This window comes from Sulfitobacter sp. 1A13679 (assembly GCF_043557115.1).
Taxonomy (GTDB): Bacteria; Pseudomonadota; Alphaproteobacteria; order Rhodobacterales; family Rhodobacteraceae; genus Sulfitobacter; species Sulfitobacter faviae.
In genome coordinates this window covers 55,186-161,862 of record NZ_JBIFFO010000008.1, presented here as the reverse complement: position 1 = coordinate 161,862, position 106,677 = coordinate 55,186, and the positions used below count along the sequence as shown (strand labels likewise).

General features: G+C 63.3%; 94 protein-coding genes and 1 tRNA gene (1 of these 95 only partly in view). 49 read left to right on the top strand and 46 right to left on the bottom strand.

Annotated elements, in window-relative coordinates; all coding sequences use genetic code 11:
* Positions 1 to 778: 778 nt before the first annotated feature.
* From ACGYLA_RS08690 to pdxH, 5 genes are all read right to left on the bottom strand, one after another.
* Positions 779 to 4,423, bottom strand: coding sequence for a vitamin B12-dependent ribonucleotide reductase (locus tag ACGYLA_RS08690; protein ID WP_394431886.1), 3,645 nt, complete (start codon positions 4,421 to 4,423; stop codon positions 779 to 781).
* Positions 4,424 to 5,117: 694 nt separating this feature from the next.
* Positions 5,118 to 5,194: transfer RNA gene (locus tag ACGYLA_RS08685), tRNA-Pro, on the bottom strand.
* Positions 5,195 to 5,271: 77 nt separating this feature from the next.
* Positions 5,272 to 5,730 carry a DUF192 domain-containing protein gene (locus ACGYLA_RS08680; protein ID WP_394431884.1) on the bottom strand — a complete coding sequence of 153 codons (459 nt, stop codon included), beginning with the start codon at positions 5,728 to 5,730 and terminating at the stop codon, positions 5,272 to 5,274.
* A gap of 23 nt (positions 5,731 to 5,753) precedes the next feature.
* The gene (locus tag ACGYLA_RS08675; RefSeq protein WP_394431882.1) at positions 5,754 to 6,299 is read right to left on the bottom strand and encodes a cold shock domain-containing protein; all 546 of its coding nucleotides are present in this window, start codon (positions 6,297 to 6,299) and stop codon (positions 5,754 to 5,756) included.
* Between the two features lie 19 nt (positions 6,300 to 6,318).
* Positions 6,319 to 6,924, bottom strand: coding sequence for a pyridoxamine 5'-phosphate oxidase (gene pdxH / locus ACGYLA_RS08670; RefSeq protein ID WP_394431880.1), 606 nt, complete (start codon positions 6,922 to 6,924; stop codon positions 6,319 to 6,321).
* 248 nt (positions 6,925 to 7,172) lie between these two features.
* Here pdxH and fabI point away from each other — a divergent pair, with 248 nt between their 5' ends.
* The 6 genes from fabI to ACGYLA_RS08640 are packed head-to-tail and all read left to right on the top strand — an operon-like array spanning position 7,173 to position 14,237.
* Positions 7,173 to 7,979: an enoyl-ACP reductase FabI gene (gene fabI / locus ACGYLA_RS08665; protein WP_394431878.1), complete on the top strand. Its 807-nt coding sequence runs from the start codon at positions 7,173 to 7,175 to the stop codon at positions 7,977 to 7,979.
* A gap of 54 nt (positions 7,980 to 8,033) precedes the next feature.
* Entirely contained in the window at positions 8,034 to 8,567 is a 534-nt protein-coding gene (gpt, locus tag ACGYLA_RS08660; protein WP_067261592.1) for a xanthine phosphoribosyltransferase, read from the top strand.
* 46 nt (positions 8,568 to 8,613) lie between these two features.
* Positions 8,614 to 9,795 (top strand): aminotransferase, encoded by a 1,182-nt coding sequence (locus ACGYLA_RS08655; protein ID WP_394431876.1) that lies wholly within the window; start codon positions 8,614 to 8,616, stop codon positions 9,793 to 9,795.
* Positions 9,796 to 9,825: 30 nt separating this feature from the next.
* The gene (locus ACGYLA_RS08650) at positions 9,826 to 11,670 is read left to right on the top strand and encodes a peptidyl-prolyl cis-trans isomerase (protein WP_394431874.1); all 1,845 of its coding nucleotides are present in this window, start codon (positions 9,826 to 9,828) and stop codon (positions 11,668 to 11,670) included.
* Between the two features lie 12 nt (positions 11,671 to 11,682).
* A complete protein-coding gene (gene trpE / locus ACGYLA_RS08645; protein WP_394431872.1) occupies positions 11,683 to 13,194 on the top strand; it encodes an anthranilate synthase component I in 1,512 nt (503 codons plus the stop codon).
* Between the two features lie 2 nt (positions 13,195 to 13,196).
* Entirely contained in the window at positions 13,197 to 14,237 is a 1,041-nt protein-coding gene (locus ACGYLA_RS08640) for a succinylglutamate desuccinylase/aspartoacylase family protein (protein WP_394431870.1), read from the top strand.
* A 24-nt stretch (positions 14,238 to 14,261) separates the two neighbouring features.
* Here ACGYLA_RS08640 and ACGYLA_RS08635 read toward each other — a convergent pair whose 3' ends face one another.
* A complete protein-coding gene (locus ACGYLA_RS08635) occupies positions 14,262 to 15,821 on the bottom strand; it encodes a divergent polysaccharide deacetylase family protein (protein ID WP_394431868.1) in 1,560 nt (519 codons plus the stop codon).
* A gap of 166 nt (positions 15,822 to 15,987) precedes the next feature.
* Here ACGYLA_RS08635 and ACGYLA_RS08630 point away from each other — a divergent pair, with 166 nt between their 5' ends.
* The 7 genes from ACGYLA_RS08630 (at position 15,988) to lexA (ending at position 21,468) form a co-directional block, all read left to right on the top strand.
* Entirely contained in the window at positions 15,988 to 16,569 is a 582-nt protein-coding gene (locus ACGYLA_RS08630; protein WP_394402659.1) for an anthranilate synthase component II, read from the top strand.
* Positions 16,566 to 17,582: an anthranilate phosphoribosyltransferase gene (gene trpD, locus ACGYLA_RS08625; protein ID WP_271691441.1), complete on the top strand. Its 1,017-nt coding sequence runs from the start codon at positions 16,566 to 16,568 to the stop codon at positions 17,580 to 17,582. The genes ACGYLA_RS08630 and trpD overlap by 4 nt, the downstream gene beginning before the upstream one ends.
* Positions 17,579 to 18,238, top strand: coding sequence for a uracil-DNA glycosylase (locus ACGYLA_RS08620; RefSeq protein WP_394431865.1), 660 nt, complete (start codon positions 17,579 to 17,581; stop codon positions 18,236 to 18,238). The genes trpD and ACGYLA_RS08620 overlap by 4 nt, the downstream gene beginning before the upstream one ends.
* 7 nt (positions 18,239 to 18,245) lie before the next feature.
* Positions 18,246 to 19,058, top strand: coding sequence for an indole-3-glycerol phosphate synthase TrpC (gene trpC / locus ACGYLA_RS08615; RefSeq protein WP_394431863.1), 813 nt, complete (start codon positions 18,246 to 18,248; stop codon positions 19,056 to 19,058).
* Complete coding sequence (moaC, locus tag ACGYLA_RS08610) at positions 19,058 to 19,531, top strand: cyclic pyranopterin monophosphate synthase MoaC (RefSeq protein WP_394431861.1); 474 nt, start codon at positions 19,058 to 19,060, stop codon at positions 19,529 to 19,531. Before trpC ends, moaC begins: the two co-directional genes overlap by 1 nt.
* Positions 19,528 to 20,700, top strand: coding sequence for a gephyrin-like molybdotransferase Glp (glp, locus tag ACGYLA_RS08605; RefSeq protein WP_394431859.1), 1,173 nt, complete (start codon positions 19,528 to 19,530; stop codon positions 20,698 to 20,700). Before moaC ends, glp begins: the two co-directional genes overlap by 4 nt.
* A gap of 72 nt (positions 20,701 to 20,772) precedes the next feature.
* The gene (gene lexA, locus ACGYLA_RS08600) at positions 20,773 to 21,468 is read left to right on the top strand and encodes a transcriptional repressor LexA (RefSeq protein WP_394431857.1); all 696 of its coding nucleotides are present in this window, start codon (positions 20,773 to 20,775) and stop codon (positions 21,466 to 21,468) included.
* On the opposite strand, the gene ACGYLA_RS08595 is transcribed toward lexA, so the two are convergent.
* Positions 21,462 to 23,489 carry a ComEC/Rec2 family competence protein gene (locus ACGYLA_RS08595; RefSeq protein WP_394431855.1) on the bottom strand — a complete coding sequence of 676 codons (2,028 nt, stop codon included), beginning with the start codon at positions 23,487 to 23,489 and terminating at the stop codon, positions 21,462 to 21,464. The genes lexA and ACGYLA_RS08595 overlap by 7 nt on opposite strands.
* A 115-nt stretch (positions 23,490 to 23,604) precedes the next feature.
* On the opposite strand from ACGYLA_RS08595, the gene gltX reads away from it, so the two are divergent.
* The 3 genes from gltX to ACGYLA_RS08580 all read left to right on the top strand — a co-directional run bounded on the left by gltX (position 23,605) and on the right by ACGYLA_RS08580 (position 27,186).
* Positions 23,605 to 25,005, top strand: coding sequence for a glutamate--tRNA ligase (gene gltX, locus ACGYLA_RS08590; protein ID WP_394431853.1), 1,401 nt, complete (start codon positions 23,605 to 23,607; stop codon positions 25,003 to 25,005).
* 114 nt (positions 25,006 to 25,119) lie between these two features.
* Entirely contained in the window at positions 25,120 to 26,415 is a 1,296-nt protein-coding gene (locus tag ACGYLA_RS08585; RefSeq protein WP_271691449.1) for a citrate synthase, read from the top strand.
* Between the two features lie 471 nt (positions 26,416 to 26,886).
* Positions 26,887 to 27,186 (top strand): hypothetical protein, encoded by a 300-nt coding sequence (locus ACGYLA_RS08580; protein WP_394431851.1) that lies wholly within the window; start codon positions 26,887 to 26,889, stop codon positions 27,184 to 27,186.
* Between the two features lie 3 nt (positions 27,187 to 27,189).
* Here the strand turns inward: ACGYLA_RS08580 and ACGYLA_RS08575 are convergent, their stop codons facing one another.
* The 10 genes from ACGYLA_RS08575 to ACGYLA_RS08530 all read right to left on the bottom strand — a co-directional run bounded on the left by ACGYLA_RS08575 (position 27,190) and on the right by ACGYLA_RS08530 (position 38,450).
* On the bottom strand, positions 27,190 to 27,963 hold the full coding sequence (locus ACGYLA_RS08575) for an enoyl-CoA hydratase-related protein (protein WP_394431849.1): 774 nt from the start codon (positions 27,961 to 27,963) through the stop codon (positions 27,190 to 27,192).
* A gap of 67 nt (positions 27,964 to 28,030) precedes the next feature.
* Positions 28,031 to 28,483: a cytochrome c-type biogenesis protein CcmH gene (locus ACGYLA_RS08570; protein WP_394431847.1), complete on the bottom strand. Its 453-nt coding sequence runs from the start codon at positions 28,481 to 28,483 to the stop codon at positions 28,031 to 28,033.
* Positions 28,480 to 30,444 (bottom strand): heme lyase CcmF/NrfE family subunit, encoded by a 1,965-nt coding sequence (locus ACGYLA_RS08565; protein ID WP_394431845.1) that lies wholly within the window; start codon positions 30,442 to 30,444, stop codon positions 28,480 to 28,482. Before ACGYLA_RS08565 ends, ACGYLA_RS08570 begins: the two co-directional genes overlap by 4 nt.
* Before the next feature lie 74 nt (positions 30,445 to 30,518).
* Positions 30,519 to 31,094 carry a holin family protein gene (locus ACGYLA_RS08560; RefSeq protein ID WP_394431843.1) on the bottom strand — a complete coding sequence of 192 codons (576 nt, stop codon included), beginning with the start codon at positions 31,092 to 31,094 and terminating at the stop codon, positions 30,519 to 30,521.
* Positions 31,085 to 31,696, bottom strand: a complete 612-nt coding sequence (locus tag ACGYLA_RS08555) for a holin-associated N-acetylmuramidase (RefSeq protein ID WP_394431893.1) — start codon at positions 31,694 to 31,696, stop codon at positions 31,085 to 31,087. Before ACGYLA_RS08555 ends, ACGYLA_RS08560 begins: the two co-directional genes overlap by 10 nt.
* 81 nt (positions 31,697 to 31,777) lie before the next feature.
* Positions 31,778 to 32,221, bottom strand: coding sequence for a cytochrome c maturation protein CcmE (gene ccmE, locus ACGYLA_RS08550; RefSeq protein WP_394412449.1), 444 nt, complete (start codon positions 32,219 to 32,221; stop codon positions 31,778 to 31,780).
* On the bottom strand, positions 32,218 to 33,246 hold the full coding sequence (argC, locus tag ACGYLA_RS08545; RefSeq protein WP_394431841.1) for an N-acetyl-gamma-glutamyl-phosphate reductase: 1,029 nt from the start codon (positions 33,244 to 33,246) through the stop codon (positions 32,218 to 32,220). The genes ccmE and argC overlap by 4 nt, the downstream gene beginning before the upstream one ends.
* Before the next feature lie 38 nt (positions 33,247 to 33,284).
* Complete coding sequence (locus ACGYLA_RS08540; protein WP_394431839.1) at positions 33,285 to 34,094, bottom strand: glutamate racemase; 810 nt, start codon at positions 34,092 to 34,094, stop codon at positions 33,285 to 33,287.
* A 9-nt stretch (positions 34,095 to 34,103) separates the two neighbouring features.
* Positions 34,104 to 34,976 carry a lysophospholipid acyltransferase family protein gene (locus ACGYLA_RS08535; protein WP_394431837.1) on the bottom strand — a complete coding sequence of 291 codons (873 nt, stop codon included), beginning with the start codon at positions 34,974 to 34,976 and terminating at the stop codon, positions 34,104 to 34,106.
* A 57-nt stretch (positions 34,977 to 35,033) separates the two neighbouring features.
* Positions 35,034 to 38,450, bottom strand: a complete 3,417-nt coding sequence (locus ACGYLA_RS08530; RefSeq protein ID WP_394431835.1) for an indolepyruvate ferredoxin oxidoreductase family protein — start codon at positions 38,448 to 38,450, stop codon at positions 35,034 to 35,036.
* Positions 38,451 to 38,619: 169 nt separating this feature from the next.
* On the opposite strand from ACGYLA_RS08530, the gene ACGYLA_RS08525 reads away from it, so the two are divergent.
* Together ACGYLA_RS08525 and purL are read left to right on the top strand one after the other, a co-directional pair.
* Entirely contained in the window at positions 38,620 to 39,531 is a 912-nt protein-coding gene (locus ACGYLA_RS08525) for a LysR family transcriptional regulator (RefSeq protein ID WP_067260717.1), read from the top strand.
* A gap of 283 nt (positions 39,532 to 39,814) precedes the next feature.
* Positions 39,815 to 41,974 (top strand): phosphoribosylformylglycinamidine synthase subunit PurL, encoded by a 2,160-nt coding sequence (gene purL, locus ACGYLA_RS08520; protein ID WP_394431833.1) that lies wholly within the window; start codon positions 39,815 to 39,817, stop codon positions 41,972 to 41,974.
* A 211-nt stretch (positions 41,975 to 42,185) separates the two neighbouring features.
* Here purL and ACGYLA_RS08515 read toward each other — a convergent pair whose 3' ends face one another.
* A complete protein-coding gene (locus ACGYLA_RS08515) occupies positions 42,186 to 43,445 on the bottom strand; it encodes a VWA domain-containing protein (protein ID WP_394431831.1) in 1,260 nt (419 codons plus the stop codon).
* A gap of 5 nt (positions 43,446 to 43,450) precedes the next feature.
* Entirely contained in the window at positions 43,451 to 44,359 is a 909-nt protein-coding gene (locus tag ACGYLA_RS08510) for an AAA family ATPase (protein WP_394431829.1), read from the bottom strand.
* Positions 44,360 to 44,544: 185 nt separating this feature from the next.
* Between ACGYLA_RS08510 and ACGYLA_RS08505 the strand changes: the two genes are divergently transcribed.
* From ACGYLA_RS08505 to ACGYLA_RS08470, 8 genes are all read left to right on the top strand, one after another.
* Positions 44,545 to 45,564 carry a glycosyltransferase family 2 protein gene (locus ACGYLA_RS08505; protein ID WP_394431827.1) on the top strand — a complete coding sequence of 340 codons (1,020 nt, stop codon included), beginning with the start codon at positions 44,545 to 44,547 and terminating at the stop codon, positions 45,562 to 45,564.
* Complete coding sequence (locus ACGYLA_RS08500) at positions 45,561 to 46,187, top strand: sulfotransferase (RefSeq protein ID WP_394431825.1); 627 nt, start codon at positions 45,561 to 45,563, stop codon at positions 46,185 to 46,187. The genes ACGYLA_RS08505 and ACGYLA_RS08500 overlap by 4 nt, the downstream gene beginning before the upstream one ends.
* Complete coding sequence (locus ACGYLA_RS08495; protein WP_394431823.1) at positions 46,187 to 48,541, top strand: glycosyltransferase family 2 protein; 2,355 nt, start codon at positions 46,187 to 46,189, stop codon at positions 48,539 to 48,541. The genes ACGYLA_RS08500 and ACGYLA_RS08495 overlap by 1 nt, the downstream gene beginning before the upstream one ends.
* A gap of 3 nt (positions 48,542 to 48,544) precedes the next feature.
* A complete protein-coding gene (locus tag ACGYLA_RS08490; protein WP_394431821.1) occupies positions 48,545 to 49,240 on the top strand; it encodes an FkbM family methyltransferase in 696 nt (231 codons plus the stop codon).
* A gap of 143 nt (positions 49,241 to 49,383) precedes the next feature.
* Positions 49,384 to 50,343, top strand: a complete 960-nt coding sequence (locus ACGYLA_RS08485) for a phosphoadenosine phosphosulfate reductase (RefSeq protein WP_322327600.1) — start codon at positions 49,384 to 49,386, stop codon at positions 50,341 to 50,343.
* A 46-nt stretch (positions 50,344 to 50,389) separates the two neighbouring features.
* Complete coding sequence (gene pyrC / locus ACGYLA_RS08480; protein WP_394431819.1) at positions 50,390 to 51,421, top strand: dihydroorotase; 1,032 nt, start codon at positions 50,390 to 50,392, stop codon at positions 51,419 to 51,421.
* A 55-nt stretch (positions 51,422 to 51,476) separates the two neighbouring features.
* Positions 51,477 to 52,154, top strand: a complete 678-nt coding sequence (locus tag ACGYLA_RS08475; RefSeq protein WP_394431817.1) for an orotate phosphoribosyltransferase — start codon at positions 51,477 to 51,479, stop codon at positions 52,152 to 52,154.
* A gap of 150 nt (positions 52,155 to 52,304) precedes the next feature.
* On the top strand, positions 52,305 to 53,804 hold the full coding sequence (locus tag ACGYLA_RS08470; protein WP_067268251.1) for a replicative DNA helicase: 1,500 nt from the start codon (positions 52,305 to 52,307) through the stop codon (positions 53,802 to 53,804).
* A gap of 427 nt (positions 53,805 to 54,231) precedes the next feature.
* On the opposite strand, the gene ACGYLA_RS08465 is transcribed toward ACGYLA_RS08470, so the two are convergent.
* Both ACGYLA_RS08465 and ACGYLA_RS08460 read right to left on the bottom strand, forming a co-directional pair.
* A complete protein-coding gene (locus ACGYLA_RS08465; protein ID WP_394431891.1) occupies positions 54,232 to 55,539 on the bottom strand; it encodes an alpha/beta hydrolase family protein in 1,308 nt (435 codons plus the stop codon).
* Between the two features lie 100 nt (positions 55,540 to 55,639).
* A complete protein-coding gene (locus ACGYLA_RS08460; RefSeq protein ID WP_394431815.1) occupies positions 55,640 to 56,365 on the bottom strand; it encodes a sterol desaturase family protein in 726 nt (241 codons plus the stop codon).
* A gap of 129 nt (positions 56,366 to 56,494) precedes the next feature.
* On the opposite strand from ACGYLA_RS08460, the gene alr reads away from it, so the two are divergent.
* The 5 genes from alr (at position 56,495) to purF (ending at position 62,389) form a co-directional block, all read left to right on the top strand.
* Entirely contained in the window at positions 56,495 to 57,538 is a 1,044-nt protein-coding gene (alr, locus tag ACGYLA_RS08455; protein WP_394431813.1) for an alanine racemase, read from the top strand.
* Positions 57,539 to 57,817: 279 nt separating this feature from the next.
* Positions 57,818 to 58,615, top strand: a complete 798-nt coding sequence (locus ACGYLA_RS08450; RefSeq protein WP_394431811.1) for a DNA repair protein — start codon at positions 57,818 to 57,820, stop codon at positions 58,613 to 58,615.
* Between the two features lie 104 nt (positions 58,616 to 58,719).
* Complete coding sequence (gene radA, locus ACGYLA_RS08445) at positions 58,720 to 60,087, top strand: DNA repair protein RadA (protein WP_067268243.1); 1,368 nt, start codon at positions 58,720 to 58,722, stop codon at positions 60,085 to 60,087.
* Between the two features lie 29 nt (positions 60,088 to 60,116).
* Positions 60,117 to 60,671: a CvpA family protein gene (locus tag ACGYLA_RS08440; RefSeq protein ID WP_067268241.1), complete on the top strand. Its 555-nt coding sequence runs from the start codon at positions 60,117 to 60,119 to the stop codon at positions 60,669 to 60,671.
* A 233-nt stretch (positions 60,672 to 60,904) separates the two neighbouring features.
* Positions 60,905 to 62,389, top strand: a complete 1,485-nt coding sequence (purF, locus tag ACGYLA_RS08435) for an amidophosphoribosyltransferase (RefSeq protein ID WP_394431890.1) — start codon at positions 60,905 to 60,907, stop codon at positions 62,387 to 62,389.
* 84 nt (positions 62,390 to 62,473) lie between these two features.
* Here purF and ACGYLA_RS08430 read toward each other — a convergent pair whose 3' ends face one another.
* The gene (locus tag ACGYLA_RS08430; protein ID WP_394431809.1) at positions 62,474 to 62,743 is read right to left on the bottom strand and encodes a hypothetical protein; all 270 of its coding nucleotides are present in this window, start codon (positions 62,741 to 62,743) and stop codon (positions 62,474 to 62,476) included.
* A 199-nt stretch (positions 62,744 to 62,942) separates the two neighbouring features.
* Between ACGYLA_RS08430 and infC the strand changes: the two genes are divergently transcribed.
* Complete coding sequence (gene infC / locus ACGYLA_RS08425; protein WP_209217843.1) at positions 62,943 to 63,491, top strand: translation initiation factor IF-3; 549 nt, start codon at positions 62,943 to 62,945, stop codon at positions 63,489 to 63,491.
* A 112-nt stretch (positions 63,492 to 63,603) separates the two neighbouring features.
* Here infC and ACGYLA_RS08420 read toward each other — a convergent pair whose 3' ends face one another.
* From ACGYLA_RS08420 to ACGYLA_RS08395, 6 genes are all read right to left on the bottom strand, one after another.
* Positions 63,604 to 65,550, bottom strand: coding sequence for an OmpA family protein (locus ACGYLA_RS08420; RefSeq protein ID WP_394431807.1), 1,947 nt, complete (start codon positions 65,548 to 65,550; stop codon positions 63,604 to 63,606).
* A 162-nt stretch (positions 65,551 to 65,712) separates the two neighbouring features.
* A complete protein-coding gene (locus ACGYLA_RS08415) occupies positions 65,713 to 66,501 on the bottom strand; it encodes an FAD binding domain-containing protein (RefSeq protein WP_394431805.1) in 789 nt (262 codons plus the stop codon).
* Between the two features lie 65 nt (positions 66,502 to 66,566).
* Positions 66,567 to 68,942: a xanthine dehydrogenase family protein molybdopterin-binding subunit gene (locus ACGYLA_RS08410; RefSeq protein ID WP_394431803.1), complete on the bottom strand. Its 2,376-nt coding sequence runs from the start codon at positions 68,940 to 68,942 to the stop codon at positions 66,567 to 66,569.
* A gap of 105 nt (positions 68,943 to 69,047) precedes the next feature.
* Complete coding sequence (locus tag ACGYLA_RS08405; protein ID WP_067268228.1) at positions 69,048 to 69,533, bottom strand: (2Fe-2S)-binding protein; 486 nt, start codon at positions 69,531 to 69,533, stop codon at positions 69,048 to 69,050.
* Positions 69,534 to 69,619: 86 nt separating this feature from the next.
* The gene (locus ACGYLA_RS08400; protein WP_394431801.1) at positions 69,620 to 70,621 is read right to left on the bottom strand and encodes a molybdopterin-binding protein; all 1,002 of its coding nucleotides are present in this window, start codon (positions 70,619 to 70,621) and stop codon (positions 69,620 to 69,622) included.
* Complete coding sequence (locus ACGYLA_RS08395; protein WP_394431799.1) at positions 70,618 to 71,577, bottom strand: XdhC family protein; 960 nt, start codon at positions 71,575 to 71,577, stop codon at positions 70,618 to 70,620. The genes ACGYLA_RS08400 and ACGYLA_RS08395 overlap by 4 nt, the downstream gene beginning before the upstream one ends.
* Before the next feature lie 145 nt (positions 71,578 to 71,722).
* Between ACGYLA_RS08395 and ACGYLA_RS08390 the strand changes: the two genes are divergently transcribed.
* Genes ACGYLA_RS08390 through grxD form a run of 3 tightly spaced genes read left to right on the top strand, consistent with a single transcriptional unit; the run spans position 71,723 to position 72,670 of the window.
* A complete protein-coding gene (locus tag ACGYLA_RS08390) occupies positions 71,723 to 71,959 on the top strand; it encodes a BolA family protein (protein WP_067268222.1) in 237 nt (78 codons plus the stop codon).
* Positions 71,960 to 71,961: 2 nt separating this feature from the next.
* On the top strand, positions 71,962 to 72,306 hold the full coding sequence (locus tag ACGYLA_RS08385; protein ID WP_394431797.1) for a hypothetical protein: 345 nt from the start codon (positions 71,962 to 71,964) through the stop codon (positions 72,304 to 72,306).
* 1 nt (position 72,307) lies between these two features.
* The gene (gene grxD / locus ACGYLA_RS08380) at positions 72,308 to 72,670 is read left to right on the top strand and encodes a Grx4 family monothiol glutaredoxin (protein WP_394431795.1); all 363 of its coding nucleotides are present in this window, start codon (positions 72,308 to 72,310) and stop codon (positions 72,668 to 72,670) included.
* An 80-nt stretch (positions 72,671 to 72,750) separates the two neighbouring features.
* Here the strand turns inward: grxD and rpiB are convergent, their stop codons facing one another.
* The 4 genes from rpiB to ACGYLA_RS08360 all read right to left on the bottom strand — a co-directional run bounded on the left by rpiB (position 72,751) and on the right by ACGYLA_RS08360 (position 74,659).
* Positions 72,751 to 73,200: a ribose 5-phosphate isomerase B gene (rpiB, locus tag ACGYLA_RS08375; protein WP_394431793.1), complete on the bottom strand. Its 450-nt coding sequence runs from the start codon at positions 73,198 to 73,200 to the stop codon at positions 72,751 to 72,753.
* A gap of 153 nt (positions 73,201 to 73,353) precedes the next feature.
* Positions 73,354 to 73,689 carry an MliC family protein gene (locus ACGYLA_RS08370; protein ID WP_394431791.1) on the bottom strand — a complete coding sequence of 112 codons (336 nt, stop codon included), beginning with the start codon at positions 73,687 to 73,689 and terminating at the stop codon, positions 73,354 to 73,356.
* Positions 73,686 to 74,078, bottom strand: a complete 393-nt coding sequence (locus ACGYLA_RS08365; RefSeq protein ID WP_168613525.1) for a cell division protein ZapA — start codon at positions 74,076 to 74,078, stop codon at positions 73,686 to 73,688. The genes ACGYLA_RS08370 and ACGYLA_RS08365 overlap by 4 nt, the downstream gene beginning before the upstream one ends.
* Positions 74,078 to 74,659, bottom strand: coding sequence for a hypothetical protein (locus tag ACGYLA_RS08360; protein WP_394431789.1), 582 nt, complete (start codon positions 74,657 to 74,659; stop codon positions 74,078 to 74,080). The genes ACGYLA_RS08365 and ACGYLA_RS08360 overlap by 1 nt, the downstream gene beginning before the upstream one ends.
* 338 nt (positions 74,660 to 74,997) lie before the next feature.
* On the opposite strand from ACGYLA_RS08360, the gene tkt reads away from it, so the two are divergent.
* Positions 74,998 to 77,013, top strand: coding sequence for a transketolase (tkt, locus tag ACGYLA_RS08355; protein ID WP_394431787.1), 2,016 nt, complete (start codon positions 74,998 to 75,000; stop codon positions 77,011 to 77,013).
* Positions 77,014 to 77,091: 78 nt separating this feature from the next.
* Here the strand turns inward: tkt and ACGYLA_RS08350 are convergent, their stop codons facing one another.
* Positions 77,092 to 78,066, bottom strand: a complete 975-nt coding sequence (locus ACGYLA_RS08350; protein WP_394431785.1) for a DUF808 domain-containing protein — start codon at positions 78,064 to 78,066, stop codon at positions 77,092 to 77,094.
* 219 nt (positions 78,067 to 78,285) lie between these two features.
* Between ACGYLA_RS08350 and gap the strand changes: the two genes are divergently transcribed.
* Both gap and ACGYLA_RS08340 read left to right on the top strand, forming a co-directional pair.
* Positions 78,286 to 79,287, top strand: coding sequence for a type I glyceraldehyde-3-phosphate dehydrogenase (gene gap / locus ACGYLA_RS08345; protein WP_271691494.1), 1,002 nt, complete (start codon positions 78,286 to 78,288; stop codon positions 79,285 to 79,287).
* A 58-nt stretch (positions 79,288 to 79,345) separates the two neighbouring features.
* Positions 79,346 to 79,489 (top strand): hypothetical protein, encoded by a 144-nt coding sequence (locus ACGYLA_RS08340; RefSeq protein WP_394431782.1) that lies wholly within the window; start codon positions 79,346 to 79,348, stop codon positions 79,487 to 79,489.
* A 136-nt stretch (positions 79,490 to 79,625) separates the two neighbouring features.
* On the opposite strand, the gene coaD is transcribed toward ACGYLA_RS08340, so the two are convergent.
* The 3 genes from coaD to ACGYLA_RS08325 form a co-directional block, all read right to left on the bottom strand.
* Positions 79,626 to 80,123, bottom strand: coding sequence for a pantetheine-phosphate adenylyltransferase (gene coaD / locus ACGYLA_RS08335; protein WP_067265450.1), 498 nt, complete (start codon positions 80,121 to 80,123; stop codon positions 79,626 to 79,628).
* Between the two features lie 124 nt (positions 80,124 to 80,247).
* Positions 80,248 to 80,682: a CBS domain-containing protein gene (locus ACGYLA_RS08330; protein ID WP_394431780.1), complete on the bottom strand. Its 435-nt coding sequence runs from the start codon at positions 80,680 to 80,682 to the stop codon at positions 80,248 to 80,250.
* A gap of 61 nt (positions 80,683 to 80,743) precedes the next feature.
* Complete coding sequence (locus ACGYLA_RS08325; RefSeq protein WP_271687086.1) at positions 80,744 to 81,664, bottom strand: LysR family transcriptional regulator; 921 nt, start codon at positions 81,662 to 81,664, stop codon at positions 80,744 to 80,746.
* Positions 81,665 to 81,774: 110 nt separating this feature from the next.
* On the opposite strand from ACGYLA_RS08325, the gene ACGYLA_RS08320 reads away from it, so the two are divergent.
* The 5 genes from ACGYLA_RS08320 to mmsB all read left to right on the top strand — a co-directional run bounded on the left by ACGYLA_RS08320 (position 81,775) and on the right by mmsB (position 87,595).
* A complete protein-coding gene (locus tag ACGYLA_RS08320; RefSeq protein WP_394431778.1) occupies positions 81,775 to 83,274 on the top strand; it encodes a CoA-acylating methylmalonate-semialdehyde dehydrogenase in 1,500 nt (499 codons plus the stop codon).
* Between the two features lie 55 nt (positions 83,275 to 83,329).
* A complete protein-coding gene (locus tag ACGYLA_RS08315; protein ID WP_394431776.1) occupies positions 83,330 to 84,439 on the top strand; it encodes a carboxylate-amine ligase in 1,110 nt (369 codons plus the stop codon).
* Between the two features lie 81 nt (positions 84,440 to 84,520).
* On the top strand, positions 84,521 to 85,663 hold the full coding sequence (locus ACGYLA_RS08310; RefSeq protein WP_394431774.1) for an acyl-CoA dehydrogenase family protein: 1,143 nt from the start codon (positions 84,521 to 84,523) through the stop codon (positions 85,661 to 85,663).
* Between the two features lie 7 nt (positions 85,664 to 85,670).
* Positions 85,671 to 86,714 (top strand): enoyl-CoA hydratase/isomerase family protein, encoded by a 1,044-nt coding sequence (locus ACGYLA_RS08305; RefSeq protein ID WP_394431772.1) that lies wholly within the window; start codon positions 85,671 to 85,673, stop codon positions 86,712 to 86,714.
* A complete protein-coding gene (gene mmsB / locus ACGYLA_RS08300; protein ID WP_394431770.1) occupies positions 86,711 to 87,595 on the top strand; it encodes a 3-hydroxyisobutyrate dehydrogenase in 885 nt (294 codons plus the stop codon). Before ACGYLA_RS08305 ends, mmsB begins: the two co-directional genes overlap by 4 nt.
* 36 nt (positions 87,596 to 87,631) lie before the next feature.
* Here mmsB and uvrA read toward each other — a convergent pair whose 3' ends face one another.
* The 8 genes from uvrA to ACGYLA_RS08260 all read right to left on the bottom strand — a co-directional run bounded on the left by uvrA (position 87,632) and on the right by ACGYLA_RS08260 (position 100,412).
* Entirely contained in the window at positions 87,632 to 90,517 is a 2,886-nt protein-coding gene (uvrA, locus tag ACGYLA_RS08295) for an excinuclease ABC subunit UvrA (RefSeq protein ID WP_394431768.1), read from the bottom strand.
* Between the two features lie 66 nt (positions 90,518 to 90,583).
* Positions 90,584 to 91,759 (bottom strand): MFS transporter, encoded by a 1,176-nt coding sequence (locus tag ACGYLA_RS08290; protein ID WP_394431766.1) that lies wholly within the window; start codon positions 91,757 to 91,759, stop codon positions 90,584 to 90,586.
* Between the two features lie 6 nt (positions 91,760 to 91,765).
* Entirely contained in the window at positions 91,766 to 92,329 is a 564-nt protein-coding gene (locus ACGYLA_RS08285; protein WP_394431764.1) for a methyltransferase domain-containing protein, read from the bottom strand.
* 72 nt (positions 92,330 to 92,401) lie between these two features.
* Positions 92,402 to 93,796 carry a dihydrolipoyl dehydrogenase gene (gene lpdA, locus ACGYLA_RS08280; RefSeq protein ID WP_394431762.1) on the bottom strand — a complete coding sequence of 465 codons (1,395 nt, stop codon included), beginning with the start codon at positions 93,794 to 93,796 and terminating at the stop codon, positions 92,402 to 92,404.
* A 97-nt stretch (positions 93,797 to 93,893) separates the two neighbouring features.
* Positions 93,894 to 94,493: a DUF924 family protein gene (locus tag ACGYLA_RS08275; RefSeq protein ID WP_394431760.1), complete on the bottom strand. Its 600-nt coding sequence runs from the start codon at positions 94,491 to 94,493 to the stop codon at positions 93,894 to 93,896.
* A gap of 65 nt (positions 94,494 to 94,558) precedes the next feature.
* Positions 94,559 to 95,893: an MFS transporter gene (locus ACGYLA_RS08270; protein ID WP_209217619.1), complete on the bottom strand. Its 1,335-nt coding sequence runs from the start codon at positions 95,891 to 95,893 to the stop codon at positions 94,559 to 94,561.
* A 72-nt stretch (positions 95,894 to 95,965) separates the two neighbouring features.
* Positions 95,966 to 97,030, bottom strand: a complete 1,065-nt coding sequence (gene queA / locus ACGYLA_RS08265) for a tRNA preQ1(34) S-adenosylmethionine ribosyltransferase-isomerase QueA (RefSeq protein WP_394431758.1) — start codon at positions 97,028 to 97,030, stop codon at positions 95,966 to 95,968.
* 40 nt (positions 97,031 to 97,070) lie between these two features.
* Positions 97,071 to 100,412 carry a DUF3971 domain-containing protein gene (locus tag ACGYLA_RS08260; RefSeq protein WP_394431756.1) on the bottom strand — a complete coding sequence of 1,114 codons (3,342 nt, stop codon included), beginning with the start codon at positions 100,410 to 100,412 and terminating at the stop codon, positions 97,071 to 97,073.
* A gap of 95 nt (positions 100,413 to 100,507) precedes the next feature.
* Between ACGYLA_RS08260 and ACGYLA_RS08255 the strand changes: the two genes are divergently transcribed.
* The 4 genes from ACGYLA_RS08255 (at position 100,508) to ACGYLA_RS08240 (ending at position 103,808) form a co-directional block, all read left to right on the top strand.
* Positions 100,508 to 100,981, top strand: coding sequence for a peroxiredoxin (locus ACGYLA_RS08255; RefSeq protein WP_322327569.1), 474 nt, complete (start codon positions 100,508 to 100,510; stop codon positions 100,979 to 100,981).
* Entirely contained in the window at positions 100,978 to 101,796 is an 819-nt protein-coding gene (locus ACGYLA_RS08250) for a ferritin-like domain-containing protein (RefSeq protein ID WP_209217615.1), read from the top strand. The genes ACGYLA_RS08255 and ACGYLA_RS08250 overlap by 4 nt, the downstream gene beginning before the upstream one ends.
* A gap of 193 nt (positions 101,797 to 101,989) precedes the next feature.
* A complete protein-coding gene (locus tag ACGYLA_RS08245; protein ID WP_394431753.1) occupies positions 101,990 to 103,318 on the top strand; it encodes a DUF5930 domain-containing protein in 1,329 nt (442 codons plus the stop codon).
* On the top strand, positions 103,308 to 103,808 hold the full coding sequence (locus ACGYLA_RS08240) for a polymer-forming cytoskeletal protein (protein WP_394431751.1): 501 nt from the start codon (positions 103,308 to 103,310) through the stop codon (positions 103,806 to 103,808). The genes ACGYLA_RS08245 and ACGYLA_RS08240 overlap by 11 nt, the downstream gene beginning before the upstream one ends.
* 229 nt (positions 103,809 to 104,037) lie before the next feature.
* Here ACGYLA_RS08240 and ACGYLA_RS08235 read toward each other — a convergent pair whose 3' ends face one another.
* Together ACGYLA_RS08235 and ACGYLA_RS08230 are read right to left on the bottom strand one after the other, a co-directional pair.
* Complete coding sequence (locus ACGYLA_RS08235) at positions 104,038 to 104,592, bottom strand: peptidylprolyl isomerase (protein WP_394431749.1); 555 nt, start codon at positions 104,590 to 104,592, stop codon at positions 104,038 to 104,040.
* A complete protein-coding gene (locus tag ACGYLA_RS08230; RefSeq protein WP_271691518.1) occupies positions 104,585 to 105,091 on the bottom strand; it encodes a peptidylprolyl isomerase in 507 nt (168 codons plus the stop codon). The genes ACGYLA_RS08235 and ACGYLA_RS08230 overlap by 8 nt, the downstream gene beginning before the upstream one ends.
* A 127-nt stretch (positions 105,092 to 105,218) precedes the next feature.
* Between ACGYLA_RS08230 and ACGYLA_RS08225 the strand changes: the two genes are divergently transcribed.
* Positions 105,219 to 106,397: a phosphoglycerate kinase gene (locus ACGYLA_RS08225; protein WP_394431746.1), complete on the top strand. Its 1,179-nt coding sequence runs from the start codon at positions 105,219 to 105,221 to the stop codon at positions 106,395 to 106,397.
* Between the two features lie 121 nt (positions 106,398 to 106,518).
* On the top strand, positions 106,519 to 106,677 hold the 5' portion of the coding sequence (locus tag ACGYLA_RS08220) for a septum formation initiator family protein (RefSeq protein WP_067265383.1). The gene runs 141 nt beyond the window's last position; only the first 159 of its 300 coding nucleotides appear in the window; its start codon is at positions 106,519 to 106,521; its stop codon lies off the right edge, out of view.

Sequence of the window (106,677 nt, the reverse complement as noted above, 5' to 3'; positions counted from 1 at the left end):
GGGAAGTGTGTTCACATGGGTCAATTCTCAGTGACAATTTATGGGGCTACCGGGTCAGTTCTCAGTGACAATCAACAGTATCACTTCCAACCAATGTCTGCTCTTGCAATGCTGCAGTGCAGCGCGAGTTATCGAAACCAAGGGCAGGTCTGGACCGGACGTTACACATTCGGGGACCGGGGTCGAGAATCGGCTTCGAAAAGACCGTCGTCGGCGGGACCGGCTGATCAGTCAGCTTAAGATGTAAACAGGTCGTACACTGCTTGAGACGGTCGTTCGGGAAGGCCTCCAATATTATTGATCGACCGCGCAGAATTTCAGCAGGCAGCACAAAGACAACTCCCGATTCACGCTCTTTGAGCTCGGCCTGTAATTTTTCGTCCCTTGCTTGTCGAAATCCGGGCTGAGGGACCGCAGAGAATCTTTCGCAGCCTCAAACGATGGAATCTGGTCACCATTGCGATATCGGCGCGGATTGCGAAGTAAGTTTCTGGGATCTGAGCCCAATGAGCGCCGGTGCCGACTAGAGGCGGAGAACCTGGCCTTAACGATCAGATACCTATCGCCATGCTGCGCTCTTACGAGATGCCTAAAGCAGTCGAGCCTACAAAATGTGAATGAAACGCTGAAGGAAGCCAAATCAACTGGGATTGGCTACCTTCCTCATATTATTCATTAGCTTACCACTGGGTGGGCGCTAATGTGTTTGTGTATGGGCGTCAAACATTCGCAAATGGGCTTTATATGCTTGGCATATCAATACTCCTTTCTTGGCTAGTCAGCTACAACCCGAGGTGCCGCCGCAGGTGTTGCACTTCATACAGGTGCCGTTGCGAACCAATGTGTAGTTGCCGCATTCACCGCAGGCTTCGCCCTCATAGCCCTGCATCTTGGCTTTGGCCCGCGCATCGAGGCTGACCGCGCCAGTGCTGACGGAGGCCGAGGGTTGCACCGCGACCGCCACGTCGCCGCCGCTCACTTGGGGCGCGTATGCGGTGCTCGGCTCGACGCCCTGCCCGCCTTGCAGCACCACCAACTCTTGCGGAAGGCGGTTGCGCAGATAGCCGGTGGAGCTGATTTGCTTGAGCACTTCCAAGGACTTATTCGCGGCCCCCTCGCTCAACTCGCTGACGTTCGAGAGGTTCTCTTCCTCGCCCCGGCCCAGATCGTCAAAGGTCGCGCCCTCGGGCTTCACATGCGCCAGATCGGTGCGGTCGAGGTAGCTCACCGCCAATTCACGGAACACATAGTCGAGGATCGAGGTCGCCTGCTTGATGCTGTCGTTGCCCTGCACCATGCCCGCCGGTTCGAACTTGGTGAAGGTGAAGGCGTCAACGAATTCCTCCAGCGGCACGCCGTATTGCAGACCGACCGAGACCGCGATGGCGAAGTTGTTCATCATCGCCCGGAAGCCCGCACCTTCCTTGTGCATGTCGATGAAGATCTCGCCGAGCTTGCCATCCTCATATTCGCCGGTGCGCAGGTAGACCTTGTGACCGCCGACGTTGGCCTTCTGGGTATAGCCCTTGCGGCGCTGCGGCATCTTCTCGCGATGCGATTTGATGATCTCTCTAACGATCACCTTCTCAACGATCTTCTCGGCCAGTACGGCGGCCTTCTCATGGGTGTTGCCACTTTCCAGCGTCTCGGCGGCGTCCTCGTCGTCCTCGACGAGTGCGGCGGCCAAGGGCTGGCTCAGCTTCGAGCCATCGCGGTAGAGCGCGTTGGCCTTGATGCCCAAGGACCAGCTGAGTTCATAAGCCTTCTGGCAATCCTCAATCGTCGCGTCATTCGGCATGTTGATCGTCTTGGAAATCGCCCCCGAGATAAAGCTCTGCGCCGCTGCCATCATGTGGATGTGGCTGTTGACCGACAGGTAACGCTTGCCCTTCTTGCCGCAGGGGTTGGCACAGTCGAAGATGTCGTAATGCTCCTCGCGCAGATGCGGCGCGCCTTCGAGCGTCATGGTCCCGCAGACGTGGTCATTGGCCGCTTCGATATCGGCCTTGCTGAAACCGAGGGAGCGGAGCAGATCGAAGGTCGGGTCTTTCAGCTTTTCGGTCGGAATGCCCAGCACCTGCGTGCAGAAGGCTTCGCCTAGCGTCCATTGGTTGAAGACAAAGCGGATGTCGAAAGCCTGTTTCAGCGCGGCGTCGATCTTGGCCAATTCATTGGCGCCAAAGCCGTGCCCTGCCAGCGTGGTGTGGTTGATCGCGGGCGCATTGCCGATGGTGCCGTGGCCGACGGCATAGCTGACGATCTCTTCGATCTGAGCCGACCCGTAGCCAAGTTTTTCCAGCGCGGCAGGCACGGATTGGTTGATGATTTTGAAGTATCCACCCCCGGCGAGCTTCTTGAACTTCACCAGCGCGAAGTCGGGCTCGATGCCCGTCGTGTCGCAGTCCATGACCAGACCGATGGTGCCGGTGGGCGCAATGACCGAAGTTTGCGCGTTGCGGTAGCCATGCGCTTCGCCCAGTTTCAGCGCCTCGTCCCAGCAGGATTTGGCGATGTCGACCAACCCTGCCTGCGGGCAGTTGGCGTGATCCAGCGGCACCGGCTTGACCGACAGCTTCTCGTAGCCGTCCGCTTCCCCATAGGCCGCGGTGCGGTGGTTGCGGATGATGCGCAGCATGTGCTCGGCGTTCTTGGCATAGCCAGGGAAAGCGCCCAATTCGCCCGCCATCTCAGCGGAGGTCGCATAGGCCACGCCGGTCATGATCGCGGTCAGGGCACCGCCCAAAGCGCGGCCTTCGTCGCTGTCATAGGAATAGCCCATGTTCATCAGCAAGCCGCCGATATTGGCATAGCCCAGACCCAGCGTGCGGAAGTCATAAGACCGCTGCGCGATTTCCTTGGAGGGGAACTGCGCCATCATCACGCTGATTTCCAGTGTCACGGTCCAGAGCCGCGCGGCATGCATGTAGTCCTCGACCTGAAAGACCCCGTCCTGAAGGAAGGTCAGCAGGTTCATCGAGGCCAAGTTGCAGGCCGTGTCGTCGAGGAACATGTACTCCGAACAGGGGTTCGAGCCGCGGATCGCGCCGTCTTCGGGGCAAGTGTGCCAGTCGTTCACGGTGTCGTGGTACTGGATGCCCGGATCGGCGCAGGCCCATGCGGCATGGCCGACCTGATCCCACAGGTCACGGGCGCGGACGGTCTTGACCACCCGGCTCTCGGTGCGGCTGATCAACTCCCAGTCGGCATCCTTCTCCACGGCCTTCAGGAAGGCGTTGGTGACGCGGATCGAGTTGTTGGAGTTCTGGCCGGAGACGGAGTTGTAGGCCTCGCTATCCCAGTCGGTGTCATAGGTCGGGAACTCGATGCCGGTGTGGCCCTGCTTGGCATAGTCCAGCACGCGTTTGACGTAAGTTTCGGGGATCGCGACCTTCTTGGCCTCGCGGATCGCCTGTTTCAGCGCGGCGTTCTTGGCCGGGTCATAGGCATCCGCCTCGGCCCCGTCCCATGCCTTGATCGCGTCGAACAAAAGGTTGAGCTTCTGCTCGTGCATCTTGGAGCCGGCGACGATGGAGGCCACCTTCTGCTCTTCGAGCACCTTCCAGTTGATGAAATCCTCGATATCGGGATGGTCGGCGTCGACGATCACCATCTTGGCCGCGCGGCGGGTGGTGCCGCCGGATTTGATGGCGCCAGCGGCGCGGTCCCCGATCTTGAGGAACCCCATCAAACCCGACGACTTGCCGCCGCCCGACAGCTTCTCGCCCTCTCCGCGGAGCGATGAAAAGTTGGTGCCCGTGCCCGAGCCGTATTTGAACAGACGTGCCTCGCGAACCCAGAGGTCCATGATGCCGCCATCGCCCACCAGATCGTCGCCCACAGACTGGATGAAGCAGGCATGCGGCTGCGGGTGCTCATAGGAGGATTTCGACCGGGTCAGCTTACCGGTTTTGTAGTCGACGTAGTAATGCCCCTGCGCCGGGCCGTCGATGCCATAGGCCCAGTGCAGACCGGTGTTGAACCACTGCGGGCTGTTCGGGGCCGCGCGCTGGCTGGCGAGCATGTGGCGCATCTCGTCGTAATAGGCGCGGGCGTCTTCCTCGGTGGTGAAATAGCCGCCTTTCCAGCCCCAGTAGGCCCAAGCGCCCGCCAGACGGTCGAAGACCTGCTTGGAGGAGGTCTCCCCGCCCATCTCGGCCCCTTCGGCGGGCTCAGAACGCCACAGGAACTCAGGCACGTCCTTTTCCTTGACCTTGCGGGTCTTGCTGGGCACGCCCGCCTTGCGGAAATACTTCTGTGCGATCACGTCGCTGGCGACCTGGCTCCAGGATTTGGGCACTTCGACGTTGTCGAGCTTGAACACCACCGAACCGTCAGGGTTGCGGATCTCTGACACCGTGGTGACAAAGTCCAAATCCGCATAGGCATCCTGCCCGGCCTTGGTGAAATTCCGTTCAATCTTCATCGTCGCTGCCCTTTTTCAAACTCTCAAAATCCTGAGCCGACCTGCCCACGGCAGGCCGTCTCACCCCTATGTGCTGGCAGTTTGAACAAAGCTTCCCCGCGCCACCTGCTGACGCAAGCGGCCCGAAACCGATTAAAACGCTGGCTCTATACTCTGTCCCCGCCGCCCAAGCGCCCCGTTGCGTTAACCACAACATATTGTGGCGCTTTACTTGATCCCCACAAACTGACGTAGATCGCACTATTTGGTCAACGGTTTTTTTCGGAATTATTTCGGGGCGGGGAGTTGACCGAAGCCCCCCGATTTGCCCCGCGCACTACCCCAGTGATTCAGCCTCAGGATATCCCCAAAGATACCCGCAAGTCCGATTGGTGGGCGGCTTTGAAATAATCCATTGCAGGGGCCGGGTTAGCGGAGGTGTTTGAGAGATTGGTTGTATTCATCCACAGCCCAAGACCGCCCGCCGCGCGACAGGCCGCCGAAAGTGGGCTCTGTGCCACGATCACCCGGCCCAAGCCCTCTGCCCGATGTCCGCGTCTAAAACCGCGGCAGAATCATCACGTTCCCGGCGCGCACAGGCGCAAACTGCCAATGCGGCGGCGGCAGCTACTATATCTTGTGCAGAATGAGGATAGGACAACGGGCGCACCTCAACCAAAGCGGGAAGCGCTACACCAGCGATGTTGGAAGAAAATGGTCGGAGCGAGAGGATTCGAACCTCCGACCCCCTGTACCCAAAACAGGTGCGCTACCAGGCTGCGCCACGCTCCGACTGGGGCTTCTTTAGCCATAAGCCCGCCAATTGAAAAGCCCCGATTGACCTTAAAATTGGAAAATCCGCGAAGTCTTTAGCAGGGCCAAGCCGGAGCGTTCCCGGCAAAGGCCGGATGGCGGATTTCGCTGCCTTCGGTGATCCCAAGGCGTTTCGACAGGCCGCCGTTGATCTCCAGCACCGACAGCAAATCGTCGCCGCCCGGGATCGGTGTTTCGTCAAGCGGTTTGGCGGAGTGGTGGATCTTCTGCACCACACCCCTTTCGTCTATGAACAGCAAGTCCAGCGGGATCAACGTGTTGCGCATCCAGAAATTCAGGGGCTGAGGTCTTTCGTAGATAAAGAGCATGCCCGCGCTCAGGGGCAGCGAACGCCGATGCATCAGCCCCTTGGCGCGTTCCGCCGTGTCATCGGCCACTTCGACAGAGAAGCGGGCCTTCCCCCACTCCCCGCGGAGCGCCACGGAATCGATACGGCAAACCTCGGCCACCGCCGCGCCGGTCAGCAGCAGAGCAGCCAGTGCCGCCCCTGCCATATGCCTTGCCAGTCGCCTGACCTTTAGCCGTCTATCACCGCGTCCCATGAGCTTACCTCCGCCGCCAGATGGCCCCGATCGCCAACAATCACACGCATGGCAAGTGCTTCGCCCGGTTGCAAATCACAAAGTCCGGATTGGCGTAGCACGTCGATATGCAAAAACACATCTTCCGCGCAGCCAAAGACATTTGCAAACCCGAATCCCTTGGCCTTGTCGAACCATTTGACACGGGCGGGCTCAAATTCGGCGGTGGCCAGTTGCTCAGGATCGAAACCGGCGAATTCCACCACGGCGGCGGGCAATTCACTGGGCGCCTCGACGGAAAGCACTTCGACCGCCTGCGCGCCGCGCTCGGTCTGTTGCACCCGCACCGCCACCCGCGCTCCATCCGCGACAGAGCTTTGGCCGAAATTGCGCAGGACATTAACGTGCAGCAGGATGTCAGCCCCGCCCGCATCCGCGACCACAAAGCCGAAGCCCTTGACCGGATCGAACCATTTGACCACCCCTTCGAGAGGGTCGTCTATCGCTGCTGTTTCCGCTTGGGTCTCTGACACATCTTTCATCGGGTATCGCGCCGTCGGATCAAGGGTTGAGCCGGGTCACGGCCCAGGGTGCCGCGACATCTGCGCGCCGCCACTGGAAACGATCATGCAAGCGAAACTCGCCATCGGCCCAGAATTCGATTTCCAGCGGGGTGATCCGGTAGCCGCCCCAAAACGGCGGACGCTCAGGGTTCACCCCCTTCTGCGCCGTCACCTTGGCCACCTCGGCCATCAGCGCAGCGCGTCCCGAGAGCGGCTGCGACTGGCGCGAGGCCCAAGCCCCCAGACGGCTTTTGAGCGAGCGCGAGGCGTAATAGGCATCGGCCTGCGGCCCGTCCTCCCGGCTGATCAAACCGCGCACCCGCAGTTGGCGGCGCAGGGATTTCCAATGCATGACAAAGGCCGCCTTGCCCGCGCCGTCAAGTTCCTGCGCCTTCTGGCTTTCGTAATTGGTGTAAAAGACAAAAGCCTCCGGCTCGATCTCTTTCAGCAGCACCATGCGGGCGTTGGGCAGCCCTTGCGAATCTACCGTGCTGAGCGCGATGGCATTGGGATCATTAGGCTCGGTCGCCTCTGCTGCGGAAAGCCAACGCTGCGCAATTGCAAAGGGATCATCCCCCGCAAAAATACCAGTCCGCGTCTCCATTCGGCATCTCCTTCAGAGTGCTTTGCCTGTAGCCGGTTCTTCGCCGGGGTCCGATCCCTTCGGTATGGCATTTGTTAACAATCGGCAACTCAAAGGACAACCTCACCCGATTTCCGACAGTTAGCCGCCGATCTTATGGCAACTCTCGGGGGTGAAGGCGCCTGTGCAGTCTTGATGGTAGCGCTGCAATCGCCTAGACCAAGACAACCTCAACGGAACATAGACAAGAACATAGACAAGGCGGCGGAATGGGAAACGAACTGATGCAGGGCAAGCGCGGGCTCATCATGGGGCTGGCGAATGACAAATCCATCGCATGGGGCGTGGCCAAGGCTCTGGCCGATGCGGGGGCGGAACTTGCTTTTTCCTACCAAGGCGAAGCGCTGAAGAAACGCGTAGGCCCGCTGGCCGAGCAGCTTGGCAGCGACATCGTTCTGCCCTGCGACGTGGGCGATGAAGCGTCGATTGATGCGTTGTTCGAGAGCCTGAAAGAACGCTGGGGTGAGTTGGATTTCATCGTGCACGCCATCGGCTTTTCCGACAAGGGCGAGCTGCGGGGCCGCTACGTTGACACCAGCCGCGGCAATTTCGCCATGTCGATGGACATCTCCGTCTACTCCTTCACCGCCGTGATGCAGCGCGCCGAGAAGATGATGTCGCCCGGGGCAAGCGCGCTGACGCTGACCTACTACGGCGCCGAGAAGGTGATGCCGCATTACAATGTCATGGGCGTGGCCAAGGCGGCGCTGGAAGCGAGCGTAAAATACCTCGCCGAAGATCTGGGCAAGGACGGCATCCGCGTCAACGCGATCTCGGCGGGGCCGATCAAGACGCTGGCGGCTTCCGGCATCGGCGACTTCCGCTACATCATGAAATGGAACGAGTACAACTCGCCCCTGCGCCGCAACGTCACCACCGAGGACGTGGGCAAGGCCGCGCTGTTTTTGCTGTCGGATCTGGGCAGCGGCACCACGGGCGAGAACCTGCATGTCGACGCGGGCTATCACGTCGTCGGTATGAAGGCGGTTGACGCGCCCGACATGTCCAAGAAATAAGCCGCCCAAATCAATTCGCGCGGGTGCCCGCGCCAGCTGCTGCAAAGGACCACCATGACCAAATCCAAGGACGCCTCGCGCCTGCCCCATGAAAAGGGCTTTCACATCTCCTGGGATCAGATCCACCGCGACAGCCGCGCGCTGGCGTGGCGGCTGGACGGTCTGGGCCCCGACGATGGCGCTTGGCGTGCGGTCGTGGCAATCACCCGCGGCGGCATGGCGCCCGCGATGATCGTCGCGCGCGAGCTCGACATCCGCACCGTCGACACGATCTCGGTCATGTCCTACCACTCGGGCGGCGGGGCCGCCGACCAGCGCCGCGAGGCGAAGGTGCTGAAATCCCCCGACGCCGAGATGATGGGCGACGGCACCGGCATCCTGATCGTCGACGACCTTGTCGATAGCGGCAAGACCATCGAACTGGTGCGCGAGCTTTACCCGCAGGCGCATTTCGCCACCGTCTATGCCAAGCCCGAGGGCGAGCCGCAGGTCGATACTTTCATCACTGGCGTGAGCCAGGACACATGGATCTTCTTCCCGTGGGACATGGCCCTGCAATATGTCGAGCCCTACCGCGGCAAGGACTGACCGGCCCCGCGCCACCTGCCCTGCCCCTATCTGACCGGATACCTCCATGACGCTTCCGCGCACCGCCACCACATTCTTCCCCCCGGTGATGGAGGCGCGGCGCTGGCTCGACGGGGTCGACTTCCCGCCCGACCGCCCGCTTATTAACGTGAGCCAAGCCGCCCCCGTCGATCCGCCCCCCGAAGGGCTGCGCCGTGCGATGGCCGAGGTCACGCTGAACAACGATGAGGCGCATCTCTACGGGCCAGTGCTGGGCCTGCCGGAACTGCGCGCCGAACTGGCGCGGCAAACGGCCGAGAAATACGCGGGCGTGGTGACCGACGAACAGGTCTGCATCACCTCCGGCTGCAACCAGGCTTTCGCCGCCGCCATCGCCACGCTCTGCGGTGAAGGCGACGAGGTCATCATCCCGACGCCCTGGTACTTCAATCACAAGATGTGGCTTGACATGAGCGGCGTCACGGCGGTGCCACTGCCCGTCGAGGCCGACATGCTGCCCGACCCCGAAAAAGCCGCGGCAGCCGTCACCCCGCGCACCCGCGCCATCGCGCTGGTCACGCCCAACAACCCCGGCGGCGTGGAATATCCCGCGGCTCTGGTACAGGAATTCTTCGAACTGGCCCGCCGCCACGGCATTGCGCTGATCCTTGATGAGACCTACCGCGACTTCCACAGCCGCCCCGGCGCGCCGCATGCGCTGTTCCGCGACCCCGATTGGCATGACACGCTCATTCACCTCTATTCCTTCTCCAAAGCCTACCGCCTGACCGGCCACCGCGTCGGCGCGCTGATCGCCAGCCGCGCACGGTTGGCCGAGGTCGAGAAGTTCCTCGACACCGTCGCCATCTGCCCCGCGCAGATCGGCCAGCACGGCGCGCTTTGGGGGATGCAGAACCTCAGCGTATGGCTCGCCGAAGAACGCGAGGAAATCCTCGCCCGCCGCGCCGCAATTGCCGACCTGATGCCCCGGCTCGAACCGCTGGGCTGGGAGCTTCTGGGGCTGGGCGGCTACTTCGCCTATATGCGCCACCCCTTCGAGCTCTCCTCGGCCGATCTGGCGCGCGATCTGGTACGAGACGCGGGCGTGCTCTGCCTGCCCGGCACGATGTTCCAGCCCGAGGGCGACGCGCGCGGCGAAAGCCAGCTGCGCATCGCCTTTGCCAACCTCGACGCCGCCGGTCTGAAGGTGCTTTTCGACAGGCTTGCAGCCCTGCCACGCAACGCATAGACAGGTCCGAAATCAACGAGGGACCTTGTCATGGCCAAAAAGGGCTTCAGCTTTTCGAAAACCGCCGTCTGGGCCTTGATGGCCCTTTTGATCTTGGGTCTGGGCGGCTTTGGCGCGATCAACCTCAGCGGCAATCTGCGCAGCATCGGCACCGTGGGCGACAAGTCGATCTCGGTCGATCAATATGCCCGCCAGTTGCAGCAGGAAATCCGCGCGATCGAAGCGCAAACGGGGGAAAGCCTGCCCTTCGCCCGCGCCCAAGAGATGGGGCTGGACCGCGCCGTCCTGCAACGGATCGTGCGCAACCGCGCGTTGGACCATGAGGCCGACCAGATGGGCATCTCCATCGGGGACGCCACCCTGCGCGATGAGATCGTGGCAATCTCGGCCTTCCAAGGGATCGACGGCAACTTTGACCGCGAAGGCTATCGCTTTGCCCTTCAGCAAAGCGGGATGAGCGAGGCCGAGTTCGAACGCTCGATCCGCGAAGAAGCCGCGCGTGGCCTGCTCCAACGCGCCATTCTGGGCGGCGTCTCCATGCCCGACACCTATGCCCGCACGCTGGTCGATTACGTTGCCGAAGAGCGCAGCTTCACTTGGGCCCGGCTGAGCGAGGATGACCTCGACGTGCCCCTGCCCGCCGCCACCGAAGACGAATTGCGCGCCTATTACGACGCCAACACCGATGACTTCATGCTGCCCGCCAGCAAAAGCATCACCTACGCTTGGCTCGCTCCCGAAGACCTGCTGGACGAAGTCGAAGTGCCCGAAGAAGAACTGCGCGCCGAATATGACGCCCGCAGCGACGAATACGACCAGCCCGAGCGGCGTTTGGTCGAACGTCTGGTCTTTGCCGATCAGGAGGCCGCAGACCGCGCCGCCGCAGCGCTTGAGGTCGACGGCACCACTTTCGAGGCGCTGGTCGAAGAGCGCGGCTTGGCCTTGGCGGATGTCGATCTCGGCGATGTCGCAAAATCCGATCTTGATGATGCAGCCGATGCGGTCTTTGCCGCCGAAAGCGGTGACATCGTTGGCCCGCTGCCCAGCTCGCTCGGGCCGGCCCTGTTCCGCGTAAACGCCATCCTTCCCGCGCAGCATGTGCCTTTCGAAGAGGCCCGTGACGTGCTGGAAGAGACCCTCGCCATCTCCCGCGCCACCCGCGCTGTCGAGGCCCGTGCGCAAGAGATTGACGACCAGCTTGCCGGGGCTGCCACGCTCGAAGAATTGGCCCAAGAGACCAAGATGCGCCTTGGCACCATCGATTGGACCCAAGACAGCAGCGAGGGCATCGCCGCCTATGGCGCCTTCCGCGAGGCCGCGGCGGGGCTGAGCGCGAATGACTTCCCGCAGATCGACCAACTCGAAGACGGCGGCATCTTTGCCATGCGTCTGGATGAGACCAAAGACGCGCGCCCCGAACCTTTCGAAGAGGCCCGCGACGCCGTTGAGACCGCATGGCGCAACGCTCAGATCGTCGAGGCGCTGACCGAAAAGGCCGAGAGCCTGACCGAGACGCTGGCCGAAGAAGGGGGTTTTGAAGCCGCCGGTCTTTCGCCCCAGCTTGGCGAAGGGCTAACCCGCAGCTCCTATGTCGACGGCACGCCGGACGATTTCATGGATCAGGTCTTTGACCTCGACGAAGGCGGTGTGGCCGTCCTGCCCGCAGGCGATAGCGTCGTGGTTCTGCGCCTTGATGCCGTGACACCGGCAGGCGAAGACGACCAGACCCAAGCGCTGATGGACCGCCTCTCGCAGCAGTTGGATCAGGCGCTGGCCCAAGGTCTTTTCGATATCTACAGCAATGCCGTCATGCGCGAAGCCGATCCCCAGATCGACCAGCGCGCGGTCAATGCCGTGCATGTGAACTTTCCCTGATAGGCAATTTTGATGGCCCTGACCCCGGATTTCGACACTTTCGCCCGCGCCTATGAAGCGGGCGAAAACCAGATCGTCTACACCCGCCTTGCCGCCGACCTCGACACACCCGTTTCATTGATGCTCAAACTCACCGGCGCGGCGGAGAATGCCTTTGTGCTGGAATCCGTCACCGGCGGGGACGTACGCGGGCGGTATTCGATCATTGGCATGAAGCCCGACTTGATCTGGCGTTGCAGGGGGAAGACCGCTGCCCTCAACCGTGCCGCCCGTTATGATGCGGATGCCTTCGAGGATATGCCCGGCGACCCGCTGGACCGTCTGCGCGACGTGATCGCGGAATCGCGGATCACCCTGCCCGACGATCTGCCGCAAGCCGCCGCCGGGCTTTTCGGCTACCTCGGCTATGACATGATCCGGCTGGTGGAACATCTGCCCAATGTGAACCCCGACCCTCTGGGCCTGCCCGACGCCGTGATGGTGCGCCCTTCGGTCGTCGCAGTCCTCGACGGGGTCAAAGGCGAGGTGACCATCGTCTCCCCCGCTTGGGTGTCCGAGGGCCAAACCGCCCGCGCGGCCTATGCCCAAGCCGCCGAGCGGGTCATGGACGCCGTGCGCGATCTGGAACGCGCCATGCCGCAGACCTCCCGCAATTTGGGAGAGGCCGAAGACGCGCCGGAGCCGGTCAGCAATTTCACCCGTGAGGGCTATAAATCCGCCGTGGAAAAGGCGCGCGACTATATCAAGGCGGGCGATATCTTTCAGGTGGTGCCAAGCCAGCGGTGGGCCCAAGGTTTCACCCAACCGCCCTTCGCGCTCTACCGCAGCTTGCGGCGCACCAACCCCTCGCCCTTCATGTTCTATTTCAACTTCGGCGGCTTCCATGTGGTGGGTGCCAGCCCCGAAATCCTCGTGCGGGTATTCGGCAACGAAGTGACCATCCGACCCATTGCAGGCACCCGAAAACGTGGTGCTACGCCGGAGGAGGATCGCGCGCTGGAAGCCGATTTGCTTAGCGACCCCAAGGAGTTGGCGGAACACCTGATGCTTCTGGACTTGGGCCGCAACGACGTGGGCCGGGTCGCAAAGATCGGTAGCGTGCGCCCGACGGAAGAGTTCATCGTCGAGCGTTACAGCCACGTCATGCACATCGTCTCCAACGTGGTGGGCGAGTTGAAAGAGGGCAAGGACGCGCTCGACGCCTTTTTTGCCGGAATGCCTGCCGGCACCGTTTCCGGCGCGCCAAAGGTTCGCGCGATGGAGATCATCGACGAGTTGGAGCCTGAGAAACGCGGCGTCTATGGCGGCGGCGTGGGCTACTTCAGCGCGGGCGGCGACATGGACATGTGTATCGCCCTGCGCACCGCCGTGGTGAAGGACGAAACGCTCTATATCCAAGCAGGCGGCGGCGTGGTCTATGACAGCGATCCCGAGGCCGAATTCATGGAAACCGTGCATAAATCCGGCGCAATCCGCCGCGCGGCTGCGGATGCGTCGCGGTTCGGTGGCAAGGGCAACGGCTGACCATGGCCCCCCGCGCGCCCTTCCAGATCGCGGGGCATTCCGTCGCGCCCGGCAGCAGCCTTGCCGTTGATCTGCCCGTCTCGATCCTGCCGGACCACACGCCGGTGTATCTGTCGCTGGAAATCTTCCACGGCAAACGGCCCGGGCCGACGATGTTCGTCTCAGCAGCGGTGCATGGGGATGAGGTGATCGGCGTCGAGATCCTGCGCCGCCTGTTGCGCACGCCGCAACTCTCGGCGCTACGCGGCACGCTCATAGTCGTGCCTGTCGTGAACTCCTTCGGCTTCCTGAACCGCTCGCGCTACCTGCCCGACCGCCGTGATCTGAACCGCTGCTTCCCCGGCTCGCCCACCGGCAGCCTCGGCGCGCGGCTGGCGCATATCTTTTTGCAAGAGGTGGTGCTGCGCTGCGACTTCGGCATCGACCTGCATTCGGCAGCAATTCATCGCACGAACCTGCCGCAAGTGCGCGTCTCTCCGGCGGATAAGGTGACCCAGAAAATGGCGCTGGATTTCGGCGCGCCGGTGGTGCTGACCTCCCCCCTGCGCGACGGATCGCTGCGCGCGGTCGCCGCGAAACAAGGCACGCCGATCCTGCTCTACGAGGCGGGCGAAGGGCTGCGCTTTGACGAGATGGCCGTGCGTGCGGGGCTTGCTGGCATCCTGCGCGTGATGCGCGGCCAAGAAATGCTGCCCGCCAAGGGCATCGCCCGCGCTCGCAGCGCGCCCTATATCTGCACCGCTTCCCATTGGCTGCGCGCCCCCGCAGGCGGCCTGCTGCGCACCTTCCGGGCCGAGGGGGAAACCGTCGCCGAGGGCGATCTTCTGGCCATCGTCTCAGACCCTTTCGGCAAAGAGGAGGCCGAGCTTCTGGCCGATGCGCCCGGCATTCTCATCGGGCGGGCGATGCTGCCCATCGTTAACGAAGGCGATGCGGTCTTTCACCTTGCCAAACTCGGCCCCCGCGCGGCGGAGGCGACGGTGGATGAACTCGCCAGCCAGTTGGAGGAAGACCCGCTCTTCGACGAAGACGAGATCATCTAGCGCCAAGGCGCGCGCCGCGCCGGGTCATTCCTCGCGCAGCAGCACCGCCGAGATCGGGACCAAGGCCACATCGCTCGCGCGGTCTTGCAGCCCCCAGAGCAACAGGGCGGAGACGGTATCGGGGCGCAGGCGGCCCAGCATGATCACAGCACCCTCCTGCCCCGCTTTGAAAGCCGCTTGATCCAGAAAACGCCGGATCACCCGGGCCGATTGGTCTTTGCTGTCGAAATCGCGAAACACCGGATCGGCAGGCACACCCGCCTTGCGCGCCAGCTTGGGCATGGTGTTAAGCCCCTTGTCCTGCGTCACCAACCCGTGGCCTGATTGCGCGAGAATATCGGTCACCTGATCGGCCAGCGCGCGGCTGCCTTGAAAGCCGCTTTCGGTGCCTTCCAACACCCCCACCACCGGGCCAATCTGGTCGAGCGTGGCGCCAAATGTAGTCTCGGCATCGCTGGGCTGCGCGCCCTGCGGCAGGTCGACCATGGCCAAGACCTCGAACCCAGCCTCGCGGTAGGTTTCCACCCGCTCGGCGGCATCCGGCAGGGTGCTATCGACGGCGAAACTCAGCGGATAGGGAAAGCTGCGCAATGCGGCCAACCCGGCGCTGCCTGCGGTGACCGAGGTGCCATCGTCGATCAGCACCACGCTCATCAGCGGCTTGCCCTCAGGCAGGTCGCTCGGGAGGCTGTTGACCACCACAGGGCGCGGGTCCTCGTTCACGATTTCGTCAGCTTCAGCGGGCTCTGCCACCACCTCTGCACCGGGGCGGTTGATCACGACGCCTGTGTCTCGCTCGGTCAGGCTGGTCGCTGGTGTGCCGATGGCCGGGCGACTGTCGGCTTCAGTTTCAGCAGGCTCTGGGGTGGCTTCGGTAACCTCCGGCTCTTCCAGCGGCGCGGGGCTTGTCCCCTCGATGTTCTCCGGCTCAGGCACCGGGGAAGACAGGTCAGCTTCAGCGGTCTCCCCCTCACCGCGAGGCACGTCTTCGATCGCTCCGGCTTCAGCCTCCGGCTGTTCAACCACGACCTCCTCCGCCGGCAGGGTGATCGCCTCCTCCTCCTCGACCTCCGGCGCGGCCATGCCCTGCGGCGCGTCAAAGGCCCCTTCGATATCCGCCACATCCGGCGCGGGCGGCTGCGCGGGTTCGGTGCTGATCGAAAGCTCATCCGCCGCAGGCGGGGCATCCGGCGCTGCGGCCTGCGGATTGGGCAGCACAGGCTCTTCCGCGCCGGGCGACATCGGCGTCTGCCCCTCGGGAGCCGCGGGGGTGCTGAGCCCCTCGGCACCCCCGGTTTCAGGCAGACTGGCCGAGGTCTGCGTGTCGGGGTCAAGCGCGGCGAGGCTGTCTTGCTGCGGCACATCTGCGCGCGGCGCGGGGGCGTTCAACACCGGCGCGCTATCGCGGCTGCGCCCCTGCTCGCCTGCGTCCGTCACATTGATCCGCGCCGGGGCGGGGCCGGATCCGGGCGCATCGCCAACCTGCGGCGGCAGCGGCAAAGGCATCATCAGCGACACCGCACCGGCCACACCGATGCTTGCCACACCGCCCCAAATCAGCCCGCTCAGAACTCCGCGTGCCATCTGCGCTACTCCTGCTGTCTGCGCCATGGCCAGAAAGCCCGGCGTTCCCCTCAATTGGCTTGCCCCAAACTCTTGACGATGGAGTTCAAGCCTGAACATGTATGCGAAAACCTATACCGCGCTCCGGCGCGGTTTCTCCAGTCCTAATACAAAGAAATGCCTGCCTGTGCTGCTGCTCATCGATAACTACGACAGCTTTACCTATAACTTGGTCCACTATCTGGGCAGCCTCGGGGCGGATGTGCAGGTGCACCGCAACGACGCGCTCAGCGTGGGCGAAGCGATGGCCATGAACCCCGCCGGTATCCTGCTGTCTCCCGGCCCCTGCGACCCCGACCAAGCGGGAATTTGCCTAGAGCTGACCCATGCCGCTGCTGCCGCGCGCGTGCCGCTTCTCGGGGTCTGCCTTGGCCATCAAACGCTTGGCCAAGCCTTTGGCGGAAAGGTCGTGCGCGCGGATGATATCGTGCATGGTAAACTGGGCCAGATGCAGCACGACGGGCGCGGCGTTTTCGCCGGGCTCCCCTCGCCCTTCGGGGCCACGCGCTATCACTCGCTGGTGGTCGAACGCGCGAGCCTGCCCGACTGCCTTGAGATTACCGCAGCGCTTGAAGACGGCACCATCATGGGCCTGCAACACCGGGAGTTGCCCCTGCACGGCGTGCAATTCCACCCGGAATCGATCCGGTCCGAGCATGGCCACGCCCTGCTGCAAAACTTCCTGAACGAGATGAAGGTCCCGGCATGAGTAGCGCGCTGAAACCCCTGCTGGATGCCGCCGCGAACGGGCCGCTGACCTCGGATCAGGCCGTTGAAGCCTTTGAAATTCTGTTCGAGGGCGAAGCGACCCCCAGCCAGATCGGCGGGTTCCTCATGGCGCTGCGCACACGCGGGGAGACGGTCACCGAATATGCCGCCGCGGCACAGGTCATGCGCAGCAAATGCAACGCCGTCCGCGCGCCCGAAGGCGCGATCGACATCGTTGGTACCGGCGGTGACGGCAAGGGCACGCTGAACATCTCAACCGCCGCCGCCTTCGTGGCCGCGGGCGCAGGCGCTGTCGTGGCGAAACACGGCAACCGCAACCTCAGTTCGAAATCAGGTGCTTCCGACGCGCTGTCGCAGCTGGGGATCAACGTCATGGTCGGCCCCGCGGTGGTCGAGCGTGAATTGGCCGAAGCTGGCATCGGTTTCATGATGGCGCCCATGCACCACCCCGCCGTCGCCCATGTCATGCCGACCCGGTCCGAGCTTGGCACCCGCACGATTTTTAACATCCTCGGGCCGCTGACCAATCCGGCAGGGGTCAAACGGCAGCTGACCGGCGCCTATACCCGCGATCTGATTGAACCGATGGCGCTGACACTCAAGCAGCTCGGTTCGGAAAAAGCATGGCTGGTGCATGGCTCCGATGGCACGGATGAGCTGACCATCACCGGCGTCAGTTGGGTCGCAGCACTGGAAGACGGTGTCGTCAACCTGCGCGAATTGCACCCCGAAGACGCGGGCCTCCCGGTCCATCCGTTCGAAGCTATCGCCGGGGGTGAGCCCGCCGAAAACACCAAACATTTCAAGGCGCTCCTGGACGGAGTTCCATCAGGCTACCGCGACGCTGTGTTGCTGAACGCAGCCTCTGCTTTGGTAGTGGCCGACGTGGCCCCGGATCTGAAAACCGGCGTCGAGATGGCCCGCGAAAGCATCGACAGCGGCGCGGCGCGTGACCGGATCGAAAAAGTGGCGCGGATCAGCCAGTCGGCATGACGCCACCGAGCCTCACTGCCCTCGGCGAATGGGCCGAACTGCCCTTTTTCGCCGAGGATTGGCCGCGCATAGCAGAGCGGCTCGCCGCAGAGACGCGGGAGGTTTTGCCGCCCGCCCCGCAGATATTCGCAGCACTTGAGCATCTGCAACCGTCGGCTTTGGAGGTGGTGATCCTTGGTCAAGACCCCTATCCGACTCCCGGCCATGCCCATGGCTACGCCTTCTCGGCCGAGCCGGATGTGCGCCCCATTCCCCGCTCCCTTGTCAATATCTTCAAGGAGTTAGACGCCGATCTTGGCGCATCACCGCAAGACCCAGACCTGCGGTTCTGGGCCGATCAAGGGGTTCTGCTGCTTAACAGCGTGCTGACCGTTCCGGCGGGCTGCGCGCATGGGCACGCGAGGCTCGGATGGCAAAGGTTAACCGCTCAGGTGCTCAACCGTCTTTCTGATCGCCCCCGCGCCTACCTGCTTTGGGGGGCGCATGCGCAAAAGGCGGCGGCAGAGGTCGATCCGGCGCGCAACCTGAAGATAGAGACGCCGCACCCTTCACCGCTATCTGCAAGGCGCGGCTTCTTCGGCTCACGCCCCTTCAGCCGCGTGAATGACTGGTTGCAGGGCCAAGGCAAGCCCGGCATACATTGGACAAAGCCGTGAGGAAGCCATGACCGCCACAATTCTTGAAAAAATCAAAGCCTACAAGCTGGACGAAATTGCCGCTGCCAAGGCCGAAAAATCGCAAGCAGAGGTCGAAGCTGCGGCCCGCGCCGCCCCGCCAGTCCGCCCCTTCGCGCAGAGCTTGCACAAAGCCTCCCGCGAAGGCTACGGCCTGATCGCCGAGATCAAAAAAGCCAGCCCCTCCAAAGGTTTGATCCGCGAAGATTTCGAACCCGCCGCCCTCGCCCGCGCCTATGCCGCAGGCGGCGCGACCTGCCTCTCGGTCCTTACCGACACCCCGAGTTTTCAAGGCGCGAAGGAATTCCTCGTCGAAGCCCGCGCCGAATGCGATCTGCCGGTCCTGCGCAAGGATTTCCTTTACGATCCCTATCAGGTCGCCGAAGCGCGCAGCCTTGGTGCCGACTGCATCCTGATCATTATGGCCTCCGTCTCTGACGCGCAGGCCGCGGAACTTGAGCAAGCCGCTGATGAATGGGGCATGGACGCGCTGATCGAGGTTCATGACGCGGAAGAACTGGCCCGGGCTGAAAAGCTCAACAGCCGCATGATCGGGATTAATAACCGTAACCTCAATACCTTCGAGACCTCTCTTGATGTGACGCGTCAACTGTCAGAGGCCGTCCCCCACGACCGTATGCTGGTTTGTGAATCCGGCCTCTACACCCCCGCCGATCTTGCTGATATGGCAATCTACGGCGCGCGCTGTTTCCTCATCGGCGAAAGCCTGATGCGCCAGCAAGATGTCGAACAGGCCACCCGCGATCTGCTCACAAACCCGCTCGTTCCCGGAGGGATGTAATGGCGCTCACCCATTTCGACGCCGAGGGCGACGCCCATATGGTCGATGTCTCGGAGAAAGCCGTGACTTCGCGGGTGGCCAAGGCTGAAAGCTACATCAAGATGGCGCCGGAAACCCTTGATATCATTACTGAAGGGCGCGCTAAGAAGGGTGATGTTCTGGGGGTCGCAAGGCTTGCCGGGATCATGGCGGCCAAACGGACGGCAGACCTGATCCCGCTTTGCCATCCTCTGCCGATCACCAAGGTGAGCGTCGATCTGACTCCCGACGCCGCACTGCCCGGCATTCGCATTCTCGCCACTGTCAAAACCACTGGCCAAACCGGGGTTGAGATGGAGGCCCTAACCGCGGCCTCCGTTACCGCTCTCACCGTCTATGACATGGCCAAAGCCGTGGATAAAGCGATGGAGATTGGCGGCACGCGGGTCGTTCTAAAAGATGGCGGCAAATCAGGCCGTTACGAGGCGACATGATCAGCGTCGAAGCGGCTTTGGAAGCCGTCCTGAACCTTGTTGCACCTCTGGAAACCGAAGAAGTCGCCCTTCGCGCCGCCAATGGCCGTGTCTTGTCGCAGCCCGTGCGCGCGCAGCGCAGCCAGCCGCCCTTCGCCGCCTCATCTATGGACGGCTACGCCCTGCGCCGCGCCGAAGTCGAAGCGGATGCGATGTTCAAAGTCGTCGGCGAAGCCGCGGCTGGCCATGGCTACGCGGGCAGCCTGCGGGCCGGACAAGCCGTGCGCATTTTCACCGGCGCGCCGGTGCCGGAAGGCGCCGATTTCGTGGTGATCCAAGAAGATGTGACCCGGCGGGGCGACCTTATCACCCTCGGCCACAGTATTGATGACAAAGACAATATTCGCCCTGCCGGCGGAGACTTCACCAAAGGCGAAGACCTAACCGCTCCGCGCGTTCTGCGCCCCGCCGATGTGGCGCTCCTCGCTGCGATGAACGTGGCACAGGTGCCCGTCACCCGCAAACCCATCATCGCGATCCTCGCCACGGGGGATGAATTGGTGCAGCCCGGTGAAAGCCCCGGCCCCGACCAGATCATCGCCTCCAATAGCTACGGCCTCGCCGCGATGTTCGAAGAGGCGGGCGCCGAAGTGCGCATGCTGCCTATCGCGCGGGACACGACAGCGTCGCTTAAACAGGCCTTCGCCCTGGCCCGCGGCGCGGATCTGATCGTCACCGTCGGCGGCGCGTCGGTGGGTGATCATGACCTCATCGCGCCCGTGGCGGCTGAGCTTGGCATGGAGCAATCATTTTACAAGGTCGCGATGCGGCCCGGCAAGCCGTTGATGGCAGGCAAAATCGGCGATGCCGCGATGATCGGGCTGCCGGGAAACCCCGTTTCTGCAATGGTTTGCGGTGCGATCTTCGTGTTGCCGATGCTGCGGCGCATGCTTGGGCTGACCGAAGTCCATGCTGTCATGTCCGAAGCCCCCCTTGGGCGCGAGATTGGCCCGAATGGGCCGCGTGCACATTACATGCGCGCCCATCTTCGGGATGGCGCACTCCACCCGGATGATCGGCAGGATTCGTCTCTTCTATCCGTGCTCGCGCAGGCCGATGCGCTGATGATCCGCCCGCCTAATGAACCGGCGCGCAAGGCGGGCGATTTGCAAAAGTACATCTTGATTTAACGCCAACCCACGGTTGACACAAAACAAGAACATCCCTAGAACAAAAGCAATAAAAGCTTCAGGGGCCGCGCGATGCTGACCAAAAAACAACTCGATCTGCTTTCTTTCATCCACCAGCGCGTGCAGCGCGACGGCGTGCCGCCCAGCTTTGATGAGATGAAATTGGCGCTCGACTTGCGGTCGAAATCCGGCATCCACCGGCTGATCACAGCGTTGGAGGAGCGTGGCTTTATCCGGCGCCTTGCCCATCGTGCCCGTGCGATCGAGGTGGTCAAATTGCCCGAAAGCCTTGGGGGTGCGCCCGGTTTCGCCCCCCGCGTGATCGACGGGGACCGGCCCGACGCGCCGCCGCCGCCTGCGGCGCAACCGGTCACGCCGCATCACGCGTTCGATGTGCCGGTCATGGGCCGGATCGCTGCCGGTGTCCCGATTGAGGCGATCTCCCAAGTTTCCCATAGCGTCACGGTGCCCGGCGGGATGATCGCCGGTCAGGGGGAGCATTACGCCCTCGAAGTGCGCGGGGACTCGATGATCGAGGCGGGTATTAACGATGGCGATATCGTGGTGATCCGTGAAACCTCCGTCGCCGATAATGGTGATATCGTGGTGGCCTTGGTCGAAGATCAGGAAGCGACGCTGAAGCGTTTCCGCAGACAAGGGTCTTCGGTGGCTTTGGAAGCCGCCAACGCCGCCTATGAAACGCGGGTCCTGCCTTCGGACAAGGTGAAGGTTCAGGGGCGACTGGTCGGGTTGATCCGCACTTACTGACTCTGCGGGCGGCTGTTCCACAAGCGTGTCCCGGCGCGGTCTTTCGCGGTGGTGACTTCCCAACCCTGCGCCGATTTATTGAGCGCGATTGCGCCGGTTTCCCGCAGGCGCAAGGGATCGTAGACTTGGCAGCCCCAATCTCGGGCGATCGCCATATCAACGGATGCAACCACGACTTCGTCGGGTTGGCAGCCGCTGAAGGCGGCGACCGCCCGTTTTCCTGACAGATGGATGATACCCTCCTCTTGGCCCGCCCATCTTTGGGCGGCCACGGCTTGATCCGCGCCGTCGCCATCATTCTCCAACCAATTGCGCGCGACGAAACCTGCGGCTTTGTCTTTGCTGAGCGCCCTGCCCGCCGGGGTCATGACGCCCACGAGCGTTCCCGTGTCGGCGACAAGCACGTCCGGGCGTGTGGTTCCTTGCCAGAGGGCGAAAGACAGCACGATCGCGGGCAGGCCGAACCAACGTACATGACCTTGCCACAGGACGAGCCAGAGAAACCCGAGTGACAGGAGCGGCAGCACCCATCCCCCCGGCCCCGGCACGAAGCTGCGCGCGCCGGGCAGATGTGCCACTACATCCGCGACCGATAGGATCCACTCAAGGCCCAGACCCATCGCCCAAAGCGGTATTCCTTCACCGCCGAAGGGCGCAAGGATCGCCGCCAGCACGGCGGCGGGGATGACCAAGACCCCCATCAAGGGGACCGAGAGCAGGTTCGCGACCAATCCGTAATGCGCGATCGTGTTGAAATGCGCGGCGGATATGGGCGCGGTGGCGATGCCCGCCACGGCCGAAGAGATCACCACCGCGGCGACGGGGCGGAGGCGTTTGGGAATGACCTCACCTTCGAAATCGCGGATCCAGGCAAAGACGGCGACAAGCGCCGTGGTCGCGGCGAATGACATCTGAAACCCCGGCCCCATCAGCGCCTCTGGCCGCAGGGTCAGGACGATAATGCCCGCGATGGCGACCGCGCGCAGAGAGATCGCCCGCCGCCCGATCATCAGGGCGCATAGTGCCACGGCACACATGACATAGGCCCGCTCGGTCGCGACATTTCCGCCCGACAGCGCGAGGTATCCGGTGGCGGCGATCAGAGCGGCCCCCGCGGCGATGCTTCGGCTTGGCCAACGGGTGGCGGTGACCGGATGCAACGCGAGAAGCAGGCGCGCTGCGCCGAAGACAACTCCGCTGAGCAACCCCATATGCAGGCCCGAGATCGCCAATAGATGCGCCAAATTACTGCTGCGCAGGTCTTGCAGGGCATCTTGCGAAATGGCGCTGCGGTCGCCGGTGGTGATGGCGGCGGCGAAACCGCCGATATCGCCGGGAAGATGGGCGCGCACCCGCGCGGAGGCGGCCATGCGCAATCGGAAAAGGATCAACGCGATGCCCCCTTCCACAGGGTCCGCCATGCCCAAAAGCGGCACGCGGGTGTAGCCCACCGCGCCCAACTCGGCAAACCAAGCATGGCGCTGAAAATCAAAGCCGCCCGGCTCGACCGGGCCTGCGGGGGGTGACAGATGCGCCGTGGTCATCACCTGCATGCCGGGCCGTGGCGTAATTGCGGCGGGGAGCGTCGAATGGAGTGAGACGCGCACCCGGGGCGGCGTGCGCGCGGGCGGCACCCGGTCCAACCGGACCTGATCGAGCGTCACGCGCGGCGCGTCGGACTGGCTTCGGTCAAGCGCCACGACACGCCCCTCGACCGGGCCATAGTAACGCCAGCCGAGAACCGGGGCTGCCACCGAATGCGCCCGAAACGCCGCCAGCAGCACTCCCAGCAAGACCAAAGCCGCGGCGACAGCAAAGGGGGCCGTGACCTCAGGCAGCGCCCGCGCGACGACCGCCAGCACGACCACGACACCTGCGACCGCCGCCAGCATCACCCCCGAAGGCTCTGCCCGCAGCGAAAAATACCAGCCGATCCCCAAGGCGAGGCAGACCGGCACCCAGCAAAACAGATGCCCGCGCTGGCGCAGCATCACGGCGCTGAACTGGTTCCAAAGGCCCATGCTTGCCCCCGCGGATCGCACTGGGTAGACAGGCGTCAAATCCTAGGACCGGGATGGTTACCAATTGGTAAACGCCGCTCCGAACAGCATATCTCTGACCGAAAGGCCCTCCGCCATGAACGCCCCTGTTGTGACCCGTTTCGCCCCTTCTCCCACCGGGTTCCTGCATATCGGCGGGGCGCGGACCGCCCTGTTCAACTGGCTCTATGCCCGTGGCCGGGGGGGTAAATTCCTGCTGCGCATCGAAGACACCGACCGCGCGCGTTCCACCCCCGAAGCGACGGCGGCGATTCTTCAGGGCATGTCGTGGCTCGGCCTCGACCACGATGGCGAGATCGTGAGCCAGTTCGAAAATGCCCCGCGCCACGCGGAAGTCGCGCAGGAACTGCTGGCCGCCGGCAAAGCCTATAAGTGCTTCGCCAGCCAAGAAGAAATCGCCGCCTTTCGCGAGGCGGCCAAGGCCGAAGGGCGCAGCACGCTCTATCGCTCCCCTTGGCGGGATGCCGATCCGGCGAGCCACCCGGACGCGCCTTACGTCATCCGCATCAAGGCGCCGCTGGAAGGCACTACCGTGATCCGCGATCAGGTGCAGGGCGATGTCACCATCCGCAACGACCAGCTCGACGATATGATCCTGCTGCGCTCGGACGGCACGCCGGTCTATATGCTGGCCGTGGTGGTGGACGATCACGACATGGGCGTGACCCATGTGGTGCGCGGCGACGATCACCTCAACAACGCCGCCCGCCAGATGATGATCTATGAGGCGATGAGCTGGGACGTGCCGGTTTGGGCGCATATCCCGCTGATTCACGGCGCGGATGGCAAGAAGCTGTCGAAACGTCACGGCGCCTTGGGTGCGCAGGAATATCAGGTGATGGGCTATCCTGCGGCGGGCATGCGCAACTACCTCGCCCGTCTGGGCTGGAGCCATGGGGATGACGAATTCTTTACCGATGCACAGGCGCAGGAATGGTTCGATCTGGACGGGATCCGCAAAAGCCCCGCGCAGTTTGACCTGAAAAAGCTGGAAAACCTCTGCGGTCAGCATATCGCACAGGCCGATGATGCCGCACTGCGGCGCGAGATTGAAGCCTATCTTGAAGCGGCAGGAGAGCCCGCGCTGACCGAAGGTCAGGCCGAGGCGTTGGAACGGGCGATGTACTGTCTGAAAGATCGCGCGAAGAAATTCCCCGAACTGCTTGAAAAAGCGGCCTTTGTCTTGGCCGAACGTCCGATCACCCCGGATGAGAAAGCGGCAAAGAATCTCGATACGGTATCCCGTGGCATACTGTCGGAATTGACGCCGCAATTGCAAAATGCTAGCTGGAACAAAGAAACGCTGGAGGAGGTACTGAACGGCTTTGCTGCCGCGCATGACACCAAATTTGGCAAGCTGGCGGGGCCGCTTCGGGCGGCCTTGGCTGGCAGGGCAGTCACCCCATCGGTTTTTGACATGATGTTGGTGCTGGGGCGCGATGAGACCCTTGCCCGACTGACGGACGCCGCGGCCTAAGTTTTGGTTCACCACTTCTTTGGGCGGCAGGTATAACTGAACGGGACAGCCCCATATGGGGCTAGGCCCAGACGGCGGGGGCATCTCCGCAGCCTACATTCGGGAAGGGATTTCATGACCAATAACAATAAAACCGCAACGCTGACGATCGACGATCAAAGCTTCGATCTGCCGATTCACAGCCCCACTGACGGGCCCGATGTTGTCGATATCCGCAAGCTCTATGGGCAGGCGGGTGTCTTTACCTATGACCCGGGCTTCACCTCGACCGCGGCTTGCGACAGCACGATCACTTTCATTGATGGTGACAAAGGCGTGCTGCTGCACCGGGGCTACCCGATTGAGCAGCTGGCCTCGAAGTCGCATTACCTCGAAGTCTGCTACCTGCTGCTTTATGGTGAGTTGCCCTCCCCCAAGGCGCTGGAAGATTTCGAGTGCTTGGTGACCAACCACACCATGCTGCACGAGCAGATGATGAACTTCTTCCGCGGTTTCCGTCGCGATGCGCATCCGATGGCGATCATGGTGGGCGTGGTTGGCGCGATGTCGGCCTTCTACCACGACAGCACCGACATCAACGATGAGCACCAGCGCGAGGTCGCAACGATCCGCCTGATCGCCAAGATGCCGACGATCGCGGCGATGGCCTATAAATACACCATCGGCCAGCCTTTCGTCTATCCGCGCAACGATCTCGACTATGCTTCGAATTTCCTGCGCATGTGCTTTGCCGTTCCGGCCGAAGAGCATGAGGTCAACCCGATCCTCAGCCGCGCGATGGACCGGATCTTTACGCTCCACGCCGATCACGAGCAGAACGCCTCGACCTCGACCGTGCGCTTGGCGTCGTCTTCCGGTGCGAACCCCTTCGCCTGTATCGCCGCTGGCATTGCCTGCCTCTGGGGCCCGGCGCATGGTGGCGCGAACCAAGCCTGCCTTGAGATGCTCAAGGAGATCGGCACGCCAGATCGCATCCCAGAGTTCATCGCCCGCGCCAAGGACAAGAACGACCCCTTCCGCCTGATGGGCTTTGGCCACCGCGTCTACAAGAACCACGACCCGCGCGCGACCGTGATGAAGGAAAGCGCCGACGAGGTTCTCGAACTGCTGGGCGTGGAGAACAACCCGATCCTCCAGGTCGCGAAGGAGTTGGAGAAAGCCGCGCTGGAGGATCCGTATTTCGCGGAGAAGAAGCTTTTCCCGAACGTGGATTTCTATTCTGGCATCATCCTCGAAGCGATGGGCTTTCCCACGTCGATGTTCACCCCGATCTTCGCGTTGGCGCGGACCGTGGGCTGGATCTCCCAGTGGAAAGAGCAGATCAGCGATCCGCAGCTCAAAATCGGCCGTCCGCGTCAGCTCTACCTCGGCGAGGACAAGCGCGACTACGTCGATATCGAGAACCGCTGAAGCGACCTTCAGACACCATGCAAACGCCCCGGATTTCCGGGGCGTTTCGCGTTTCTCCCGCCAGTTTTTGCAATACCGCTGATTGAGTTTGTTGACCCTAGGGCAACAATGGCGGCGCCGGCGGGGCAACTGATTCCGCGCGCCCGAATCGCGAAAACCGGTGCCCTTATATGCGCTGTCAGCAATGGCGTGAAAAATCAGTGAATGTTTCCAAGCGCTTTGCCAGAATCGAAACACCGGAGCAGAAAATACGGCCAAATTGCGGCACTGTTTCGCACCTCGTGACAATGCCCCCGCCCCGCTTGACGGGATTCCCCCCGCGGCGGTAGCCTCCTTTCACGATGTCTTTTCGGGGTGGGAAGGGCATCATTGTCGCACTGCCGAAGGGGTTCGCTCTTTGGCAGTCCGGTTGGCGTCCACCCCATTGTAGACGCCCAGCAGTACAGCCGGGCCGCGACGAGAGGATGCAGGATGACCGCAACGGACCGGACCAAAGGGCTTCGCTGGGACTGCGCCACCGGTCTGACGCCTGCGAAGGCCGAAGACGGCCCCGGCCCTCAGGGTGCGCTCGTCCCCGATACATTGCATGACTGCGACCAGATCGCCGTGGTCTATGACAAGGGCCAGACCCCGCCGCGCATCACCATCGCGCAGGTCTCGAACTCGGTCCATACGGTTTTGGCGGATGGCGTCGCTGTGGCGGTGGTGGCGCGGGCCAATGGCCCGGCGCCTTCGGCCAGCGATGTGCTGCTGGTTGAGCGAAGCTGCTAGCGCTCAGCGCCCCTGAAACTTGGGGCTGCGCTTTTGGGTAAAGGCTGTCACCCCCTCGGCAAAGTCCTGCGACTTGCCGCAGCGGCCCTGCGCTTGGACCTCCAGCGAGAGTTGATCCTCAAGCCCGTTGTCCCATGACGCGCGGATCGCCTTCTTGGCCTCGGCATAGGCAGCGGTCGGGCCGGCGGCCAATTGCGCGGCCTTGGCGCGCCAATGGGCATCGAACTCCGCATCCGGGACGGCCTGCCAAATCATCCCCCAGTCGTCAGCCTGACGGGCGGTGATCTTATCGGCGAAGAGGGCCGCCCCCATTGCCTTGGCCATGCCCATCTGCCGGGGCAGCGCATAGGTGCCGCCCGCGTCAGGGATCAGGCCAATGCGGGTGAAAGCCTGCATGAAATAGGCGCTCTCGCTCGCAAAGACGACATCGGCGGCCAGTGCGATATTTGCCCCTGCCCCTGCCGCCGGGCCGTTCACGGCGGCGATGGTCGGCACCGGGCAGTTTATGATGGCGCGCAGCAGCGGCGCATATTCTTCGCGCAGCGTTTTCTCCAGATCGGCCACGCCGCCCGCCCGGTCGGCCAAGTCTTGGCCCGAGCAAAAGGCACGCCCCGCCCCCGTCAGAACCACGACCCGCGCCGCACGCCCCCCCTCGGTCACCGCATGGGTCAGCTCTGCCCGCATCTGCGTGGTGAGCGCGTTCATCTTATCGGCGCGGTTCAGCGTGATCAGCGCGACATCGTCGGTCAGCGCATAGGTGATCGTTTCATAGTCCATCTTGCTATCCTCGATTGCTTGGCCGCAGCATATCAAAGCAATGTGCCGCTGCCAGTGCAACGGGGCGTCAGCGGTCGAGAATATCGCGCAGGCGGGCTTCTTCCTCTGCCGAGAGGGGCGCTTCGCTTGGGGTTTTGCTGCGGGCGCGGCCGCGCAGATAGATCGCGCCCAGCCCCCCGGCCAGCAAGAGCATCAGCGGCCCCGCCCCCCAGAGCAGCCAATTGGCCCCCGTCGCCTGCGGGTTCAGCAGGACATATTCACCGTATCGGTCGACGATGAAATCCACCGCCTCCTCATCGCTGTCGCCCGCTACCAGCCGCTCGCGCAGCAAGATACGCAGGTCACGCGCAAGGCTCGCGTTGCTCTCATCAATGCTCTCGTTCCGGCAGACAAGGCAGCGCAGACCTTGGCTCAACTCCCGCGCGCGGGCCTCCAACGCGGGATCGTCGAGCACTTCGTCAGGCTGCACCGCCCAGAGGGGGCTGGCGAGCAGGGTCAAGATCAGCAGCAGCCGTTTCATTCCGCGGGCACCCCCGCCGGTTGCTTGCGCGCACCCGCCGCGACCCGAAAGCGGCGGTCGCTGAGGCTCAGCACCCCGCCAAGCGCCATGAGCGCGCAGCCGATCCAAATCCAATTGGTCATCGGCTTGATATAGGTCCGCACCGCCCAACCGCCGCCGTCCTGCGCATCGCCGATCACCACATAGACGTCGCGGGCGAGGTTATAGTCGATCGCCGCCTCGGTCGTGGGCATCTGCGCCACGGGGTAGAACCGCTTTTCAGGCCGCAGGGTCGAGATCACCGCGCCGTCCTGCGCCAGCGTAATCTCGGCCATGGTGCTGAGGTAGTTCGGCCCCCGAACCTCACTCACATCCCGCAGGGTCAGCGTGTAGCTGCCCACGTCAAAAGGCTCACCAATCCGGGCCACGCGGATGTCATCCACGGCCCAAGCCATTAGCCCCGCGATCCCGGCCATGGTGACGCCCAGCCCGCCATGCGCGGTGGCCTTGCCCCAATCCGCACGCGGCAGGCGGCGCATCCGGCGCAGCTTGCCCGGGCCGCGCCCAAGACGCTGCATCGCATCCACCACGGTGCCCATCACCAGCCACGCCCCAAGGAACAGGCCCACAGGCCCCAGCAGGCCGCGCCCGGTCTGCATGGCAAAGGCCAGCCCCCCAAGCGCCAGCGCCAGCAGGAAGGCATAGCGCAGCGGGTAGAGCGCGCGCATGATCTTGGCACGTTTCCATGGCATCGCGCTGCCAACCGGCAGGATCAGCCCGAGCGCTACCATGAAAGGGGTAAACGCGGCGTTAAAGAACGGCGGGCCGACGCTGAGTTTCCGGTCCAAAAACATCTCAGCCACCAGCGGCCACATGGTGCCCACGAAGACCACGAAACAGGCCACTGCGAGCAGCAAGTTGTTCACCACGAGGGCCGTCTCGCGGCTCAGCAGGCCAAAGACGCCTTTCGCCTCCAGCGCCGAGGCACGCAGCGAATAGAGCACCAGCGCACCGCCGGTAAAGACGCCCAGAATGGCCAGAATAAAGACCCCGCGTTCGGGGTCATTGGCGAAGGCATGGACGGAAGTCAGCAGGCCAGAGCGCACGATGAAAGTTCCGATTAGCGAAAAGCCGAAGGCGAGGATGGCCAGCAGGATGGTCCAGCTTTTCAGGCTCTCGCGTTTCTCGACCACAATGGCCGAATGCAGCAGCGCCGCCGCCAAAAGCCAAGGCATGAAGGAGGCGTTCTCGACCGGATCCCAAAACCAAAAACCGCCCCAGCCAAGCTCATAATAGGCCCACCAAGACCCAAGTGCGATGCCGATGGTCAGAAACACCCAAGCCGCCAGCGTCCAAGGCCGCACCCACCGGCCCCAAGCCGCATCCACGCGCCCCTCAATCAGCGCCGCCACGGCAAAGCTGAAGGCCATGCTGAGACCGACATATCCGAGATAGAGAAACGGCGGGTGGAAGGCCAAACCGGGATCTTGCAAGAGCGGATTCAGGTCTTGGCCGTCAAAGGGCGGCGTGCCCATGCGCAGAAAGGGGTTCGAGGTGAAAAGGATGAACGCCAGAAAGGCCACTCCAATCGCCGCCTGTACCGAGAGCACCCGCGCGCGCAGGCGCGGCGGCAGGTTGCCGCCAAACCACGCGGCCATCGCCCCGAAAAGCGCCACGATCAACACCCAAAGCAGCATCGACCCTTCGTGATTGCCCCAGGTGCCGCTGATTTTATAGAGCATCGGCTTGGCGGAATGGCTGTTGGCCACGACCAGTTGCAGGCTGAAATCCGAGGTGACGAATGCCCACATCAGCGCGCCAAAGGACAGGGCGATCAGGATGAATTGCGCCGCCGCCGCCGGCTCGGCCACCGCCATCCAGCCCGCACGGCCCCGCCAAGCGCCCCACATCGGCACCACCATCTGTACAAGCGCCACGCCAAAGGCGAGCACAAGCGCGAAATGTCCAAGCTCTGTAATCATGGGCCGGACTATAGGGGGCCGACGCCCCCTAAGCCATGGCAAATCAAACGTGAAAAACGGTCAATCGGTCGCAGTCAGCCCCGGCTGCGACGCCAGGCTTCAAGGGCCGCATTCTCCGACGGCGCGACCGCAGCGAGGGCCAGACGGCTGTCGGCACCGGTGGCGGCCACCTGAGGGCTATCGGCGCGCATCTCGCGCAAAGTCTCGATATTCTCGACCACCTGCGGCACTCGGGCGATGGTGCCAACGATGGCCCGCTGAAACTCCTGCGATTTCACCTGCTGCCGCGCGCCGAAATAGAAAGAGACGATCACCCCCAACAACCACCAAAGCGGCTCAGGCACCAAGGCGATGCCCTGCATCCGTTCGGCGAACCATAGCGGATTGACCATGGCGGTGACGAACAGGCCGAGCGTGCCGAGCGCCAGCATCGGGCGCGGCAGCCGGTTGACCCCATCCATGAAGCGGTCAAAGCCACCTTGCCGCGCTTGCGCGAACTCGGCCCCATATTGCACCATGGCTTGGCCCTGCACCGCATGGGCGCGCTGCGCCCCGGCCTCGGCATTCTCGCGGAACACTTCGACCGTGTCGCGGATGACGTTCCGCTCACCGCCGAAGATTGTCGTGAAGATACGTTCGATCAGCCCCATTGTGCCATCCTCCGTGCGAAATCGGCCTCGCTCATGTGATACCGCGGCGCGATGAACTCCTCCGCGCGCCGGATCCAACCGCCCTTGCCGCCTGCCCGGCTGCGCGCGTATTTGCGGCTCGCGGGGCGGCGGTCGGCAAGGCGGAAGTAGTAGTTGCGCCGCGCGATGCCGTAAGCATCCACCAGATGATCCGGGGCGGCCTGCCAGGCGGCATGGGCGGCGCGGATCGTCTGCGGGCCGATCACCCCGTCAACGGTGATATCCTGCCCCATCTCGCGCAGCAAGTTTTGCAGGATTTTCACCGCGTTGCTGCCAGCGTTGACATACATGTCGAAGACGCTCGGCTGCAAAGGTGCGGGCAGTTCGGCGATGCGCGGCGCATTAAAGTAGTGCCGGACAAAGATATCCACCGCCTGCGCGCGGCCAAGGCGGCGCACATCCGCCACATCGACCGCCCCATCGCCGGTAAGGTCCAGCCCCAAGCGGCGCATGGTATGGATCGTCACCCCGTATTTCGTCGCCCCGCCGGGGTCATCGGGGTCATTCACAAAGCCGCCCTCGCGGGCGACGATGGCGCTGGCGATCTCACGCACGGACTGCATCGCGGCTCTCCTGTTTTGCATGCAAACAGGCTCCGCCGGATTGGTTAAGAGATGCTCAGGCCCCCGCGCGTTGCGCAGCCATTACCCTTCGGATTCGCGATAAACACCCTGCTCTTTCAGCGCGTCCGTCACTTCCTTGGGCATGTAGGTCTCATCATGCTTTGCAAGGATTTCAGTGGCTTCGAACACGCCGCCGACATAGCTGCCGGTGCCGACCATGCCTTGGTTCTCTTCAAAAAGATCGGGCAAAACGCCCGTGAAAACCACCGGGACAGAGGCCCCGCCATCGGTCACGGCAAAGCTTATCTGCTCCCCCTGCCCGCGCTTCAGCGACCCTTCTTCGACCAGCCCGCCGATGCGGAACACCTCTGACGGGCCGGGCGGCTCGGCGATGACTTGGCTTGGGGCGCGGAAATAGTTGATCCCGTCGCGCAGCGCATAGCCGATCAGTGCGGTCGACAGGACCAAGGCCACCGCCGCCACGGCGATGATCTGGATCCGGCGCTGTTTCTTGAGGCTCTTCATGGGAAGAGCGGGGCCATCATTAGCCCGTCAGTTTCCGGCAGTCCCAGCATCAGGTTCGCGTTTTGCAAGGCTTGCCCGCTGGAGCCTTTGGTCAGATTATCCAGCGCCGCGACCACCGTTGCCCGCCCAGTCTGACGGTCGGCCACCACGCCGATATGACAGAAGTTCGAGCCGCGCACATGCCGCGTGCTGGGCGCCTCGCCGAAGGGCAGCACCTCGATAAAGGGTTCATCGGCATAGGCTTTTTGCATTGTCTCATAGATCACCTGCGCATCACCTTTGACATAGCAGGTCGCCAGAATGCCGCGGTTCGCAGGCACCAGATGCGGGGTGAACTGCACCTGCACGGGCCGCCCGGCGAGGGCCGAAAACTCCTGATCGAACTCCCCAAGATGCCGGTGTGTGCTGCCAAGCGCATAGCCGTGATAGCCCTCGCTCAACTCCGCATGAAGCAGGTTCTCCTTGAGCGAGCGCCCTGCCCCGGAGACGGCGCATTTCAGGTCCAGAATGATATCGTCCAGATCGATCACCCCCGCCGCGATCAGCGGGCGCAGGGCAAACTGCCCCGTGGCCGCATTGCAGCCCGTCCCCGCCACCAGCCGCGCGGCGGCAATCTCTTCGCGGTAGAATTCGGTGAGGCCGTAGACCGCCTCTTTCTGCTGCTCAAGCGCGGCATGCTCATTGCCGTACCACTTGGCATAATCCTCAGGGTCGCGCAGGCGGAAGTCGGCGGAAAGGTCGACGATCTTCAGATCTTTCGGCAGCGCCGCGATCACCTCTTGGCTGGTCTTATGGGGCAATGCGCAAAAGCACAGATCAATCTGCGAAAAGTCGATTTCATCAATCGTGACCAATGTGGGCAGATCGAGATGGCGCAGATGGGGAAAGACCTCGGCCATGGTCTGGCCCGCTTTGGAATTTGCGCCCAAAGCCTTGATCTGCATAGAAGAATGGCCAGCGATCAGCCGGATGAGTTCTGCCCCGGTATAGCCGGAGGCGCCAAGAATGGCGATGTTCTGGGTCATGGTCTGTCCCCTTGTTCGGAACGAAATGTAATTGGAGTTCAGGCGGCGGTGAATGTGATCTGTCGTCGCAGGAACTGCGTCGCGCGGTCGCTCACCCGGGCGGGATCACCGGTGGTGAGAAAAGCCGCCTCACCCGTGCCTGTCATATCGGGATGCCGCTCAAGGTAATCGGCCAAGGAATCCGCCACCAATTCGGCCTGACTGAAGACTTTGACCTGCCCGCCCAAAGCCGCCTGAAAGGCTTCCTGCATCAGCGGATAATGGGTGCAGCCAAGGATCGCCGCATCGGGGGTGGGCATCTTACGCTTCAGCGCGTCGACGTGGCTGCGCACCAGTGCTTCGGCAAGGATCATGTCACCCTCTTCGATGGCATCGACCACCCCGCCGCAGGCCTGCGCTTCGACATCCACACCGATGGCGCGGAAAGACAATTCACGCTGAAACGCGCGGCTTGCCACCGTGGCGGGCGTGGCGAAGAGCGCCACATGGTTGACGGCCACCTCGCGCGGCGGAGAGTTGTCGCCCCACTGCCGCTCGGTCATCGCTTCGATCAAGGGCACGAAAACGCCCAGCACCCGCTTGTCGCGCGGGATCCACCCCTCTTGCATCCGGCGCAGCGCGGCGGCAGAGGCGGTGTTGCAGGCAAGGATCACCAGATCGCAGCCCGCATCGAACAGCCGCTGCACGGCGGCGCAGGTCAGCTCATAGATGTCATCGGCGTCGCGCACGCCGTAGGGCGCATGGGCGCTGTCGGCGAGGTAGACAAAATCAACCTGCGGCAGCCGTTCTTGCACCTTGTTCCAGACGGTCAGCCCGCCCAGCCCCGAATCGAAAATACCAACTGCCATGGTCTGTCGTCACCTGTCGGCTCTATGCCGTTCCTCAAACTCGTAACCGAGACCCCGATACTGGCCCGGCTTTGGTGACAACTCATAGGTGGCTTTGCGCAGGAAATCCATCATCGCTTTTGCGTCCCCTGCGAGCGGGTCAAGCGCGGCGCGCGGGATCGGCGCGCCGATGACCACGCGCACGGGCGTATCGACGCGGGCGCGGAACTCTTTGATCAGCAGGCCCATGCGCAGGTTGGCGTGCAAATGGCTGGCGATTTGGAACAACCGGCTTGTGTGACCGTCAAAGTAGATCGGCACCACCGTCGCATCAGATTTGGCAATCATCCGCGCGGTAAAACTTCGCCAGCCGGGATCCATCGGCTGCGAGAAGGGCCGCGCGGCGGTGCTGACCGTGCCGCCGGGAAAGATGCCAATCGCTCCGCCCTGCGCCAGATAATTCAACGCGGTCCGGCGGGTGGCGAGGTTCAGCGCCAGTGCCGCGCGATCTTCGTCAAAGCTGATCGGCAACAGATGATGCGCCAGATCCGGCGCTTGGCTGAAAACCGCATTGGCCATGATGCGAAAGTCGCCGCGCGTCTGGCTGAGGATATGGCCCAGCATCAGCCCGTCCAGAATGCCGTAGGGGTGATTGGCGATCAGAATGACCGGCCCCCGCGTCGGGATATCGGCCAAAGCGCCGCGCATCACGTCCAGCGTCAGGCCACAGCGCTGCACCATCGCATCGAAGAACCCAAGCCCCGCGGCCAGATCGTCTTCGTAGCCTTCGGCCCGTTTCAGCAAAGAAACGCGCCCGGTGGTGTTTTCCATCAATCGGATGAGCGCCCTTCCACCCCGGGTTCGGGCGGAATGGGCATAGCTTATGTCACGGGCGTAGGTCACATCTCGGCCTCAGGATCGTCTTGGTGCAGACCTTAAGGCAGAGATGTAACAGCGATATTACTCCGCCGCCTTCGCCGTGGCGGTGCCGCCCGCGCGGATCACCGCCAGCAGTTCCTCGCGGCGTTTTGCGGCCTTGGCCTCATTGGCTTGTTTGACCGGCCCGAATCCACGAATTTGCAGCGGCAGTTCGGCCAGCGCCACGATGGCGTCGCGGGTCTGGTCGGTCAGCTTTGGCAGCACCTCGGCCATATCGGTCTCATACTGCTTGATCAACGCACGCTCCATCTTGCGTTCGGCGGTATAGCCGAAGGGATCGAGCGGCGTGCCGCGCAGCCCTTTGAACTTTGCCATGACCCGCAGCGGCCCTTCCAGCCACTGGCCGAACTCACGCTTCTGCGGGCGGCCATTCGGCCCCATCTTCGAGATCAGCGGCGGCGCCATGTGGAAGGTCATGTTGAAGTCGCCATCGAACTGCGCGCGTGCCTTGTCGCGGCTGGTGATCAGCAGGCGGGCGACCTCGTATTCGTCCTTGTAGCTCAGGAGTTTATGATACCCCAAGGCCACCGCCGCCTTGACGTCGCGGTCCTCGATACCATTAAGCATCTTGGTGTAGCGTTTGGCCAACCCCTTGCCCTGATAGTCGGTCAGGTGGTTCTCACGGAAGGCGATCTTTTCCCCCAGCGATTTGGGCAGTTCGACCACATTATCGGGCTGGCTCACCTTCCGCGCGTCCTCAGGATAGAGCACGGCCCAGCGACCGATCTCGAAGGCGCGCTTGTTGCGCTCCACCGCCGCGCCGTTCATCTCGATCGCCTGCATCAGGCTCTCGAACGTCAGCGGCAGCAGGCCGCGCTGCCACGCGGCACCGAAGATCATCATGTTGGAGAAGATCGAGTCGGCCAAAGTTGCCTTGGCGAGATCAGAGGCATCGAACATCGCCACGTCGTCCTTCAGCCGCGCCTCAAGCGCGAGGCTCAGCCGGTCGTAGGGCATCTGGAACTCGGTGTCGCGGGTGAAGTCGCCGGTGATGATTTGGTGCGAGTTCACCACGGCACCGGTGCGCCCGGCGCGGGTCAGCCCCAGCGTCTTGTGGCCAGCAGAGACCACGAGATCGCCGCCGATCAGCGCATGCGCCTCGCCAGTGGCCACGCGGATCGCGCTGATGTCCTCGGGGCGTTCGGCCAGACGGCAGTGGATATGCACCGCACCGCCCTTCTGGGCGAGACCGGCCATCTCCATCATGCCCGCGCCCTTGCCGTCAAGCTGTGCCGCCTGCGCCAGAAGCGCGCCCACGGTCACCACGCCGGTGCCGCCCACGCCGGTGATGACGACGTTATGGGTGCCGTCGATCTTGGGCAGGTCGGGCATCGGCAGGTCGGGGATGGTCAGTTCGGTGGTCGGGTCCTTGCGGATCTTGGCGCCTTCCAGCGTCACGAAAGACGGGCAGAACCCGTCAAGGCAGGAGAAATCCTTGTTGCACTGCGACTGGTCGATGGCGCGCTTGCGGCCCAGCTCGGTCTCGTTCGGCACCACGGCCACGCAGTTCGACTGCACGCCGCAATCGCCGCAGCCCTCGCAGACGTCCTCGTTGATGAAGACGCGCTTGTCGGGGTCCGGGAACAGCCCGCGCTTGCGGCGGCGGCGCTTTTCGGCGGCGCAGGTCTGGATGTAGACGATGGCGCTGACGCCCTTGTGCTCGCGATACGCCTTTTGCACGTTCGGCATCTCGGCGCGCTCATGCACCTCCACACCCTTGAAACGGCTGAGGTCCACATCTTCCTTCTGATCATAGACCACGGCGACGTTCTTCACGCCCATGGCTTTGAGCTCTTCAACGATGCGGTAAGCGTCGAGGTCGCCTTCGTTGTGCTGGCCACCGGTCATGGCGACCGCGTCGTTGTAGAGGATCTTGTAAGTAATGTTCGTGCCCGCCGCGATGGCGGCACGAATGGCCAGCACGCCGGAGTGGTTGTAGGTGCCGTCGCCAAGGTTCTGGAACACGTGCTCGGTGTTCGAGAACGGCGCCTCCCCGATCCAGTTCGCACCCTCGCCGCCCATATGGGTAAAGCCCGTAGTCTCCCGGTCCATCCATTGCACCATGTAGTGACAGCCGATGCCCGCATAGGCGCGCGAGCCTTCAGGCACCTTGGTCGAGGAATTGTGCGGACAGCCCGCACAGTAGTACGGCAGACGCGCGGCGATATCCTCGGCATTGTCCGAGCGGCGCGCTTCGTTCAGCGCCTCGAGGCCTGCGCGGATGCCATCGGTTTCGCGGCCTTCCTCCAACAGGATGCCGCCGATCTTTTCGGCGATCAGGATGGGGTCGAGCGCGCCGCGGGTCGGGAACAGCTCTTCGCCATGCTCCATGCCCGCACCGCCCTTGTGCCAGCCATAGACGCGGCGGTGGGTGTCGTTGAACAGCGCTTCCTTGATCTGCACTTCGATCAGCTTGCGCTTCTCTTCGACCACGACCACCAGATCGAGGCCATCGGCCCAATCATGGAAGCCCTGCATGTCGAGCGGGAAGGTCTGGCCGATCTTGTAGGTGGTGATGCCCAGGCGCTCGGCCTCGTTCGCATCGATGTTCAGAAGGCTCATGGCATGCACCAAGTCGAGCCAGTTCTTGCCCGCCGCGGCAAAGCCGATCTTGGCGCCGCGCTTGCCCCAGACGCGTTTGTCCATCTTGTTGGCGTGCGAAAACGCCTCCGCCGCGAAGCGCTTGTAGTCGATCATCCGCGCTTCCTGCAGATGCGGCGTGTCGTTCAGCCGAATGCTGAGGCCGCCGTCGGGCATGTCGAAGTCGGGCGTGACCAGCTTCATCCGGTTCGGATCGCCGTCAACCACGCTGGTGGCCTCCACGGTGTCCTTCATGGTCTTGAGACCGACCCAGAGGCCCGAGAACCGGCTGAGCGCCCAGCCGTAGATGCCGTAGTCGAGGATTTCCTGCACACCGGCGGGAGAGACCACAGGCATATAGGCGTCGACCATGGCCCATTCGGATTGGTGCAGCACGGTGGAGGATTCGCCGGTGTGATCGTCGCCCATGGCCATCAGCACGCCACCATGGGGCGAGGTGCCCGCCATGTTAGCATGGCGCATCACGTCGCCGGTGCGGTCCACGCCCGGCCCCTTGCCGTACCATAGGCCGAAGACGCCGTCGTATTTGCCCTCCCCGCGCAGTTCCGCCTGCTGACTGCCCCAAAGCATGGTCGCCGCGAGGTCTTCGTTCAGCCCCGGCTCGAAGCGCACGTTGTAGTCGGTCAGGAACTTCTGCGCGCGCTGCATCTGCAGGTCCACGCCCCCCAGCGGGCTGCCGCGGTAGCCGGTCACATAGCCTGCGGTATTGAGCCCCGCGGCGCGATCCCGTGCCGATTGCATCATCATCAGCCGGACCAGCGCCTGCGTGCCGTTCAGCAGCACCGGGCCTTTCTCAAGGTCGAAACGGTCGTTCAGTGAAATCTTTTGCGTCGTCATGGCGGGCCCTCCCTAGCACGTCAGTCTTGCATGATTGCCCGGATTATAGGTCACAGTTGCTGACCTGTATAGCAGTTATTCCGCAACGGCAGTCCCGCAGGCGACGGTTTGTGCTGTTTTCTCCCGGCTATTAAGGTAGGAGAAAGGCTGGGCAAGGAAAGTACGGGCCATGGATTGGGACAAACTCAGAATTTTTCACGCCGTGGCCGATGCGGGGTCGCTGACCCATGCGGGGGACAAGCTCAACCTGTCGCAATCCGCCGTCAGCCGACAGATTCGCGGGCTGGAAGAGCAGCTCAACACCAACCTCTTCCACCGACATGCGCGCGGGCTGATCCTGACCGAACAGGGGGAGCTTTTGTTCGACGCGACCTCGGCCATGGCCAAACGCCTCGACGCCGCTGCGGCGCGCATCCGTGACAGCGAAGAAGAGGTTTTTGGCGAGCTGCGCGTCACGACGACGACCGGCTTCGGCACCCTTTGGCTCGCCCCGCGCCTACCCAAACTCTACGAGCAATATCCCGACCTCAAAGTCGATCTGATGCTCGAAGAACGCGTGCTCGACCTGCCGATGCGCGAGGCCGACGTGGCGATCCGCATGAAGGAGCCAAGCCAGGCCGATCTGGTCCGCAAACGGCTGATGTCCGTGCGCATGGGCCTTTACGCCAGCCCGGAGTACCTCGAAAAACACGGCACGCCCGCGCGTATGGAGGATATGACCGATCACCGGCTGATCTGTCAGAACACCGACAGCGATCAGGTCGGCGCGGGGCTGCAACTCGTCAAAGAGCTGATGATGTACGACCTGCGCTCGCTTTTGACGGTGAACAACTATTTCGGCGTGCTCCAAGGCGTGGTGCACCACCTTGGCCTCGGCGTGCTGCCCAACTACCTGATCCAAGACTTCCCCCATATCGTGCAGGTCATGCCCGATATCGAATCCGCCGAGGTGCCGGTCTACCTCGCCTATCCAGAAGAGCTGCGCCAATCCAAACGCGTCGCCGCCTTCAAGGATTTCGTTCAAGAAGAGATCATTACCTACCGCAAGCAATGGCGCGAACGGGTGGAGGGCGAAGGCTAAACCGCAGCCCATGGCCAGCCATGCAATAGGCGCATATCGGCCATGATGACTTGCCATGTTAAATAGCCTTGATTTGGGCAGCCCTGCCTCCTATTTCACCATCATGAAGATTGACAGCCTGAGGGCGCGTCGCTTCATACCTCCCTGTTGGACTTGGCCGAGCTTTTAGCTCGGCCTTTTTTTTGGCCCATCGCCTTCTTTCAGCCCGCAGGCGGCCAAAGCCACTTCCCCCCCGGCATTTCCCCTTGTATGAGGGCGCAAACGCGCCAGCCGGGGAATTTCCATGCAAGATCCAGCCATCACGCCCGACCTTATCGCCAGCCACGGGTTCACCCCCGAGGAATACGACGAGGTCGTCAATATCCTCGGGCGCGAGCCGAACTACACCGAGATGGGCATTTTCTCGGCCATGTGGAACGAGCACTGCTCCTATAAATCTTCCAAGAAATGGTTGCGCACCCTGCCCACCGACGGCCCGCAGGTGATCTGTGGCCCGGGCGAGAATGCAGGCGTGATCGACATCGGCGATGGCCAAGCGCTGGTCTTCAAGATGGAGAGCCACAACCACCCCTCCTACATCGAACCCTACCAAGGTGCTGCCACCGGCGTCGGCGGCATCCTGCGCGATGTCTTCACCATGGGCGCGCGCCCCATCGCTGCGATGAACGCGCTGAGCTTTGGCCGCCCCGACCACCCCAAAACACGCCAGCTTGTGCACGGCGTCGTCGAAGGCGTCGGCGGCTATGGCAACTGTTTCGGCGTGCCGACCGTTGGCGGCGAAGTGCGTTTCGACAAAGCCTATGACGGAAACTGCCTCGTGAACGCCTTCGCGGCGGGCTTGGCGGATGCCGACAAGATCTTCTACTCCGCCGCCTCCGGCGTGGGCATGCCGGTGGTCTACCTCGGTGCGAAAACCGGCCGCGACGGCGTTGGCGGCGCGACCATGGCCAGCGCCGAATTCGACGACACGATCGAAGAGAAACGCCCCACCGTTCAAGTCGGCGACCCCTTCACCGAAAAGCGCCTGATGGAAGCCACGCTCGAGCTGATGGCCACCGGCGCCGTGATCTCGATCCAAGACATGGGCGCTGCGGGCCTCACCTGCTCTGCTGTGGAGATGGGCGACAAAGGTGGCCTTGGCGTGCGCCTCGACCTTGAAAAAGTGCCGACCCGCGAGCCGCATATGACCGCCTATGAAATGATGCTCAGCGAGAGCCAAGAGCGCATGCTCATGGTGCTGCGCCCCGAGCTTGAGGCCGAGGCCAAAGCCGTCTTCGACAAATGGGACCTCGACTTCGCCATCGTGGGCGAAACCCTCCCCGAAGACCGCTTCCTTATCTGTCTCGATGGTGAGGTCAAAGCCGACCTGCCGCTGTCAAAACTCGCCTCCACCGCGCCCGAATACGACCGCCCTTGGGTGGAGACACCCGCCGCCGCCGCGCTGACCGATGCGCCCAGCATCGAGCCGATCGAAGGCCTGCGCGCCCTGATCGGCTCCGTGAACCACGCCTCGAAAGACTGGGTTTACGAACAATACGACACGATGGTCATGGGCGATACGGTCCGCCTGCCCGGCCTCGGCGCGGGCATCGTGCGGGTGCATGGCACCGACAAGGCGCTGGCCTTCACCTCTGACGTGACCCCGCGCTACGTCAAGGCCAACCCCACCGAAGGCGGCAAACAGGCCGTCGCCGAAGCCTACCGCAACCTCTGCGCCGTGGGCGCCAAACCGCTGGCGACGACCGACAACCTCAACTTCGGCAACCCCGAAAAACCCGAGATCATGGGCCAATTCGTCGGCGCCATCAAAGGCATCGGCGAGGCCGTGGGCGCGCTCGACATGCCCATCGTGTCCGGCAATGTCTCGCTCTATAACGAGACCGACGGCAAGGGCATCCTGCCAACGCCCACCATCGGCGCGGTCGGCCTGATCGACAGCCTCGACCAAGTCATCAGCAATCAACTGCGCGACGGCCATGTGGCCCTCCTGATCGGCGCGACTGGCAGCCACCTCGGACAATCCGCCCTGCTCGCCGAAGCCTTCGACCGGGCCGAGGGCGACGCCCCCCATGTCGACCTCGCCACCGAACGCCGCCACGGCGAATTCATCCGCGCCCAAGCCAGCCAAATCTCCGCTTGCACCGACCTCGGCGACGGCGGCCTCGCCCTCGCGGCCTTCGAGCTGGCTGAAACCGCAGGCATCGGCGTGGAAATCGAAAGCGAAGACACCGCCACCCTCTTCGGCGAAGACCAAGCCCGCTACCTCGTCGCCTGCACCGCCGACGCTGCGGAAACCCTGATCGCCGCGGGCAAGGAAGCGGGCGTAGCGGTCACCGCCGTCGGCGCCTTTGGCGGTGACAAGGTCAGCTTCGGCAACACCTCCGCCCCCCTGTCGGACCTGCGCACGATCTACCGGACCACTTTCGCCCAGACCTTCGCCTGAACCTCTGGTTTCGGAGCCGCCCTTGCTTGAGACCAAACGGTCGCGCGCAGGGCGGCGGGGCAAGCTAAATCGCCGAGGGGCCCCTTCAGGGGATACGGCCATTTCGCTTGAACCGACGACAGGCGGGTGACAGGCCGGGATCAATCAAGGGTGGGTCCAAAAACCCTCTGGTTTTGGAGAGACCCGCAGCCCTCCGCCCGCCCCTCATCGGCTAAGCCTCTGCGTTCAACCCCGCCAGCATCCGCGCCTTTTCGCCCGCATCGTCGGGGCGCGAGATCGCCTCGGCCAGCGCTTCCAGAGACGCAATCGAATGCCCGGCGCGAAAACTATCGACATGGGGCAGCATCGCACGAATGCCCGCCGCCTTGGGCGCGAAACCGTCCCAACGAAGCAGCGGGTTCAGCCAGATCACCCGCCGCGCGGTCAGCTGCAACCGCTGCATCTGCCGCGCCAACTCCGCCGGGTCGTCCCGGTCCAGCCCGTCGGTGATCAACAAGACCACCGCCCCCTGCCCCATGACCCGACGCGACCAGTCGCGATTGAAGGCCGCCAGCGCCGCGCCGATGCGCGTGCCGCCCTCCCAGTCCTGCGCCTGCGCCCCCGCCGCGGCAAGCGCCGCATCCACGTCGCGGGTGGCAAGATGGCGGGTGATATTGGTCAGCCGGGTGCCAAAGGTGAAACCGTGCACCTGCGCCCAGCCTTTGCCCCTGCGGTTGGCCACCGCATGCAGAAAATGCAGGATCACCCGGCTGTATTGGCTCATCGAGCCGGAAATATCGCACAGCACGACGAGGTTCGGACAGCGCGCGCGCGGTGTCTTCCGATAAAGCCGGTCCGCCTCTCCACCCCGCCGCAGCGCCGCTTTCATCGTGCGCGCCACGTCGATCCGCCCCCGCGCCGCCGCCACATTGCGGCGGCTTGGCATCGGCGGCACCGGCAGGTCGAGCTTGGCCAACATCCGTTTTGCCTCAGCCATTTCCGCAAGGCTCATCTGTTCGAAATCTAATGTCCGCAACCGTTCCCGCGCGGACATGGTCAGGCTTGCATCCACCTCAACCATGGTCTCCTCTGGCTGAGGCCCGTCCTCCCGCTCCGGTGCCTCGGCCCCGTCCAACAGGGCCTCTGCCGCGCGTTTCTCGGCTGGCGTGGCGGGGCGATCCTCTTGCACGCCGCGGATCGCAGGCAGCATCGCGGCCATCATATGCTCCAAATACCGCGGGTCACGCCAATAAAGCCGGAATATCTGCGCAAAGACCCGCGCCTGTTCGGGGCGGCTTACGAAACAGGCATGGAGCGTCCAATAGAAGTCGCGGCGGCTGGTGAAGCCCACGGCGGCGACGGCCTCCACCGCCTCCACCACCCGCCCCGGCCCGATTGACAGCCCCGCCCGGCGCAGGGCGCGGGCGAAATGGGTGATATTCCCCGCAAGCTTGGGGTCGTCCGGCAGGTCCAAAGGCAGGTCTTCGGCCATCGCGCTCAGGCAGGCGCCAGCGATGCGCGGGCCTGATCGAGAATGCGCGCCGCCTCGGAGCCTTGCAGCTTGGCGATGTCATCTTGATACTTCAGCACCGCCCCCAGCGTATCGGCGATAACCTCGGGGCTGAGTGTGGTGACATCCAAGGCCAGCAGGCATTTCGCCCAGTCAATCGTCTCCGCCACGCCCGGCTTCTTGAACAGATCCTCGGTCCGCAATTGCTGGACAAAGGCCACCACCTCGCGGCTCAGCGCCTCCGCCGCCTCAGGCGCACGGGCGGCAAGGATCGCCATCTCGCGCGCCATGTCCGGGTAATCGACCCAGTGATAAAGACAGCGCCGTTTCAGCGCGTCATGCACCTCGCGCGTGCGGTTCGAGGTGAGGATCACAATCGGCGGCTCGGGCGCGCGGATCGTACCAAGCTCGGGGATGGTCACCTGAAAATCGCTTAACGCCTCCAACAAAAACGCCTCAAAGGGCGCATCTGAGCGGTCCAACTCGTCGATCAGCAGCACAGGCGCGCCATTTTCATCCGGGCGCAGCGCCTGCAAAAGCGGGCGTTCTATCAGGTAGTCGTCACTGAACAAATCTTGCGTCAGCGCGCGCCGATCCGCGCCGCCACCCGCCTCTGCCGTGCGGATCGCGACCATCTGTGCGGGAAAATTCCATTCGTAGACCGCGCTGGAGGCATCAAGCCCCTCATAGCATTGCAACCGGATCAACCGCCGTCCCAGCCCGGCGGCCAGCGCCTTGGCGATCTCGGTCTTGCCAACGCCCGCCTCGCCCTCCAAAAACAAGGGCCGCCCCAACGTGAGGCTGAGGAACACCACGACCCCAAGCGCGCGGTCGCAGACATAGCCCTCAGCGCTCAGCATCTCTTGGACCGCGTCGATCGTATCAATGTTTTTCATGGCCCCAGTGGTGCATTCCCACCCCGCCCCGTCAAGAGGGCAGACCGCGCGGCGGCAGATTGACGGGATTTCCCCGCGCTGGCATAGTCCTGCGCAATAAACGACGGCTTCCGGCAACAAGGGGGCCACAGGGGCGGATATGGGACAGAGCATTATCATCGCGATCCGGCGCGGCGGGGTCTGACATGCGCATCACCGCTGTCACCTGCGTCAAGAATGAAGGCCCGTTTTTGCTGGAATGGATCGCCTTCAACCGGGTGATCGGGGTCACGGATTTCCTATTCTACTCCAACGATTGCAGCGATGGCACCGATGCGCTGCTCGACGCGCTTGCCCGCCACGGTATCGTCACCCATCTGCCCAACCCGGCCACCAATCGAAACTACCAGATGCAGGCGCTCAAGGATGCGCGGCGTCGGCCAATCGTCACGCAGGCCAATTGGGTCTGGATCGCCGATGTGGATGAGTTTCTGAACATTCATGTCGGCGATCACCGCCTGCCCGCCCTGATCACGGCCTGCGGCAACCCGCAGGCGATCTCGCTGCATTTCCAGTTCTTCGCCAATGGCGGGATCGAGGATTTCACCGACGCCCCCGTCATCGCGCAATTCACCCATAGCCATAACCCCGACATCTGCTGTGCCGATACGGCGATTGAGGTTAAGACCTTGGTCCGGCAAGACTTTCCCTTTGGCTACTACGGCGCGCACCGGCCCTTCCACGACGACACGAAGCACCAGCCGCATTGGACCGATGGCGCAGGCCGACAGGTGCCTAAGCCCTTCCGCAGTGCCGCCAGCAAACGCCGCATCCGCGCCTTTCCCGCCCGCGGCGCACGGCGCTTTGCCACGCTGAACCACTACGCGCTGCGCTCGCTCGACAGCTATCTGGTCAAGAACGACCGTGGCGACGTGAACCGCGAACACCGCGCTTTTGATGACAGCTATTGGCGCGACCGGAACGATACAGCTTGGGAGGATCGCTCGATCCAGCGCTACCTGCCCGCCTTGCACGCCGAAATCGACCGCCTAACAGCGCTGCCCGGCGTCGCCGATCTGCATGCCGCCTCCGTGGCCGCCCACCGCGCCCGCCGCGACGCGCTGCTGACCGATCCGAGCTACCGCGCGATGCAGGCGCAACTGCGCGCAGCCAGCCCGTTCTGCGCCGCCGAAGAGCGGATCCGCAAAGAGATCGGCCTGACATGACAGGGCCGCGGATCGTCAACCTCGGCCTGCCCAAGACCGGCACCACCACGCTCACGGATGCGCTGCGCCACGCCGGGCTCAAGGTCGCGGATTGGCGCATTCGCAAGGGCCAAAGCACCTCGCCCGAGATCACCGGCGCGCATCTGGGGCGGATCATCTATGCCGACTACTTCGCCAGCGGCGACCCGCTGGCGCGGCTGCATGAGTTCGACGTGATCAATGAGATGAGCGCCGTGCGCCATGACCGCAGCCTTTGGCCACAGACGGATTGGGGCGTGCTGAACGCCATCCAGCACCACCACCCCGAGGTCAAGTTTTTGCTCTCGCACCGTGATCCGGCCAAGACGGCCAACAGCATGATGCGCTGGAATAATCTGGGCCGCCGACGCTTGCCGCAAGCCGATGTGCCGGGGCTGCCCCGCGGCTTTGGCCGCGACGAGGCCGAGCTTGCCCGGTGGATCGAAGGGCATTTTGCCTTCTGCCGCCGCGTCTTCGCCGGTTGTGCCAACTTTTTGGAGTTTGACATCGAAGACCCCGAAGCGCGCGACAAGATCGCGGATTATCTTGAGATCGACTTGCCGTGGTGGGGCCAAAGCAACACCGGCAAAGCGGAGGCCGGGTGATGCGGCTGACCCTCTTCATCGGTCCGACCGAACGCGCTGCCGCCCGGCTGCGCAACATCCTGCAACAGCAAAAGGACGCGTTGCTCAAGCAGGGGGTTCTCGCCGCTGACTGGAACCACGTCCGCCTCTATACCGCTTGCGCCGCCCCGGAAGCGGTGGGGCTGCTACGGCACCGCCGCGGCTTGGACAGCCCCCTGATCGGCACCACCCTGCGCGATGAATTTCACGCGCTGATCCCCCATGAGCTGGCCGCGACCCGCGCCAATCATGTGGTGCTGAGCGCGGCGCAACTGGGCAACCTGCTGTCGCAGCCCGAGGAGCTGCGCGCCCTGCACGATCTGCTGCGCCCCTATTTCGACGACATCCGCGTGATCGCGCATCTTGATGAACAGGCACGGACGCTGGTCGCGCATTACGGCTTTGCCGTGGCCGAAAGCCGCCGTCATCCGCTGACGCAGGAACTGGCCTTGGCCGAGCGCGGCGACTGGTGGCATGGCGCGCTTGCCCAGAGAGAGACCGCCCCGGACTTCGGCCTTTTCCCCGAAGTGCAAGCCCCTCCCTTTTGGCTCGATTATCAAGCGCTGCACGCCCATTGGGCCGCCGCCTTCGGCGCAGAGAAGATCACGTTTCGCCCGCTCGACCTGCCCCATCTTATTTCAAAAGCCGGGGCCAGCGAAATCAGCGCAAGCCTCGGCCTTTCCACGCCCCTCGGCCCGGTCGAGCCCGGGCGCGCCCTCGCGGCCCTGCCCGCGCCTTGGCTGACACGGATGCGGCAGTTCAACGATGTGCTGATCCGTTACCAACAGGCCCATGACCTCGCCTGCCCGCGCAGCACATGGAGCCAGATGTTGCAGGCGCTGCAAATCGGCGGCCCCGTGATCAAACCCGGAAGCCTCGCCGCGATCTCCGACCATTTCGCCCGCGACAACGCAGCACTCATCGCCCGTTTTCCCGCGCTGGATCAGACGCTTACCCCCAACGCGCCCGAGGCCCCGTGGCAAGAAGCCGACCCCCAGTTCGGCTTTCGCGCCACCCAATACCTCGCCGCCTTCGCCCACCGCATCCGCAGCACCGCGACCCCGCTCGCGCAAAAACGCGCAGATGCCGAGGAGGCCCGCCGCTCTGCCGCGAGGTTCGAGGCGCTGTTGCACGATCCCGACGCCCCCGAAGAGACGCGCGCCGCCAATGATCGGCTCCTCACCCGGCTAAAGGTCAACCACGAAACCATTCTGCGCGGCCCCTTCCGCCCCCACAACGGCGCGGCCCCTGCGGGCGAAGACGAGCCCGCGCCCGCCTATACCGCCGTGCCCCCGCGCGCATTGCCGCCCGGCAACAGCGGCAATGTCATCGTCGCCTGCATGAAAAACGAAGCGCCCTATATCGTCGAATGGGTGGCCTATCACCGCGCTGTGGGCTTTGATAACTTCCTGATCTACACCAATGATTGCAGCGACGGCACCGATGCCGTTTTGGGGCGTCTGCAAGACATGGGCATTCTCCAGCACCGCAACAACGACGATTGGAAAGGCAATTCCCCCCAACAACACGCGCTGAACCAAGCGCTGGAGGAACCGCTCGTCCGACAGGCGGAATGGATCGCGCATATCGATGTGGACGAATTCGTCAACATCCGCACCGGCAACGGCAGGCTCGAAGACTTCTTTGCCGCCGCCCCCGAGGCCACGAATATCGCAATGACCTGGCGCCTCTTCGGCCACAACGGTGTGGCCGCCCTGTCGGAGGCCCCCGTGATCGGCCAATTCGACCACTGCGCACCAAGCTTTTGCCCCAAACCCCATACCGCATGGGGGTTCAAAACGATGTTCCGCAACCTCGGCGCCTATGCCAAACTCTCCTGCCACCGACCAAACAAATTGGACGAGGCCGCGGTGTCCGAGGTCAAATGGGTCAACGGTGCGGGCCGCGACATGACGCGCGACGCGCTGCGCAACGGCTGGCGGTCCTCGCGCAGCAATATCGGCTATGACCTGCTACAGTTAAACCATTATGCCCTCCGGTCAGCCGACTCCTTCCTCATCAAACGCCAGCGCGGGCGCGCGCTTCACGTCGACCGCTCCATCGGGATCAACTATTGGATCCGGATGGACTGGAACGACCACCGCGACCTGTCGATCCAGCGCAACCTGCCCCGTCTGCGGGCCGAGATGGACCACCTCTTCGCCGACGACAAACTGCGCAAACATCACCAAGCGGGCCTCGACTGGCACCGCGCCAAGGCCGAAGAACTGCGCCAGACACCGGAGTTCCGGGATCTCTACCGCCAAGCGCTTAACATCAAGTTAACCGCAACCGAACGCGCCGCCTATGCCCTTGCCCTCGATATGGAAAGCTGACCCGTGACACAGGCCGCGCCCCCGTCTGAACCCAATTTCATCCACTCCCGCGGCATGAAGTTTCCCGACGATCCGGCGATCCTGCGCGGGCGGATCCGCAAGCTGCTGCGACAGAACGCCTATGAAGCCAAGGAGAGTGAGGCCGCGCTGCGCGTCGTCCGCGAAGGCGACAGGGTGATCGAACTAGGCGGCGGGGTTGGCTATATGTCGACGCTGGTGGCCAGCAAACGCAATGTTGCCTTGGTCCATAGCTTTGAGGCGAACCCCAACCTCATCCCCTATATCCGGCGGGTCCACGCGGCCAACGGGCTGTCCAACGCCCATGTCACCAACGCGATCCTCGGCCCCGCCCCCGGCAAGGCGGATTTCTATGTGCGCGACCGCATCCTGTCGTCTTCCCTGACCCGTTTCAAAGACGAAGACCCGCCTGAGCCCCATCAGATCGACGTGCTCGACGCGGCTAAAGTCTTTGCCGATCTCACCCCAAGCGTATTGATCTGCGACATCGAAGGGGCCGAGGTCGATCTGGTTCCCAATCTGCCCCTCGACACCCTCCGCGCCGCGATCATCGAATTGCACCCGCAATGGATCGGCCCCGAGGGCGTCAACAAGGTCTTCGCCGCCTTCATGCAAGCGGGCTTGGCCTATTATCACCGCGGCTCGCACAACAAAGTCGTGGCTTTCCGCCGTAGGTGGTAACGCGCCTTCGACAGCCGCGCCCCGGGAAAACCGTCACATTCTCTTCAATTTCTCACGGATTTTCCGCATTTTCGCCCTAATATCCGGCTACACCCAGCTGAAACGGCGGTTCTGCCCCGCCCCGACAAGCCCGAGGATGCCCGATGCCGCGCGAGACGCCCACGATCGAAAGCTCACTGGCCGATATGCCCAAACGCAAATGGCTGCGCGCGATTGAGGCCGTGGCCGAAGAAGATGGCTATTTCCAATCTCTGGGCAAAAGCCACTTCTCCGCCTTCATCGAGCGTGAGACGACCCTGCTCGTCACCTTCGAGACCTACCAAGGCATGCATGCGCTCTCTGACAAGGCGCAGCCCTTGGGCTGGGACATGGTGCGCAATCACGATTGGTCGCATCTGTGCCTTGCCAGCGACGGAGACACATGGTTCCGCGCCGAAGAGGTCTATGCCTATTTCGACCGGCTGATCGACGACGGCTTCTTCGACGAATTCGACCAAGTGCTCTTCTACGGCGCGGGCCCCTGCGCCTATGCCGCCGCCGCCTATTCCGTGGCGGCGCCCGGCGCGGCGGTGGTGGCGATCCAACCGCAGGCCACGCTAAACCCGCGCATCACCGAATGGGATGACCGTTTCGCCGATATGCGCATCCTCGATTTCACGTCGCGCTATGGCTATGCGCCCGATATGCTCGATGCCGCCGAACGGGTCTTCGTCCTCTACGACCCGCGCGAGAGGCTCGACGCGATGCATGCGGCGCTCTTCACCCGTGCCAATGTCACCAAATTGCGGATGCCCTTCATGGGCGATGCACTGCAAACCGACCTGCTTGAGATCGACCAGCTCGACCCGCTGTTGCAAGCCGCCGCCGAAGGCACGCTGGACGCAGCCCGCTTCGCCGCCCTCTACCGCGCGCGGCGCGATTACCTGCCCTATCTGCGCAACCTCAGCCAAGCGATTAACACCCAAGGGCGCGAACTGCTGCTTGAAGCGCTCTGCGCCAATGTCTCGGCCCGGATGAAAGCCCCCCGCTTTGCCCGCCGCCTTGAACGCATCCGCGCCAGACGCAAGGCCCGCGTGGCCGAGGCCGCGACCGCCACCGGATAGGTTTTCAATCTGGCGCGCGGCCCCGCTCTGTGCTAGCCCCGCGCCCATGACACAAAGCCTCACGATCCGCCGTCCCGATGACTGGCACCTGCACCTGCGCGACGGCGACATGCTGCGCGCCGTGGTCCCGCACAGCGCCCGCGACTTTGCCCGCGCCATCATCATGCCCAATCTCGTGCCCCCCGTGGTGACAGGCGCCCAGGCTGCCGCCTACCGCGACCGGATCATGGCCGCCCTGCCCGAGGGCGCGGATTTCACGCCCCTGATGACCCTCTACCTGACCGAGGAGACGGACCCCGACGATGTCGCCCGCGCCCATGCTGAAGGGCTGATCCACGCCGTCAAACTCTATCCGGCAGGCGCCACCACCAACTCCGCCAGCGGCGTGTCGAACTTCGACAATGTCGCCCCGGTGCTCGACCGGATGGCCGAAATCGGCTTGCCGCTTTGCACCCATGGCGAGGTCACGGACAGCGAGGTCGACATCTTCGACCGCGAAGCTGTCTTCATCGACCGTGTGCTCGACCCGATCCGCCGCGCCCACCCCGCGCTGCGCGTGATCATGGAACATATCACCACCGCCGAGGCCGCCGACTATGTGCGCAGCAACGACAGCGGGCTTGCCGCCACGATCACCACGCACCACCTCGTGATCAACCGCAACCACATCCTCGCCGGTGGCATCCGCCCGCATTACTACTGCCTGCCGGTCGCGAAGCGCGAGACCCACCGCCGCGCCCTGCGCCAAGCGGCCACCTCCGGTGATCCGCGCTTCTTCCTCGGCACCGACAGCGCGCCCCATACCGATGGCGCCAAGCTGCAGCCCTGCGGCTGCGCGGGCTGTTTCACCGCCCCCAACACGATGTCCATCCTCGCTCAAGTGTTCGAAGAAGACGGCGCGCTCGACAACCTCGAAGCCTTCACCTCGCTCAACGGCCCCGCCTTCTACGGCCTCCCGCCAAACGAAACACAAATCACCCTGCGCCGCGAAGCCCCGAGCCATCCGGTCAGCATCGACACGCCCGCTGGCCCGGTCACGGTCTTCGACCCCGGTTTCGATCTGCACTGGACCACCTGATCTTCATCCTTTCTTAAATACCGCTCCGACCTCTCCCCACCCAAGGACGCCTGCCATGATCCCCACCAGCCACCCAAGCCCCCAAGAAATGGCCCGCCTCACCGCACGCATGCTGCTGGAGATCGGCGCGGTGCATTTCAACGCGGAGGAGCCCTTCACGCTGGCCTCTGGCCTGCCGTCGCCCACCTATATCGACTGCCGCAAGCTGATCTCCCACCCGCGCATCCGGTCCACGCTGATGGATTTCCTCACCGTCACCGTCATGCGCGACGCGGGCTTCGAGGCCTTCGACAATATCGCCGGGGGCGAGACGGCGGGCATCCCCTTTGCTGCCATGGTCGCCGAACGGATGGCCCTGCCGATGACCTATGTGCGCAAAAAGCCCAAAGGCTACGGTCGCAACGCGCGGATCGAAGGTGAGATGACGCCGGGCCAACGCGTGCTGCTGGTCGAAGACCTGACTACCGATGGCGGCTCGAAACTCAGCTTCGTCGACGCGATTCGCGAAACAGGGGCGAGTTGCGCCCATACGGCGGTGATCTTTCACTACGGCATCTTCCCCCAGACCGAAAAGACCCTTGGCGACCATGGCGTTACGCTCCACGCGCTTTGCACATGGTGGGACGTGCTGGCCGAGGCCCGCGCCCAAGGGGCCTTTGACGCCGCCACGCTGACGGAGGTCGAAGCCTTCCTGAACGCCCCGCGCGACTGGCAGGAATCCCGCAAAGGTTAACCGAATTTTCGCAAGATGTTGACCGAAGGCCCCACCACAAGGCAAAATGTGGTGGGGCCTTTTGTCGGTAAAGATATCCACAAAAGATACAATTTGCGCCGGACGAACCCACTGGCTATGAGGTCCATCTGGGTAGAAATGGGTGAGGTCATGAACGAGATTACATCGCTGAACGCGAACCAATTGGCCGTGCAGGCACCGGAATCGATGCCGCATTCGATTGAGGCCGAACAGCAGCTTTTGGGCGCGATCCTGACCAACAATGACGTCTACGACCGTGTCGCCTCGGTCATCGGGCCCAAACACTTCTACGAGCCGGTCCACGCCCGCATCTTCGACATCGCGGCCCAGCGGATCGCCAAGAATAACCTCGCCTCCCCGGTCACGCTCAAGGCCTTTATGGAGGACGATGAGGGGCTGAAGGAGCTGGGCGGCCCGGCCTATCTGGCCCGCCTTGCCGGAGCGGCGATCAGCGCCTTCGCTGTACGCGACTACGCGCAGATGATCTATGACCTCGCCGTGCGGCGCGACCTCATCCAGCTGGGCCGCGACATCTCGGCCAAGGCCGCGCAGGTCGATGTCTCCTCCGAGCCGCGCGAGCAGATCGTCGAGGCCGAGCAGGAGCTTTACAAGCTAGCCGAACAGGGTCAGGTGGAAAGCGGTTTCCAGTCCTTCCTCAAGGCCGTCACGGATGCGGTCAACGTGGCGAATGCTGCCTATCAGCGTGACGGTGGCCTCTCGGGCGTCTCCACCGGGCTGATCGACATGGACAAGAAGCTGGGCGGGTTGCACCGCTCGGACCTTCTGATCCTCGCCGGGCGCCCTTCGATGGGTAAGACCTCGCTTGCCACCAACATCGCCTTCAACGTGGCCAAGGCCTACAAGCGCGGGATGAAGCCCGACGGCACCGAGGGTGCCATCGACGGCGGCGTCGTGGGCTTCTACAGCCTCGAGATGAGCGCCGAACAGCTTGCCTCGCGGATTCTGTCGGAAGCTGCCGAGATCCCCAGCCACCAGATCCGCTCGGGGGACATGACCGAGGCCGAGTTCCGCCGTTTCGTTGATGCCGCCAAGGCGCTCGAGGCCTGCCCGCTCTTCATCGACGACACGCCTGCCCTGCCGATCAGCCAGCTTGCCGCCCGCGCGCGGCGCCTGAAGCGGACCCACGGGCTCGACGTGCTGATCATCGACTACCTCCAGCTCGTGCGCGGCACCGGCAAATCCGAGAACCGGGTGAACGAAATTTCCGAGATCACCATGGGCCTCAAGGCCATCGCCAAGGAACTCGACATCCCGGTGATCGCCCTGTCGCAGCTCTCGCGTCAGGTGGAAAGCCGCGACGATAAACGCCCGCAGCTCTCGGACCTTCGGGAATCCGGCTCGATCGAACAGGACGCCGACGTGGTGATGTTCGTGTACCGCGAGGAATACTACAAGGAGCGCGAGAAACCCGGCGATCACGAGCTCGACAAGATGGCGGTCTGGCAGGAAGAGATGGAGCGCCTGCACGGCCGCGCCGAGGTGGTGATCGGCAAGCAGCGTCACGGGCCCATCGGCACGGTGGACCTCAGCTTCGAGGGCAAGTTCACCCGCTTCGGCAACCTCGTGCAGCCTTGGCAGCAGGGCGGCGGGGACGATCAGGAGTTCTGAGGGCTGGCGCCTTCCGTTTCCCCTGACCAGCGATCTTAAAGAACTTAGGGCCATCGCCTGCCCGCGGGTGGGCGATGCAACAGAAGTTCGGTACCACTTTATCCTTCAACCATGATGTGCGTTCCGCGAGGTCTCACCCAGCCTCGCCAAATCGCCTACCCGGTCGCACCAAAGGTGCGCCGATCATAATCCGGCACGCCTCCGGCGTGACAGGGCGGGCAGGCGATGGCCCGGCGCCTGCGGCTTGATTCCGGGCTGCGTGGCAACCTCGACTGGTGCTTTTGCCGCCATGATCGGTCTTAAGGAACGCCATGCCGAACTTCACCTAGTAGCCCCCCTTTCGCCAAGCAGGCTATGGCCCGGCGCCTGCGGCCTGAATCCGGGCCCGGTGGCAAAAGGGCCCGGCAACGCTACCGGGCCACGCGTTTCACTCTGCCGCCGATTTCACCTCATACATCAGCCCCTTGGCGGTCCCCTCCGGAAAACCCTTCCAGTAGCTGTGGTCCTCCTTCTCGGTCCCATCCTCCTCGACCGACCAGACGCCGTCGTTCGAGTTCTCTACCAGATCGAGATAGGCGGCCTTGGCCCCCTCACCCTTCAAATGACTGTCCATCCACGCGGTCACGAAATGCTGCGCGATATTGTTCATCCGCGCCGTATCCCAGACCGCGTCGGTGTAATGCTCGGAGATGTTGAAGCCCTTGTCTTCGCTGAAGTAATAGGCCTCCTCCGGCGCCGGCATGGGCGCGCCCGCGTTGTGGCCCGCGTTCATGTAGGTCAACAGCGCGCGGTCTACGTTCGAGGTGTTCTCCCAGATCGCCCGGATGCCGTTTTCGTAGAGCGAGGTATCGTCCTGCGAGCCTGCGATAAACAACATCGGGATCTGCACCCCGGCCAGCCCCTCGGCATCCCAGAAGCCGCGGTTCATGCCCCAAGGGCCGAAGGCCACGGCGGTCTTGATGCGCGGATCGGGCAGCGCGTCATGCGTCTCGGAGCCCGCCTGATGAATGCCCAGCGTTCCATGCGGCCCGCCCCATGTATAGCCGACCGACGTTTCCGTCACCCCGCCTCCGGCGGTGATGATCGCGCCGTAGCCGCCCATGGAATAGCCGATCAGACCGGTGTTCTCGGCATCATAGAGCCCCGCGAAGTCACCGCCCTCCGCGGCCTTCTGCGCCATCTGCTCCAGCACGAAAAGCTGGTCCAGCGAGCGGTTCACCAGTGTCGAGCCAAAGGCCGCCTGCGTGCGGTAGGTGCTGTCGGTATGGTCGATCGAGGCCACGACATAGCCCTTGGAGGCGAGGTTCTCTGCCAGATGCGACATGAGGTAACGGTTGCCCGGATAGCCATGGCTGATCAGCACCAGCGGAAAGGTCTCGCCCTCTGCCGGATCGACGTCGCGCATCGCTTGGCCCTGCAACGTGACCTCGGTGGTGCCGTCGCGGAGATAAGCCTTGAAGGCGGTCTCGCCCTCCGCCCCCTCGGCGGCGGGGTAATACATCTCCACCGTCAGCGGCCGGTCATAGCGCGGCACCTCCTCAGGCTTGTCGGCGGCGGGGTCGATGGCGAGGATGTCGATCTGGTCGGGGTTGACCATCTCCAGCGTGCGCACCCCCACGGCATGATCGCCATAGGCCGCAAGTTCGGGCGCGTTCGGCAATTGCCGGTCGATCCGGTTCTCCGCCTGCGCCGCGCCAGCGGTAAGGCCCGCGGCAAGCAGGGCTGTGGTGGTCATATGTCGGTGCATGGTTCGTCCTCCCTTGAATTGGGCCAAGCCTACCCGGGCCACGGGAACAGGCAAGCGCCCTTCGGGTAACGTTACGGAAGTTTCACATCTATCCCCGCGCGGCGCGCGCCACTTCGGCCTCGTTCAGCCCGTATTTCCCGGCGAATTTCGCTCGGGCGGCCAGCAGTCTTGGATCGTCGGGCTGCATCCCCAAGGTGCGGATAAAAGCCACCCGCTGCTGCTGTTTCAAAGCCTCGGTGTCGATATCAGTGCCCATGGCCCGGTCGATGATCTCCCCGCCCGGGCTGACGTGAAACCACTTGTTGAAGTCGCGAAAGTGATGCTGGTTGTGTAGCCGCGTGACATGCCGCTCCACCGCCGTTTTCGGCACCGTAAGATGCGCCGTCATGTGAAACCACTCGTAGCCCAGAAAGGTCAGTACCCCGCCCAAGGGCACGATCGCCGTGGCGATCCAGACTGCCGCCTCGGCCCCCAAAAGCGCCGCGATGCCCCAGACCAGAAGGAAGTTTCCCACTAGCATCGGCAGCGCGACCCAGACCGGCACGAAGAAGAGCCCGTGATTGGTCGGGAAATCATGGTGCCCGTAATGCGCGCGGTAAAGCAGATCAAAGGCCCATTGCCGTTTGGGCGGGGCGAGGTGGAAGACATGCCGGTGCAGGGTGTACTCATTAAGCATCTGCGCCGCGACCCCCAGCGGCACCAGCGCCCAGCACCACAGCGGCGCGCCCCAGAGCATGGCAGCAAAGGCCACCAAGGCCGCCAGCGCCATAAGCGACACGCCCGCATGGCCGAACATGATCTTGACCCGTGACATCCGCCTGACCTCCCCATCCTGCGCATCCGGTAGGCAAAACTGTAACAAATCCCCCGCCTCCCTGTCGCGCATGACGTTAGGTGCCCTTGGCCGCTTGACCTCCCCCCTCATTCCGGCCCACATCCGCGCATGAGCAAAGCGACCCTGACCATCGACCTACAAGCCATCGCCGACAACTGGCGCGCCCTCGACCGTATGACAAAGGCCGAGACCGCAGCCGTGGTCAAAGCCGACAGCTATGGGCTGGGCGCTGCCCGTGTGGCCAAGACATTGGCCGAGGCCGGGGCGCGGCAGTTCTTCGTGGCCCTGACCGAAGAGGGGGTGGCCCTGCGCCAAGCTTTGGGCGAAGGCCCGGTGATCAATGTCTTTTCCGGTCATATGCCGGGCGATGCAGAGGCGATTGCCGGTGCCGCGCTGACGCCGATGATCAACTCGACAGAGCAGCTGCTGCGCCAGTTTGAGACCCTGCCCGGCCATGGTTTCGGCATCCAACTCGACAGCGGGATGAACCGGCTGGGGATGGAGCCTGCGGAATGGGCGGCCCTGCGCGACATCGCGCTGAGCCAGAACCCCACGCTGATCATGTCGCATCTGGCCTGCTCGGACGCGCCGGATCACGAGATGAACGACGCGCAACTGCACAGTTTCCGCGACATGACCCAAGGGGTCGAGGTGCCGCGCTCGCTCTCCGCCACGGGGGGCATTTTGTTGGGGCCGGAGTATCATTTCGACGTCACCCGCCCCGGCATCGGTCTTTACGGCGGGCGCCCATTCACAAAGGCGCGGCCCGTGGTCACCCTCGACGTGCCAGTGATCCAGACCCGCAGCGTCACCCCCGGGGAGACTGTGGGCTATGGCAACACATGGACGGCGGAGAGCACCGTGACGCTCGCCACCGTGGCCGCGGGCTACGCCGACGGCCTTCTGCGCGCGATGGGCAATGCGACCGGCACAGCCTGCTTCCAGCATGAGGGTGTTACCCTGCCCATCCTCGGGCGCGTCTCAATGGACCTGATCACAGTGGATGTCTCTGCATTGGAAGAGGTGCCCGCGACCCTGCAACTGCTGGGGCAAAGCCAAGGCGTTGATGATTTAGCGGATTGGGCGGGCACGATCGGCTATGAGGTGCTCACCTCCTTGGGCGCAAGATACGCGCGAAACTACGCCGGTTAAGTCGGCGATTTTCCCCGCGTCGCAGCATGCCGCCGCGAAAGACGCTGCGCGAATCACTGCCACTCCCCCAGGGTACGCCTCGTCCCTGCCCTGCGCTGCCAATCACGAATAGCGCTGCGCAGGCGCAAATAACTTCCGAAAAACCTGCGGTTGTGCCATAATCTCGGCAAAACTACGTTAAATCCTCAGCATAATCCCGCAGGGAATGGGAACAAAGAAGGATAAGGAGGCGTTGGTCGGCAGAAACTTGCTTAGTAGCTCTTCCAGGGGGGAGAAAGTATGTCCCAGCTTCGTTCCTTTGCCTACCTCATTCAATTCGCCTTTCAGCGGCTCGCCGTTGTGGTTTTTGCCCTCGCCGCACTTGCCCTTACGGGGGCCAGCATCATGGCGGCCCTTAGCCTTTGGAATTGGATCAGCCTTGATCTGCAATACGGCGGTGAGCCTGTCGAAAACGCCGGGATGTACGCCCAACTGGCGCTGACCGTCCTTGCTGTGGGCCTGTGCTTTTTCCTGCCCACCAACCGCCGTGTCATGCAGCTTGAGACCTCGCACCGTCAGTTCAATGTCGGCATGCAGGACGTGGCCCGCGCCTATGCCGCCGTGCACGCCGCCGACCGGGCCGAAACCTTTCAGATGAGCTCGGAATTCGATTCGGTGCGCGAGCGTCTAGCCTATCTGCGCGATCATCCCGACCTCGCCACGCTGGAGCCTGCCGTGCTGGAAATGGCCGCTCAGATGAGCCACGTGGCCCGCGATCTGGCCGAAGTCTATTCGGATGAGAAACTGGCCCGTGCCCGCAGCTTCCTCAAGCAGCGTCAGGAAGAGGTCGAACTCTTCAACAGCCGCCTCGATCAGGCAAAGGCGATTTCGACCGAGATGAAACATTGGTTGCACGAAGTCGAACTCGAAGAAAGCGTCGCCGTAGCCCAGCTTGAGCGTCTGCGTGAAGAGATGCGTGAGATCATGCCAGAGCTCGGCCTTGAACGTGTGGTCCAGACCGAAACACCCGAGCGCAAGCCTGAGACGACATCGCTCGACAATATCGTGATCGACCTGCCACCCAAAGCCGCTGAGTAATGCCAGCGGCGGCATCCGGCCCATTGGGTTCCCCCCCGGGATCATCGCCCAAGGGCCGGATGCTTTTCCTTTGACGCCATCGGGCAGCTGCGCGAAAAGGGCCCATGGCCAAATCCTCCTCCAGTTTTTCCTGCGCCGAATGCGGCGCGAAACATTCCAAATGGTCCGGGCGCTGTGACGCCTGCGGCGCTTGGAACTCCATCGTCGAAGACAAAGGCATCTCCGCAGGCCCGCCCAGCAAATCCTTGGGAGCAAGGCGCGGCTCTGCCATTGAGCTCACCGATCTTGCCACACAAGAAACCCCGCCCCCGCGTGCACAGTCGGGCATTGCGGAGTTGGACCGCGTGTTGGGCGGCGGGCTGGTGCCCGCCTCGGCGATCCTTGTGGGCGGCGATCCCGGCATCGGGAAATCGACCCTTCTGCTGCAAGCCGCCGCGCATTTCGCCAACTCCGGCCTCAAGACGATCTATGTCAGCGGCGAAGAAGCCAGCGCGCAGGTCCGCATGCGCGCGCAACGTCTGGGGCTTTCCGAAGCGCCGGTGAAACTGGCCGCGGAAACCAACCTGCGCGACATCCTAACCACGCTCGAGGCCGAGCGCCCGCAACTTGCCATCATCGACTCGATCCAAACCATGTGGGCCGACAACGTTGAAAGCGCGCCCGGATCGGTCAGTCAGGTCCGCGCCGCGGCGCATGAGTTGACCAGCTTCGCCAAACGCCGCGGGGTCGCGGTGATCCTCGTGGGCCATGTCACCAAGGAAGGCCAGATCGCTGGTCCCCGCGTGGTGGAGCATATGGTCGACACCGTGCTCTATTTCGAAGGCGAGCGTGGCCACCAGTTCCGTATCCTGCGCGCGGTGAAAAACCGCTTCGGCCCGGCGGATGAGATCGGCGTTTTCGAAATGACGGGCGGCGGTCTGTCAGAAGTGATCAACCCCTCGGCGCTGTTCTTGTCGGAACGCGGGCAACCCTCCCCCGGTTCGGTCGTCTTTGCAGGCATCGAAGGCACCCGGCCTGTCTTAGTCGAACTTCAGGCGCTTGTGGCCCCCTCGCCCCATTCCCAAGCGCGCCGCACGGTGGTCGGATGGGATTCGGGCCGTTTGGCGATGATCCTCGCGGTCTTGGAAGCGCGCTGCGGAATTCCTTTCGCGGGGCTGGATGTCTACCTCAATGTGGCGGGCGGGATGAAGATCTCAGAACCCGCCGCCGATCTCGCCGTGGCCGCCGCGATCCTGTCGGCGCGGGAAGACGCGGCCCTGCCCGCCGAAACCGTTGTTTTCGGAGAGATTAGCCTCTCCGGTGCGCTGCGCCCCGCCAGCCAGACGGAAAACAGGTTGAAAGAGGCGCAAAAACTTGGTTTTACGAGCGCTATTGCACCGCGCGGCGGCAAGGCTGTGGGTGTGACCGGAATTGCGCTGAATACGATGAGCGATCTGACCGGATTTGTTGGCGAAATTTTCGGGGCGGGCTGATCCCCCCTTAGACGAGGGCGAGAACGCGCATGGACGGTTTTACCATTATTGACGGGGTGGTCGCGGTTGTCATCGTGCTATCGGCATTGCTGGCCTATGGCCGCGGGCTGGTGCGCGAGTTGATGGCGATTGTAGGCTGGATTGCAGCGGCTGTGCTGGCCTTTCTCTTTGCGCCGCAGGTCGAACCGCTGGTGCGTGAGCTGCCCTATGTGGGCGAATTCTTGGCCGATAGCTGCGAATTGTCGGTGATCGGTGCTTTTGCGCTGGTCTTTGCCGCGGCGCTTATCGTGGTCTCGCTCTTCACGCCGCTGTTCTCCTCGCTCGTGCACCGCTCTATGCTGGGCGGCGTGGACCAAGGGCTTGGCTTCATCTTCGGAGTCGTGCGCGGCGTGCTGCTCGTCGCGATTGCCTTCTTCGTCTACGACACCGTCATCACCGGTGAGCGGACCACCATGGTGGAAAACAGCCGTTCCGCCGCCGTATTCTCGCGCTTCACCGGCCAGATCGAAGAAAAAGACCCGCAAGAGGCGCTCGGCTGGATCACCAACCGCTATGAGGCCCTGGTGGGCAAATGTAGCGCCTAAGGCCTTCATAATCTCTTAACACAATCCTTTTAAACAGGCGGCCAGAGCATACTGGCCGCCTGTTTTGCGTTTGGGCTTGGCAGGTTACGGTGGCCGCCTCCTTGGCGGGCAATGCGGCGCTTTATCCTGCCTCATGCCCCCCGCGGGCGACATGCGGGGTGACAGCCGCTTGCGAAGCCCCTACATAGGCAGCGACCTCACCCGGATTCGGAGTTGCCCCGTTGTCCAAGCACATGCCGCCCGCCCATCCCTTTGACACTTCCTATCTGCGCGACAGCGGAGATGAGGATAAACTGAAGGAGGAATGCGGCGTCTTTGGCGTGGTTGGCGTTGCCGATGCCGCCACTTTCGTGGCCCTTGGCCTGCACGCCCTCCAGCACCGTGGACAAGAGGCTGGCGGCATCGTCAGCTATGATCCCGCCGCCGGTTTCCAATCGGCCCGCCGCTTTGGCTATGTCCGCGACAACTTCACCTCGCAGGATGTGATGCAAACGCTCCCCGGCGAGCTGTCCATTGGTCACGTCCGCTATTCGACCTCTGGCAACAAGGGCCCCACCGCGATCCGCGACGTGCAGCCCTTCTTTGGTGAGTTCGCCATGGGCGGGGCCGCGATTGCCCATAACGGCAATATCACCAATGCCAACGCCCTGCGCCGTGAGTTAATCGAGCGGGGCTCGATCTTCCAATCCTCATCCGACAGTGAGTGTATCATTCACCTGATGGCCCGGTCCTTGCAGCAAAACATCCCCGAGCGGATGGAAGATGCGCTGCGCCGGGTCGAGGGGGCCTTCTCTGTCGTTGCCATGACGCGCACCAAGCTGATCGGCGTGCGCGATCCGCTGGGCGTGCGCCCGCTCGTGCTAGGCCGTGTCGGCGATGGCTGGGCGCTAAGTTCGGAGACCTGCGCGCTCGACATCATCGGCGCGGAATTCGTCCGTGAGATCGCACCCGGCGAGATGGTGGTGATCACCGAGAAAGGGGTTGAAAGCCACTTCCCCTTCCGCCGTGTCGCCTCGCGTTTCTGTATTTTTGAGCATGTCTACTTCAGCCGCCCCGACAGCATTCTCGGCGGTCGTTCGGTCTATGAAACGCGTGAGAATATTGGCCGCGAACTGGCCAAGGAAAGCCCTGTGGAAGCCGATCTCGTCTGCCCCGTGCCCGACAGCGGCACCCCGGCGGCGATTGGCTATAGCCTTGAATCCGGCATCCCCTACGCGATGGGCATCATTCGCAACCAATATATGGGCCGGACCTTCATCGAGCCGACCGAGCAGATCCGCAACATGGGGGTCCGTCTCAAGCTCAACGTCAACCGCGCGCTGATCAAGGGTAAGCGGGTGATCTTGGTCGACGACTCGGTGGTCCGCGGCACAACCTCGCGAAAGATCAAAGAGATGATCCTCGACGCGGGCGCGAAGGAGGTGCACTTCCGCATCGCTTCCCCCCCCACGGCTTGGCCCTGTTTCTACGGCGTCGACACCCCGCAGCGCGAAAAGCTGCTGGCGGCGACCATGTCTGAGGATGAGATGCGCGACCATTTGCAGGTCGACAGTCTCAAGTTCATCTCGCTCGATGGTCTCTACCGCGCGGTGGGCGAAGCCGAAGGCCGCAACGCCGACTGCCCGCAGTATTGTGACGCCTGTTTCTCGGGCGACTACCCGGTGACCCCTGCCGATCAGGTTAAGGAAGGTTTCCAGATGAAGCCCGCCGCCGAGTAACCCGCCAGACGGATCAAACCAAAGCAAAGGCCGCGCCCGGTTCCCCGGACGCGGCCTTTGCTTTTCCGCATTGCGCGGAGCCGCTTAATTCTGCGCCGCAGGCTCCGCCGCGTCATTGGCGCTCTCGGTTGCGTCATCCACGGCATCGCTGATCGCCTCCCCGGCGGCATCCACGCTGCCTGCGATTGCATCAGCGGCGTCTTCGGCGGCGTTGGTCATATTATCGGCCACCTCGGGCGCATTGATCGCCTCAGAAGCTTCGATGGCCACTTCCTGCGGCCCCTTGCCGGTGAAAAGCATATAGCCCGCCAGCGCAATCAGCGCCGCCACGACCAACCAGACCAGATTCTTCATTCCATTCCCCTTAATCTACGCCCCGCGAGGTTAAAGATTTCCCCCGGGGCCGCATAGCCGTGAATTGCGCCACAATCGCCCCAGATCAAGGGTAAATCGCCCCAAACCCCACGCATAGCGTGATTTTGCGACTTGAAGATGGCCCCACGCGGGTTTACCTTGCATTCTCGAATTAGGTAACAATCAAAGGACCATCACCATCGCTCGCAGACCTCATAACGCGCCGCCCCAACGTGACACCGGCCCGCGCGTCAACGACAAGATCCGTGCCCCCGAAATCCGCCTGATCGGTGCCGATGGCGAAAACGTCGGCGTTGTCTCGCCGCAGCGTGCCATGGAAATGGCCGATGACGCCGGCCTCGACCTTGTTGAAATTTCGCCCAATGCCAAGCCGCCCGTGTGCAAGATCATGGATTTCGGCAAGTTCAAATATGAACAGCAAAAGCGCGAGAGCGAAGCCCGCAAGAAACAGAAGATCATCGAGATCAAAGAGGTCAAGTTCCGTCCCAATACGGACAAGAACGACTACGATGTGAAGATGCGCAATGTCTTCAAGTTTCTTGAAGGTGGCGACAAGGTGAAGGTTACTCTCCGGTTCCGTGGCCGTGAGATGGCGCACCAGAACCTCGGTCGTGAGCTTTTGGAGCGCGTCGCTGCCGACACCAAAGAGATCGGCCGGGTGGAGAACTTCCCCAAGATGGAAGGCCGCCAAATGGTCATGGTGATCGGGCCCCTGCCCAACAAGTGATCAGGCTCAATCGGGTCCGCATGACGGGTCCGACTGGCACCTTCACCATCCAATAACGCAAAACGCCCCCGGATCGCTCCGGGGGCGTTTTCTGTTTTGGGTGTTAGTCTGCTTAGCGCAGCAGACCTGTAATGTTCCGTACCACGGCACGACGGTTCGCGGGTTCCGCCGACGTGGTCGGCACGCGCAGCTGGCTCTCGCCATAGCCTTGCGTGATCAGATTGGCGGGCGGCACATCGAAGTACTCGGTCAGCGCCAAAGCCACGGTCTCTGCACGGCGGTCCGACAGGGCGAGGTTATAGCTCGCATCGCCAACCGCATCGGTGTGACCTTCGACGAGGATCACGGTGCGCGGGTCCTTCTGGATCAGGTCACGCAGTGTGGTGCCGATATTAGCAAGCGCGCGGGCCTGTTCAGGCTGGATCGCGGCGGAGCCGGTGGGGAAGCGCACGGCATCAAGTTCCAGTTCGGGCGCGAGGGAGCGTACCTCACGGATTTCACGCACCTGACGCAGGGAGAATGTCCGCCCCTGATCGTTGCGCATCTCAGCTTGCAGGGCCTGACGCAGCGCGGCTTCGTCTTGGGTGCTGGCGCGCTGTGCCTGCTGAGTTTGCTGGACCTGCGGCAGATCGTTCACGACAACTTCGCGCTCTTCCACGAGGTCATCGACCAGCACATATTCACGGCCCTGCGCGTCAAAATTCGTCCGGCGCAGCACGGTGCCATCGCGCGAGCGGATGGTCTCGACCCGGCTGCCGTCGCTCTTGGTCACGATGGTCCGGGTGGAGCCGTCGTCGAAGGTCTGGGTCTGCACCTCGTCACCGGGGCGGCGGAGTAGAGCGTTGTCATCCTTCAGGACGCGCAACTCGCCCGTGTCGTCTTGCACGACCACACGGTCACCGGAGCGGCTGACGATTTTCTCACCATTGTTCAGAACCGAGCCGACAGCCACGGCCCCAAGGCCGAGCAGCAGCGCTTTTTCGAAGTCCGACATCCCGCTGTCGTCGTCCTCAGCGGCGGCGGCATTGGCGTCACCTGCGGCAGTCACTTCGGTTTCGAAGTCTTCGTCCGAGCTGCGCACGTCTTCTTCGGTAACTTCTTCGGTCACGACTTCGGCGTCCGCATCGCTTTCGGCAGCAGCGGCGGCGGCAGCTTCACGCTCGGCGCGGCGTTGCTCACGGCGCTCTTCGCGGCGTTCGGCACGGCGGGCTTCGCGGCGCTCTTCACGGGCTTGGATCTGCTCTTCGGTCAGACCGGCGTTGTCTTCCTCGCCGACTGCTTCGCCGCTGGTTTCGGATTCCATTTCGGGATCGGCTTCTTCCAAGGTCTCGACGGCAGTCTCATTGGCTTCCGCGTCAGCCGCAGCTTCGGCGTTGTCCTCGGTCGCTACATTCTCGATAGCCTCAGCATCGGCTTCGGCGGTTGCTTCGGCTTCAGCTTCCACGTCCTGCGCGGTCTCAGCCTCTACCTCGGCGTCTTGTTCGATCTCGGCCTCGGCCTCTTCCTCAACCTCGACTTCGCTTTCCTGCTCGGCTTCAACTTCCGCCTCGGTCTCGATCTCTTCCTCGGCTTCGACCTCGCTCTCAGTCTCGGCGGTCATCTCGGCTTCGGCCTCGGCGGTCTCCGCTTCCGCTTCGCTTGCGGTTTCCTCTGCCGCCTCGGCTGCGGCTTCAGCCTGCGCCTCTGCTGCGTCCGCGGCCTCTTCGGCCTGTTCGGTCACGTCGTTCACGGCAGCCGCAGCAGCGTCACCCGTCGCTTCAACCGCGCCAGTTGCCTGATCCAGCAGCGAACCCGCCTCGGCTTCGGTCTCCGCCTCGGCCTCGACCTCTGCTTCACCTTCCGCTTCGACTTCCGCCTCGGCCTCACCGCTCAGCCCGGCCATAACACGAAGCTCTTCGGCACTCTCTACCGTCTGATCGTCGAATGCGCAGGGGAATTCGGTCGCTTCGCCCACGGGGCCGCATTCATTCAGATTTTGCTCCTGCGCAAAGGCGCCATGCGGGAAAGCCAAGGCAAGGCTCAGACCCAGCGAAGTCGTAGATCTCAGTAGGTTTTTCATTTTCACGTCCTCATCATTACGGGAACGCCGTTCGGGCAGCGCTTGTCACCCAACGCATGATGGGGGCGCTGGTTCCGCTATCCAATATCAAGAGCTTACCCCATGGAAATACCGCGCCCCCTATAAGGACGCGGCAAAGGTTTACGCTGCTGTTATCGGCTATCAGGCGATGGCGGCCACAGCGCGGCGGGTCATCACGCCGCACAGATGGGCGCGGTAGGCGCCGCTGCCGTGCAGATCGCTGATCATGTCACCCGCGTCGAGTGTCAGCCCCTCCAAGGCTTCCGGCGCGAACCGTTCCGACAGGGCAGTTTCGGCTTCACTCCAGCGGAAGACACCGTCGTTCGACGCACCCGTGATCGCCACGCGCACCCCAACGCCGAGGCGCGCGACATAGGCCGCGACCAGCGGGAAGCGCGAGGCGGGCTGGATAAATTTCTCGTAATGCGCGACCTCAGGGATGGGGAAACGGACGCCGGTGACGATCTCCCCTTCCTCCAACGCGGTGGTGAACATGCCTTGGAAATAGTCATCCGCGGCAATCTCGCGGCGGTCGGTCTCAATCGTCGCGCCACTGGCCAGAGCGCCCGCCGGGTAGCAGGCAGAGGGGTCGTTATTGGCGAGCGATCCGCCGATGGTCCCCCGGTTGCGCACCGCCGGGTCGCCGATCCGTGCGGCGAGGCTGGCGAGCGCCGGGTAGCTCTCCGCCGCCTCGCGCATGACCGTGGCATGGGTCGTGCCGCCACCGATCCAAAGCGCGCCATCGCGCATCTCAACCCCTTTGAGCGCATCGATCCCCGCCAGCGACACCAGAACCGAGGGCATCGCCAGCCGCGCCTTCAGCGTGGGGATCAACGTCTGCCCGCCGCTGAGCGGTTGCGCATCCTCCTGCCCCAAGGCCTTGACCGCATCCGCCACGCTGCTGGGGCGCTCTACTTCGAAATCATACATCTTTCATCCTTCCCAGAGGCCGCCCGAGCGTCGCCTCTTTTCTCAAACCAATCTTCAGCAGGCCCTTAGCCATTCATTGCCTCCCAGACCCGCGCGGGGCTGACCGGCATGTCGATATGGCCGATGTCCTTCCCGCCCGAGCGCATGGCGTCAAGCACCGCATTGACCACCGCAGGCGGCGAACCGATGGCCCCGGCCTCTCCGCAGCCTTTTACGCCCAAGGGGTTGTGGGTGCAGGGCGTCTGGCAGGAGTGATCCACGTCATAGAACGGCAAATCGCTGGCGCGCGGCATGGCGTAATCCATGTAAGACGCGCTAAGCAGTTGGCCGTCCTCGTCGTAGGCGCAGTTCTCCAACAGCGCCTGACCGATACCTTGGGCCAAACCGCCATGGACTTGGCCCGTTACGATCATCGGGTTCACCACATTGCCGAAATCATCGGCGGCGGTGAAGCGTTCGACGGTGACATGGCCGGTTTCAGGGTCCAACTCGACCTCGCAGGCATAGGCCCCCGCCGGATAGGTGAAGTTCGACGGATCATAAAAGGCGGTTTCCTCAAGCCCCGGTTCGATCTCTTCCAACGGGTAGTTATGCGGCACATAGGCGGCAAGCGTCACATCGCCCCAAGCCACGGATTTATCCGTCCCCGCAACGCTAAAGGCCCCATCCTTCAAGTCGATATCCCCTTCCGAGGCTTCGAGCAGGTGACTTGCGATCTTCTTGGCCTTGGCGATGATCTTTTCCGTCGCCCGCACCATGGCGCTGCCGCCTACCGCGAGCGAGCGCGAGCCATAGGTGCCCATGCCCATCGGCACCTTAGAGGTGTCGCCATGGACGATCTCGACCATATTCTCGTCGATGCCGATCATACCGGCCACCACCTGCGCGAATGAAGTCTCATGCCCCTGCCCGTGGCTGTGACTGCCGGTCATCACGACCAGCCCGCCGGTGGCGTTGACCCGCACCGTCGCGCTTTCATAGAGCCCCGCCCGCGCGCCGAGTTGGCCCACAAGGTTCGACGGTGCAATGCCGCAGGCCTCGATATAGCAGTTCACGCCGAAGCCGCGCAGCTTGCCCTTCGCCTCACTCTCACGGCGCCGCGCTTCAAAACCCGCGTGGTCCGCGATCTCTTCGAGCTTGTCCATCGTGGCGTTGTAATCGCCCGTGTCATATTCCACCGCCACCGGGGTGGCATAGGGAAACTCCGTCACGAAGTTTTGGCGGCGCAGTTTGATTGGATCGACCTGCAATTCATGCGCGGCCTTGTCGATCAAACGCTCCAACTGATAGGTCGCCTCGGGCCGACCGGCCCCGCGATAGGCATCTACTGGCACGGTATTGGTAAAGACCGCCTTAACGTTCACATAGATCAGCGGCGTTTTATAGTTCCCCGCCATGAGCGTGCCGTGCAGCCACGTCGGCACCGAAGGCGCGAAGGTCGAAAGATAGGCCCCCATGTTCGCATAGGTATCGGTGCGCAGGGCGGTGAAGTTATTGTCGGCATCCAGCGCCAGTTCGATCTTGGTCACATGGTCGCGGCCATGGGCGTCGGACATGAAGGCTTCCGAGCGGCTCGACGTCCATTTCACCGGACGCCCCACCGCCTTGGCGGCGAAGGTGCAGAAGGCCTCTTCCTGATAGTGAAAGATCTTGGTGCCGAAGCCACCGCCCACGTCCGGAGCTACCACACGCAGCTTGTGCTCGGGGATGCCCAGCACGAAGGCGCCCATCAGCAGGCGGATCACATGCGGGTTCTGGCTGGTGGTATAGAGCGTGTGCTCCCCGTCCGACCGGTTGTAATCGCCGATTGCCACACGCGGCTCCATCGGGTTGGCGACGAGGCGGTTGTTGACCAGTTCCAACGTGGTGACATGGGCGGCCTCGTCAAAGGCTTTGTTCACCGCCTCCTTGTTCTCTTCCACGAAACCCCAGTCGTAGCACAGATTGCTAGTCAGGTCGTCATGCACCTTGGGCGCATCGTCTTTCACCGCGTCTTTCATGTTCACCACGGCGGGCAACTCGTCGATATCGACGACAACCGCCTCGGCGGCGTCACGGGCCTGCGCTAACGTCTCGGCTACGACGGCGGCAATGGGCTCGCCCACGTGCCGGACCTTTTCATGGGCCAGTACGGGGTGTTTCGGCTCCTGCATGGGTTGGCCGTGTTTGTCGGTCACCTGCCAGCCGCAGGGCATCCCGCCCACTTCGGCGAAATCCGCGCCGGTGAAAATCTTCAGCACGCCGGGCATGTCTTCGGCGGCAGAGGTATCGACCCCGGTCAGCCGCCCATGGGCCACATCCGAGCGCAGGAAAAATACATGGGTCTGGCGGCGCAGGTTGATGTCATCGGTGTAGCGCCCCGACCCGGTGAGAAAGCGCACATCCTCCCGCCGTTTGCTGCTGGCCCCAATACCGCTCGTCGGTTCAAAATCCTTTGGCATAATATCCTCCCGTTTGGTGGCGGTGCGATGCACCTGATCCGTCACGCGGCCTCCGGTTCTGGCGGTCCTCCCTCCGCCATCACCGGCCTGCCCGGCGTGACGCCGTTACTCTGCCGCCAGCGCGCTGACCTCTTGGCCGCTGGCCGCCATGATCGCTTTGACGATATTGTGGTAGCCGGTGCAGCGGCAGATGTTGCCGTCAAGGTAATGGCGCACCTCGGCCTCCGAAGGTTTCGGGTTTTCCTTTAGCAGCGCCGCCGCCGACATCACCATGCCCGGCGTGCAAAAGCCGCATTGCAACCCGTGGTGATCCTGAAACGCCTGTTGGATGGTGCTGAGCGTGCCATCGGGGGCCGCCTGCCCTTCAATGGTCTCGACCTCGGCGCCATCGGCCTCGACCGCGAACATGGTGCAGGCCTTAACAGCATTGCCGTTCACATGCACCACGCAGGCGCCGCATTGGCTGGTATCGCAGCCCACATGGGTGCCGGTCAGTTCCAGATCATCGCGCAGGAAATGCACCAGCAGCGTGCGGCCCTCGACCTCTCCCGACGCGGGTTTGCCGTTCACGGTCATCTTGACCTGTGTCATGTTCTTCCTCCCAGTCTGACGCTTGTTGAGATCAGTTAAGCACGACAAGCCCTAGTTGAGAACATATATTTTCCTAAGGTTTTGCCTCAGCCGTTGCCCGCGCTTTTGCCGGGGTTGCGCGGCTGCGGGCGCGTGGGGATCTCTTTCAGCAAGCCGCCCACCCCCATCGCCGCGATATCCGCGCTGGTGACGGGAACGCCGCAAACCAGCCGCGACAGCACCCAATCGGCTCCGTTGAGCGCGGGCGAACGGGCGCAGCCCGGCAGGCCGATCACGGCGTGAGTGCCAAGTTGGCCGAGAAAGAGCAGATTGCCCGGATCGACCGGCATGCCAAAGCGCGTCACCTCGCCCCCCGCCGCGCGCAGGGCGGAGGGGGCGACGTCATTGATGTCCGACGTGGCGGAGGCAGTGAGGATCAGGACCAGATCGGTCTCTGCCGCCGCAATCGCCTCGGCCAGCGGGGCGCTACGGTGGGGAACGGTTACGACATCGCGAAGGGTCACGTTGAGCGCCGTCAGCCGCCCCTCCACCGCGGCGCGGCCCTTGCCCCCGGCCCCGCCGGGCACGTCGGTAATGATCAGCGTGGCGTCGCGCAGCACAGGCGGCGCGAGGCGCAAGGCGCCCTCTCCCGCCGCCGCACAGGCGGCCTCGACTGTGCTTTCAGGCAGGGCGTAGGAGATGATCTTGATCGTCGCCACCATGCCGTTTTCGCCCATCTGCTGATAGGGTGGCACGGTGGCCAGCGTGATCATCGGGTCCACCGCATTGACCGCCTCAAGTGCCGCGCGGTCCATCACCACCACCCCCGGCCCATCGGCCAGCAGGTTCACCCGCCCGGTAAAGGGTTTTGACATCCGCAGGCCCGAACCGCAGAGGCTTTCGGCCAATCGCGCGGCACCTGCGTTCTCATCAATATCACCGGGGTCGAGCCGGGCGACGATCACCTCTTCGATGCCCGCGCCTTCCAGTGCTGCGATATCCTCTTGGGTCAGCACGCGGCCCTTGCGCAGCCGCCCCTTTTCAACCGCAACGGAATGGGCCAGCGTCGCGCCCAAAGCCGCGCTCAAAGGGACCGGGCCAAACCTCATGGCCGGCGCAGGCTTTGGATCATTTCGGCAAGGATCGACACGGCGATCTCAGCCGGGCTGGCCGCACCGATATCGAGACCGACCGGCCCGTGGATACGCTCCACCTGCTCTGCAGCCACACCCGCTTCCGCCAGCCGGTCGAGCCTACTGGCCTGCGTCCGGGTCGAGCCGAGCGCGCCGATATAGAAAGCTTCGGATCCGAGCGCCACATGCAGCGCCGGATCGTCGAGTTTCGGGTCATGGGTCAGCAAGACCACAGCAGTACGCGCATCAACCCCGATCTCGCGCAGGGCGACGTCGGGCCAATCGTTCACCACTTGGCAATCGGGGAAGCGGGCGGGTGAGCCGAAAGCCTCCCGCGGGTCGACGACGATCGGGTCGAACCCCGCCTCTGTCGCCATGCGCACCAGATGCTGCGCGATATGCACGGCACCCACGATCACCAGCCGCAGCGGCGGATTGTGGATGGCAATGAACCGCCCCGTTTCATCCTCGACGCCAGAGCGGTCGCGGCGAAAGCGGTCCTCATGCCCCGCCCCTGTCAGCCGACGGTCGCTGCCGTCCAACGCCACCTCATAGGCCGCCGGCTTACGGGCCGCGCGCCGTGCCACCAATTCGCGCAGCATCTCGAGGCTCAGCGCCTCCGACCCCACCGGCTCCACCAGCACCTTGATCGTGCCGCCGCAGGCCAGCCCCACGGCAAAGGCATCACCATCGCTGACGCCATATTCCAACAGCCGCGTGCGCCCGTCCTCCAGCGCTTCCAGCGCCTCGACCACCACGGCCCCTTCGACGCAGCCGCCCGAGACGGAGCCCATCATCGTGCCGTCGCCCGCCACCGCCAGTTGCGCGCCTGCGCGGCGGGGGGCGGAGCCCCATGTTTCCACCACCGTGGCAAGGGCCACAGGCTGTCCGGCCTCGGCCCAGTGGAGCGCTTGTTCGGGGATCCGGTCCATCGGTTGTCCTTTCAACGTGAGGGCGCAAAGTGTGTCGCAATAGGGGCAAAGGTCAATGGCGGATCCGGCCTTCGGCTTCGCCTTGCACGCCGTGGCCAGCGGCACTACATCTAGCCCAAACACTCACAACAGCCGGAGCCACCCCATGCCCATGCAAGCCAGCGAAATCGAAGACCTGATCCGCGCGTCCTTTCCGGATGCCAAGATCACCGTCGAAGGCAATGATGGCGTGCATATGGCGGCCATGGTCGTGGACGAGAGCTTTCGCGGCATGAACCGGGTCCAACAGCAGCGCGCCGTCTATGCGGCCCTCAAGGGCAAGATGGACGGGTCAAACGGCGAATTGCACGCGCTGGCGCTGACCACCCGGACCCCGGACTAACCATGTGGGGCTGGGTCGCTGCGGCTGTCGTGGGCGGGATCGCCGCCACCGCCTATGCCCAGCACCGCGCCCGGCGCGGCCAGCATGTGCCGCTGTCGCAGCGCCAGCCACCCCGGCCTGAGACCGGCAAGGTGCCGCTGGGGATGGAGGCGCTGGATTTGGATGCCGTGGCCAGCACCGCGCGGCGCAACGAAAGCCTAGAACGCGGGCATACGAATTGGACCAAGAAACGGGGCGGCTTTTTCCTCGGCGGGGCCGAAGTTGAGGTCAAACCCTGGGCCGACGATGAAACCTATGCGCGGCGCTATCATGCCGCGTTCAAGAAATCAGATGTGAAGGACAAATGACATGAGCGATGCCGCAAGCCAGATCAAGGAACAGATCACCAACAATGACGTGGTGCTGTTCATGAAGGGCACCAAGGAAATGCCGCAGTGCGGTTTCTCCAGCCGCGTGGCCGGGGTGCTGAACTACATGGGCGTGAACTACAGCGACGTGAACGTTCTGGCAGATGAGAACCTGCGCCAAGGGATCAAGGATTTCTCCGACTGGCCAACCATCCCGCAGCTTTACGTCAAAGGCGAATTCGTCGGCGGCTGCGACATCATCACCGAGATGACGCTGTCGGGCGAATTGGACACCCTGTTCGACGAGAACGGCGTCGCCTTCGACAAGGAAGCCGCCGACAAGATCCGCGAAGCCAACGGCTAAGCCGGGCGCCCGCGTCAAACAAAACACCCCGGAGCGGTTTCGCGCTCCGGGGTGTTTTTGTATGTAAGGCCGGGGGCAGCTCAGTCTTCGATGGCCGTGATCATATCGACACGGCGGCCATGCCGCCCGCCTTCGAATTCGGTGTCGAGAAAGGCATCCACGATCTCAAGCGCCAGACCGCCGCCGATCACCCGCGCGCCCATCGACAGCATATTCGCGTCATTATGCGCCCGGATCATCTTGGCCGAGAAGGTATCGCTGCAAACGCCGCAGCGGATGCCTTTGACCTTGTTGGCGGCCATCATGATGCCCTGCCCCGTGCCGCAGATCAAAATGCCCAGATCGAATTCCCCCGCCGCGATGCGCCGTGCGGCGGCTTCGCCATGTTTGGGGTAGTCGGTGCTTTCCGCCGTCGCGGGACCGATGTCTTCAACCGTGAACCCGCGTTCGGCCACATGGCGCGCGATGTCTTGGCGCAGGGCGATGTCGGCGTGGTCACTTGAGATGATGATGCGGGGTTTGGTGGTCATTCTGAGGGCGTCCTGATTTTGCGTCATGGAGTGTCGCGCCGTAGGGGCGCGTTTGTTGGTCGCCCCGTAGGGGCGCGTTTGGTGGTCGCGCCGAAAGGGGCACTTTTCGCGCCCCCCAGAGCATATTGCAGCTCGCGCCGCAATCCCGCCCCTTCAATCTTGCGGCAAACAGTCAGTGTAGATCGGGGTCACTTCGCCATCGGTCGTTGCCCGCCAAGCCAGCGAAGCGCGGCCCTGATGCTCCCACCACTCATAGCCCGCGCCGTCCGAGGGCCAGCCATAGCGCGCGCCAGAGGCGGACGGCAGGCGGCCCAACTGGATCAACCGCCCCTCGACATAGAGCACCACCACGCCCGGATCGGCACCGGGCACATAGACCACCGGCACCGAAACCCCGCGCTCACAAATGTAGGTAACGGCGGAGGTTTCGGCGCCCGCAGGCGCGGCCCAGAGCAGCGCGCAAAGGGCTGCCCTGAGGACCCGGCTCATTTGCCCGCCTTCTCCTCGATCTCGGCGGCCAGCGCCTCGGCCCGGGCGGCGATTTCAGCAAGGGTGTCTTTCACCCCCTGCGGCACCACCGGCACTTCGATCCGCTCAGGCTCGACCTTGACGTTGCGCAGGCTGGTGAGTTCGGCCTCACGCTCGGCCAGTTCCGCGCGCAACTCTGCGATGCGATCCTCGACGCTTGCGGTCTTGTCGGCCAGAAGCAGGCCCGCCATCAGCAACATCCGCGCCTCCGGCATGCGGCCCACCTGATCGCTCAGCACGCGGGCTTCGTCGTCCAGCATCTTGGCGGCAGATTGCAGATAGCTTTCTTCACCTTCCTGACAGGCGACTTCGAAATGGCGGCCGCCAATGGTGATCCGTACCTCGGGCATCAGTCGGCCCCTCCTGACTTGGGTTCTTCTTCGGCGCTCCCGTCTTGCGCAGCGCTCTCGGGCGCGGGCGCTTCGGCTTTGGCCTCTGCCCCCGTTTCATCCGCAGCTTGAACTTCCGGCTCGCCCTCTTCGACCAAGGGGGCCAGCGCGGTCAATACCGCGTCGATCTCGGCCATCTCGATCGCGCGGGTGGCGCGCAGGCTCTCCAACTCTGCAATCACGGCGGTGTCGATCAGCTTGGGATCGGCCAGCCCCTCGGCATTGGCCAGCCGCAACTGCTCACAGGCCGCCGACAGCTGCTCATTCGCCTGACGCAGACGCTGCACGTCCATATCAAGCTGCGTCACCCGGTCGTTGTTGAAGTCCATCTGCGCGCGCAGGTCGTTCAATTCGTCCTGATGGCTTTCCTTCAGCGTCTTCACCCGGTCGGTCAGCTGAGCGTTGGCTTGCCGCTCCTCTTCCAAGGCCTGCACGATATCTTCATCCGGCACTGCGGGCGCGGCGCTCAGCCGGTCCACCCCCTTGGCCATCTGGTCCATCGCGACCGTGATGCGGCGCTGATAGTCTTCAAGTTCACTCATCCGCATGAATTCTCCTCACTCGTCCTGCTCTCTCGGCGGCGTTTTCGCCTGCCGTGCCCCGGGCTGCACCCTGTTGCGGCGGCCCGTCCCGCAGATAGCGCGCGCCCCGCCCAATGTCACGCGCGCGAATCGCCCGTATCAGCCGGTTTTCGCAATCCTAGCCAAAGCGCGCTCAAATTGCGCCCCCCCTTTCGTTTCAGCGACTTGAGCCGCCAAGTTCACTCTCGCCCCCGCTATGGGCCGCCCCGGACCCCCCCGCGCACCCCAGTTGTGCTTGAACTTTGCCCCATCGCTGGTATGCACGAGCCCAATCTGCCACAGCCCCAAAGGAAGCCCCCGTGGATCTGACAGCCCTCGCAAGCGCAAACCCCGACCACTGGTCCAAGGCCACCGCCATTCGCGCGCTGACCCTCGATGCCGTGGCCGCCGCCAATTCCGGCCACTCCGGCATGCCGATGGGCATGGCCGATGTGGCCACCGTCCTTTTCGAAAAGCACCTGAAGTTCGACGCGTCCAACCCGCTTTGGCCCGACCGCGACCGATTCATCCTGTCGGCGGGCCACGGCTCCATGCTGCTTTATTCGCTGTTGCACCTGACGGGCTATGAGCAATTCCCCATCGAAGAGTTGAAGAACTTCCGCCAAATGGGCGCGCGCACCGCGGGCCACCCGGAAAATTTTCTCGCCGATGCGATTGAGACCACCACCGGCCCGCTGGGCCAAGGCATCGCCAATTCCGTCGGTTTCGCCATGGCCGAAGAGATGCTGCGCGCGCAATACGGCGCAAAGGTCGTGGACCATTACACCTATGTCATCGCTGGCGACGGCTGCCTGATGGAAGGCGTCAGCCAAGAGGCAATCACGCTGGCAGGCCGTCACAAGTTGAGCAAGCTCATCGTGATGTGGGACAACAACAACATCACCATCGACGGCCCCGTCACTCTGTCGGACACCACCGATCAGGTCACCCGCTTCAAGGCCGCAGGCTGGCATGTGATTGAGATCGACGGCCACAACCCCGATGAAATCGACGCCGCCCTGACCGAGGCGAAGGCCTCTGACCTGCCCTCGATGATTGCCTGTAAGACGCATATCGCGCTCGGCCACGCCGCGCAGGACACCTCGAAAGGCCACGGCGCGCTGACCGACGCCGAGCAGATGGCCGAAGCCAAAGCCGCCTATGGCTGGACCACCGGCCCCTTCGAAGTGCCTGCTGACGTGAAAGCCGCGTGGGAAAGGATCGGCAAACGCGGCGCCGACGCCCGCCGCGACTGGGAAGAGCGTTTCGACAAGATGCCCCGCGCCAAGCGCGAGACGTTTAACCGCGCCTTGGCTTTGGACGCGCCCAAAAAGATGAGCGCGACCGTCAAAGCCTTCAAAAAGCAGATCACCGAGAGCGCGCCCAAGATGGCGACACGCGCGGCAAGCGAGAAAGCCCTCGAAGTGCTGAACCCGATCCTGCCGGAAACCGTTGGCGGCTCGGCGGACCTGACCGGTTCGAACAACACCAAGACCAGCGATCTCGGCATCTTCGACGTCGACAACCGTGGCGGGCGCTATGTCTACTGGGGCATTCGCGAACACGGCATGGCGGCGGCAATGAACGGCATGGCGCTGCACGGCGGCCTGCGCCCCTATGGCGGCACCTTCATGTGCTTCACCGACTACGCGCGCCCCGCGATGCGTCTGGCGGCCTTGATGCAAATCCCCACGGCCTTCGTCATGACCCATGACAGCATCGGCCTTGGCGAAGATGGTCCGACCCACCAGCCGATCGAACATCTGGCGATCAGCCGTGCCACGCCCAACACCTACGTCTTCCGCCCCGCCGACGCGGTGGAAACGGCAGAGGCTTGGGAAATCGCCTTCACCGCGAAAACCACGCCATCGGTTCTGTCGCTGACCCGTCAGGGCCTGCCCACCGTGCGCCTGGAGCACAAAAACAACAACCTCACCGAAAAAGGCGCCTATGTGCTGGCCGATGCCGAGGGCAAGCGTCAGGTGATCCTGATTGCCACCGGCTCTGAGGTGCATGTCGCATTGGCCGCGCGCGAGCTGCTCCAAGCCGAAGGCATTGGCACCCGCGTCGTCTCCATGCCTTGCATGGAACTCTTCGCCGCGCAGGACGAAGCCTACCGCAAGCGCGTCCTGCCCGGTGGCGCCGTGCGCGTCGGGATCGAGGCCGGTGCCCGTCAGGGCTGGGACCAGTGGCTCTTTGGCGAGCGTGGCAAATACGGTAAGGCGGATTTCGTTGGCATGGACCGTTTCGGCGCCTCTGCCCCGGCGGAAGAACTCTTCGAGCGCTTCGGATTCACCGCAGAGAACGTGGCAGAGAAGGCCAAAGCGCTGCTCTGATCTGCGGGTCATACAATACAAAAAGGGGGCGACGGTTCATCCGTCGCCCCCTTCTTCGTTTGCTAGATAAGGTCGCTCTTAAACGGCTGCCTTATGAAACACCTTGCGCCAGATCGGCGTCACGATCTTCTCCCCGATCGGGATCAGCACCAGACCAAGCGCCAAACCAAAGAGCCCGTCGATCCCCGCCGTGGTGATCCATTCGACCGCCCCTTCGAACTGGGCCGGAACCGCATGGCCAACGGTCACGGCGATGTCGTGGATCCATTTATAGGGCGCGGCAAAGCCCATCTGCTCCAACCCGTGAATGATAATCGACCCACCGACCCAAAGCATGGCCGCCGTGCCGACAATCGTGAGCAGCTTCAAAAACCCCGGCATCCCGCGCACCAGCGCCCGGCCAATGCTCCGCGTCAGGCCAAAACGGCCCTTGTTCGCCATCACCAGACCCACATCGTCCATTTTGACAATCAAGGCGACGGAGCCATAGACCGCCACGGTGATCATGACCGCCACCGCCGCAAGCGTCGCCGCTTCCATCCAAAAGTTGCTTTCGGGGATCGCGGAAAGGGCAATGGTCATGATCTCTGCCGACAGGATAAAGTCAGTCTTGATCGCGCCCGCGGCCTTCTTCTCTTCCAGCTGCGCCGGGTCTTCGACCACCTTCTCCTTATCGGGATAATCCTCATGTCCATGCCCCCAACCAAGCGCATGGGCGACCTTTTCGGCCCCCTCGAAACACAGGTAGGCCCCGCCCAGCATCAAAAGCGGCGGGATCGCCCATGGCGCGAAATTCGCCAAAAGCAGACCCACGGGCAGCAAATACACAAGCTTGTTGCGCAACGACCCTTTGGTGATCCGCCAGATCACCGGCAGTTCCCGCTCGGCCTTGAACCCATGCAGATACTTGGGCGTCACGGCCGCATCGTCGATCACCGCGCCCGCCGCTTTCGATCCCGCCTTGGCCGCCTGCCCGATCACGTCATCCACGCTCGCTGCTGCAACTTTGGCGATGGCCGCCACGTCATCCACAAGTGCCAGTAAACCGCTCATTCCATGCCCCTTTTTGCGTGCTGCATCCGAAGTAGCATGTGCAGCCCATCTGGCAAGTCCGAAGCCGCTGCGACCTTTACCGCTAACATGTAAGTTTAACGCTAACATATGGAAATCATTTGGTTTTGCCCCTTTCCCCTGACCGCCCCTGCCGGATATAGAACCCGCGACCCCGACATACGGCCCCCCACCCGCGCGGCCCGAGACAAGGAATGCACCATGACCATCAAAGTTGGCATCAATGGATTTGGCCGCATCGGCCGCTGTACGCTCAGCCATATCGCGGCCTCGGGGCGCGATGATATCGAAGTGATCAAGGTCAACGCCACCGGCCCGCTCAGCACCGCGGCGCATCTCATCAAATACGATTCCGTCCATGGCCGCTTCCCGGGCGAGGTTCAGATCGACGACGGCTACATGAACCTCGGCCAAAACGACATCGAGATGATGTCGACCTACAACCTCGAAGAGCTTGACTGGTCCGGCTGCGACGTGGTGCTGGAATGCACCGGCAAGTTCAACGACGGCAACAAAGCAAACGTACACCTCGAAAACGGCGCAAAACGCGTGCTCCTCTCGGCGCCGGGCAAGAACGTCGACAAGACCATCGTCTACGGCGTCAACGACGACCAACTCGAAGTCTCCGACCGGATGATCTCCAACGGGTCCTGCACCACCAACTGCCTCGCGCCGCTGGCCAAGGTGATGCACGAAGCCGTGGGCATCGAAAGCGGCCTGATGACCACGATCCACAGCTACACCGGCGACCAGCCGACGCTCGACCGCCGCCACAACGACCTCTACCGCGCCCGCGCCGCCGCCATGGCGCTGATCCCCACCTCTACCGGCGCCGCCAAGGCCCTGGGCGAAGTGCTGCCGGCGCTGAAAGGCAAGCTCGACGGCACTGCCATGCGCGTGCCCACCCCCAATGTCTCGGCTGTCGACCTCACCTTCCAAGCCAGCCGCGACGTGACCGTCGAGGAAATCAACGCCGCCGCCCGCGCCGCCGCCGACGGCCCGATGAAACGCGTGCTGGCCTATGACCCCGAGCAGAAGGTCAGCATCGACTTCAACCATACCGAAGAAAGCTGCATCTTCGCCCCCGACCAGACCATCGTCGTGGCGGGCCGCACGGTGCGCGTGCTGGGCTGGTACGACAACGAATGGGCCTTCTCCGTGCGCATGGCCGATGTGGCCGTGGCCATGGGCCAGTTGGGCTAAGGCTTGCACGGCGGGGACGTGCCTGTAATATCAGGCCATCCCCGCCCGGAGCCACACCATGACCAATCCCATCGCCATCGTGCTGGCCCTCGTCATTGCCGGGGCGATGATGATTGACCTCTATGTCTATGGGGCCGACCATATGATCTATCTCGGCAAGAAACTCTTCGCGCTGATCGAATGGATGGCCTTCTGGCGGTAACCTCCCCCCAATCGCTCCCGTCACAGAATCCAAAAAAGACGCGGCCGCCATTCAAGCGCCACGCCCCTCCCCTTTCATCCTTTTAAAAATACCTCGCAGAACCGTGCCTCACACGGCCCACTCACCACTCCAGACGCTACCTCTGCGAAAACCGCTCAATCAGCACCTTATTCACCGCCGGCGTCACGAATTTGCTGACATCCCCATCCAACCGCGCGATCTCTTTCACCAATTTGCTGGCAATTGCCTGATGCGTGGCCTCGGCCATCAAAAAGACCGTCTCGATGGAATCGTCCAACTGCCGGTTCATGCCGACCATCTGGAACTCATATTCGAAATCGGACACGGCGCGCAGGCCGCGCACGATGGTCTGGGCCCCGACATCGCGCGCACAGTCGATCAACAGGTTCTCGAACGGATGCACCACGATCTCGACGCCGGTCTCTTCGGCAAGTTGCGCGCATTCCGCTTCGATCAAGGCGACCCGTTCTTCGAGGGTGAACAACGGCCCCTTGTCGCGGTTGATGGCCACGCCGATCACCAGCCGGTCGACCATACGGGCCGCGCGGCGGATGATGTCGATATGCCCCAGCGTGATCGGGTCGAACGTACCAGGGTAAAGGGCTATGCGCATGTAATTGTCCTGCGTATCTGCTGCGTTGCGGCACAGCCAATCATTTCACCGCCCCAAGCGCAAGTCGGTTAGCGGTAGCATTGCCCCGCCGTCAGTCGGCGGGGGCCACAGTTTAAAGGCCGCTTCAGTGGCCCATGATCATGCCTTCAAGGGCCTGTTTCTCCATCGACAGCTCTTGCAATTGTGCTTTGACCACATCGCCGAGGGAGATCAGCCCAACCAGTTCGCCGTTCTCAAGCACCGGCATATGGCGGAACCGTCCATCGGTCATCTTTTGCAGCACCGCATCGGACCGGTCGTCGCGGCTACAGGTCACCAATTTCCGGGTCATGAGGGTTTCGGCCGCCTGCTCCAGACAGCCCGCGCCCGCGCGGCCCAGCTCGCGCACGATGTCCCGCTCGGACAGAATCCCATCCGGCGTCTTACCATCCGCCGAGATCACCAGCGTCCCGATCCGTTTCTCGGCCAGCATCGCCGCCGCCTCGGAGATCGCCAATCCGGGTTTGGCCGTCACCACCTTGTCATCGGGCTTGGTCTTGAGAATCTGCGATACGAGCATCTGGCGCCTCCTTGGGTACAGGGCAAAGTCACCTCCAGCGTCACCGCGAAATCCTTTTCTGTCAAGCTTTTGGCGCAGTCCGGCCCGAGGTCAGCGCCTCCAGCCGCGCGGTCTCGGCCCGCAGTCCGGTGGCCAGCGCCTCGGCAAAGGCCGCCAACCGCGCGTTGCGGCGGTCATCGGCGTGGCGGATCAGATAGAAGGCGCGTTTGAGGCTCACGGCATCGGTAAGGATGCGCCGCACCCCCTGCGTCGCGGCGAGCGAGAAGTCATGCGCGACCCCAATCCCCCCGCCCTGCTGGATCATCCGCACCTGCACGGAGACGGAATTCGACGCCAGCGCCACCCGGCTGATGCCAAGGTCCGCAAGGTAATCCAACTCACGGTCAAAGATCATATCGGGGATATAGCCGACCATCCGATGCCCTTGCAGATCGCCCACGGCGGTCACCTCGGGGTGCTGCGCCAGATAGCTTTCCGCGGCGGCGAGATGGAGGTGGTAGTCCGTCACTTTTTGCACCACCAGCCGCCCCGCCGTGGGCGCACTCACCCCGATGGCCATATCCGCCTCGCGCCTGGACAGGTTGAAGACGCGCGGCAATGCGATGATCTGCACGTCCAGATCGGGGTTCTTCGCGGCAATGGCCGCACAGACCTGCGGTAGCAGATAGTTCGCCGCCCCATCGGGCGCGCCGACACGGATCTGCCCCGAAAGCTGATCGCTTTGCACCTGCACCCCGGCGGTGGCCGCGCGCATCGCCTGTTCGGCCCGCTCTGCCCGTTGCATGAGGTCTCGCCCCGCCTCGGTCAGCATATAGCCCTGTGGCGATTTCACGAAGAGGACGGTTTGCAACGCCTTTTCTAACCGTGCCATGCGGCGGCCCAGCGTCGCTGGATCGAGCCGGAGCAGCTTACCCGCGCCTGACAGGCTTTCCTCTCGTGCGACGGCCAGAAACAGCCGCAGGTCATCCCAATTCTGATCCATCTACCTGCCCTCTTACGTTTTGCAAAAATGCAAGACGGTTTTGCCATCCTTCCTCTGTTCCGGTTCTTTTTGCAAGGCTATCGTGCCGCCAACCATAGAGGAGACCGATCATGCAAGAGATGACGCATTACCTGAACGGCGAACATGTCAAAGGCACCTCCGGGCGCTTTGCCGATGTGATGAACCCCGCCACTGGCGAGGTGCAGGCCAAGGTGCCGCTCGCCAATGGCGACGAGTTGAACAAGGCCGTGGAATACGCCCAAGCCGCGCAGCCGAAATGGGCGGCCACCAACCCGCAGCGTCGCGCCCGCGTATTGATGAAATTCGTGGCCTTGCTGAACCGCGACATGGACAAGCTGGCCGAGGCGCTGAGCCGCGAGCACGGCAAGACCCTGCCCGACGCCGCCGGCGACGTGCAGCGTGGCCTCGAAGTGGTGGAATACTGCATCGGCGCGCCGGAACTGCTGAAGGGTGATTTCACCGACAGCGCCGGCCCCGGGATCGACATGTACTCCATGCGCCAGCCCTTGGGTGTTACCGCGGGCATCACGCCCTTCAACTTCCCCGCCATGATCCCGATGTGGATGTTCGCGCCCGCCATCGCCTGCGGCAACGCCTTCATCCTCAAACCGTCCGAGCGTGACCCCTCCGTCCCGCTGATGCTGGCCGAACTTCTGGAAGAAGCCGGTCTGCCCAAGGGCATCATCCAGGTCGTCAACGGTGACAAAGAAGCGGTCGACGCGATCCTGCACCATGACGTGATCCAGTCCGTCGGCTTCGTCGGCTCCACCCCGATCGCCGAGTACATCTATGCCACCGGCTGCGCCAACGGCAAACGCGTGCAGTGCTTCGGGGGTGCCAAGAACCACATGATCATCATGCCCGACGCCGACCTCGACCAGGCCGCCGACGCGCTGGTGGGTGCGGGCTACGGTGCCGCGGGCGAACGCTGCATGGCGATCTCGGTCGCAGTGCCGGTGGGCGAGGAAACCGCCGACCGCCTGATCGAGAAGCTGGTGCCGCGCATCGAGAAGCTAAAAGTCGGCCCCTACACCGCGGGCAATGACGTGGACTACGGCCCTGTGGTCACCGCCGCCGCCAAGGCCAATATCGAGCGTCTGGTCCAGACCGGCATCGATCAGGGCGCGGAACTGGTCGTCGATGGGCGCGATTTCAAACTTCAGGGCTACGAGAACGGTTACTTCGTCGGCCCGCACCTGTTTGACCGCGCGACCAAGGACATGGACATCTACCAGCAGGAAATCTTCGGCCCCGTGCTGACCTGCGTCCGCGCTAAGGACTACGAAGAGGCGCTTGGCCTCGCGATGGACCATGAATACGGCAACGGCACGGCGATCTTCACCCGTGACGGCGACGCGGCGCGTGACTTTGCCAACCGCATCAACATCGGCATGGTCGGCGTGAACGTGCCGATCCCGGTGCCGCTGGCCTATCACACCTTCGGCGGCTGGAAGAAATCCGTCTTCGGCGATCTGAACCAGCACGGTCCGGATGCGTTCAAGTTCTACACCCGCACCAAAACCGTCACGGCCCGTTGGCCGAGCGGCATCAAGGAGGGTGGCGAGTTCTCCATCCCCGTGATGGAGTGATCCATCACGCCGGCTGCCCCCGCGGCAGTCGGCCCCATTGAACGAGGCCAGCGCCATGCAAAAAGAATTCACCATCGGTATCGAAGAAGAGTACCTTCTAGTCGACAAGGATTCACTGGCGCTGGCTGACACGCCCGAAGGGCTGATGGAAGACTGCCGCAAGGACCTCGGCGATCAGGTCAGCCCCGAGATGCTGCAATGTCAGATCGAGATCGGCTCGAAGCCCTGCACCGATGTGGCCGCGGCCCGCGATGATTTGCGCCACCTGCGCAGCACCATCGCCAAACATGCCGCCAAACACAACCTCGCCCCCATCGCCGTGTCCTGCCATCCGTTTTCGGATTGGAAGAACCAGGAGATCACCCACAAGGAACGCTACGCCAAGATCGAGAACGAGTTGGAAAACGTCGCCCGCCGCATGTTGAGCTGCGGGATGCATGTGCATGTGGGGATCGAGGGCGATGACCTGCGCATCGATCTGATGCCGCAGTTCTCCTATTTCCTGCCACATCTGCTGGCGCTCTCGGCCTCCTCGCCCTATTGGCAGGGCGAAGACACCGGGTTGGCTTCCTACCGACTTGCGGTGATGGAGAGCATGCCGCGCACCGGCCTGCCGCCGCTGCTTCATAGCTGGGGGGAATATGAGCGCAGCACGCAGGCGTTGATCGACCTCGACATCATTCCCGATCAATCGAAAATATGGTGGGACCTGCGCCCCTCGACCCATTACCCCACGCTGGAAAGCCGCATTTGCGATGTGCAGCCGCGCCTGTCGCATGCGCTTGGGCTGGCGGGTCTGACCCAGTCTATCGCGCGCTTCCTCCTGCGCCTGCGCGACAGCAACCTGCGTTGGCGCGAGTATGACCGTTTCCTGATTGAAGAAAACCGCTGGCGCGCGCAGCGCTACGGGGTGAACGAGACGCTGATCGACTTTGGCGGGCCGACCCTCAAACCCTTCGACCAACTGTTCGAAGAGATCATCGGCCTGATCGCCGAAGACGCTGAGGCGCTTGGCTGTTTGGACGAGGTCTGCGCCCTGCGCGATGTCGTCAAACAGGGCACCTCCGCCGACCGGCAGCGCAAAGTCTGGGCCGACGCCCCCGAGGGCAAAGGCGGCGAAGCGGTCGTGCGCCAGTTGATAGAGGAATACCACGCCGATCTGTGACGCTTGTTGCGACTCCTTTCGGCTGATAGAATTAAACAAGTGTTCAGTTCCAAGGGCACATGACTTCAGGGAGGAGCCGCGATGGATTTCGCATTGAACGAGGAACAGACCGCCATTTTCGACATGGCCCATGCCTTTGGGCAGGACAATATCGCCCCCCATGCCCAGCAGTGGGAGAAGGATGGCACCATTCCCAAGGAGCTGTGGCCGCAGATCGGCGAGCTGGGTTTTGGCGGGCTCTACGTCTCCGAGGAAACCGGCGGCGCGGGTCTCACGCGCCTCGACGCCACGCTGGTCTTCGAGGCGCTCTCGATGGCCTGCCCCTCGGTCGCGGCGTTCCTCTCAATCCATAACATGTGCGCCAAAATGCTCGACACTTTCGCCAGTGACGAGATGAAAGAGCGCGTCATGCCCAAGGTGCTGACCATGGAGACGGTGCTGAGCTACTGCCTGACCGAACCCGGCTCCGGCTCCGACGCGGCGGCGCTGAAGACCCGCTGCGAGCGCAGCAATGAGGGCTACACGCTGAACGGCACCAAGGCCTTTATCTCGGGCGGCGGCTATTCGGATGCCTATGTCACCATGGTGCGCACCTCCGACGACGGCGCGCGCGGGGTTTCGACCGTCTATGTCGAGGACGGCACCCCCGGCCTCAGCTTCGGCGGGTTGGAAGACAAGATGGGTTGGCGCAGCCAGCCGACCGCGCTGGTGCAGTTCGACGATTGCAAGATCGGGGCCGAGAACCTTGTCGGTGAAGAGGGCAAAGGCTTCAAATACGCCATGGCGGGGCTCGACGGCGGGCGGCTTAACATCTCCGCCTGCTCGCTTGGCGCGGCACAAACCGCGCTGAACAAGACGCTGGAATACATGGGCGACCGCAAGGCCTTCGGCCAGACCATCGACCAGTTCCAGGGGCTGCAGTTCCGTCTCGCCGACATGGAGATCGAGTTGCAGGCCGCGCGCACCTTCCTGCGCCAAGCGGCGTGGAAGCTCGACACCGGTGCGCCGGACGCCACCAAGTTCTGCGCCATGGCCAAGAAATTCGTGACCGAGACCGGCAGCAAGGTCGTCGACCAATGTCTGCAACTGCACGGCGGCTACGGCTACCTTGCCGACTACGGCATCGAGAAGCTGGTCCGCGACCTGCGGGTGCACCAGATCCTCGAAGGCACCAATGAGATCATGCGCGTGATCGTCGCCCGCGACATGCTCAAGAACCGCTGAGGCCCCCATGAGTGACATCGACATCCGCAAAACGGGTCGCGCGGGCCGCATCACCCTAACACGGCCCAAGGCGCTGAACGCGCTGAGCTACGACATGTGTATCGCCATCGAGAAGGCCATTGATGTTTGGCGCGACGACCCGGAGGTCGCGGTCGTCGTGTTGGACGCGGAGGGCGAGAAAGCCTTCTGCGCTGGCGGCGACGTCGCGCAACTCTACCAGACCGGCAAGGAGGGCGATTACGATTTCGCCCGGCAGTTCTGGGCCGATGAATACCGGCTCAACAACAAGCTGCATGGCTACCCCAAGCCGGTGATCTCCTTCATGCAGGGCTTCACCATGGGCGGCGGCGTCGGCATCGGTTGCCACGGCTCGCACCGCGTCGTGGGGGAGGCGAGCAAGATCGCCATGCCGGAATGCGGCATCGGACTGGTGCCAGACGTGGGCGGCACGCTGCTGCTGGCGCAAGCGCCGGGGCGGATGGGCGAATACCTCGGCCTCACCGGGGCGCGCATGGGTCCGGCGGATGTGCTGCACGCGGGCTTTGCCGACTACTTCATCCCCGAGGACCAATGGCCCGAGCTAATCGCGCAACTGGAAGAGAACGGCGATCCCTTCATCCTCGACCGCGCGGCGACGACCCCGCCCCCATCTAGACTGGCCGAGGTTCAAGATGAGGTGGATCACCTTTTCGCCCCGGAGAATTTGGAAAAGATCGAAGCCACCTTTTCCATATCGGAAAGCGCCTTCGCCGCCGAGACGCTGAAGACCCTGCGCCGCAGCTCCCCCCTGTCGATGGGCTGCACGCTGGAAATGCTCCGCCGTCTGCGCGGCCCGGGCATCGGCATGGTCCCGGCGCTGCAACAGGAATACCGCTTTACCGCGCGGTCACTGGAGAAAGGCGACTTCATCGAAGGCGTGCGCGCCGCGATCATCGACAAGGATCGCAGCCCCAACTGGCAACATGCCGCTTGGAACGTACCGCAGGCCGATGTCGAAGCCATGCTCGCCCCCTTGGGCGACAACGAATTGAAGTTGGAGGAAAATTCATGAGCAAACTCACAATCGGTTTCATCGGACTGGGCAACATGGGCGGCCCGATGGCGGCCAACCTCGCCGCCGCGGGTCATACGGTGCGCGGCAATGACGTGGCTGGCACCACCGCCGAAGGGGTAGCCGAAGCCAAGACCATCGCCGAAGCGGTGACCGACGCCGATGTCGTCATCACCATGCTGCCCAATGGCGCGATCCTGCGCCAAGTTGCCGAAGAAGCTGTCGCCCATATGGCCCCCGGCGCGCTGCTGATCGACTGTTCCACCGTCGATGTGGAAAGCGCGCGTTTCGCGGCAGAGGCGGCGCAGAAAGCCGGGCTGCTTTTCGTCGACGCCCCCGTCTCCGGCGGCATCGGCGGCGCACAGGGCGGCACGCTCACCTTCATGGCAGGTGGTGCGGAGGCGGCCTTCGAGAAAGCCAAACCGCTCTTCGACATCATGGGTCAAAAGGCCGTACACTGCGGCGACGCAGGCGCTGGCCAAGCCGCGAAGATCTGCAACAACATGATCCTCGGCGCCACGATGATCGCCACCTGCGAAGCCTTCGCGCTGGCCGACAAGCTGGGCCTAGATCGGGAGCGGATGTTCGACGTGGTCAGCACGTCCTCCGGCTATTCATGGTCGATGAACGCCTACTGCCCTGCCCCCGGAGTCGGTCCGCAGTCGCCTGCCGACAATGACTACAAACCGGGCTTCGCGGCGGAGTTGATGCTGAAAGACCTTGGCCTCGCGCAGCAAGCCGCTGAAATGGCCAATGCCGACACGCCCATGGGCGCACTGGCGAAAGAGCTCTACACCCGCTTCGTCGAAGAAGAAGGCGGCAAGGGCAAAGATTTCTCCGCCATGCTCCCGCGGTTCGAACAGCGCGGATATAAGGGCTAAGCCCCTAACATAACTGACACGGTGAAGTGGCGGCGGTTATTCCGCCGCCACTTTCGTCTCCTTGCGCAACATGGGCTTGAGGTACTTCCCCGTGTAGCTCTCAGCCACTTCCGCGACCTTTTCGGGCGTACCCGTGGCCACAACACGGCCCCCGCCATCACCGCCCTCGGGACCGATATCGATGATGTGATCCGCGGTTTTCACCACGTCGAGGTTGTGCTCAATCACCACGACGGAGTTGCCCTGATCAACCAATTCATGCAGCACTTCCAAAAGCTTACGCACGTCTTCAAAGTGCAAACCGGTGGTTGGCTCATCCAGAATGTAAAGCGTGCGCCCCGTCGAGCGTTTGCTCAGCTCCTTGCTGAGTTTCACCCGCTGCGCCTCACCGCCCGAAAGCGTCGTCGCCTGTTGACCCACCTTGATATACCCTAGGCCGACCCGCATCAGCGCGTCCATCTTCTCCCGGATCGACGGCACCGCGGCAAAGAAGTTCTGCGCATCTTCCACAGTCATATCAAGGACATCTGCGATGCTCTTGCCCTTGAACTTCACCTCGAGCGTCTCACGGTTATAACGCGCGCCCTTACAGGTCTCGCATTCCACGTAGACATCTGGCAGGAAATGCATCTCAATCTTGATGACCCCATCGCCCTGACAGGCCTCGCAACGCCCCCCTTTGACATTGAAGGAGAAGCGCCCGGGCTTATAGCCGCGCTCATTGGCCTCCGGCAGACCGGCAAACCAATCGCGGATTGGGGTGAAGGCCCCGGTGTAAGTCGCTGGATTCGAACGCGGAGTTCGCCCAATCGGGCGTTGGTCAATGTCGATGACCTTATCGAGATGCTCCAACCCCTTGATCGTTTGACATGGCGCTGGCGTCTGCCGGGCCCCATTCAGATTCATCGAAGCGGTCTTGAACAAGGTTTCAATCGTCAGGGTCGATTTGCCGCCCCCCGACACGCCCGTCACGCAGACGAATTTCCCCAGCGGAAAGTCCACCGTCACATTCTGCAAGTTGTTGCCGGTGGCCTTTACCACCTGCAACTTCTTCTTATTCCCCTTGCGCCGCTTCGCCGGGACGGAGATTTCGCGAACGCCGGTAAGGTACTGACCCGTAACTGAATTCGGATCGGCTGCAACCTCTTGCGGCGTGCCATGGCTGATAACCTGTCCGCCGTGGACCCCAGCCCCCGGCCCAATATCAAAGACGTAATCCGCCTCGCGGATGGCCTCCTCATCGTGCTCCACCACGATCACGGTGTTCCCCTGATCGCGCAGGTTCTTCAATGTATCGAGCAGACGGTCATTGTCGCGCTGGTGCAAGCCAATCGATGGCTCATCAAGAACATAGAGAACCCCCGTCAGCCCCGAGCCGATCTGGCTCGCCAAACGAATGCGCTGGCTCTCACCGCCACTTAACGTACCACTTGAACGTGACATCGTAAGGTACTCAAGACCAACGTTATTTAGGAAACCAAGACGTTCCCGGATTTCCTTCAAAATGGCCCGGGCAATCTCGTTCTTCTGATCGGTCAGATGGTCTGGCACCGTCTTGCACCAGTCGAAAGCCTCGCGGATCGACATCTCGACCACTTTGCCGATATGCAGCAATTCATCTTCACCACCGTCGCGCGGGCCAATCCGCACCGCCAGCGCTTCGGGCCGCAGGCGATAGCCGCCGCAAGTGCCACAGGGGCGGTTATTCTGGTAGCGTTCGAACTCCTCGCGCACCCAATTACTATCGGTTTCGCGGTAGCGCCGCTGCATGTTGGGGATGACCCCTTCGAAAACCCGCTTCACCTCATAGACGCGGCCGCCCTCATCATAACGGAAGGTGATCTCCTCCTTACCGGAACCATGGAGGAAGACGTTCTGGACCTTTTCAGGCAGGTCTTTCCAACGGGTCTTCTGATCAAAATTATAATGTTTCGCAATGGCTTCGATGGTCTGCTTAAAGTACGGAGACTTCCCCTTACGCCAAGGCGCCAGCGCACCATCATAGATCTTCAGGTTTTGATCCGGCACCACCAAACGTTCATCGAAGAAAAGCTCGACCCCAAGGCCGTCACAAGACGGGCAAGCCCCGAAGGGCGCGTTGAAAGAGAACAGCCGCGGCTCAATCTCGGGGATGGTGAAACCACTGACGGGACAGGCGAATTTCTCGGAGAACGTATGGCGTTCCGGCTCACCTTCGCTGGGGGCCGTCTCTAGCACGGCGATCCCATCGGCAAGGTCGAGCGCGGTGCGAAGCGAGTCCGCAAGCCGCGTTTCCAAACCTTCGCGCACCACGATCCGGTCGACGACGACGTCGATGTCATGACGGAATTTCTTATCCAAGGTGGGCGGCTCATCCAGATCGTAGAAGTCGCCATTTACCTTGACCCGCTGGAAGCCCTGCTTGCGCAACTCAATAAATTCCTTGCGGTATTCACCCTTGCGGTCGCGGATGATGGGGGCCAGCAGATAGGCCCGCGTGCCCTCTTCCATCGTCATGATCCGGTCGACCATGTCCTGCACCTGCTGGGCCTCGATCGGCTTGCCCGTGGCGGGGCTATAGGGCGTGCCGACGCGGGCGAAGAGCAGACGCAGGTAGTCGTAGATCTCGGTCACCGTGCCGACGGTCGACCTCGGGTTCTTCGACGTGGTTTTTTGCTCGATCGAGATGGCGGGGCTGAGGCCGGAGATGTGATCCACATCCGGCTTTTGCATCATATCAAGGAACTGCCGCGCATAGGCCGAGAGCGATTCCACATAGCGCCGCTGCCCTTCGGCATAGATCGTGTCGAAGGCAAGGCTCGACTTGCCGGAACCAGAAAGCCCGGTGATCACAACCAGTTGGTCCCGTGGAATATCCACGTCGATGTTCTTCAAATTGTGCTCGCGCGCGCCGCGCACTTCAATATTCTTCAGCTCAGCCATCACATGCCCCTCTTAACGATTTGTACATAGGTGCTGATGCAGTGTTTTCCAACGGAAAAGCGAGAACTAAACAGGAACACGTTGCCTGCGACGTCGGGCCGCACCGAGGAGGAGATGTGCCACAAGCCCCATAACGAAGGCCCCGCCCGCAAGTAACGGCAGCGCCGCGGCGCCGAAGCTTGCCAGACCGAAGGCCATGACCGGCGTGCCGAGGCTGTTGCCGAGGTTGCCCATCTGCGCCACCGCGCCGTTGGCCTGCGCCTGCGCAGCAGGGCCGGTGTTCAGTTGCGCCACAGCGGTGAAACTTGCCCCTTGAATCAGCCCCATGGCCCCTGCAAGTGCCAGACAGGCCAGCGGGGTGCCGGGGGCGAGCCAGAGCCAGACCATGGAAAGGGCCGAGAGGCCAAAGCCCGTTTGCACGACGTAGACCGCTGGCAGGCGGCGCAGCAGCGCCACTCCGATGGTCATCGACACCGCGATGCTGGTGAGCGGCATGGCGGCCATGGTGACCGCGCGCCATGCCTCGGGGAGGTAGGGCGGCAAAACAGTGAGGATGGAGACGAAGCTGACTGTATAGAACAACCACCCCGCCGCCGGAGCGGAGAGAAAGGGTGACCCGTAAATCGCAAGGTGATCGCGGAGTATCTGCGGCAGGGAGAACGGCGGCTGCGCGCCCTCCTCCGGCAAGCTGCGCAGACTGGCGGAGAGCACCAGCGCGCAGCCCGCCATATAAGCCGCGTGAACGGTGAAAAGCGCTGGCACCCCCCAGCTCAATGCGAGCGGACGGCCAAGAAGCGTCAGGACAGCGAAGGCGACGCCAAAGAAGGTGCCCCAGAGGGTCAGCGTAAACCCGCGGTCTTTCACAGCGCTAAGCTGCGCAATGAGTGTCGGCGCGGCGACGACGATGGCCAGATGTGACAGCCCTTCGACGACGCGGCTGGCCAGCATCCAGCCAAAGCCCGGCAAGAACGCCTGAAAAGCCGACACGGCCGCGCCAAGCCAGAGGGCGAAGAGGAGCGCGCGGCGATAGCGGACCCGGGCGACCACCAGCCCCGCCACGACACCAAGGAGGATACCGACACCACCCACCGAGGAGACCAAGAACCCAAGCGCCGCCCCGGCCTGCGGGTAGATATCCGGCAGCAGGTCGAAGATGACACTCATCTTGCCATATTGCGCAGCCGCCCCCAGCCCCGCGGCCCAAAGCGCAAAGACGCGCAGAAAGGAGGTGTGTTCAGCCATCTGCCCTCAAGCCTTCTGGGCCAGCGCCCATGCGCAGAGCGGCATTTCGGGATCATTGGTCAGATCATCTATGGCCTTGTCGAAAGCCGGGGGCCAGTCAGGCTCCAGATTGCGTGCGGCGGCGGCGCGGTTGCCCCATTGTTTGGCGTTGATCCGGTGCGCGTCGAACCCGGCCTCGATCAGCAGGTTCTTCAGGCCCCGGGCGGACCAACGGGAGTTGTCATTTGGGGCCGCATGAAAGGGGATGAAAAACGGCACGGCGATCCAGAAATATCCCCTCGGCCTGAGCATCTGTTGAACATGGCCCAGTGCCGTATAGGGCCGGTCGAGATGCTCCCAAACCTGATTGGCGAGGATCAGATCGAACTGCCGCACGGCACCGCTCGCCGGATCGGTTAAGGGATTTGCGCAGATGTCATAGGTCGGATAGGCGAACTGGGTGTAGCTCTGGAACGTGAACCGTTTGCCGAACTTGCCGGAGATTTCGGCGGCGTCCAGCGTTTCAGGGTTCAAACGGTCAATCATCCGGCGGGTGCTGCGGTGCATGACGACACGGTTTAGGCTGACCACGACATGGCTCCCAACGGTTTGGCCGAAGTGCGACGGGGCAAGGCGCGTTGGGCGCGCCCTGCCCCGCGCGCCTTACATATGGATCACGCGGTCGAAAGCGTCGAGCACGGATTCATGCATCATCTCGCTGAGCGTCGGATGCGGGAAGACGGTGTTCATCAGGTCTTCTTCGGTGGTCTCCAACTGGCGGCCTACGACATAGCCTTGGATCAGTTCCGTCACCTCGGCCCCGACCATATGCGCGCCCAGAAGTTCGCCGGTTTTGGCGTCGAAGATGGTTTTCACCAGCCCCTCAGGCTCCCCCAAAGCCACGGCCTTGCCATTGCCGATGAAGGGGAAGCGCCCGACCTTGATGGCATAGCCCTGCTCTTTGGCCTTCGCCTCGGTCAGCCCAACGGAGGCGACTTGGGGGTGGCAATAGGTGCAGCCGGCGATGCTTTCGGGTTTGACGGGATGGGGTTTCTGGCCCGCGATCAGCTCGGCCACCATGACGCCCTCGTGGCTGGCCTTATGCGCAAGCCAAGGCGCCCCCGCGATGTCGCCGATGGCAAAGAGCCCATCGATCCCGGTGCGGCAATATTCATCCGTCACGACATGGGTGCGGTCAACCTTGACGCCAAGCTCTTCCAGCCCCAGCCCTTCGGTATTGCCGACGATGCCAACGGCTGAGATCACGGTGTCGAACTCAAGCTTCTCGACCTTGCCGTCCCGTTCGATATGGGCGGTGACTTTGTCGTCCGCACGGTCGAGCTTCTTGACCGTGGCCTTTTGCATGATGGTCATGCCCTGTTTTTCGAATGCCTTTTTGGCGAATTTCGAAATCTCTTCGTCTTCGACAGGTAGCACGCGGTCCATCACCTCGACCACCGTGGTATCGGCGCCAAGGGTGTTGTAAAAGCTCGCAAATTCGATGCCGATGGCACCGGACCCGATAACCAGTAGTTTCTTGGGGTCGTGCGCGGGCTGAAGGGCATGGCGATAGGTCCAGACGCGTTTGCCGTCCGCCTCTAGCCCCGGCAATTCGCGGGCCCGTGCGCCGGTGGCCAGCACGATGTTCTTGGCCGTCAACTCCTCGCCGCCCTTGTCGGTTTTGACGGAGACTTTTCCCTTCGCGGGGATCGAAGCCTCGCCCATGAAGACATCGACCTTGTTTTTCTTCAGCAGGTGTTTGACCCCGCCTTCCATCTGCTTGGCCACGCCGCGCGAGCGTTTGACCACGGCGGCGAGATCATAGTCGATCTTATCCGCCGCCAGACCGAAGTCCTTGGCACGGTGCATCAGGTGGAACACTTCGGCAGAGCGCAACAGCGCCTTGGTGGGGATGCAGCCCCAGTTCAGGCAGATGCCGCCGAGATTCTCCCGTTCGACCACCGCGACCTTCAGGCCAAGCTGGGCGCCACGGATCGCGGCGACATAGCCGCCCGGCCCCGCACCGATCACGATCAGATCAAAGGATTTGGCAGCCATGGCAAGGACCTCGCGTTAGGGTTTGCAAATATAGTTTACCGCTAAACCATATTTGCAATCGCCACAACCACGCGTGTTGCCACGGCACGCCGAAGGCTCAGGCCGCCTGAAGTTCCGCGCGCAGGTCCTTGACCGTCCGGCCATAGCCGCCCTCTTCGAGATAGGAGGTTTCCTGTGCCGTAAAACTGCGCGACAGCACCGCATTGCGATAGGGAAAGCGGCCAAACTGGCGGATCACTTCGCGGTGCGCGCGGGCGTGGAGCAGGTTGCTGCCATCGCTTTTCGGCATCCGCTCGCACATCAGACGCACGCAGCGGTCCTGATCGCAGAGGTTCTCGGAATGCATCAGCGGCAGGTAGAAGAACTGCCGCGCGGGCGCCTCAACCCGCATGTCCCAGCCTTTCTCGATCGCCAGTTTTGCCGCCGCCAGCGCGATACGGTCGCTGGAAAACGCCTTGCCCGTGTCACGAAACATGTTGCGCGGGAATTGATCGGCCAGGATCAGAAAGGCCAGCCCGTCGGTGGGATTGGTCAGCCAATGGTTCAGCTTGCCAGCCTGCGCCTCATCCCAAAGCCCCTCGAAACGCGCGCGGATATCAGCGTCCAACGTTTCGGAACTGTTGTACCAGCCGGCCGGACCTACGTCTTCGAGCCAGAAATTCAGTACATCCTGGGGTTCTGCATTTGTGGCAGCCATCCCGCACACTCCTTTGCCGCAATCTGGGCGTTTCGTTAAAGTTAAGAACGTCTTACCGCAAAAGCCTAGTCACGTTTTATGTCATCCGCGACATCGTTATCGCTATCAGGGGCGTTTTTCTCTGCTTCGGCGTTTTCTTGGGCAGCCTCCTCGGCGGCCTCCTGTTCCGTTTCAATGATATATTCCTGCGCGATCTCCACGGCCACGGCAGTGGCCGAAGGGTAGATCGGCACGTAGTTGCCTGTCTCGTCGACCGGCACCGCGGCACGCTGTGTCTTACGATAGGAGGCATAGGCGGCCAGAGCGGCGAAAAGCACGGCGGTGAAGAGGTAAAAGCCCCCCGGCCCAAGCGCCGTGCCCATCATCCAACCGGTGATCACCGGCCCCAGAACCGCGCCCAAGCCGTTGATAAATATCATCCCACCCGAGGCCGAGGCCATGTCCTCATGCTCCAGGAAGTCGTTGGTGTGGGCCATGAGCAGCGAGTAGAGCGGGTTCGACATGCCGCCCACCAGAAAGGCCGTGGCCAGCAGGATCGGGAAGACATGGCCCAGCGTCATCCCGATGACCGAGCCGATACCGCCGAGCGTGGCGACGATGACGATCAGGCTGCGGCGGTCCATGCGGTCCGAGATCCAGCCGATGGGGTATTGCAGGATCACGGAGCCGACGAAGAACATCGCCACGAAAAGTGAAATCTGCCCGACGCTCAGCCCCGCTTCGGCGCCGTAAACCGCTGCCATGCCGAACTGCGCGGAGAAGACGCCGCCGAGAAGAAACATGCCGACGCAGCCCAGCGGCGAGAAGTCCATCAACTCGCGCAGGCTCATCGGTTTGGTGGTATCAAAAGGCGGTGTCGGGCTGATCGACAGAAGGATCGGGGTCACCGCGATGCTCACCAGCACCGAGGGGATGACGAAGAGCACGAAGCCCGAGGGGTCGGCGGTCAGCAAGAGCGCCTGTGCGATCACGATGCCCAGTGTCTGCACGATCATATAGGCCGAGAGCGCCTGCCCTCGGTTTTCGTTCGTGGCGGCGTTGTTCAGCCAGCTTTCCGCGGTCACGTAGACGGCGGAGAAGCAAAAGCCGATCAGCACCCGGCCCAGCGACCAGACGATGGTGTTTGGGAATGTCGGATAGATAATCATCACCGCCGAGATCAGTGAGGCCAGCGCCGCAAAGACCCGCACATGGCCCACCCGCCGGATCATCCCCGGCGCCATGCGCGACCCGCCAAGGAAGCCCACGAAATAGGCCGACATGACGATCGACATCTGGAAGGTCGAAAACCCTTCGATGCCGCCGCGGATACCCAGCAGCGTGCCTTGCATGCCGTTGCCGACCATCAACAGGCACATGCCCAGCAAAAGCGCCCATGCGCTTGAAACCACTTGAATCATCAGTCAATTCCTTGTTCGCCCAAGCCCTCCCATGGACGGCAATCGCAGGCTAGTCACCCCCTAGTGCGACATTCAAGCGGGTTTTTGCGCCTCAGGCAGCAGAAGGGAGGAATCGCCGTAGGAGAAAAAGCGATAGCCCTCGCCGATGGCATGGGCATAGATGTCTTTCACCCGCTGCACCCCCATGAGGGCCGAGACCAGCATCATCAGCGTCGATTTAGGCAGGTGGAAATTCGTCATCAGCCCGTCGGCCACGTTGAACTTGAACCCCGGCGTGATGAAGATGTCGGTGTCGCCTTCCCATGCGGTGATCTCACCCTCGCGCGCCGCCGTCTCAATCAGGCGCAGGGCGGTGGTGCCCACGGGGATCACGCGCCCTCCGGCGGCGCGGGTGCCGGCAATCTCTTCAGCGGCCTTTGCGCTAACCCGGCCCCATTCGGCGTGCATCTTGTGTTCCGAGATGTCGTCGACCTTGACCGGCAGGAAAGTGCCCGCGCCGACATGCAGGGTGACATGGCTAAAACTCACGCCCTTCGCGGCCAGTGCTTCGAGCAGCGGTTCGTCGAAATGCAGCGAGGCTGTGGGCGCCGCGACCGCACCCGCGTGGCGGGCAAAGACGGTCTGGTAGTCGGTCATGTCCTGCGCATCAGCGGCACGTTTGCCGGCGATATAGGGCGGCAGCGGCATCGCCCCCGCGGCATTAAGCGCCGCGTCGAAATCATCGCCCGCGCAGTTGAACCGCAGATGCCCCTGCCCGTCTTCCACCGCCTCCAACGTCGCCCGCAGATTGTCGGAAAAGACGACCTCTTCGCCGATCTTCAGCTTGCGCAGCGGCTTGATCAGCGCCGACCAAGTGCCGTCGCCGCGCGGCTCCAACAGGGTGACTTCGATCTTGGCCTGCACCGCCCCTTGGGCCGAGGCGCGGTGGCGAATGCCGCTCAGCCGTGCGGGGATCACGCGGGTGTCGTTCAGCACCAATCGGTCGCCGGGGCGCAGCCAGTCTGTCAGGTCGGTCACGCGCCGGTCGTGCAGAGTGTCACCCTCCGCCACCAGCAACCGCGCGGAGGAACGCGGGTTGGCAGGGCGGGTGGCGATCAGGGTCTCAGGCAGGTCGAAATCGAAATCGGAAAGCTTCATCGGCGCGGCTCCGGGTCTGGCGGCAGGGTCGCTTCGGCGCTTAGCGTTCCTCCGGCACCCGGGCAACCGGATTCGCTTGGCCCTGCACCTGTGGCGGCTGGGGCGGCGGGCGGCGGAACAGCTCGCGGAACATGCCGGGGGTGAGCGCCGAAAGCGGGTTGACCGAAACGCTGGGGTCTTTCGCGGCCCCCGTGAGCCGGTAGTTGAACCCGATCAGCCCCTCGCCCTTGCGGGTAAAGAGCGACCCGATCCCGTTAAACATATAGACCGGAGAGATCACGCCCTGCATATCGATCAATCCGCTATCCAGCGCATAGACCCCATCCATCGACAGGCCCAAGGAAGCGCCCACGGCGCTGGCCTCGGTCAAGGTCAGGCGGTTCGGGGTCAGGCGAAAGTTCGCCTCCACATCGTCAAAGTAAATCCCATCGCCGTTGAGCTCGTTGATTAGCCCGACGACCGAGATGGCATTGACCAGCGCCGCGATCCCCGGCGCGTCGCGAATGGCGACATCGCTGACCGTGAGCTGCCCGTCAAAGGCACCGCCCGAACCCACGGGCAGCAGGGTGAGCGACAGGTTGCCCCCGACCACCTGTTTCACCAACCCGGCAGAGCGCAGAACCCCGCCTGCGTCGTCCGAGACCACCCGTACCGCGCTGCGCCCCGCTTGGGGCAGCACCCGCCCCTGCACCGGCGTGCCGCCATTGAGCCGGGCGGTAAAGGCGCCGTCCATCCCCTTGGCGGTGTCGAATGTGCCCGAAAGATCGGTTAGGTAAATCGTGTCGGTGATCTGCAACCGGTCCAGCGCCACGCGCATTGGCGGCCCAGCTTGCCCCTCAGCCCCGCCGAACTCGGCCCGGCGCATGTCGAGCGTGCCGCCGCCCAGCACCACCTGCACCGGGTTGCCCTTGCCCTGCCCGATCAGTTGCAACGGGATATCCAGCCAGTCGCCCCGCCGCAGCCGGTCGATCCGCACCCGGTCCAATGCGCCGCCGGGGGCAAGGTCGATGGAGCCCGCCACCCGCAGCCCCGGCGCGTTCAATTGAAAGGCGTCGATATTCGGCGTCTCGCCCAAACGCCCCGCCAGTCGCAACTCGCCCTTGGTTTTCGTCGCCTTGCTCCAGGACAGTTGCGGGACCGAGACACCCAGGCCCGCCAGATCGCTTTGCAGGGTGAAGCGCGGCGCTTCGCCCTTCTTGAGGTCCACGGCAATCCGCCCGCGCCCCTCACCGCGCAGGCTGCCGGGGGGCAGTGCCACGCCAAAGGCTTCGAGCCCCGCCGGGGTCAGCGCCACCTGCGCGGTCAGGCGGCTTTCATCCGAGCCGGGGCCGATCGCCTGCGACCATTCCCCGTCGAAGCCCACCCCGTCGATACGCCCCGCGCCGCCGATGCTGATGCGTTCATTGTTCGCGGTGATGGACAGTTTGCTGGCCTGAAGGCTGCGGTCTTTGACCAGCGTATCGGTCGAGGGCGCCAGCAGGTCCCCCGCGAAGTGATAGCGCACATCTTCGGGCTTGCCGCCCTTTTTCAACGGCAGCGCCAGCGTGCCTTTCAGCACCGCCTCCCCATCCGCGAGCGTCACGGGCAGCCCGGCCTTTTCCATCACCCGCATCGGCGGCTGGTTCAGCAGCGACAGCGCCGCGGTCAGGGTGGAGCGCGTGTTGAGCCGGATCACCGAGGGGCTGCCGTCTTTCACCCGCACATCGGGAATGATGAAAGAGGACCCATCCAGCGTCACCGCCCCGCCCTGCGGCGCGATGACCTCGCCCGCGTCCACCGTGACGACAAGGCGGTTGTCGAGCAGGCTCATATGGCCGCTGCCATCGGTGATATGCGGCAGGGTCTTCAGAAACCGCACCTCGGCCCCGGCATAGTCGAAGGCGACATAGGTCTGCGGCGCCTGCCCCGGCGCCATGCGCAGCGCCAGATCGAGGTTGCGCATCCGGCCCGCGTGAAGGTTCTCATCCAGCCATTTGCGGGTCTTGGGCTTCACCCCCTCGGGCCAGAGCGCCAGAAGGCGTTCGGGGCTGAGCCGGTCCATCCGCCCATCGAGAGACAGGTTCCAGCCCTCCGCCTCGGCCACCAACGCGCCATCAAGGCGCAGGTTGCGGCCCTGATCGCTGATCTCCAGACGGCCCAGCTTCAGGCGAAACGGATTAAGGCTGAGTTCAAAGTCGATATCCGCCTGATCCAAGGCCACCGTTTCGGGGTAGACCTCCGCCGGATTGGCCCGAAGATCGCGCAGACTGAACTGCCCCACCATCCGCCCCGGAATGCCGCCCGTGACATCGCCCAGTTGCGAGCTGCCGGTGATATTGCCCGAGACCCAAGGGCTGTCGAGCGACATCTCGTCAAAGCGCAACAGCTGGCGCGCGGGGTCGTAGCTGAAATAGCTCTGCGCCCCATCGAAGGGGATCGGCTTGGTCTGCGGGTTGGGCTGCAAGACGCCCTTGCCGATCTGCAAAGAGGCGTTGATCGGCGCGAAACGCCCTGCGCTGTCGATGCCGCTGCGCACCGCGCCCGAGATATTGGTCCGCAGCACCTCAAGCCACGAAAAGGCAGGCCCCTGCGCCGCGATGTCGCGTGCATCGACCCCGTCGAACGTGACGCCAAATGTCGCGGCATTCTCACCGATTTGGCTGCTGTAATTGGCGGTGAGCGTGGCCACCCCCGCGCCCCCGCTGAGCACCGCGAGGTCCGCCGAGAGGTCAAGCGCATCGCCATGGCGCGACAGGCGCAGCCGCCCGCCATCTCCGGTCCAAGCGCGGCCCGCGCGGGCATCCTCGAACCGCAGCGTCAGCGCGCGCAGCTCGACCGAGCGGAGGGCGGAAAGCGCGGGTGCGGCCAGCACCTCGTCGATCTGGCCGATGAGTTGCGGCAGGGTGGCGGCCTCCCGCTCGGGCGGGGCGATTCCGGCCCCGGCGCTCAGGCTCACCCGGCCATCCGCCCCGCGGCGCAGGTTGGCCACCACGCCCGAAAGCGAAATCGCCCGCGGCTGCGCCACACCGCGCAGCAGGGACCGCATCGACAGGCTGGCCTTGAACTCATTGAAACTGACGATCTCATCGCCCTCGGGCGTGGTGACAAAGATGTCTTGCAAACGCACGCGGGGGCGCCATCCCTCATCAACGACGAATTCCATCGCGCCGAAATCCACCCGCGCCTGCGGCAGGGCCGAAGCGATCCGCGCCTCGATCCGTGTCTGCACCCAAAGCGGCGCCGGAATCGGACGCCCGGTGAAATAGACCGCCGCCCCGGTGGCCAGCGCCGCCAAGAGCACCAGCACCACAGCCGAGACGATCCCCGCGCGGCGGCGCGACCGGCGGCGCGGCGGCCCTTCGCCATCTGGCGCAGGGGGGCTGGAAAGGGACGGGTCGCGCATCGGGCTCCGGTTCGGTTTGGGCGGCTTTGACGTTGTCAAATCAGATGCAGTATGACAGCCCTGAACGACCCTTCACAAGCCAAAGGAACCGCCCCATGTCGCAGATCGGACCCCAGCCCGGCCAACCGGCCCCGGATTTCACCCTTCCCGTGACCGGCGGTGGCGAGATCACGCTCTCTGCCTTGCGCGGCGCGCCGGTGGTTCTGTTCTTCTACCCGCGCGACGACACGCCCGGCTGCACCAAGGAATCGATCGGCTTTTCCGAGCGTTTGTCTGACTTCGCCGAGGCAGGCGTGCAGGTCTTTGGCATTTCGCGCGACAGTATGGACAAACACGACAAATTCGCCGCCAAACATGCGCTGACGGTGCCGCTTTTGTCTGACACCGACGGCGCGGTGACCGAAGCCTATGAGGTTTGGGTCGAAAAGAACATGTACGGCAAGAAATCCATGGGCATTGAACGCGCGACCTATCTGATCGACGCCGAAGGGCAGATTGCGCAGGTCTGGCGCAAGGTTAAGGTGCCGGGCCATGTGGATGCCGTGCTCGACGCGGTGCGCGGCGCATGATGCCGCTGGCGGAAATGGCCGAGGCGGTGCTGCGCACGGCGGATGGGCGCGAGAAGACGGCGCTGTCGCGGAAATATGCGGCGCAGTGGCTCTCGGCCCGGGAGGCCGGTGAACGCCCCGAGGTGGGCCGCGCCGACCCGCCGCTGCACCCTGCCCGGCCTGCACAGCCCGAGTTGCTCTCGCCCCGCGACGTCCCGCGCCGCCGTCCCGGCACGCCCGAAGGCCGCGCCGCGCTGCTCCATGCCGTGGCGCATATCGAGTTGAACGCCGTTGACCTGCATTGGGATGTGATCGCCCGCTTCTCCCATGTCCCGCTGCCCTTGGGCTTTTATGACGATTGGGTCAAAGCAGCGGATGACGAATCCAAACATTTCAACCTGATGTGCGATTGTCTTGAGGAAATGGGCAGCCATTACGGTGCCATGCCCGCCCATGCCGGCATGTGGCGCGCCGCCGAAGACACGGTGGACGATCTGATGGGCCGCCTCGCCGTGGTGCCGATGGTGCTGGAGGCCCGCGGCCTTGATGTGACCCCCGGCATGATCGAGATTTTCCGCAAAGCAAAGGCCGACAGCGCCGTGGCCGCGCTTGAGACGATCTATGCCGAAGAGGTTGCCCATGTGGCCTATGGCAGCAAGTGGTTTCACTTCCTCTGTGGCCGTCATGACGACGACCCAAAGGACCGTTTTCATGCCCTCGTGCGCAAGTATTTCCACGGCGATCTCAAGCCGCCGTTCAACGAGGAAAAGCGCGCCGAGGCGGGAATCCCGCCCGATTTCTACTGGCCCCTGACCGCGGATGGCGGGCCAAGCTGAACCGGGCCTGACGCAGCAAGTGTTTGGTATCGGCGGATTTTTGCCAATGAAAAAGCGCTTTTTTGGACGAATGGGGGAATGCCGCGCAGGCGCGGGTCAATAGGGTTGCCCCATTCGCGGGCACTGGCTATTGACGTTGGGCGCGGATGGGGCGAGCCCCCCGCGCCGACGGGACGGGACAAAGGACGACAACGTGCGCACACGGATTGCCATCAAGACGCATGCTCTGCTTGAGCATTACTTTCCCGAACGCCGCGTCTTTTTGAAATCCGACAGCGACACCCGTTTCATCCGCCTGCGGCCCGGCACGCAAATCGTTGGGTTGGCAGGATCGGCCTTTCTGGTTTCATGGGCCATCATCGCCACCGCGATCATCTTGATGGATAGCATCGGCTCCGGCAATTTTCGCGAACAGGCCAAACGCGACCAGCGCACCTATCAGGCCCGGCTGAACGAGCTTTCCGCGCAGCGCGACCTGCGCGCCGAAGAGGCGCTTGCCGCCCAAGACCGCTTTAACGCCGCGCTCACGCAGATTTCCGTCATGCAGTCCGAACTGCTGGCCTCTGAAACCCGCCGCCGCGAATTGGAAACCGGGATCGAGGTGATCCAATCCACCCTGCGCGACACGATGAAAGACCGCCAGAAGGCTAGGCTGAAACTGGCCGAACTGGAAGGCAGCCTTGAGAATGGCGAGGCAGGCAGCCTGCGCGCCGATGCCGATCAAGCGCCGGTCGATTTCCTTGCCCAAGCCCTCGCCCGGACCGCGGCGGAGCGCGACAAGGTCGTGGTCGACGCGCAGGATGCGCTGTTGCAGGCCGATGAGATGGCGCAGGAAATCGCGCTGATGCGCGACCAGAACGACGCGATCTTCCGCCAGCTTGAAGAAGCGATGAGCGTCTCTGTCGCCCCGCTTGACAAGATGTTCCGCAGCGCGGGCATGCCGACCGACCGTATCCTCGCCACCGTGCGCCGTGGCTATTCCGGCCAAGGTGGCCCGATGACGCCGCTCTCCTTCACCACCCGCGGCGAAGAACTGAGCCCCGACACGCTGCGCGCGAACAAGCTGCTCGGCCAGATGGACCGGCTGAACCTCTACCGGATCGCCGCCGAAAAGGCGCCCTTCGCGAACCCGGTTAAAAACGCTTTCCGCTTCACCAGCCAGTTCGGCTATCGCCGCGATCCCAAGACCGGTGGCCGCCGCATGCACAAGGGCGTCGACTTTGCCGCCGGGATGGGCACGCCGCTTTATGCGACCGCCGATGGCGTGGTGATTCACGCAGGCTGGTCCTCGGGCTATGGCCGTCTGGTCAAGATCCAGCATGAGTTCGGCATTGAGACCCGTTATGCCCACATGTCCAAGCTGCGCGTGAAAGTTGGTCAAAGAGTCTCGCGCGGGCAACATATCGGTGATATGGGTGCCTCAGGACGGGTCACCGGAGTTCATCTGCACTATGAAGTCCGCGTAGGTGGCAAAGCTGTCAATCCCATGATCTATATCAAGGCTGCAAACGATGTTTTCTAAAAGCAAAATCAACGATCCCGCCCCTCAGGATGCAGATGTGTCCAAACCGGCACCCTCCGGTGCATCCTCGGCCCCCCCGCCCTCTAAGCAGAGCGAATTCAAGGCCAGCGCGCCCAAGGCCAAGCCCCCTGCATCCGTTCTGTCTTCGGACCTGCATGTGACCGGCAACATGAAAACGACGGGCGACGTTCAGGTTGAAGGCACCGTCGAAGGCGACATTCGCGCCCATCTGCTGACCATCGGTGAGACGGCGACGATCAAGGGCGAAGTGGTTGCCGATGACGTGGTGATCAATGGCCGCATCGTGGGCCGCGTGCGTGGCCTCAAGGTGCGCCTGACATCGACCGCGCGGGTCGAGGGCGACATCATCCACAAGACCATCGCGATCGAATCCGGCGCGCATTTCGAAGGCTCCGTGCAGCGTCAGGACGACCCGCTGAACCCCGGCGCGAAATCCGCACCCGCGCAGAAGCCGAACCCCGCGTCCTAAGCTTCGGCAGGCTGAACATTCGCAGGCGTCGCAGGCAATGCGGCGCCTGTTTGCTTTTGGGGGGACAGGCTACGCTGCGCCCTGCCCGCTTCATAAAAATTAATAGCTCGGGAATTTCGCCCCGCTGCGTTGCTGGCAGAACACTGGCGATAACGCTCATTTCATCAGGGCCTGAGCTGGCCGAGGCGTGGGGAGAGCAAGCCCACCCCACACGATGCTAGTCGGGACGTTACTCGGTCACCGTGACCGTTTTCATCACGTCCGGCGTGCCCACGACGGCGCCGTTCGGGCCGGTGCCGCGCTTGATGGCATCGACCACGTCCTGCCCTTCGGTAACCTTGCCAACGACGGTGTACTGACCGTCAAGGAAGGGTGCCTCGTCGAACATGATGAAGAACTGGCTGTTGGCGCTGTTCGGGCTCTGGCTACGGGCCATGCCGACGACGCCCTTCTCATAGGCGATGTCCGAGAACTCGGCCTTGAGGTCGGGCTTCTCGGAGCCGCCCATGCCCGCGCGGGCAGTGTCGCCATCGGCGCGGCCGAACTGCACGTCACCGGTCTGGGCCATGAAGCCGTCGATCACGCGGTGGAAGACCACCCCGTCATAGGCGCCTTCCTCGGCCAGTTCGGTGATCTGCGCCACGTGGTTGGGCGCGACGTCTTCGAGCAGGTCGATCTTGACGGTGCCATTGGCCTCGCCCGCGACCTCGATCTCGAGCCCGGTGGCCATGGCCGCCGAGCCGAGAAGCGCCAGAACGGCGCTGGAGGTGGCGATCTTACGCATCTGCGGCCACCTTGACGGAGATCATGCGGTCGGGGTTCGCAGGCGGCTCGCCCCGGGTGATCGCGTCGACATGCTCCATGCCCGAGATGACCTGCCCGTAAACGGTGTATTGACCGTTGAGGAAGTCATTGTCCTTGAAGTTGATGAAGAACTGGCTGTTGGCGCTGTCGGGATTGGCCGAACGGGCCGCACCGATGGTGCCGCGGGCGTGCGGAACCTTGGAGAATTCCGCAGGCAGGTTCGGCAGGTCCGAGCCGCCAGTGCCCGCTGCGCGCAGGTTGAAGTTGTCTTCCATGTTGCCGTTGGCCACGTCGCCGGTCTGGGCCATGAAACCTTCGATCACGCGGTGGAAGGCGACGTTGTCGTATTTCCCGGCGCGGGCCAGTTCCTTCATCCGCTCCACATGTTTGGGCGCAAGGTCGGGCATCAACTCGATGACAACGGTGCCGCCTTTCAGTTCCATCAGGATGGTGTTCTCGGGGTCTTTGATCTCGGCCATGGGGCAATCCTTTGGTTTGTCTTTGCCAGATACCTAAGGAGCTTGGCCGCGATTGCCAAGCCGCGCATTGACCTGAGGCCAGATAACAGCAAAACACAGCGCAAGAGATTGGATTGGGAGAAGACCGATGGGCTGGAAGTCACTGGACGATATGGAACTGGACGGCAAGCGGGTGCTCTTGCGTGTCGACATCAACGTGCCGGTCGAGGAGGGCCGCGTCACTGATGCCACGCGGATCGAGCGGATCGTGCCCACGGTGAACGACATCCTGTCGCGCGGCGGCAAGGTGACGCTGCTGGCGCATTTCGGACGGCCCAAGGGCAAGGTCGTCGAGGAGATGAGCCTGCGCCAAGTCCTTCCCGCGCTGGAAAAGGCCCTGGGCCGCGACGTGGCATTCCTGCCATCGCTGGACGCCGCAGGCGACGCGCAGGCCGACCTGCAACTCATGGAAAACATCCGCTTCTACCCCGGTGAAGAGGCCAATGACGAAGATTTCGCCCGCCGGTTGGCCGCGCTCGGCGATATCTATTGCAACGATGCCTTCTCTGCCGCGCACCGCGCCCATGCCTCGACCGAGGCGCTGGCGCGGCTGCTGCCTGCCTGCGCAGGGCGCTTGATGCAGGCGGAGCTCTCGGCGCTGGAGGCGGCACTGGCCAAGCCCGAGCGCCCGGTGGGCGCGGTCGTGGGTGGGGCCAAAGTCTCCACCAAGATCGCGCTTTTGGAAAATCTCGTGAACCGGCTCGACGTCTTGGTCATCGGTGGTGGCATGGCGAACACCTTCCTCGCCGCACTTGGGGCCCATCTGGGCAAATCGTTGGAAGAGCCGGACTACTACGACACGGCCAAGGACATCATGGCGCAGGCCGAGAAGGCGGGCTGCCGGGTCATCCTGCCGGTCGACGGTCTGGTCTCGCGGGAGTTCGCCAAGGGTGCGGCCCATGAGGTCGCCCCGCTTGGCCCCGATGCGAAGCTCGCGACAGATCAGATGGTGCTCGACGCGGGCCCCGAGACCGTCGCATTGGTCGAGACCGCCTTCGCCGAACTGCGTACCCTGATCTGGAACGGCCCCATGGGAGCCTTTGAAATCCCGCCCTTCGACACCGCCACCGTCGCCGCGGCCCAAGCCGCCGCCGCCAAGGCCCGCGAGGGCACGCTGACCTCGGTCGCCGGGGGCGGTGACACGGTCGCGGCGCTGAACCAAGCGGGCGTGGCGGATGACTTCACCTATATCTCCACCGCCGGGGGCGCTTTCCTTGAATGGATGGAAGGCAAGACCCTGCCCGGCGTCGCAGCTTTGGGCGGCTAAGTCGCGCAAAAACGCGATTTACCGCTAAAAACAACGGGTTTCCCGCAATTGTGGGATTCCCATAACGAATCGCCTGTGTCATACTGATGTCACGTCCGCCAAGAGACGCAGAGGCAGAACCATGACACGCAACACCCGACCGGCTTTCGGCACATTGCTGTTCTTCGCAATCGCTTTCGCGCTGAGCCTGTATTTCACCTTCGCCGCCGTGCAGGGGGATTTCGGCCTGTTCCGCCGGACCGAGATCGTGGCCGAGAACCAAAAGCTGAGCGACCGTTTG

What these genes read in the sequence shown, in the direction of transcription:
- ACGYLA_RS08690 (WP_394431886.1), bottom strand. Translation starts at nt 4,423, where the DNA reads ATGAAGATTGAACGGAATTTCACCAAGGCCGGGCAGGATGCCTATGCG.
- ACGYLA_RS08680 (WP_394431884.1), bottom strand. Translation starts at nt 5,730, where the DNA reads ATGGCAGGGGCGGCACTGGCTGCTCTGCTGCTGACCGGCGCGGCGGTG.
- ACGYLA_RS08675 (WP_394431882.1), bottom strand. Translation starts at nt 6,299, where the DNA reads ATGAAAGATGTGTCAGAGACCCAAGCGGAAACAGCAGCGATAGACGAC.
- pdxH (WP_394431880.1), bottom strand. Translation starts at nt 6,924, where the DNA reads ATGGAGACGCGGACTGGTATTTTTGCGGGGGATGATCCCTTTGCAATT.
- fabI (WP_394431878.1), top strand. Translation starts at nt 7,173, where the DNA reads ATGGGAAACGAACTGATGCAGGGCAAGCGCGGGCTCATCATGGGGCTG.
- gpt (WP_067261592.1), top strand. Translation starts at nt 8,034, where the DNA reads ATGACCAAATCCAAGGACGCCTCGCGCCTGCCCCATGAAAAGGGCTTT.
- ACGYLA_RS08655 (WP_394431876.1), top strand. Translation starts at nt 8,614, where the DNA reads ATGACGCTTCCGCGCACCGCCACCACATTCTTCCCCCCGGTGATGGAG.
- ACGYLA_RS08650 (WP_394431874.1), top strand. Translation starts at nt 9,826, where the DNA reads ATGGCCAAAAAGGGCTTCAGCTTTTCGAAAACCGCCGTCTGGGCCTTG.
- trpE (WP_394431872.1), top strand. Translation starts at nt 11,683, where the DNA reads ATGGCCCTGACCCCGGATTTCGACACTTTCGCCCGCGCCTATGAAGCG.
- ACGYLA_RS08640 (WP_394431870.1), top strand. Translation starts at nt 13,197, where the DNA reads ATGGCCCCCCGCGCGCCCTTCCAGATCGCGGGGCATTCCGTCGCGCCC.
- ACGYLA_RS08635 (WP_394431868.1), bottom strand. Translation starts at nt 15,821, where the DNA reads ATGGCACGCGGAGTTCTGAGCGGGCTGATTTGGGGCGGTGTGGCAAGC.
- trpD (WP_271691441.1), top strand. Translation starts at nt 16,566, where the DNA reads ATGAGTAGCGCGCTGAAACCCCTGCTGGATGCCGCCGCGAACGGGCCG.
- ACGYLA_RS08620 (WP_394431865.1), top strand. Translation starts at nt 17,579, where the DNA reads ATGACGCCACCGAGCCTCACTGCCCTCGGCGAATGGGCCGAACTGCCC.
- trpC (WP_394431863.1), top strand. Translation starts at nt 18,246, where the DNA reads ATGACCGCCACAATTCTTGAAAAAATCAAAGCCTACAAGCTGGACGAA.
- moaC (WP_394431861.1), top strand. Translation starts at nt 19,058, where the DNA reads ATGGCGCTCACCCATTTCGACGCCGAGGGCGACGCCCATATGGTCGAT.
- glp (WP_394431859.1), top strand. Translation starts at nt 19,528, where the DNA reads ATGATCAGCGTCGAAGCGGCTTTGGAAGCCGTCCTGAACCTTGTTGCA.
- lexA (WP_394431857.1), top strand. Translation starts at nt 20,773, where the DNA reads ATGCTGACCAAAAAACAACTCGATCTGCTTTCTTTCATCCACCAGCGC.
- ACGYLA_RS08595 (WP_394431855.1), bottom strand. Translation starts at nt 23,489, where the DNA reads ATGGGCCTTTGGAACCAGTTCAGCGCCGTGATGCTGCGCCAGCGCGGG.
- gltX (WP_394431853.1), top strand. Translation starts at nt 23,605, where the DNA reads ATGAACGCCCCTGTTGTGACCCGTTTCGCCCCTTCTCCCACCGGGTTC.
- ACGYLA_RS08585 (WP_271691449.1), top strand. Translation starts at nt 25,120, where the DNA reads ATGACCAATAACAATAAAACCGCAACGCTGACGATCGACGATCAAAGC.
- ACGYLA_RS08580 (WP_394431851.1), top strand. Translation starts at nt 26,887, where the DNA reads ATGACCGCAACGGACCGGACCAAAGGGCTTCGCTGGGACTGCGCCACC.
- ACGYLA_RS08575 (WP_394431849.1), bottom strand. Translation starts at nt 27,963, where the DNA reads ATGGACTATGAAACGATCACCTATGCGCTGACCGACGATGTCGCGCTG.
- ACGYLA_RS08570 (WP_394431847.1), bottom strand. Translation starts at nt 28,483, where the DNA reads ATGAAACGGCTGCTGCTGATCTTGACCCTGCTCGCCAGCCCCCTCTGG.
- ACGYLA_RS08565 (WP_394431845.1), bottom strand. Translation starts at nt 30,444, where the DNA reads ATGATTACAGAGCTTGGACATTTCGCGCTTGTGCTCGCCTTTGGCGTG.
- ACGYLA_RS08560 (WP_394431843.1), bottom strand. Translation starts at nt 31,094, where the DNA reads ATGGGGCTGATCGAACGTATCTTCACGACAATCTTCGGCGGTGAGCGG.
- ACGYLA_RS08555 (WP_394431893.1), bottom strand. Translation starts at nt 31,696, where the DNA reads ATGCAGTCCGTGCGTGAGATCGCCAGCGCCATCGTCGCCCGCGAGGGC.
- ccmE (WP_394412449.1), bottom strand. Translation starts at nt 32,221, where the DNA reads ATGAAGAGCCTCAAGAAACAGCGCCGGATCCAGATCATCGCCGTGGCG.
- argC (WP_394431841.1), bottom strand. Translation starts at nt 33,246, where the DNA reads ATGACCCAGAACATCGCCATTCTTGGCGCCTCCGGCTATACCGGGGCA.
- ACGYLA_RS08540 (WP_394431839.1), bottom strand. Translation starts at nt 34,094, where the DNA reads ATGGCAGTTGGTATTTTCGATTCGGGGCTGGGCGGGCTGACCGTCTGG.
- ACGYLA_RS08530 (WP_394431835.1), bottom strand. Translation starts at nt 38,450, where the DNA reads ATGACGACGCAAAAGATTTCACTGAACGACCGTTTCGACCTTGAGAAA.
- ACGYLA_RS08525 (WP_067260717.1), top strand. Translation starts at nt 38,620, where the DNA reads ATGGATTGGGACAAACTCAGAATTTTTCACGCCGTGGCCGATGCGGGG.
- purL (WP_394431833.1), top strand. Translation starts at nt 39,815, where the DNA reads ATGCAAGATCCAGCCATCACGCCCGACCTTATCGCCAGCCACGGGTTC.
- ACGYLA_RS08515 (WP_394431831.1), bottom strand. Translation starts at nt 43,445, where the DNA reads ATGGCCGAAGACCTGCCTTTGGACCTGCCGGACGACCCCAAGCTTGCG.
- ACGYLA_RS08510 (WP_394431829.1), bottom strand. Translation starts at nt 44,359, where the DNA reads ATGAAAAACATTGATACGATCGACGCGGTCCAAGAGATGCTGAGCGCT.
- ACGYLA_RS08505 (WP_394431827.1), top strand. Translation starts at nt 44,545, where the DNA reads ATGCGCATCACCGCTGTCACCTGCGTCAAGAATGAAGGCCCGTTTTTG.
- ACGYLA_RS08500 (WP_394431825.1), top strand. Translation starts at nt 45,561, where the DNA reads ATGACAGGGCCGCGGATCGTCAACCTCGGCCTGCCCAAGACCGGCACC.
- ACGYLA_RS08495 (WP_394431823.1), top strand. Translation starts at nt 46,187, where the DNA reads ATGCGGCTGACCCTCTTCATCGGTCCGACCGAACGCGCTGCCGCCCGG.
- ACGYLA_RS08485 (WP_322327600.1), top strand. Translation starts at nt 49,384, where the DNA reads ATGCCGCGCGAGACGCCCACGATCGAAAGCTCACTGGCCGATATGCCC.
- pyrC (WP_394431819.1), top strand. Translation starts at nt 50,390, where the DNA reads ATGACACAAAGCCTCACGATCCGCCGTCCCGATGACTGGCACCTGCAC.
- ACGYLA_RS08475 (WP_394431817.1), top strand. Translation starts at nt 51,477, where the DNA reads ATGATCCCCACCAGCCACCCAAGCCCCCAAGAAATGGCCCGCCTCACC.
- ACGYLA_RS08470 (WP_067268251.1), top strand. Translation starts at nt 52,305, where the DNA reads ATGAACGAGATTACATCGCTGAACGCGAACCAATTGGCCGTGCAGGCA.
- ACGYLA_RS08465 (WP_394431891.1), bottom strand. Translation starts at nt 55,539, where the DNA reads ATGACCACCACAGCCCTGCTTGCCGCGGGCCTTACCGCTGGCGCGGCG.
- ACGYLA_RS08460 (WP_394431815.1), bottom strand. Translation starts at nt 56,365, where the DNA reads ATGTCACGGGTCAAGATCATGTTCGGCCATGCGGGCGTGTCGCTTATG.
- alr (WP_394431813.1), top strand. Translation starts at nt 56,495, where the DNA reads ATGAGCAAAGCGACCCTGACCATCGACCTACAAGCCATCGCCGACAAC.
- ACGYLA_RS08450 (WP_394431811.1), top strand. Translation starts at nt 57,818, where the DNA reads ATGTCCCAGCTTCGTTCCTTTGCCTACCTCATTCAATTCGCCTTTCAG.
- radA (WP_067268243.1), top strand. Translation starts at nt 58,720, where the DNA reads ATGGCCAAATCCTCCTCCAGTTTTTCCTGCGCCGAATGCGGCGCGAAA.
- ACGYLA_RS08440 (WP_067268241.1), top strand. Translation starts at nt 60,117, where the DNA reads ATGGACGGTTTTACCATTATTGACGGGGTGGTCGCGGTTGTCATCGTG.
- purF (WP_394431890.1), top strand. Translation starts at nt 60,905, where the DNA reads ATGCCGCCCGCCCATCCCTTTGACACTTCCTATCTGCGCGACAGCGGA.
- ACGYLA_RS08430 (WP_394431809.1), bottom strand. Translation starts at nt 62,743, where the DNA reads ATGAAGAATCTGGTCTGGTTGGTCGTGGCGGCGCTGATTGCGCTGGCG.
- ACGYLA_RS08420 (WP_394431807.1), bottom strand. Translation starts at nt 65,550, where the DNA reads ATGAAAAACCTACTGAGATCTACGACTTCGCTGGGTCTGAGCCTTGCC.
- ACGYLA_RS08415 (WP_394431805.1), bottom strand. Translation starts at nt 66,501, where the DNA reads ATGTATGATTTCGAAGTAGAGCGCCCCAGCAGCGTGGCGGATGCGGTC.
- ACGYLA_RS08410 (WP_394431803.1), bottom strand. Translation starts at nt 68,942, where the DNA reads ATGCCAAAGGATTTTGAACCGACGAGCGGTATTGGGGCCAGCAGCAAA.
- ACGYLA_RS08405 (WP_067268228.1), bottom strand. Translation starts at nt 69,533, where the DNA reads ATGACACAGGTCAAGATGACCGTGAACGGCAAACCCGCGTCGGGAGAG.
- ACGYLA_RS08400 (WP_394431801.1), bottom strand. Translation starts at nt 70,621, where the DNA reads ATGAGGTTTGGCCCGGTCCCTTTGAGCGCGGCTTTGGGCGCGACGCTG.
- ACGYLA_RS08395 (WP_394431799.1), bottom strand. Translation starts at nt 71,577, where the DNA reads ATGGACCGGATCCCCGAACAAGCGCTCCACTGGGCCGAGGCCGGACAG.
- ACGYLA_RS08390 (WP_067268222.1), top strand. Translation starts at nt 71,723, where the DNA reads ATGCCCATGCAAGCCAGCGAAATCGAAGACCTGATCCGCGCGTCCTTT.
- ACGYLA_RS08385 (WP_394431797.1), top strand. Translation starts at nt 71,962, where the DNA reads ATGTGGGGCTGGGTCGCTGCGGCTGTCGTGGGCGGGATCGCCGCCACC.
- grxD (WP_394431795.1), top strand. Translation starts at nt 72,308, where the DNA reads ATGAGCGATGCCGCAAGCCAGATCAAGGAACAGATCACCAACAATGAC.
- rpiB (WP_394431793.1), bottom strand. Translation starts at nt 73,200, where the DNA reads ATGACCACCAAACCCCGCATCATCATCTCAAGTGACCACGCCGACATC.
- ACGYLA_RS08370 (WP_394431791.1), bottom strand. Translation starts at nt 73,689, where the DNA reads ATGAGCCGGGTCCTCAGGGCAGCCCTTTGCGCGCTGCTCTGGGCCGCG.
- ACGYLA_RS08365 (WP_168613525.1), bottom strand. Translation starts at nt 74,078, where the DNA reads ATGCCCGAGGTACGGATCACCATTGGCGGCCGCCATTTCGAAGTCGCC.
- ACGYLA_RS08360 (WP_394431789.1), bottom strand. Translation starts at nt 74,659, where the DNA reads ATGAGTGAACTTGAAGACTATCAGCGCCGCATCACGGTCGCGATGGAC.
- ACGYLA_RS08350 (WP_394431785.1), bottom strand. Translation starts at nt 78,066, where the DNA reads ATGAGCGGTTTACTGGCACTTGTGGATGACGTGGCGGCCATCGCCAAA.
- gap (WP_271691494.1), top strand. Translation starts at nt 78,286, where the DNA reads ATGACCATCAAAGTTGGCATCAATGGATTTGGCCGCATCGGCCGCTGT.
- ACGYLA_RS08340 (WP_394431782.1), top strand. Translation starts at nt 79,346, where the DNA reads ATGACCAATCCCATCGCCATCGTGCTGGCCCTCGTCATTGCCGGGGCG.
- coaD (WP_067265450.1), bottom strand. Translation starts at nt 80,123, where the DNA reads ATGCGCATAGCCCTTTACCCTGGTACGTTCGACCCGATCACGCTGGGG.
- ACGYLA_RS08330 (WP_394431780.1), bottom strand. Translation starts at nt 80,682, where the DNA reads ATGCTCGTATCGCAGATTCTCAAGACCAAGCCCGATGACAAGGTGGTG.
- ACGYLA_RS08325 (WP_271687086.1), bottom strand. Translation starts at nt 81,664, where the DNA reads ATGGATCAGAATTGGGATGACCTGCGGCTGTTTCTGGCCGTCGCACGA.
- ACGYLA_RS08320 (WP_394431778.1), top strand. Translation starts at nt 81,775, where the DNA reads ATGCAAGAGATGACGCATTACCTGAACGGCGAACATGTCAAAGGCACC.
- ACGYLA_RS08315 (WP_394431776.1), top strand. Translation starts at nt 83,330, where the DNA reads ATGCAAAAAGAATTCACCATCGGTATCGAAGAAGAGTACCTTCTAGTC.
- ACGYLA_RS08310 (WP_394431774.1), top strand. Translation starts at nt 84,521, where the DNA reads ATGGATTTCGCATTGAACGAGGAACAGACCGCCATTTTCGACATGGCC.
- ACGYLA_RS08305 (WP_394431772.1), top strand. Translation starts at nt 85,671, where the DNA reads ATGAGTGACATCGACATCCGCAAAACGGGTCGCGCGGGCCGCATCACC.
- mmsB (WP_394431770.1), top strand. Translation starts at nt 86,711, where the DNA reads ATGAGCAAACTCACAATCGGTTTCATCGGACTGGGCAACATGGGCGGC.
- uvrA (WP_394431768.1), bottom strand. Translation starts at nt 90,517, where the DNA reads ATGGCTGAGCTGAAGAATATTGAAGTGCGCGGCGCGCGCGAGCACAAT.
- ACGYLA_RS08290 (WP_394431766.1), bottom strand. Translation starts at nt 91,759, where the DNA reads ATGGCTGAACACACCTCCTTTCTGCGCGTCTTTGCGCTTTGGGCCGCG.
- lpdA (WP_394431762.1), bottom strand. Translation starts at nt 93,796, where the DNA reads ATGGCTGCCAAATCCTTTGATCTGATCGTGATCGGTGCGGGGCCGGGC.
- ACGYLA_RS08275 (WP_394431760.1), bottom strand. Translation starts at nt 94,493, where the DNA reads ATGGCTGCCACAAATGCAGAACCCCAGGATGTACTGAATTTCTGGCTC.
- ACGYLA_RS08270 (WP_209217619.1), bottom strand. Translation starts at nt 95,893, where the DNA reads ATGATTCAAGTGGTTTCAAGCGCATGGGCGCTTTTGCTGGGCATGTGC.
- queA (WP_394431758.1), bottom strand. Translation starts at nt 97,030, where the DNA reads ATGAAGCTTTCCGATTTCGATTTCGACCTGCCTGAGACCCTGATCGCC.
- ACGYLA_RS08260 (WP_394431756.1), bottom strand. Translation starts at nt 100,412, where the DNA reads ATGCGCGACCCGTCCCTTTCCAGCCCCCCTGCGCCAGATGGCGAAGGG.
- ACGYLA_RS08255 (WP_322327569.1), top strand. Translation starts at nt 100,508, where the DNA reads ATGTCGCAGATCGGACCCCAGCCCGGCCAACCGGCCCCGGATTTCACC.
- ACGYLA_RS08250 (WP_209217615.1), top strand. Translation starts at nt 100,978, where the DNA reads ATGATGCCGCTGGCGGAAATGGCCGAGGCGGTGCTGCGCACGGCGGAT.
- ACGYLA_RS08240 (WP_394431751.1), top strand. Translation starts at nt 103,308, where the DNA reads ATGTTTTCTAAAAGCAAAATCAACGATCCCGCCCCTCAGGATGCAGAT.
- ACGYLA_RS08235 (WP_394431749.1), bottom strand. Translation starts at nt 104,592, where the DNA reads ATGCGTAAGATCGCCACCTCCAGCGCCGTTCTGGCGCTTCTCGGCTCG.
- ACGYLA_RS08230 (WP_271691518.1), bottom strand. Translation starts at nt 105,091, where the DNA reads ATGGCCGAGATCAAAGACCCCGAGAACACCATCCTGATGGAACTGAAA.
- ACGYLA_RS08225 (WP_394431746.1), top strand. Translation starts at nt 105,219, where the DNA reads ATGGGCTGGAAGTCACTGGACGATATGGAACTGGACGGCAAGCGGGTG.